Origin of the sequence: Burkholderia sp. IMCC1007 (assembly GCF_027257875.1) — a bacterium.
Lineage (GTDB): Bacteria > Pseudomonadota > Gammaproteobacteria > Burkholderiales > Burkholderiaceae > Burkholderia.
In genome coordinates, this window is the sequence record NZ_JAPVQY010000003.1 from 57,672 (window position 1) to 170,357 (window position 112,686).

At 67.6% G+C, this 112,686-nt stretch carries 110 protein-coding genes and 2 pseudogenes (2 of these 112 running past the window's edge); 54 read left to right on the plus strand and 58 right to left on the minus strand.

All coding sequences use genetic code 11. From position 1 onward, the window contains the following. From O1Q03_RS04325 to O1Q03_RS04340, 4 genes are all read right to left on the minus strand, one after another. Positions 1–414, minus strand: partial view of a response regulator gene (locus O1Q03_RS04325; protein ID WP_269501803.1) — the 5' portion only. 246 nt of this gene lie to the left of the window's left edge; the window shows 414 of its 660 coding nt (coding positions 1–414); the start codon lies at positions 412–414; the stop codon falls past the left edge of the window. Between the two features lie 336 nt (positions 415–750). Beyond that, entirely contained in the window at positions 751–939 is a 189-nt protein-coding gene (locus tag O1Q03_RS04330) for a hypothetical protein (RefSeq protein WP_269502051.1), read from the minus strand. A gap of 118 nt (positions 940–1,057) precedes the next feature. Then, positions 1,058–4,138: an ATP-binding protein gene (locus tag O1Q03_RS04335; RefSeq protein ID WP_269501804.1), complete on the minus strand. Its 3,081-nt coding sequence runs from the start codon at positions 4,136–4,138 to the stop codon at positions 1,058–1,060. A 162-nt stretch (positions 4,139–4,300) separates the two neighbouring features. Beyond that, on the minus strand, positions 4,301–5,023 hold the full coding sequence (locus O1Q03_RS04340; protein WP_269501805.1) for an AraC family ligand binding domain-containing protein: 723 nt from the start codon (positions 5,021–5,023) through the stop codon (positions 4,301–4,303). 408 nt (positions 5,024–5,431) lie between these two features. Between O1Q03_RS04340 and O1Q03_RS04345 the strand changes: the two genes are divergently transcribed. Genes O1Q03_RS04345 through atsR form a run of 3 tightly spaced genes read left to right on the plus strand, consistent with a single transcriptional unit; the run spans position 5,432 to position 8,683 of the window. Then, a complete protein-coding gene (locus O1Q03_RS04345) occupies positions 5,432–6,304 on the plus strand; it encodes a helix-turn-helix domain-containing protein (RefSeq protein ID WP_269501806.1) in 873 nt (290 codons plus the stop codon). Positions 6,305–6,346: 42 nt separating this feature from the next. After that, a complete protein-coding gene (locus O1Q03_RS04350) occupies positions 6,347–6,847 on the plus strand; it encodes a molybdopterin-dependent oxidoreductase (RefSeq protein WP_269501807.1) in 501 nt (166 codons plus the stop codon). Between the two features lie 15 nt (positions 6,848–6,862). Beyond that, complete coding sequence (atsR, locus tag O1Q03_RS04355; protein WP_269502052.1) at positions 6,863–8,683, plus strand: hybrid sensor histidine kinase/response regulator AtsR; 1,821 nt, start codon at positions 6,863–6,865, stop codon at positions 8,681–8,683. A gap of 65 nt (positions 8,684–8,748) precedes the next feature. Here atsR and O1Q03_RS04360 read toward each other — a convergent pair whose 3' ends face one another. From O1Q03_RS04360 to O1Q03_RS04370, 3 genes are all read right to left on the minus strand, one after another. Further along, positions 8,749–9,168, minus strand: a complete 420-nt coding sequence (locus O1Q03_RS04360) for a secondary thiamine-phosphate synthase enzyme YjbQ (RefSeq protein WP_269501809.1) — start codon at positions 9,166–9,168, stop codon at positions 8,749–8,751. A gap of 10 nt (positions 9,169–9,178) precedes the next feature. After that, positions 9,179–9,505: a thioredoxin family protein gene (locus O1Q03_RS04365; RefSeq protein WP_269501810.1), complete on the minus strand. Its 327-nt coding sequence runs from the start codon at positions 9,503–9,505 to the stop codon at positions 9,179–9,181. A gap of 316 nt (positions 9,506–9,821) precedes the next feature. After that, positions 9,822–11,516: an AMP-binding protein gene (locus tag O1Q03_RS04370; protein ID WP_269501811.1), complete on the minus strand. Its 1,695-nt coding sequence runs from the start codon at positions 11,514–11,516 to the stop codon at positions 9,822–9,824. Positions 11,517–11,935: 419 nt separating this feature from the next. Here O1Q03_RS04370 and O1Q03_RS04375 point away from each other — a divergent pair, with 419 nt between their 5' ends. The 5 genes from O1Q03_RS04375 (at position 11,936) to O1Q03_RS04395 (ending at position 14,954) form a co-directional block, all read left to right on the plus strand. After that, positions 11,936–12,268 carry a DUF2322 family protein gene (locus tag O1Q03_RS04375; RefSeq protein WP_269501812.1) on the plus strand — a complete coding sequence of 111 codons (333 nt, stop codon included), beginning with the start codon at positions 11,936–11,938 and terminating at the stop codon, positions 12,266–12,268. 86 nt (positions 12,269–12,354) lie between these two features. Continuing rightward, positions 12,355–13,215, plus strand: coding sequence for a hypothetical protein (locus O1Q03_RS04380; RefSeq protein WP_269501817.1), 861 nt, complete (start codon positions 12,355–12,357; stop codon positions 13,213–13,215). Positions 13,216–13,478: 263 nt separating this feature from the next. Continuing rightward, positions 13,479–14,111 (plus strand): LysE family translocator, encoded by a 633-nt coding sequence (locus O1Q03_RS04385; protein WP_269501818.1) that lies wholly within the window; start codon positions 13,479–13,481, stop codon positions 14,109–14,111. A gap of 200 nt (positions 14,112–14,311) precedes the next feature. Beyond that, positions 14,312–14,680, plus strand: coding sequence for a type II toxin-antitoxin system RelE/ParE family toxin (locus O1Q03_RS04390; RefSeq protein WP_332112511.1), 369 nt, complete (start codon positions 14,312–14,314; stop codon positions 14,678–14,680). After that, the gene (locus O1Q03_RS04395; protein WP_269501819.1) at positions 14,667–14,954 is read left to right on the plus strand and encodes a helix-turn-helix domain-containing protein; all 288 of its coding nucleotides are present in this window, start codon (positions 14,667–14,669) and stop codon (positions 14,952–14,954) included. Before O1Q03_RS04390 ends, O1Q03_RS04395 begins: the two co-directional genes overlap by 14 nt. 123 nt (positions 14,955–15,077) lie before the next feature. On the opposite strand, the gene O1Q03_RS04400 is transcribed toward O1Q03_RS04395, so the two are convergent. Beyond that, on the minus strand, positions 15,078–15,647 hold the full coding sequence (locus tag O1Q03_RS04400) for a hypothetical protein (RefSeq protein WP_269501820.1): 570 nt from the start codon (positions 15,645–15,647) through the stop codon (positions 15,078–15,080). 214 nt (positions 15,648–15,861) lie between these two features. Continuing rightward, positions 15,862–16,320, minus strand: coding sequence for an Lrp/AsnC family transcriptional regulator (locus O1Q03_RS04405; RefSeq protein WP_098554569.1), 459 nt, complete (start codon positions 16,318–16,320; stop codon positions 15,862–15,864). 126 nt (positions 16,321–16,446) lie between these two features. On the opposite strand from O1Q03_RS04405, the gene O1Q03_RS04410 reads away from it, so the two are divergent. From O1Q03_RS04410 to surE, 3 genes are all read left to right on the plus strand, one after another. Continuing rightward, a complete protein-coding gene (locus tag O1Q03_RS04410; RefSeq protein WP_098554568.1) occupies positions 16,447–17,184 on the plus strand; it encodes an AzlC family ABC transporter permease in 738 nt (245 codons plus the stop codon). Then, positions 17,174–17,476 (plus strand): AzlD family protein, encoded by a 303-nt coding sequence (locus tag O1Q03_RS04415; RefSeq protein WP_442865742.1) that lies wholly within the window; start codon positions 17,174–17,176, stop codon positions 17,474–17,476. The genes O1Q03_RS04410 and O1Q03_RS04415 overlap by 11 nt, the downstream gene beginning before the upstream one ends. Before the next feature lie 196 nt (positions 17,477–17,672). Then, positions 17,673–18,452: a 5'/3'-nucleotidase SurE gene (gene surE, locus O1Q03_RS04420; protein ID WP_269501822.1), complete on the plus strand. Its 780-nt coding sequence runs from the start codon at positions 17,673–17,675 to the stop codon at positions 18,450–18,452. Positions 18,453–18,581: 129 nt separating this feature from the next. Here the strand turns inward: surE and O1Q03_RS04425 are convergent, their stop codons facing one another. The 3 genes from O1Q03_RS04425 to O1Q03_RS04435 form a co-directional block, all read right to left on the minus strand. Then, complete coding sequence (locus tag O1Q03_RS04425) at positions 18,582–19,403, minus strand: SDR family NAD(P)-dependent oxidoreductase (RefSeq protein WP_269501823.1); 822 nt, start codon at positions 19,401–19,403, stop codon at positions 18,582–18,584. Positions 19,404–19,589: 186 nt separating this feature from the next. Further along, positions 19,590–20,057 (minus strand): cupin domain-containing protein, encoded by a 468-nt coding sequence (locus O1Q03_RS04430; RefSeq protein ID WP_269501824.1) that lies wholly within the window; start codon positions 20,055–20,057, stop codon positions 19,590–19,592. 127 nt (positions 20,058–20,184) lie between these two features. Beyond that, positions 20,185–21,408 (minus strand): Zn-dependent hydrolase, encoded by a 1,224-nt coding sequence (locus O1Q03_RS04435; RefSeq protein ID WP_269501825.1) that lies wholly within the window; start codon positions 21,406–21,408, stop codon positions 20,185–20,187. Between the two features lie 95 nt (positions 21,409–21,503). On the opposite strand from O1Q03_RS04435, the gene O1Q03_RS04440 reads away from it, so the two are divergent. Further along, a complete protein-coding gene (locus tag O1Q03_RS04440) occupies positions 21,504–22,427 on the plus strand; it encodes a LysR family transcriptional regulator (protein WP_269501826.1) in 924 nt (307 codons plus the stop codon). 56 nt (positions 22,428–22,483) lie between these two features. On the opposite strand, the gene O1Q03_RS04445 is transcribed toward O1Q03_RS04440, so the two are convergent. The 4 genes and pseudogenes from O1Q03_RS04445 to pdxR all read right to left on the minus strand — a co-directional run bounded on the left by O1Q03_RS04445 (position 22,484) and on the right by pdxR (position 26,097). Then, positions 22,484–23,836: a pyridoxal phosphate-dependent decarboxylase family protein gene (locus tag O1Q03_RS04445; protein WP_269501827.1), complete on the minus strand. Its 1,353-nt coding sequence runs from the start codon at positions 23,834–23,836 to the stop codon at positions 22,484–22,486. Positions 23,837–23,856: 20 nt separating this feature from the next. Continuing rightward, positions 23,857–24,156, minus strand: a complete 300-nt coding sequence (locus O1Q03_RS04450; RefSeq protein ID WP_040139054.1) for an ArsR/SmtB family transcription factor — start codon at positions 24,154–24,156, stop codon at positions 23,857–23,859. Between the two features lie 186 nt (positions 24,157–24,342). Then, positions 24,343–24,480, minus strand: a pseudogene (locus O1Q03_RS04455) (LysR family transcriptional regulator); the annotation flags it as partial. Between the two features lie 138 nt (positions 24,481–24,618). Further along, a complete protein-coding gene (gene pdxR / locus O1Q03_RS04460; RefSeq protein WP_269502055.1) occupies positions 24,619–26,097 on the minus strand; it encodes a MocR-like pyridoxine biosynthesis transcription factor PdxR in 1,479 nt (492 codons plus the stop codon). A gap of 129 nt (positions 26,098–26,226) precedes the next feature. Here pdxR and O1Q03_RS04465 point away from each other — a divergent pair, with 129 nt between their 5' ends. After that, on the plus strand, positions 26,227–26,703 hold the full coding sequence (locus tag O1Q03_RS04465) for a GNAT family N-acetyltransferase (protein ID WP_269501828.1): 477 nt from the start codon (positions 26,227–26,229) through the stop codon (positions 26,701–26,703). Positions 26,704–26,750: 47 nt separating this feature from the next. Here the strand turns inward: O1Q03_RS04465 and O1Q03_RS04470 are convergent, their stop codons facing one another. Next, the gene (locus O1Q03_RS04470) at positions 26,751–27,476 is read right to left on the minus strand and encodes a class I SAM-dependent methyltransferase (protein WP_269501830.1); all 726 of its coding nucleotides are present in this window, start codon (positions 27,474–27,476) and stop codon (positions 26,751–26,753) included. A 217-nt stretch (positions 27,477–27,693) separates the two neighbouring features. Here O1Q03_RS04470 and O1Q03_RS04475 point away from each other — a divergent pair, with 217 nt between their 5' ends. Together O1Q03_RS04475 and O1Q03_RS04480 are read left to right on the plus strand one after the other, a co-directional pair. Beyond that, a complete protein-coding gene (locus O1Q03_RS04475) occupies positions 27,694–28,707 on the plus strand; it encodes a hypothetical protein (protein WP_269501831.1) in 1,014 nt (337 codons plus the stop codon). A gap of 241 nt (positions 28,708–28,948) precedes the next feature. Beyond that, positions 28,949–29,758, plus strand: a complete 810-nt coding sequence (locus O1Q03_RS04480) for a TlpA family protein disulfide reductase (RefSeq protein WP_269501832.1) — start codon at positions 28,949–28,951, stop codon at positions 29,756–29,758. A gap of 201 nt (positions 29,759–29,959) precedes the next feature. Here the strand turns inward: O1Q03_RS04480 and O1Q03_RS04485 are convergent, their stop codons facing one another. From O1Q03_RS04485 to O1Q03_RS04495, 3 genes are read right to left on the minus strand one after another with little or no spacing between them, the layout of a single operon-like run. Next, positions 29,960–31,543: a DHA2 family efflux MFS transporter permease subunit gene (locus O1Q03_RS04485; RefSeq protein ID WP_269501833.1), complete on the minus strand. Its 1,584-nt coding sequence runs from the start codon at positions 31,541–31,543 to the stop codon at positions 29,960–29,962. Further along, a complete protein-coding gene (locus O1Q03_RS04490; RefSeq protein ID WP_269501834.1) occupies positions 31,540–32,658 on the minus strand; it encodes an HlyD family secretion protein in 1,119 nt (372 codons plus the stop codon). The genes O1Q03_RS04485 and O1Q03_RS04490 overlap by 4 nt, the downstream gene beginning before the upstream one ends. A 47-nt stretch (positions 32,659–32,705) precedes the next feature. After that, positions 32,706–34,091 (minus strand): efflux transporter outer membrane subunit, encoded by a 1,386-nt coding sequence (locus tag O1Q03_RS04495; RefSeq protein WP_269501835.1) that lies wholly within the window; start codon positions 34,089–34,091, stop codon positions 32,706–32,708. Between the two features lie 194 nt (positions 34,092–34,285). Between O1Q03_RS04495 and O1Q03_RS04500 the strand changes: the two genes are divergently transcribed. Together O1Q03_RS04500 and O1Q03_RS04505 are read left to right on the plus strand one after the other, a co-directional pair. Continuing rightward, entirely contained in the window at positions 34,286–35,059 is a 774-nt protein-coding gene (locus O1Q03_RS04500; RefSeq protein WP_269501836.1) for an AraC family transcriptional regulator, read from the plus strand. 101 nt (positions 35,060–35,160) lie between these two features. Further along, complete coding sequence (locus tag O1Q03_RS04505; RefSeq protein ID WP_269501837.1) at positions 35,161–36,219, plus strand: LysR family transcriptional regulator; 1,059 nt, start codon at positions 35,161–35,163, stop codon at positions 36,217–36,219. Here the strand turns inward: O1Q03_RS04505 and leuA are convergent. After that, positions 36,137–37,846, minus strand: a complete 1,710-nt coding sequence (leuA, locus tag O1Q03_RS04510; RefSeq protein WP_269502057.1) for a 2-isopropylmalate synthase — start codon at positions 37,844–37,846, stop codon at positions 36,137–36,139. The two genes, O1Q03_RS04505 and leuA, sit on opposite strands and share 83 nt — an antisense overlap. 730 nt (positions 37,847–38,576) lie before the next feature. Here leuA and O1Q03_RS04515 point away from each other — a divergent pair. After that, positions 38,577–39,008 (plus strand): hypothetical protein, encoded by a 432-nt coding sequence (locus O1Q03_RS04515; RefSeq protein WP_269501838.1) that lies wholly within the window; start codon positions 38,577–38,579, stop codon positions 39,006–39,008. Positions 39,009–39,259: 251 nt separating this feature from the next. Here O1Q03_RS04515 and O1Q03_RS04520 read toward each other — a convergent pair whose 3' ends face one another. Next, entirely contained in the window at positions 39,260–40,630 is a 1,371-nt protein-coding gene (locus tag O1Q03_RS04520; protein WP_269502059.1) for a M23 family metallopeptidase, read from the minus strand. 295 nt (positions 40,631–40,925) lie between these two features. Here O1Q03_RS04520 and O1Q03_RS04525 point away from each other — a divergent pair, with 295 nt between their 5' ends. Then, positions 40,926–41,807 (plus strand): mechanosensitive ion channel family protein, encoded by an 882-nt coding sequence (locus O1Q03_RS04525; protein ID WP_269501839.1) that lies wholly within the window; start codon positions 40,926–40,928, stop codon positions 41,805–41,807. Between the two features lie 30 nt (positions 41,808–41,837). Here the strand turns inward: O1Q03_RS04525 and O1Q03_RS04530 are convergent, their stop codons facing one another. Together O1Q03_RS04530 and O1Q03_RS04535 are read right to left on the minus strand one after the other, a co-directional pair. After that, entirely contained in the window at positions 41,838–42,983 is a 1,146-nt protein-coding gene (locus O1Q03_RS04530) for a branched-chain amino acid ABC transporter substrate-binding protein (RefSeq protein ID WP_269501840.1), read from the minus strand. A 70-nt stretch (positions 42,984–43,053) separates the two neighbouring features. After that, entirely contained in the window at positions 43,054–44,091 is a 1,038-nt protein-coding gene (locus O1Q03_RS04535; protein WP_269501841.1) for a histone deacetylase family protein, read from the minus strand. A 125-nt stretch (positions 44,092–44,216) separates the two neighbouring features. Between O1Q03_RS04535 and O1Q03_RS04540 the strand changes: the two genes are divergently transcribed. The 6 genes from O1Q03_RS04540 (at position 44,217) to O1Q03_RS04565 (ending at position 49,484) form a co-directional block, all read left to right on the plus strand. Next, a complete protein-coding gene (locus tag O1Q03_RS04540) occupies positions 44,217–44,705 on the plus strand; it encodes an Lrp/AsnC family transcriptional regulator (RefSeq protein ID WP_269501842.1) in 489 nt (162 codons plus the stop codon). A 60-nt stretch (positions 44,706–44,765) separates the two neighbouring features. Beyond that, on the plus strand, positions 44,766–45,077 hold the full coding sequence (locus O1Q03_RS04545) for a hypothetical protein (protein ID WP_269501843.1): 312 nt from the start codon (positions 44,766–44,768) through the stop codon (positions 45,075–45,077). 625 nt (positions 45,078–45,702) lie between these two features. Then, positions 45,703–47,346 carry a malate dehydrogenase (quinone) gene (gene mqo, locus O1Q03_RS04550; RefSeq protein ID WP_269501844.1) on the plus strand — a complete coding sequence of 548 codons (1,644 nt, stop codon included), beginning with the start codon at positions 45,703–45,705 and terminating at the stop codon, positions 47,344–47,346. A 288-nt stretch (positions 47,347–47,634) separates the two neighbouring features. Beyond that, entirely contained in the window at positions 47,635–47,832 is a 198-nt protein-coding gene (locus O1Q03_RS04555; protein ID WP_269501845.1) for a hypothetical protein, read from the plus strand. After that, positions 47,829–49,226, plus strand: coding sequence for an ATP-dependent RNA helicase DbpA (gene dbpA / locus O1Q03_RS04560; protein WP_269501846.1), 1,398 nt, complete (start codon positions 47,829–47,831; stop codon positions 49,224–49,226). Before O1Q03_RS04555 ends, dbpA begins: the two co-directional genes overlap by 4 nt. 18 nt (positions 49,227–49,244) lie before the next feature. Then, complete coding sequence (locus tag O1Q03_RS04565; RefSeq protein ID WP_269501847.1) at positions 49,245–49,484, plus strand: hypothetical protein; 240 nt, start codon at positions 49,245–49,247, stop codon at positions 49,482–49,484. Positions 49,485–49,554: 70 nt separating this feature from the next. On the opposite strand, the gene O1Q03_RS04570 is transcribed toward O1Q03_RS04565, so the two are convergent. From O1Q03_RS04570 to O1Q03_RS04650, 17 genes are all read right to left on the minus strand, one after another. Beyond that, positions 49,555–50,457 carry a SphA family protein gene (locus O1Q03_RS04570; protein WP_269501848.1) on the minus strand — a complete coding sequence of 301 codons (903 nt, stop codon included), beginning with the start codon at positions 50,455–50,457 and terminating at the stop codon, positions 49,555–49,557. A gap of 66 nt (positions 50,458–50,523) precedes the next feature. Next, positions 50,524–51,345 (minus strand): alpha/beta fold hydrolase, encoded by an 822-nt coding sequence (locus O1Q03_RS04575; protein ID WP_269501849.1) that lies wholly within the window; start codon positions 51,343–51,345, stop codon positions 50,524–50,526. 37 nt (positions 51,346–51,382) lie between these two features. Beyond that, on the minus strand, positions 51,383–51,574 hold the full coding sequence (locus O1Q03_RS04580) for a 2-hydroxymuconate tautomerase (protein WP_269501850.1): 192 nt from the start codon (positions 51,572–51,574) through the stop codon (positions 51,383–51,385). 19 nt (positions 51,575–51,593) lie between these two features. Further along, positions 51,594–52,382 carry a 2-oxo-3-hexenedioate decarboxylase gene (gene dmpH, locus O1Q03_RS04585; RefSeq protein WP_269501851.1) on the minus strand — a complete coding sequence of 263 codons (789 nt, stop codon included), beginning with the start codon at positions 52,380–52,382 and terminating at the stop codon, positions 51,594–51,596. Next, a complete protein-coding gene (dmpG, locus tag O1Q03_RS04590) occupies positions 52,379–53,425 on the minus strand; it encodes a 4-hydroxy-2-oxovalerate aldolase (RefSeq protein WP_269501852.1) in 1,047 nt (348 codons plus the stop codon). The genes dmpH and dmpG overlap by 4 nt, the downstream gene beginning before the upstream one ends. 44 nt (positions 53,426–53,469) lie before the next feature. After that, positions 53,470–54,393 (minus strand): acetaldehyde dehydrogenase (acetylating), encoded by a 924-nt coding sequence (locus tag O1Q03_RS04595; protein WP_269501853.1) that lies wholly within the window; start codon positions 54,391–54,393, stop codon positions 53,470–53,472. 38 nt (positions 54,394–54,431) lie between these two features. Continuing rightward, the gene (dmpE, locus tag O1Q03_RS04600; RefSeq protein ID WP_269501854.1) at positions 54,432–55,214 is read right to left on the minus strand and encodes a 2-oxopent-4-enoate hydratase; all 783 of its coding nucleotides are present in this window, start codon (positions 55,212–55,214) and stop codon (positions 54,432–54,434) included. Positions 55,215–55,242: 28 nt separating this feature from the next. Beyond that, entirely contained in the window at positions 55,243–56,754 is a 1,512-nt protein-coding gene (locus tag O1Q03_RS04605) for a 2-hydroxymuconic semialdehyde dehydrogenase (RefSeq protein ID WP_269501855.1), read from the minus strand. Positions 56,755–56,827: 73 nt separating this feature from the next. Beyond that, positions 56,828–57,277, minus strand: coding sequence for a GlcG/HbpS family heme-binding protein (locus tag O1Q03_RS04610; protein WP_269501856.1), 450 nt, complete (start codon positions 57,275–57,277; stop codon positions 56,828–56,830). 21 nt (positions 57,278–57,298) lie between these two features. Further along, the gene (locus tag O1Q03_RS04615; protein ID WP_269501857.1) at positions 57,299–58,243 is read right to left on the minus strand and encodes a catechol 2,3-dioxygenase; all 945 of its coding nucleotides are present in this window, start codon (positions 58,241–58,243) and stop codon (positions 57,299–57,301) included. Between the two features lie 17 nt (positions 58,244–58,260). Beyond that, on the minus strand, positions 58,261–58,617 hold the full coding sequence (locus tag O1Q03_RS04620; RefSeq protein ID WP_174925138.1) for a 2Fe-2S iron-sulfur cluster-binding protein: 357 nt from the start codon (positions 58,615–58,617) through the stop codon (positions 58,261–58,263). Position 58,618: 1 nt separating this feature from the next. Continuing rightward, entirely contained in the window at positions 58,619–59,683 is a 1,065-nt protein-coding gene (locus tag O1Q03_RS04625; protein ID WP_269501858.1) for an NADH:ubiquinone reductase (Na(+)-transporting) subunit F, read from the minus strand. A 25-nt stretch (positions 59,684–59,708) separates the two neighbouring features. Then, positions 59,709–60,065, minus strand: coding sequence for a phenol hydroxylase subunit P4 (locus O1Q03_RS04630; RefSeq protein WP_269501859.1), 357 nt, complete (start codon positions 60,063–60,065; stop codon positions 59,709–59,711). A gap of 95 nt (positions 60,066–60,160) precedes the next feature. Then, complete coding sequence (locus O1Q03_RS04635) at positions 60,161–61,711, minus strand: aromatic/alkene/methane monooxygenase hydroxylase/oxygenase subunit alpha (RefSeq protein ID WP_269501860.1); 1,551 nt, start codon at positions 61,709–61,711, stop codon at positions 60,161–60,163. A gap of 37 nt (positions 61,712–61,748) precedes the next feature. After that, positions 61,749–62,018, minus strand: coding sequence for an MmoB/DmpM family protein (locus O1Q03_RS04640; RefSeq protein WP_269501861.1), 270 nt, complete (start codon positions 62,016–62,018; stop codon positions 61,749–61,751). Between the two features lie 36 nt (positions 62,019–62,054). Beyond that, positions 62,055–63,050 carry a phenol hydroxylase gene (locus O1Q03_RS04645; protein ID WP_269501862.1) on the minus strand — a complete coding sequence of 332 codons (996 nt, stop codon included), beginning with the start codon at positions 63,048–63,050 and terminating at the stop codon, positions 62,055–62,057. A 16-nt stretch (positions 63,051–63,066) separates the two neighbouring features. Next, positions 63,067–63,453, minus strand: coding sequence for a phenol hydroxylase subunit (locus O1Q03_RS04650; RefSeq protein WP_269501863.1), 387 nt, complete (start codon positions 63,451–63,453; stop codon positions 63,067–63,069). A 130-nt stretch (positions 63,454–63,583) separates the two neighbouring features. Here O1Q03_RS04650 and O1Q03_RS04655 point away from each other — a divergent pair, with 130 nt between their 5' ends. Both O1Q03_RS04655 and O1Q03_RS04660 read left to right on the plus strand, forming a co-directional pair. Then, positions 63,584–65,272 (plus strand): sigma-54-dependent Fis family transcriptional regulator, encoded by a 1,689-nt coding sequence (locus tag O1Q03_RS04655; RefSeq protein WP_269501864.1) that lies wholly within the window; start codon positions 63,584–63,586, stop codon positions 65,270–65,272. A gap of 1 nt (position 65,273) precedes the next feature. After that, the gene (locus O1Q03_RS04660; RefSeq protein WP_269501865.1) at positions 65,274–66,014 is read left to right on the plus strand and encodes a GntR family transcriptional regulator; all 741 of its coding nucleotides are present in this window, start codon (positions 65,274–65,276) and stop codon (positions 66,012–66,014) included. 13 nt (positions 66,015–66,027) lie between these two features. On the opposite strand, the gene O1Q03_RS04665 is transcribed toward O1Q03_RS04660, so the two are convergent. Continuing rightward, entirely contained in the window at positions 66,028–66,852 is an 825-nt protein-coding gene (locus tag O1Q03_RS04665; RefSeq protein WP_269501866.1) for a phosphate/phosphite/phosphonate ABC transporter substrate-binding protein, read from the minus strand. Between the two features lie 9 nt (positions 66,853–66,861). Then, on the minus strand, positions 66,862–67,185 hold the full coding sequence (locus O1Q03_RS04670; RefSeq protein ID WP_269501867.1) for a hypothetical protein: 324 nt from the start codon (positions 67,183–67,185) through the stop codon (positions 66,862–66,864). Between the two features lie 39 nt (positions 67,186–67,224). Here O1Q03_RS04670 and O1Q03_RS04675 point away from each other — a divergent pair, with 39 nt between their 5' ends. Next, positions 67,225–68,247, plus strand: coding sequence for a fatty acid desaturase (locus O1Q03_RS04675; protein ID WP_269501868.1), 1,023 nt, complete (start codon positions 67,225–67,227; stop codon positions 68,245–68,247). Between the two features lie 27 nt (positions 68,248–68,274). On the opposite strand, the gene O1Q03_RS04680 is transcribed toward O1Q03_RS04675, so the two are convergent. Then, on the minus strand, positions 68,275–69,174 hold the full coding sequence (locus O1Q03_RS04680; RefSeq protein ID WP_269501870.1) for a LysR family transcriptional regulator: 900 nt from the start codon (positions 69,172–69,174) through the stop codon (positions 68,275–68,277). Positions 69,175–69,331: 157 nt separating this feature from the next. Between O1Q03_RS04680 and O1Q03_RS04685 the strand changes: the two genes are divergently transcribed. Continuing rightward, complete coding sequence (locus O1Q03_RS04685; protein ID WP_269501871.1) at positions 69,332–70,555, plus strand: benzoate/H(+) symporter BenE family transporter; 1,224 nt, start codon at positions 69,332–69,334, stop codon at positions 70,553–70,555. Between the two features lie 13 nt (positions 70,556–70,568). Here the strand turns inward: O1Q03_RS04685 and O1Q03_RS04690 are convergent, their stop codons facing one another. Together O1Q03_RS04690 and O1Q03_RS04695 are read right to left on the minus strand one after the other, a co-directional pair. Then, a complete protein-coding gene (locus O1Q03_RS04690) occupies positions 70,569–71,456 on the minus strand; it encodes an NmrA family NAD(P)-binding protein (protein ID WP_269501872.1) in 888 nt (295 codons plus the stop codon). 476 nt (positions 71,457–71,932) lie between these two features. Further along, a complete protein-coding gene (locus O1Q03_RS04695; protein WP_269501873.1) occupies positions 71,933–72,850 on the minus strand; it encodes an AraC family transcriptional regulator in 918 nt (305 codons plus the stop codon). A 190-nt stretch (positions 72,851–73,040) separates the two neighbouring features. Here O1Q03_RS04695 and O1Q03_RS04700 point away from each other — a divergent pair, with 190 nt between their 5' ends. Beyond that, entirely contained in the window at positions 73,041–73,250 is a 210-nt protein-coding gene (locus O1Q03_RS04700; protein ID WP_269501874.1) for a hypothetical protein, read from the plus strand. A gap of 19 nt (positions 73,251–73,269) precedes the next feature. On the opposite strand, the gene O1Q03_RS04705 is transcribed toward O1Q03_RS04700, so the two are convergent. Next, positions 73,270–74,223 carry a LysR family transcriptional regulator gene (locus O1Q03_RS04705; protein WP_269501875.1) on the minus strand — a complete coding sequence of 318 codons (954 nt, stop codon included), beginning with the start codon at positions 74,221–74,223 and terminating at the stop codon, positions 73,270–73,272. Positions 74,224–74,323: 100 nt separating this feature from the next. Here O1Q03_RS04705 and O1Q03_RS04710 point away from each other — a divergent pair, with 100 nt between their 5' ends. The 20 genes and pseudogenes from O1Q03_RS04710 to O1Q03_RS04805 all read left to right on the plus strand — a co-directional run bounded on the left by O1Q03_RS04710 (position 74,324) and on the right by O1Q03_RS04805 (position 96,654). Next, positions 74,324–75,682 (plus strand): NAD(P)/FAD-dependent oxidoreductase, encoded by a 1,359-nt coding sequence (locus O1Q03_RS04710; protein ID WP_269501876.1) that lies wholly within the window; start codon positions 74,324–74,326, stop codon positions 75,680–75,682. A gap of 322 nt (positions 75,683–76,004) precedes the next feature. Next, positions 76,005–76,448, plus strand: a complete 444-nt coding sequence (locus tag O1Q03_RS04715) for a phosphatase (RefSeq protein ID WP_269501877.1) — start codon at positions 76,005–76,007, stop codon at positions 76,446–76,448. A gap of 248 nt (positions 76,449–76,696) precedes the next feature. After that, the gene (locus O1Q03_RS04720) at positions 76,697–77,038 is read left to right on the plus strand and encodes a hypothetical protein (protein ID WP_269502061.1); all 342 of its coding nucleotides are present in this window, start codon (positions 76,697–76,699) and stop codon (positions 77,036–77,038) included. Between the two features lie 282 nt (positions 77,039–77,320). Next, a complete protein-coding gene (locus O1Q03_RS04725) occupies positions 77,321–77,614 on the plus strand; it encodes a hypothetical protein (protein WP_269501878.1) in 294 nt (97 codons plus the stop codon). A gap of 538 nt (positions 77,615–78,152) precedes the next feature. Then, positions 78,153–79,727: an EAL domain-containing protein gene (locus tag O1Q03_RS04730; protein WP_442865744.1), complete on the plus strand. Its 1,575-nt coding sequence runs from the start codon at positions 78,153–78,155 to the stop codon at positions 79,725–79,727. A 388-nt stretch (positions 79,728–80,115) separates the two neighbouring features. Next, a pseudogene (locus O1Q03_RS04735) lies at positions 80,116–81,693 on the plus strand (PAS domain-containing hybrid sensor histidine kinase/response regulator). Between the two features lie 2 nt (positions 81,694–81,695). Further along, a complete protein-coding gene (locus O1Q03_RS04740) occupies positions 81,696–82,040 on the plus strand; it encodes a hypothetical protein (protein WP_269501880.1) in 345 nt (114 codons plus the stop codon). 36 nt (positions 82,041–82,076) lie between these two features. After that, positions 82,077–84,455: a DNA polymerase II gene (locus O1Q03_RS04745; RefSeq protein ID WP_269501881.1), complete on the plus strand. Its 2,379-nt coding sequence runs from the start codon at positions 82,077–82,079 to the stop codon at positions 84,453–84,455. Positions 84,456–84,947: 492 nt separating this feature from the next. After that, on the plus strand, positions 84,948–85,271 hold the full coding sequence (locus O1Q03_RS04750; RefSeq protein ID WP_332112512.1) for a DUF4148 domain-containing protein: 324 nt from the start codon (positions 84,948–84,950) through the stop codon (positions 85,269–85,271). Between the two features lie 424 nt (positions 85,272–85,695). After that, a complete protein-coding gene (locus O1Q03_RS04755) occupies positions 85,696–86,529 on the plus strand; it encodes a substrate-binding periplasmic protein (RefSeq protein ID WP_269501883.1) in 834 nt (277 codons plus the stop codon). Positions 86,530–86,626: 97 nt separating this feature from the next. Further along, positions 86,627–87,466 carry an amino acid ABC transporter ATP-binding protein gene (locus tag O1Q03_RS04760; RefSeq protein ID WP_269501885.1) on the plus strand — a complete coding sequence of 280 codons (840 nt, stop codon included), beginning with the start codon at positions 86,627–86,629 and terminating at the stop codon, positions 87,464–87,466. Between the two features lie 10 nt (positions 87,467–87,476). Beyond that, positions 87,477–88,148: an amino acid ABC transporter permease gene (locus O1Q03_RS04765; protein WP_269501887.1), complete on the plus strand. Its 672-nt coding sequence runs from the start codon at positions 87,477–87,479 to the stop codon at positions 88,146–88,148. A 10-nt stretch (positions 88,149–88,158) separates the two neighbouring features. Further along, positions 88,159–88,824, plus strand: coding sequence for an amino acid ABC transporter permease (locus tag O1Q03_RS04770; protein ID WP_269501888.1), 666 nt, complete (start codon positions 88,159–88,161; stop codon positions 88,822–88,824). 31 nt (positions 88,825–88,855) lie between these two features. Beyond that, a complete protein-coding gene (locus O1Q03_RS04775; RefSeq protein WP_269501889.1) occupies positions 88,856–89,734 on the plus strand; it encodes a dihydrodipicolinate synthase family protein in 879 nt (292 codons plus the stop codon). Between the two features lie 63 nt (positions 89,735–89,797). Then, entirely contained in the window at positions 89,798–90,814 is a 1,017-nt protein-coding gene (locus O1Q03_RS04780; RefSeq protein ID WP_269501890.1) for a 4-hydroxyproline epimerase, read from the plus strand. Then, positions 90,811–92,103 (plus strand): NAD(P)/FAD-dependent oxidoreductase, encoded by a 1,293-nt coding sequence (locus tag O1Q03_RS04785; RefSeq protein WP_269501892.1) that lies wholly within the window; start codon positions 90,811–90,813, stop codon positions 92,101–92,103. The genes O1Q03_RS04780 and O1Q03_RS04785 overlap by 4 nt, the downstream gene beginning before the upstream one ends. A gap of 15 nt (positions 92,104–92,118) precedes the next feature. Next, a complete protein-coding gene (locus O1Q03_RS04790) occupies positions 92,119–93,600 on the plus strand; it encodes an aldehyde dehydrogenase family protein (protein WP_269501894.1) in 1,482 nt (493 codons plus the stop codon). A gap of 15 nt (positions 93,601–93,615) precedes the next feature. Further along, entirely contained in the window at positions 93,616–94,662 is a 1,047-nt protein-coding gene (locus O1Q03_RS04795; protein WP_269501895.1) for a proline racemase family protein, read from the plus strand. 64 nt (positions 94,663–94,726) lie between these two features. Further along, entirely contained in the window at positions 94,727–95,434 is a 708-nt protein-coding gene (locus tag O1Q03_RS04800; RefSeq protein ID WP_269501896.1) for a GntR family transcriptional regulator, read from the plus strand. A 98-nt stretch (positions 95,435–95,532) separates the two neighbouring features. Then, positions 95,533–96,654: a J domain-containing protein gene (locus tag O1Q03_RS04805; RefSeq protein ID WP_269501897.1), complete on the plus strand. Its 1,122-nt coding sequence runs from the start codon at positions 95,533–95,535 to the stop codon at positions 96,652–96,654. A 58-nt stretch (positions 96,655–96,712) separates the two neighbouring features. On the opposite strand, the gene O1Q03_RS04810 is transcribed toward O1Q03_RS04805, so the two are convergent. From O1Q03_RS04810 to O1Q03_RS04835, 6 genes are all read right to left on the minus strand, one after another. Then, entirely contained in the window at positions 96,713–97,618 is a 906-nt protein-coding gene (locus tag O1Q03_RS04810; RefSeq protein ID WP_269501898.1) for a LysR family transcriptional regulator, read from the minus strand. A gap of 79 nt (positions 97,619–97,697) precedes the next feature. Continuing rightward, positions 97,698–98,942, minus strand: a complete 1,245-nt coding sequence (locus O1Q03_RS04815; protein WP_269501899.1) for an acyl-CoA dehydrogenase family protein — start codon at positions 98,940–98,942, stop codon at positions 97,698–97,700. 38 nt (positions 98,943–98,980) lie between these two features. After that, complete coding sequence (locus O1Q03_RS04820; protein ID WP_269501900.1) at positions 98,981–99,739, minus strand: SDR family NAD(P)-dependent oxidoreductase; 759 nt, start codon at positions 99,737–99,739, stop codon at positions 98,981–98,983. Positions 99,740–99,746: 7 nt separating this feature from the next. Further along, the gene (locus O1Q03_RS04825) at positions 99,747–100,511 is read right to left on the minus strand and encodes an SDR family oxidoreductase (protein WP_269501901.1); all 765 of its coding nucleotides are present in this window, start codon (positions 100,509–100,511) and stop codon (positions 99,747–99,749) included. 41 nt (positions 100,512–100,552) lie between these two features. Further along, complete coding sequence (locus O1Q03_RS04830) at positions 100,553–101,584, minus strand: phosphotransferase (RefSeq protein ID WP_269501902.1); 1,032 nt, start codon at positions 101,582–101,584, stop codon at positions 100,553–100,555. Positions 101,585–101,604: 20 nt separating this feature from the next. Next, on the minus strand, positions 101,605–102,279 hold the full coding sequence (locus O1Q03_RS04835; RefSeq protein ID WP_269501903.1) for a histidine phosphatase family protein: 675 nt from the start codon (positions 102,277–102,279) through the stop codon (positions 101,605–101,607). A gap of 217 nt (positions 102,280–102,496) precedes the next feature. Here O1Q03_RS04835 and O1Q03_RS04840 point away from each other — a divergent pair, with 217 nt between their 5' ends. Further along, positions 102,497–102,652 carry a DUF3309 family protein gene (locus O1Q03_RS04840; protein WP_269501904.1) on the plus strand — a complete coding sequence of 52 codons (156 nt, stop codon included), beginning with the start codon at positions 102,497–102,499 and terminating at the stop codon, positions 102,650–102,652. Positions 102,653–102,783: 131 nt separating this feature from the next. Here the strand turns inward: O1Q03_RS04840 and O1Q03_RS04845 are convergent, their stop codons facing one another. The 3 genes from O1Q03_RS04845 to O1Q03_RS04855 form a co-directional block, all read right to left on the minus strand. Next, a complete protein-coding gene (locus tag O1Q03_RS04845; RefSeq protein ID WP_269501905.1) occupies positions 102,784–103,170 on the minus strand; it encodes a BON domain-containing protein in 387 nt (128 codons plus the stop codon). 48 nt (positions 103,171–103,218) lie between these two features. Then, on the minus strand, positions 103,219–104,214 hold the full coding sequence (locus tag O1Q03_RS04850; RefSeq protein ID WP_269501906.1) for a LysR family transcriptional regulator: 996 nt from the start codon (positions 104,212–104,214) through the stop codon (positions 103,219–103,221). Positions 104,215–104,345: 131 nt separating this feature from the next. Continuing rightward, positions 104,346–105,383 (minus strand): NAD(P)H-quinone oxidoreductase, encoded by a 1,038-nt coding sequence (locus O1Q03_RS04855; protein ID WP_269502062.1) that lies wholly within the window; start codon positions 105,381–105,383, stop codon positions 104,346–104,348. A 194-nt stretch (positions 105,384–105,577) separates the two neighbouring features. On the opposite strand from O1Q03_RS04855, the gene O1Q03_RS04860 reads away from it, so the two are divergent. Further along, the gene (locus O1Q03_RS04860) at positions 105,578–106,450 is read left to right on the plus strand and encodes a LysR family transcriptional regulator (protein ID WP_269501907.1); all 873 of its coding nucleotides are present in this window, start codon (positions 105,578–105,580) and stop codon (positions 106,448–106,450) included. A 27-nt stretch (positions 106,451–106,477) separates the two neighbouring features. Here the strand turns inward: O1Q03_RS04860 and O1Q03_RS04865 are convergent, their stop codons facing one another. Then, the gene (locus O1Q03_RS04865) at positions 106,478–109,243 is read right to left on the minus strand and encodes a LuxR C-terminal-related transcriptional regulator (protein ID WP_269501908.1); all 2,766 of its coding nucleotides are present in this window, start codon (positions 109,241–109,243) and stop codon (positions 106,478–106,480) included. 332 nt (positions 109,244–109,575) lie between these two features. Between O1Q03_RS04865 and O1Q03_RS04870 the strand changes: the two genes are divergently transcribed. Beyond that, positions 109,576–109,995 (plus strand): nuclear transport factor 2 family protein, encoded by a 420-nt coding sequence (locus O1Q03_RS04870; protein ID WP_269501909.1) that lies wholly within the window; start codon positions 109,576–109,578, stop codon positions 109,993–109,995. Positions 109,996–110,259: 264 nt separating this feature from the next. On the opposite strand, the gene O1Q03_RS04875 is transcribed toward O1Q03_RS04870, so the two are convergent. Next, the gene (locus O1Q03_RS04875; protein ID WP_269501910.1) at positions 110,260–111,924 is read right to left on the minus strand and encodes a fatty acid--CoA ligase; all 1,665 of its coding nucleotides are present in this window, start codon (positions 111,922–111,924) and stop codon (positions 110,260–110,262) included. 362 nt (positions 111,925–112,286) lie between these two features. Between O1Q03_RS04875 and hchA the strand changes: the two genes are divergently transcribed. Further along, positions 112,287–112,686 carry the start of a glyoxalase III HchA gene (gene hchA / locus O1Q03_RS04880; protein WP_269502063.1) on the plus strand. 482 nt of this gene lie beyond the right edge of the window, so only the first 400 of its 882 coding nucleotides appear in the window; its start codon is at positions 112,287–112,289; its stop codon lies beyond the right edge, outside the window.

Sequence of the window (112,686 nt, forward strand, 5' to 3'; positions counted from 1 at the left end):
CTTCTTGACGAACGGAGAAAGATAATTCGCGCCGACGAAGGCCGCATGCACCGCGCCGACCAGATGCGAAATCGCGTCGGACTTGCTCAGGATGCACCCGACACCCTGCTTCTGGATCGCGAGCAGCACGTTCGGGTTGTCGATCATCGTGATCGTCACGAGGTGAAGCGCAGGGTAGCGACGCTGCAGGAACGACAGCAACGCAAGACCGTCGCCGTACTTGCCGCCGGGCATCACGTAGTCGACGACGAGCACGTCGCTCTGCTGCTCGTCGAGCATCGCCACAAGGTCGGTCGAGTTCGAGACGGTACCGAGGAGCTTGATCGTGCTGCTACCCGCGAGTGCCTGCGACATCCCGAGTGCGGACGAAGGATGATCATCCGCCACCATCACTCGCACAACAAATTCATCCATCTCTATTATTCTCCCGGTACACGCGGCCCGACGTGCCATGTTGTGCGACGCGCCCGATTCGAATCCAGTCCGCCGCAACACGGTTGCGTTGCGACGTTCGGCGAACCGAGCGGTGCGCAGCGTAATTTTAAGATAATAGGCGGACGCTGCGGCGACATAATCGGATGTGACCCTCTGCGCCCGCTGCCATCCGGCGCAACCGCCGTCTCGCCAATCGATGCGATCCACCCGACGCTGTGGCCCGAACCCTCGGCGATCTGCCGCCCACGCGCCTCCGATCGGCGGCGCCGCCACGCCGTCGACCCGTCCCGTCCTGCAGGTGGCCGAAGCCGCTGCCTAACGTTTGACCACGGATTTGTCCGGTTCACCTGACCCGTCATCCGCGGCGTGCTGCCACTCGATGATGACCCGCCGCTTCTGCGACGGCGACATCATCATGAATTCATTCAGTTTCATCAGAAAATCCCGTCTGGATTTCTCCGGCAACGTCGCGAATCCAAGCAGCAGCCCGAACACCTTTCCCATATAGCGCACGGCCTTACCCTTCCTTCTTCAGTCGAAATCACGCGACACCGGAACGATGCGGCGTGTCTGCCTTCCCTGTTCCGACGCCGACGATCTGGGCCGCCGTGACGTCACTTCCCTATCGTCCCGGCCAATGGGCCGTTGCGGCCATTGCGGCCGCCGTCACGCTCGACACCGGCCGCTCGACCGCCGCCCCCGCGGGAAACGCGACCCCGCGCCGCCGCGCGATGCGTGCGAGCCCCCGGCGCAGGTCGGCCAGCGTCACCGGCTTCGTCAGCACGCATTCGACGTTCGATGCCGCGTAACGCCGGGAATCGTCGGGCGCCAGATGCGACGCCACGACGATCATGTCGCACGGCAGCGCGCGCGCATGGACGGCTTCCGCCAGTTCACGGGCCGACATGTCGGGCAGGTCGGCGCCGAGCAGCAGCACGTCCCACGCGCCGGTCGCGAGCGTGTCGAGCGCGGCACCGCCGGACGACACGCATCGAACCATGCACCCGAGCACATCCAGTTGCTCGCGGAAGATCGAGCCGTTGACGGACGCATCGTCGGCGAGCAGCACGCGCGGCACACGCGCACTGGAAGCCGCTTCAACCCGACCGTCATCGACTTCGCCGGCCGGCTGGTTTCGTGGTGCAACGACTGCGACACGCGCCCGCTCGATCGCCGTGCGCAGCCCGTTCAGCGAATAGCTCGACACGCGAATCGTGCGACCCGCGACGTCCGGCTGCGGCGGACCATCCGGCGTCGCCAGCACGACCGGCGTCGCGCCGCCAAGGCTGTCGAGGTCCTCGCGCCGCCATTGGTCGGTATCGCCGACGAGCACGATCGCGTGTGCACGCGCGAGGCACCCGGCGGCAATCCCGATCGGACTCGGATGCATCGCGACATCGAAACCCCATGCGCGCAGATGCGGGAAAACGAACGTACGCCACGCGTCTTCCGCCGACACGACGATCAGCGTGCGAGCGATGGCGCCCGTGGCGATCGGGGATTTCGGTGCGATCCCCATGCCCAGCGGCAAGCGCACCGTAAACACGCTGCCGATGCGCGGCGCACTGTCGACCGAAATTGTCCCGCCCATGGCCTCGACCAGCCGATCGCACAGCGCGAGCCCGAGCCCCGTGCCGCCGTAGCGCCGCGTGATCGTCGCGTCGACCTGCGAGAACGGCTTGAAAAGCCTCGTCTGCTGTGCGCGATCGATGCCGATACCCGTGTCCTCGATGCCGATCGTGAGCTCGGGCACGCCGCGCGCGCTCCGCCCGACCGCCACGCGCGCGACGATGCGCCCTTCGCTCGTGAACTTGATCGCGTTGCTCAACAGGTTGCCGACCACCTGCGCGAGCCGGGTCGGATCGCCGCGCATGCGCTGCGCGCCGCTCGCGTCGATATCGGCGAACAGCGGCAGCCCTTTCGCCTTGGCAACCGGCGCGAATGCCGCGAGCTCGCGCTCGATCACGGCGATCACGTCGAACTCGATCGACTCGACCGACATTGCGCCGGCTTCGATCTTCGAGAAATCGAGAATGTCGCTGACGATCGCGAGCAGCCCTTCGGCCGATGCGCGCAACGTCCGCACGCGGCTTTGCTGCGATGTATCGAGCGCCGTGCGCTCGAGCAGTTCGAGATTGCCGAGGATCACATTCAGCGGCGTGCGGATCTCGTGGCTCGTCGCGGCGAGAAACGACGATTTGACGGCATTCGCCGAATCGGCCGCGCGCACCGCTTCCTCGAGCTGGTGAACGAGGCGGCGCTGCGCGCTCATGTCGGCGAACACCGCGATCAGCACGTCCTTTCCCTCGTAACGCGCGCTGTGCGCGATGATCTCCAGATGCAGCGGCGCCTCGCCGTGAGCGTCGAGCACGAGCTCGGTCATCATCGCCCGGCCGGCCCCGCCGTCGGCGACGAACGCGTCGTACTTCTCGAGCACCCGGGCGGACAGCGCGTCGGGATCGCCGCCGTGCCGCACGAGCATCTGCGTCAGCGCGTCGCTCGCGAGCATCACGCGCCGGTCGGACAGCGACACGAGACCGATGCCGACCGGCGCCATCGCGATCACGCTGCGGCACAGCGCCTCGCTGTCGAACACGCGGGCCGAGCGCGCGTAGACCGGCACGAGCACGCGCCGGTGAAAGCACACGAGGAGCAGCCACATCACGACGATCGCGACGAACGTCGCGCCCGCGAGCGCGCCCGCCTGCACGCCGATGCCGGCCATCACGTCGGCCCACGACAACGCATAGGCGATCGTCCAGCCGGTTGCCGCGAGCTTGCTGCTGAATACGATCGCGCCGTCGCGGAAAAGCGGCTCGCCCGACGGATGGCCGTCGTGCGCGATGTCGAAACTCAACAAGCGCTCGGTCAGCGCGTTCGTGCGCTCGACGTCGGGATCGATCGCGATCAGCCGGTTGTCCACCGACGTGATGAAGAACGTGCCGACCGGCGCCCGCCCGGCCAGCCACGACAGCAGATATTCAGGCGCGTATTCGGTAACCAGCACCGCGAACGGCTCGCCGCCGGCGCGCGCCTCGGCGGCAACGCGGATGCGCACCTGCCCGGTGACGGGATTGATATAGGGCGGCAGCCAGCGGACGTTCGGCCGCCCGTCGCTCGGCGGCGGGCCGTCGAATTCGATGCGCAGCGCCGCGAGGACATGCGCGCGCGCCTCGGCCGACGCGAGCGCCGGATTGTCGCGCGCCAGATGCGGGACGAAACCGAACATCGCAGTGCGCGTGCTGTAGTGGTAACCCTCGAGCGTGCGCCCGCGATTGATCGAACTCGCCGCGCCGATGCGCGACAGCAGGAACGACAGCGCGAGATAGCGCGCGACCTCGTCGCGCTGCGCGGTTTGCCCCGGCACGCCGACCACGAGCGACGGATACGGCTTGATCGCGAGTTGCTGGCCGTTGGCGAAGAACGTGTTGACGATGTCCGCCGGTGCCGGGCCGATCTCGCGCCAGATGAGTTGCGTATTCGTGACGCCGTTCCGGAACGACGTCTCGGCCATCTGCACCTCGTCGACGGCTTCCTCGACACCGTTCAGGAAATTGCGCCGCTCGCCGTCCAGGTAGCCGTAGACGATCGACGTGATCCCGAGCCCGCAGGCGATCAGGATCAGGATCGTGACGACGATGCCGCCCCCGAACATCGAGATGCTCTGGTAGCGGCGAATGGACTGAAGCGTGCTGTATGGCATGGCTCGGCGTGACGGCGCCCGGCGGACGGACATGCGGCAGATTCCCTGCCGGAACGGTCGTCACGATGGAAACACTCGGGATAGTGAGATCCGATCATGCCAAACGACACTGCGAAAATCAGGCACGCACTATCCTTTTAGTACATGTCCGATTGGTCTGAATTATTGTTTTGAACTCGAACGAACGTTGGCCTCGAAATCTTGACTCATGCGGCTGTCCGAACGGACAAGTCGCTTCGCCGGAGCGCCGCAGCCGCGCATGAAACGAAATGCCCCGGGCACAAGGTGGAGCGACGAACGGGGCGATGCAGCCGGAGCACCCGATTCGACATGCGCGGCGGCGTCAGGACAGGAGCGGCCCGCGCGCTGCCATTGCCGTTGCGCCAGCAGCCCACGCTCGGCTCGGCGCGAGTGGATTGAGTGCCGTGCGCGCGTCGCCTCACTTATGCAAGCTTCGCCAAGAAAATCGGCAACGGCGACAATAAATTCGGCGCTCGATAATTCGTCGAACTTCTCATCAATATTCATCAGCCTGTTGATTATTTCCTCAGGCAAGCGAGAGATGCCGACCACGGGGACGCGAGCAAAAGGTAGCGCTTGACCGCCCAATGCGCGCTGAATGAGCGAGGGGTCGATGTATGCAATGCGATAGGCAAAACCAAGATCCGTTGCGGCCTTGCCATCGTGAACTTCATCGGGATGCAAGATGTGGCGCTGCCCGGGCAGGCAGTATTGCTGCTCACGACGATAGCGGAAAGACTGCACTCCGCGAATGGTGCTCCCGATCGCGCAGGTGTCGTGGCGGTGCGCGTTCGCGCCTTCGCCGTTGGCTTGGCTGAGGCAGCTCGGCCGGTCTGTCGGCGGCGATGCAGTCGATACGTGCACGTCCGCGCCGGGCCGGCGTTCACGAAGATCGCGCGCATCCTGCCGTTGGCCGGGTCGTGGTAGAAGTCACCCGGATGGCGATAGCCCTTTGCGCCTTCGCTGTTGACGAGCGTCTCGAAGCCGGTTTGCGTGCGGCGAGGCGAATACAATTCGCCCACGCCGACACGCAGTCCAGGGCTCTCTCAGGCTCTCTTCGTATCGCTCGATCACTTCGTTGCAGCCGCTTTTCGCTGGGCCGACTGATGTCGACGTCGGTCCGCAAACCTGACGCGACAAACAATAGTGACGTGGTGAGCAATAATAATGGAGAAATATGGCATGTCAAGGTCAATTGCGATTTCAAAGTTTGCGTATCGCGTCACTTTTGAATATGCTCTTCGTCGCTGAAACCCGGGAGACCCCATCAAGATGTCCAATAGCGAGCAGGCCAACGTCGATCTCATTACCGCCACCAAGGTGCGCGATCTGCTGACGCGCAACGGCATTCCGCCGCGCAGCCACAACACGACGATCGCGAACGTGCTCGGCCTGAGTTTCTCGGTCGTCACGCGCAAGATGAAAGGCCTGATCCCGTGGAACCTGTCGCAGTTGCAGGACATCGCGACGCACTTCGGCGTGCCGCCCGCGATCCTGCTCGACGACAAGGGCACGCAGCCGGCCGCCGCCGAGATGATCGACGCGACGCTCGTGATCGAGTCGCGCCGCTTTCGCTGCCGCGCGGCGATCTCGTCGAAGGCCAGCAGCCAGATCGACACGGATTTCGTCGCGCTGCAGTCGGACGGCGAATGGATCGTCACCGAACGCCAGCACGCGCGCGAAGGCCGCACGTATCCGGTCGACGTCGTCGAGCTGCGCTCGAGCCAGCCGAACGTGTATGCGGCGCGCATCGCGGTGGTCGACGATTCGCAGGACGTCGCCGAAACCCTGTGCGAATACTTCGTCGAAAAAGGCGTGAACGCGATCCCGTACTATGACGGCGCATCGTTCCGCAAGGCGCTGGAGTTCGAGGATTTCGACGGCTACATCCTCGACTGGATGCTCGGCGACCAGACGGCCGGCGATCTCGTGCGCGGCATCCGCTCGAGCGAGAACGGCGGCGCGCCGATCTTCCTGCTCACCGGCAAGATCTCGACCGGCGAAGCGAGCGAGGACGAGATCGCGCACATCGTGTCGCACTACAACGCGCGCTGCGAGGAAAAGCCCGTGCGCCTGCCGATCCTGTTCGCCGAAGTGGCGCGCGAACTGAAGATCGCGCTGCCGGCCGCCTCCGCGGCGAGCTGACGCCCCGACGAAAATCCACCATTACGCCTACGAGGAAAACACATGCGCATTTCGACGATGTGGATGAAGAGCGTGGCCGCGGCAGCCCTGCTCGGCATGGCCGCCGCGAGCTGGGCCGCATCCTTCACGTTCACCGTCAGCGGCAACATCGGCCGCAGCAATCAGCCCGACAAAGCGACGTTCGTCTTTTCCGAGCAGGCGCTGATGGCGCTGCCGCAGCACAAGATCGTCACGTCGACGAGCTGGACGCCGACGGCGACCTTCACCGGCCCGAGGCTGTCCGACGTGCTGAAGACGGTCGACGCGCACGGCACGGAGATCGAATTCCGCTGCATCGACGAATACACGTTCACGATCCCGGTCTCGGACGCCGACAAGTACGGCGTGATCCTCGCGCGCACGATGAACGGCAAGGTGCTCGACAACGACAACTACGGGCCGCTGTGGGTCATGTATCCGCGCGACCAGTATCCCGACCAGCTGAAGACGCCGCTCGGCGAAGCGAAGTTCGCGTGGCAGATCATCGGCCTGACCGTGAAGTAAGCGCGCGAAATGAGGCTGACGCGCGGACGATGGAAGAACCACAAACTCATCGTGGTTCTGGGAACGCTGTGGATCGCGGGATTCGCGGCGTGGGCGTTCCTGCTGTCGGACCTGCTCGCGACATCGGTCAACGAGGGGGTGCTCGAAGGGCCGCGCGAAGGCGTGTTCTGGACCGCCGCGCAATACCGGAACGTCTATACGCGCTTCGACCGCCAGCTGATTCTCTACGCGACGCACGTCGACGACGACTTCGATCACGTGCAGATGCAGCTCGACAGCCTGTCGGTGTCGTTCGGGTTCCTGCAGCGGCCGTCCGAGGTGTCCGAATACTGGCTGCGGATCCCGCGGGCACGCGACGAAATCGCGGTGCTCGGCAAATTCATGACGCACCTGAAGCACGACGTGCCGCTGCTGCGGACGGCACCGCGCGATGCGCCGCGCGTGATCGACGAGGTCAACGGGTACTGGCCGAAGGTCAACGGCCTCGCGAACTATTTCCGCGCGATCGAGATGTCGCAGCGCGACTTCACGTTCCATCAGCTGAAGGAGAAGCAGCAGGCGATACTGGCGCTCGGCATCATTCTCGGCGTGATCCTGTGCGCGCTGTTCCTGCTGTTGTTCTATACGATGCGTACGCGCGACGACCTGCTCGAGCGGCAGGACGCCGCGCTCGACGCGGAACGCAAGGCGTCCGATCGCGCGTTCGAGATGATCGAGGCGAAGAATGCGTTCCTCGGGATGGTCAGTCACGAACTGCGCACGCCGCTGCAGGCGATCTGCGGGTCGATCGAGATCCTGCTCGCGCGGCCGCAGTCCGACGCGAACCTGAAGACGATCCGGCGGCTGCAGAACTCCGCGTCGTCGCTCGAAGCGCTGGTCAAGGACCTGACCGACTACATCAAGCTGCGCTCGACCAAGCGCCTCGCCGAATCGGAAACGGTCGTGATGGCGTCGCTGCTCGCCGAGGTACTCGACCCGCTGCGCAAGAAGATCGCGGCCAAGCGGATCGAGGTCGTGCAGCAAGTCGCGCCGCATGAGCTCGCGATCCGCTCCGATCGCAAGCTGTTGCGGCAGGTGCTGTCGAACCTGATCGAGAATTCGGTCAAGTACACCGTCGACGGAACGGTCCACGTATCGATCGCGCTCGCCGATGCGCCGGCCGGGCGGCAACTGAAGCTTGTCGTGCGCGACACCGGCGCCGGCATCGCGAAGCAGCATCTGCCGAAAATCTTCGAGCCGTTCTATCGCGCGAACGACGCGGTCGGCCTGCATGTGGACGGGATCGGCATGGGGCTCGCCGTCGTGCGCGAGATCGTGACGACGCTGCGCGGGCATGTGGACGTGCGCAGTGTCGTCGGCGAAGGCAGCGAGTTCGTCGTGACGCTGCCCGCCGATACGCCCGATGCGCCCGACGCCGCCGAAACGGCCGGCGACGCGCCCGCACGGGCCGCGCTCGCCACGCATCGCAATCGGCGCGCGCTCGTCGTCGACGACAACGACAACGCGCGCGAGACGCTCGGCGCGATGCTGTCCGCGCTGGGCGTCGACGCCGATCTGTGCGGCACCGGGCACGAAGGCATCGCGCGCTTCGGCGAAGGACACTACGATCTCGTGGTGCTCGATCTCGAACTGCCGGACCTGAGCGGCTTCGAAGTCGCGCAGCGGATCCGGACGGTCGCGCAGCCGGACGACGACGGGCGGCTCCCGTCACTGCTCGGCGTCAGCGCATACGAATCGGCCGCGCTGAGCCAGAACCGGCGCGTGTTCGACGCATTCCTGCCGAAGCCGGTGCACCTGAGCGAACTCGGCGCGCTCGTCGAGCAGCTGTTCGCCTGAACGACGCGGGCATGGCCGCATGGGGCGTCGGCCGCGCCCGCTTCTGCGCCCCCTTCTGCGCCCGCCTACTCGCCGATCAGATGCAGCACGATGTCGCGCCGATGCGGCGCGCGACGATGCTCGAACAGGTAGATGCCCTGCCAGGTGCCGAGCACCATGCGCCCATGTTCGACCGGGATCGACAGCTGCACCTGCGTGAGCGCCGTGCGCAGATGCGCGGGCATGTCGTCGGCGCCCTCGGTGTCGTGCTCGTAGCGCGTCTCGTCCTCGGGCGCGAGCGTTGCGAAGTAGCGTTCGAGATCGCGCTGCACCGACGGATCGGCATTCTCCTGGATCAGCAGCGACGCGGACGTATGGCGGCAGAACACGGTCAGCAAGCCGGTGCGGATCGTCTGCTGGTCGACGAATGCCCGCACCTGCGCCGTGAACTCGACGAGGCCGCTGCCGCGTGTATCGACGCCGACGTGCGTGATGGCCTGTTGCATGATCGCGACCTCAGGCGAGCGCCGCGAAGCCGTCGGCTTCGATCTGCTTCGCATTGGCCGGGCGCACCACGCGCGCGACTTCCACCCCGTCGCGCAGGAACACCAGCGTCGGCCACAGCTTCACGCCGAACGAACGGCCGAGCGGACGGCCGGGGCCGTCCTCGATCTTCAGATGGCGCACGGCGGGATGCGCGGACAACGACGTGACGATCGCCGGCTGCGCGGCCGCGCAGATGCCGCACCAGTTCGCGCCGAATTCGATGACGGTGGCACCGGCCAGTGCGTCGACTTCCGCACGTGTCGGTGCGTTGGCGGTGTAGCGTTGCTCAATGTCCATCGGGCCCTCGTATGCAATGGCGGAGTGGCCGCGGCGCAACCCGTGCGGGCTGCTTGCGCGACCGGTGATTTCTTACTCTAGCGGAAAAGTGCGGGCGATGCCGATGCTGCGGGTGCCTGTGCCGGTGCCGGTGCCTGTGCCTGTGCAGATGCCGTTGCCGACGCGGGTGCGTACGTGCGTGTGAGTGCCGGCGAGTGCGGGCCACCCAGCGCGCGCCGCGCCGGTCGAATGAGTGCGGCGGTCGGCCAGCAATCGACGGGCGCGGCGTGCCGTCCCGGTGCGTGTATCGCAGTCCGGATCATCGCGTGCGCGACCGCTAGCTTTCCCAGACGACCGGCTGCCCGAGCGCGGCCCATCCGTCCGCACGCGGCGCATAACGCGCCTCGATCGCGCTGCGCCGGATCTTCAGCGTCGGCGTCAGCAACGCATTCTCGGCCGTCCATGTGTCATTGACGACGACGACGAACTGCAGCCGCTCGTGCGCGGACGCGTCGGCATTGACGCGCTCGCGCAGCGCGGCGAACTCGCGCGTCAACGTCGCCCGGTCGAGCCGGCCGGCCGCCATCGCGATGCGCGTGTCGGCCGATGGCATCAGCAGCGCGAACGGCATGGCCAGCCCCGCACCCGCGACGCACACGGCCTCGAGCAGCGGATGCGTCGCGAGCCATTGCTCGATGGGCGCGGGCGCGACGTATTCGCCCTTGAGCGTCTTGAACGCATCCTTGATGCGCCCCGTGATCCGCAGAAAGCCCTCTGCGTCGATTTCGCCGCAATCGCCGGTCCGGAAATAGCCGTCCGCCGTCATCTGCCGCGCGGTGAGCTCGGGGTCCTTGTAGTACCCCAGCATCTGGGTCGGACATTTCACTTCGATCTCGCCGCCGGCGCCGATGCGGGCAGCCACGCCGACCTGCGGCCGGCCGACGGTACCCACGCGCGGGCAACCCGGCAGATTGGTATGCGAGATCGCGAAGTTCTCGGTCATTCCGTAGACGTCGATCAGTTCGAGGCCGAGATCGCGATACCAGCGCATCAGGCTGTCCGGCAGCGGCGCGGACGACGTAAACGCGAGACGGACCTGATCGAGACCGAGTTCGCGCAGGATCTTGCGCTTGACGATCCGCCCGAGCACCGGCACCGCGAACAGCCAGCGCTGCGTGGCCGGCGGGATCTTGTCGTTGACGCCGAGATGGAACTTCGTCCATAGCCGCGGCACCGAGAAGAAGATGGTCGGGCGCGCGCGCTTGAGATCGTCGACGAACGTCGCCAGCGAGTCGGCGAAGAACACGCGATAGCCGAACGCGAGCGACGCGACTTCGACCGCCGCGCGCTCGGCCGCATGCGCAAGCGGCAGATACGAAAAGCCGCGCGCGGTGGGCCGCGTATCCCAGTGTCCGCTGCGCAGCATCGCGAGATACGCGCCCACGAAACTGCGGTGCGACAGCACCACGCCTTTCGGCTGCCCGGTGGTGCCCGACGTATAGATGATCGTCACCGGATCGTCGAGTGCCGGCAACGGCACGTCGGCGAGCGGCGCATGCGTGATCAGCATGTCGCGCCATTGAAGGATGTCCCGACGCGGCGACAACGGCAGCGCCACCTGCGGCAAATCGGGCGGCAGGCTCTCGCGAATGTGCGTCCAGTTGTCGTTGATGCCGTCGAGCTTGCCGAGCAGCAGCAGCCTCGCGTCGCTGTGCCTCAGCACGTAGCGCACCGACTCGGCGCTGAATGCCGGATACAGCGGCACGCTGACCATGCCGGCCATCATGATGGCCAGATCCGCGATGATCCAGTGCGCGCTGTTGCGGCCCAGCAGCGCGATACGGCTGCCCTTCGGCAAGCCCAGAGACAGCAGATACATGGCCGCGCGACGCGCCTGGTCGCCGACCTCGCCCCAGGTGTAATCGACGGCCGACTCGCCGGGTCCGGGCTGTGTCAGATACGCGTCGTAGCGACGCTCGCGCTCCCAATTAATAAAGCGCTCCAGTACGGTCGCATCGTCCGCGAGTGTCATCGCAAGTCTCCGTGTCCCCCGACGGTCCGGTTCGATTTCGCTGGCCTCGCGTGTTCGACCGGTTATTCGTGATGAATCGCTGCGGGTGCGGCGCGCGCGACCCGGGGCGCTGCACCCGCATCGACTGCGCACTTCGCCTCTTTCGATATTTATTCAGGAGTTCGACCTTGTTCACGACTGTCGTCGTCTACGGTATTTCATGATCACACGTTGTGCAAGATTCGCTCCCGCCGCCGCGCCCGAACAATCGTCACATGAATTCACGCCGATGCGCGCCGACACGGGCCGACATGGGCCGACACGAACCGGACCGTCGGGCCGTGCCGCGCAACGCTGCACGGCACGGCCCGCGACGCCATCGGATAAGATACGGCCGGCCAAGCTGATTGGCCCATGACCGAACCGACGGAGTGTTTCCAGTGATTCAACCGACCCAAGTATTCAAGGACAACCTCGCGCAACTGCCGGCCATCGACGGCATCGCGCGCATCGATCTCGTCGGCGCCAACGGCGACGTGGTCGCCAGCATCGAGAACCAGCCGGGCAAGCAAGGCTCGCTCGCGGTGTACAACTATCTGAAGCAGGCGTTCGGCACGCTCGACGCGAAGGCGGCCGAGCATGGCCTCGCCGTGTTCGCGGAACATACCGCCGACGCTCGCAATCGCCCCGGCGCGCACCCGAACGTCGATCGACTGCTGGCGATCGTCGACGGCGGCGAAGCGCTGCGGATCGACGTGGTCGCGAACGGCTGAGTCGCACCGCGACGGGCCGCACTGCGGCGCGCGTGCATTCGTGAAACCCGCGATCGTCGCGTCGGCCCTCTTTTCCCGGAGATCACGTGCCCCGTATTCTTGCCCGGCTGTTTGCCCGCCGCATCGTATCGATCGCGGCGCTCGCGTGCATTGCCGCCGGCGGCGCGGCAGCGGCCGATACGCTGCGGACGGCGTCCGATATCGCGGGCGCGTCGTTGGTCCCGCTCGGCGCGCTGCCGCGCTCGCCGGAGAATGGCTCGCTCGACGAATTTTGCGGGCGATATCGCGTGAAGGCCGCCACCGCGGCCGGCCGCGACGTCGCGAAGCGCGGCTGGCTCGTGACGTCCGAAGCACCGCTCGGCCGCTACACGGTCGTCACGTTCGCGAGCGGCTTCCAGGCCGGCACGAGCGCGATCTGTCATGCGCGCAACGCCAACATCGGCGTGTTCGACGGCACGGCGCTCGTCGCGCTCGGCTACACGGCCCGTGCGGCCCGCTGGCAACTCGGCCCGGTCGATCAGCTCGAAAGCGGCGCACTGCTGGTCTGGGGCGGCGACGGCCCTGCGCCGCCCGTCGGCGAACTGCGCGAAGAGAACGGCGGCTTGCGGCTGACCGCGGTCGCCGCCGAACGCACGTACTGCCACGGGCGGGCGGTCGTGCCGAACGTCTACGGGAAGCCGCTCGACGCGGCGCGCAAGATCCTGATCTCGCATGGCTGGCAGCCGCTGCGTCCGCATGAGAAGCCGGACCCGATGGACGGCGCGGCGACGCTCGCGAAACACGGGATCATCGAAGCCGAAGCATGTTCGGGCACCGGCATGGGGTATTGCGCGTTGCGGTATCGAAGCGCGGCCGGCGTGCTTGGTGTGACGACGGTCGGCGGCGAGCCGGACACGCCGTCCGCGAATACCGTGATCGATTATCAGGTGGCGTGCCGGAAGCAGTAGCCGGCGCGGGCGGGCGTCGTCGTGCCGGCGCGGTGCGGGCGTCGGGCGCCGTGCCTCGGGCGCCGTGCCTCGGGCGTCGTGCCTCGCGCCTCGGGCGTCGGGCGTCGGGCGTCGCGCGGGCGTCGTCTCGGCGATCAGCCGAATCCATCGGCCACCCGCCGCTCCAAAGCGTCGAACCATCTGCCGTTCGGTCGATTGACCCTCGCTGCCGCCGCTCCTAAACTGGCCTCCCTTTCACGCCTCTCCAGCCCAAAGGGACGCCGATGATCGACCTCTCCACGCTCGCGCTCTTCTCCGGCGCGTGTCTCGCGCTGACCGCCACACCGGGCCCCGACATGCTGCTGATCGCGTCGCGCAGCGTGAGCCAGGGCCGCCGTGCGGGATTCGCCACGCTCGCCGGCATCCAGGCCGGCACGTACTGCCACGCGCTCGCGGCCGCGCTCGGGCTGTCGCAGCTCTTCGTCGCGGTGCCGATCGCCTATGACGCCGTGCGCTTCGCGGGCGCCGCCTATCTGCTGTATCTCGCATGGAAGACTTTCCGCTCCGATGCGACGGCACTGTCGCCCATTGCGTCGCAACGTCGCCACTCGACCGTCGCGATTTTCCGTCAGGGCCTGACAACGAACCTGCTGAATCCGAAGATGGCGTTGTTCGTGCTCGCGCTGTTCCCACAGTTCGTGCAGCCTGAGCACGGGTCGATCGCCGTGCAGATTCTCGTGCTCGCGACGGTGCTCAACCTGATCGGGATCGTCGTCAACGGCGCGGTGATTCTGTCCGCGAGCCGGCTGAGCCAGCGGCTCGGCGCGCGCCGGCGGCCGTCCAAGCTGCCGCAGTATCTGCTCGGCACGGTGTTCGTGGGGTTGGCCGCGCGGCTCGCGGTGGCCGGGCGGAACTGACGCTGTCGACCGCCGCAATCGCCTCCGGCAGTTCTTTCAACGGGCGCAGTCCGCAGTGATACCGCGGCGCGCCGCGCGCGCTTCGGCCCACCCCGAATCCGGCCGGGCCTTCCGCTTTTAGTCGAGTCCCCCCAAAGCGACTCCTGACGTCGCGAACGCGACCGGCCGCCTGCATTCGCCGCCGCGGCCAGGAATCGTGCTTGTGTCGACATAACATATTTGTTACTATGATGCCTACCGCGTATGAGATTCAGTTCTTCAATGCGCGCGTCGAGACGGGAGTCCTCACGTTACCGAAGACGCTGCTCGCCCGTTTTTTCGCGCTCGCTGACCGCATGGAGCAGTACGGCCCGAACCTCGGCGAGCCGCACACGCAGTCGATGGGCAACGGGCTGTACGAAATGCGGCTCAAGGGCGCAGCAGGCATCGCGCGAGTGTTCTACTGCGCGATCGTCGACCGGCGTATCGTCATGCTTCATTGTTTCGTGAAGAAGACGCAAAAGACGCCCCGGAAAGAACTGGAAACCGCGCGCCGCCGACTCAAGGAGGTTCAAGATGGCAACGTATAAGGAACTGCGCGAGCGCGCGCTGTCCGACCCCGAGGTGCGCGCCGAATACGAACGGCTGAACCGCGAAGACCTCGCACTGCTCGACGCGATGCTCGCTGCGCGGCGCGACGCCGGGCTGTCGCAAGCCGATGTCGCCGAGCGCATGGGCACCAAGGCACCGGCGGTCACGCGCCTCGAGCGCGCGCTCGCAACGGGTCAGCATTCACCGTCCATCGATACGTTGCGCAAGTACGCGGCAGCCTGTGGCAAGAAACTCGTGATCTCGTTCGCTTGAATCACCGCACCCGGCCGGCAATTCGCGTCGCCGCGTAGCGGATTCCGATACCGGCGCGCGACAGCAACAGACAACAAGCAACGGGCAACAAGTAGCGAGCAACGACCAACGAGCAAGCAGCGTTCAGCGATTCGCGCCGAGCGCGACGCGCAGCCGCTCCATCAACCGCGTGTAGTGCTCCACCACGTCGGCCTTGTCGGTCACGTTCGCGGTCGAGAAACGCTCGACCCATGCCGGCTTCCATTCATAAGTGCCGTGCACGCGGCGGTCGCCGTCCGGCGCCTGGATCAGCGAACGGATCCGCGCATCGCGCCCCGGCCCCGTATGCATCTCGAACAACGCGTGGATGAACGTGTGATACGCGTCGTACACGTCGTCGTCGAACAGGTAGCGATAGATGTGAAACGTGCGATCGAGCTCGCGCTTCGCGCGGATCACGTCGTCCGGCGAGATGTCCTTCCAGTAGCCGATCCACGTGTAGAAGCACAGCAGCGCATTGAGCTGCGGCGCGACCGTGTCGTACAGCGTGAGCCGCTTCTCGATCAGCCGCTGGTTGGTCCACTGCACGAGCTCGAGCCGCTTCAGCCGGCGCGCGACGAGCCAGCCGAGACACGCGACCGACAACGGCGTCAGCACGCCGAGCACGAGCTTGACGATTTCCAGCGAATTCCACGGATTGTTGAATGGCTGCATGCGCGACCCGACGAAAAAACGCAGCGACCTGCGAAGAACGTCGCGCATCGCGCCCGCCCGATCGCTACGCGGATGACCGTTAGTTGCTTGCTCGCGCGACGCCGGACAGCGATGCATCCGGCGTGCGGCGAAGCGGCTTGTTTCGCGAGTTTATCGGGGGATTGTCACCGGCCGATGACCTTTGTCGCCGCCGTCGCCATCCGCCCGCATCGCGTTACGTCGGCAGCGCCGACGTGAGCTTGATCTTCTGCATCGGGATGTCGGTCTTCACGCTGAGCACGCCCGGAATGCGCGTCAGGTATTCCATCTGGAAGCGCCGATAGTCGTCGATGTCGGCCGCCACCACGCGCAGCAGGAAATCGCAGTCGCCGGCCATCAGATGGCATTCGACGACTTCCGGCATCTGCTGGACGGCCTCCGCGAAGCGGTTCACGGTTCCCGCGTCCTGCCCCTTGAGCCAGACGCGCGTGAAGATCGTCAGCCCCTTGCCCACCTTCGCCGGGTTCAGCACGGCCACGTATTTCTCGATCACGCCCGCTTCCTCGAGCAGCCGCACACGGCGCAGGCACGGCGACGGCGACAGCCCGACCTCGTGCGCGAGTTCCACGTTCTGCATGCGGCCGTCGCGCTGGAGCGCGCTCAGGATCCGGCGGTCGATAGCGTCAAGCTTCATTGGCACCCAATTCCAAAAAAATCTCGAATCACACGTTGAATGCCAAATTCTCAGGAATATCTGGCCACAACGCAACCCGATTCGAGTCAAAAAAGCAGACAATCCTCGTCCCCCGAAGGAGGAGTAATGAGCAGTAGCGTTTCAACGTCGTCCGGGCTTCGCGACAAGCCCGCCTATGTCGCCGAGATGGGTCGCGGATTGCGCGCGGCGCTGCCCGTCATGCTGGGTTTCGTGCCGTTCGCGCTGGTGCTGGGCGCGCAGGCCGCGCAAAAAGGGCTGAGCCTGTTCGAGGTGCCGATGATGACGGGCCTGAACTTCGGCGGCGGCTCCGAATTCGCGGCGATCCACCTGTGGACGTCGCCGCCGCACATCGCGCTGATCGTCGCGATGTCATTCCTCGTGAATTCGCGCCACATCCTGATGGGTGCGGCGTTCGAGCCGTACATCCGGCGCCTGCCGCGCCGCCGCGCGTTCGCCGCGTTGTTCTTCATGTGCGACGAGAGCTGGGCGATGTCGCTCGCCGACGCGCGCTCGCGCTCGGCCACGCATATCAGCGTGCCGTATTACGCGGGCGTGTGTTCCGGGCTCTACCTGACGTGGATCTCGATGACGACGCTCGGCGCCGCGGTCGGCCCGACGATCGGCAACGTCGAGCAGTACGGCTTCGACATGGCGTTCACGGCCGTGTTTCTGGTGCTGCTGCGCGGGATGTGGAAAGGCATGCGCGCGAGCCGTCCGTGGTTCGTGAGCCTCGTCGTCGCGGCGGCCACGCATCTGGCCGTGCCCGGCGCGTGGTACGTCGCGGCCGGCGCATGCGCGGGCCTGATCGCCGCGCTGCTGTGGGAGCCGCGCGATGCTGCCTGATTTCGCGACGGTGGCGACCATCGTGCTGATGGCGTCGACGACCTACCTGTCGCGCGTGCTCGGCTACGTGCTGCTGCGCAACCGCACGCTGAGCCCGCGGATGGCGTCGGTGATGGAGAACGTGCCGGGCTGCGTGCTGATCTCGGTGATCGCGCCGGCCTTCGTGTCGACGCGCCCGGCCGACCTGCTCGCGCTCGCCGTCACGCTGCTCGCGGCGACGCGCCTGTCGATCCTGCCGACCGTGATCGTCGGCGTCGCGTCGGCCGGCCTGCTGCGGCATCTGCTCGGGTAGCGCGCAAAACGCGCTTCCGACCGGCCGCACGGGCGGCTTTCGAATCCGGGAACGGACGCGCGATGCGCCCGTTTTCGCGTCCGCACGCCCCGTGCGGCCCTGCTCGACACGACACGCGGTGCGACGGGATGCTAGCCTTGCGGATGTACCTGCGATGCCGTTCCCGTCTCATTGCCTACCTGCGAGGATCATCCCGATGCAAGAAACCCGCCCGCTGTTCGACCGCGTCCTGCTCACCAACGACGACGGATTCGACGCCCCCGGCCTTGAAGTGCTCGAACAAGTCGCCACGCAACTGGCGCGCGAAGTCTGGATCGTCGCGCCGGCGGAGGACCAGAGCGGCACGTCGCATTCGCTGAGCCTGCACGAGCCGCTGCGCGTGCATCGCAAGGGCGAGCGCCGCTTCGCGGTGCGCGGCACGCCGGGCGATTGCGTCGCGATCGCGGTCAGCCACCTGATGAAGGACGCGCGGCCCGACTTCGTGCTGTCCGGCGTGAATCGCGGTGGGAACCTCGGTACCGAAACGGTGTTCTCGGGCACGGTCGGCGCCGCGATGACGAGCATGCTGGTCGGCGTGCCGGCGATCGCGCTGAGCCAGGCGTTCAGCGACCGCAACGCGGTGCCGTGGAATACGGCGCTCACGCATGCGCCGGACGTGATTCGCCGGCTCGTCGCGGCCGGCTGGGACAGCGACGCGTGCCTGAACGTGAATTTCCCGCCGCGGCCGGCCGACGACGTGCGCGGCCTGAAGGTGACGAACCAGGGCGCCGGCACGCTGCAGGGCGTCGAGATCGTGTCGGGGCGCGACCCGCGCGACATCGAATACCACTGGCTGAAGCTGGCCCGCAGGCCGCGCGACGACGATGCGAATTCCGAAACGGTCGCGCTCGGCGAAGGCTATATCGCAGTCACGCCGCTGAAGTTCGAACGCACGCACGACCACGCGCTTGCGCGGCTGCGGGCGAATCTCGGCTGACGTCGGGATCGGTGAAGCCGGGATCGGTGAAGCCGCCAGGCGGCTTCGCCGCCGGCGGGCGACGCGGGCACGCGGCCGCCGCGTCGCCTCAACCGCCTCGATCCACACCGTCCCCGCAAGCACCCTCCGTCACGTCAGGTTCATCCCCCCATCGAGCATCACGATCTCGCCCGTCACGTAATCGGACGCGACGAGCATCGCAACCGTCTGCGCGACATCGTCCGGCGTCGCCGCGCGGCGCATCGGCGCGCGCTCGCGCCACAGTTGCTGCGCTTCGGTCCAGTCGGCAGTCAGCGGCGTATCGACGAGCCCCGGCGCGACCGCATTGACGCGAATCGCCGGCGCGAGCGTGCGCGCCAGCAAGCGGGTCGTGTGATTGAGCGCGGCCTTGGCCGCCGCATACGGAATCGACGCGCCCTTCGGCCGCACGCCCGCATGCGAGCTGACGTTCACGACGCACCCGGCACGCCCGCTCGACGCCGCCTCGAGGAGCGCGGGCTGCGCTTCGGCGACGAGCCGGAACGGCGCGATCACGTTGATCTCGTGCATCTCGCGCCATACCTCCGGCGTCGCGGCGGCAAGATCGTCGTGCGGAATCACGCGGCTCGCGCCCGCATTGTTCACGAGCACGTCGAGGCGACCGTGCACCGCGAGCGCATCGCGGATCAGCCGCACGCGCGCCGCATCGTCCGCGAGATCGGCCTGCACGTAGGCTGCGCCGAGTTCGCGCGCCATCGCGCGGCCCGTGTCGGCGGAACTGCGCGAATGCAGGATCACCGCGTAACCGTCCGCCGCCAGGCGCCGGGCGATGGCCGCGCCGATCCCCGATGTCGATCCGGTGACGAGCGCGACGGGCCGCTGCACGCGCGACGCGCGCGGCTCGGCGACGGTTTCGGTTTCAGCTTCCGTTTCGGAAATCGGGGCGTTCATCGGCGGATGCGGCGCGTCCATGGCGTGAAATCCTGTCAGTGGCGTTCCCGCATCATAAGCGCGACGCCGCGACCGAGAGCGAACATGACGGCCACTGCCGTCCGGATCGCACGGAACGGATCGCGCCGGAAGCGATACGCGCCCGGCGAGCAAACGACGCAAACGATGCGAACGAGCAAGCGAGAGCGCAAGAAACCGAATGCGCGCTCAAGACCGCGCAGGCAACTCGACGAAATCTTCGAGCTCGCCGGCGATATGCAGCCGCTTGCCGATTCGCGGGTATTCGCACACGTCGTGTTCGAGACGCTGGCCCATGATCAGCAGTTCGAGCGGCGCATCGCCGGTGTTCTCGAGCACGTGCGCTTCGCCGCCGCGCGGGAAGCCGAGGAAGTCGCCCGCGCCGATGTCGTGACGGCGCTCGCCGATCGTGACGGCGCCCGTGCCGGACAGCACGTACGCGCATTCCTCTTCGTACAGGTGACGGTGATACTCGGACGATTCGCTGCCCGGCATCAGCGTGAGCAGATGGGCGCCGATCTGCGTGAGACCGGTCAGGTCGCTGAGCTGTCTTTTGAGGCGAACAGCGTTGGGATTCAGCGAATGCACCGCGCGCGTCGGCTCCATCTTCGCGATGTCGGCGGCTTTCAGCAGTTCCCGGGGAGGTGTCGTGGACATGGGGATCTCGTCAGCGTGAATGCAGCGGTTGAACGCGCCGCCCGCGCGGGCACGGCGCATACGCAGCGCCATTGTCCGACATTTTCACGCAGACGAGAAAGGCACACATGCACGCCCGAGCGCACCGCTACCGCGCGCAATCGGCCAGCAGGTTCGCGAGCACCGACGCGCCTTGCGCGAGATGCTGCGGATCGGCATCCTCGGCCTCGTTGTGGCTCAGGCCGGCTTTGCACGGGACGAACACCATCGCGCTCGGCGCAACGTACGACAGGTTCACCGCATCGTGCCCCGCGCCGCTGCACATCTCGAGATACGGATAGCCGGCGGCGACCGTCGCGTGCCGCACGCGCGCGACGCAGTCGGCATCGAACACCACCGGCTCGTATTCGGCGATGGTGTGCACGTCGACCTGCGTGCCGCGCAGCGGAATCCGCTCGCGGCAGATCGCGTCGATATCGGCGACGAGCCGCTGCAGCGCCGGCTGCGACGGATGGCGCACGTCGACGCTGAAGCGCACGAGCCCGGGAATCGTACTCGGCGAATTCGGTTGGCACGCGACGTGGCCGACGGTCACGCGCGCCTCGGCATCGAACGCGTGCCCATGCTCGACGATCGCGGCGATCATCGCGGCCGCCACGCCCATCGCGTCCTTGCGCACGCTCATTGGCGTCGTGCCCGCATGCGACTCGAAGCCGGTCACCGTGACGTCGAGTTCGTAGATGCCCTGCACGCCGGTCACGACGCCGATCGGTATACCGGCGTTCTCCAGCACCGGGCCTTGTTCGATATGCGCTTCGAAATAGGCCTTCGGCATCTGCCGCTCGCGCTCGCGCCCGGCGAAACCGGTGCGCGCGAGTTCGTCGCGCAGCAGCACGCCCGTCTGCATGCACGGCCGGCCCAGCGCGTAGTCGAGATCGAGCGTGCCCGCATAGACGGCCGAGCCCATCATGCCCGGCGTGAAACGCGAGCCCTCTTCATTGGTCCACGCGACGACGTCGATCGGATGGCGCGCGACGACGCCATGCTCGTTCAGCGTGCGAATCGCTTCGAGGCCCGCGAGCACGCCATAGACGCCGTCGAAGCGGCCGCCGAGCGGCTGCGTATCGAGATGGCTGCCGCACATCACGGCCGGCGCGTCGGGCTGCGTGCCGGGCCGGCGCGCGAACACGTTGCCGATCGGATCGATGCGGATGTCACACCCGGCTTCCTCGCACCAGCGGATGAAGCGTTGCCGGCCGAGCACCTCGTCGCCGCTCAGCGCGAGCCGGCAGCTGCCGCCGCGCGCGGTCGCGCCGATCGTCGCCATCTCCATCAGCGAATCCCACAGCCGTTGCTGGTTAACGAGAATCATCGCGACCGCTCCTCAAAAGCTCCGAGCATATACACTCGATCCGATAAGAAAAATCCAAGATTTCGTTGCGTGCGATAACTTCCTCTTGTCACCCCATGAAGCTCAAGCAGCTCGATGCGTTTCTCGCGGTCGCCGAACACCGCACCATCCGCGGCGCGGCCCGCGCGCTCGGCGTCACGCAACCGGCCGTCAGCAGCGTCGTGCGCGAGCTCGAAGCGGAGCTCGGCGTGCCGCTCGTGATGCGCAGCGTCAAGGGCATCGCGCTGACCGATTACGGCAGCGCCTTCGCGATTCGCGCGCGGCTGATCGTCGAGGAGATCCAGCGCACGCACGACGAAATCGAGCAGTTGCGGCTCGGTACCAGCGGATCGGTGTCGATCGCGGTCAGCCCGACCGTCGCGCTCACGATCCTGCCGCGCGCATTCGACGCGTTCACGCGCAAGCTGCCCGGCGCGACCGTCAACGTCGACGATGCGCTGACCGCGACCGATCTTGCGCGGCTGCGCGACGGTTCGCTCGATTTCATCGTGACCCATCAATTGTCGAACGCGCTGCCGGAGCCCGACGAATTCGCGAGCATTGCACTGTTCCGCACGGCGTTCGTGGTCGTCGCGAGAAGCCGCCATCGGCTCGCGCGGGCGCGCTCGCTGCGCGAGCTGGGAGATGCGCAATGGTGCGTGCCGCGTTATGGGGAGCGCGGCGACGATCTGGTGCACTCGATCTTCACGCCGTACGGGCTCGAGATACCGAAGCGGGTGCTCCACTGTCCGTCGTTCGCCGCGACGCTCGGGCTCGTGTCGCAGACGGATGCGCTCGGCGTGTTCGCGCGGCCGCTCGCCGATGTCGAGCGCAAGTCGCGCGGAATCGTCACACTCGATCTCGCCGAGCCGCTGCCGACGTTGACCGTCGCGATCGTGATGCGGCGGCATGCGTTGCTGACGCCGGCCGCGCTGCATCTGATCGACTGCCTGAAGGCGGCGTCGGCGAGCGTGCCGGGGAAGGATGACGACGGCGCGTAGTCAACCCAAGCGCGACGACGCAAGCACCGCGCCCAACGCATACGCGCCGTCGCCGTTCAACCCACGTGCACGCCGCGCAGTTTCGTCAGCAGCGCGACGAGACGGTCGATGTGTTCGTCCTCGGTGCGCCACGACGACACGCTGATCCGAAATGCCGGCCGCCCCTGCCATACGGTCTGCCCGAACCACACGCTGCCGGAATCCTGCGCGGCCTGCAGGATCGCGAGCGTCTCGTCGTCGGTGCCGGCGCGCACGAGCACCTGGTTCAGCACCACCCGGTTGAGCACGTCGTAGCCGGCCGCGCGCAGCCCATCCGCGACGCGCGACGCCTGCGCGCAATGCCGCTCGACCATCGTCGCCACGCCGGCACGGCCGAGCGAGCGCAACGCGGCCCACACGGGAATGCCGCGCGCGCGCCGCGAGAATTCGAGGTTCAGGTTCTTCTGCGCGTCCTGCGCGCCGCTCAGGTAGACGGCGTCGCTGTTCATCGCGGTCGCGAGCGCCGCCGCGTCGCGGCAGATCACCATCGCGCCGTCGTACGGCGTGTTGAGCCATTTGTGACCGTCGGTCGTCCAGCTGTCCGCGCCGTCGATGCCGTCGGTCAGCGCGCGCTTCGCCGATGCGCGCGCCCACAGGCCGAACGCGCCGTCCACGTGCACCCATGCGTTGGCGGCTTTCGCGCGCGGCATCAGCGCGGCGAACGGATCGAACTCGCCGGTGTTCACTTCGCCGGCCTGCACGCACAGGATCGTCATGTCGTCGAGCGGCGGCAATTGCGCGGGATCGATCCGGCCGTGCGCGTCGACCGGTGCGACGACGACGCGCTTCATCCCGAAACCGAGCACGCGCAGCGCCTTCTTCACCGTGATGTGCGCGAGTTCGGAGAGCACGACCTTCACTTCGGGCGCGCCGATCAGGCCGTCGTCGTCGACGTTCCAGCCCTTGCGCGCCAGCAGCGCACGCCGCGCGGCGACCAGCGCGACGAGCGTACAGGCCGTCGCGCTCGTGCCGAACCCGACCGCGCTGTCTTCGGGCAGCCCGAGCACGTCGACGACCCAGCGCGCGGCCTGCCGCTCGATCGTCGCGGCCACCGGCGAATTCGCGAACGACGACGCGCACTGGTCCCACGCGAGCATCAGCCGCTCGGCCGCGGCCGCAGCGGGCAGCGTCGCGCCGATCACGAAGCCGAAGTAGTTCGGGCCGTTCGATGCGACGGTCGCCGGCGTGCCGCGCTCGTCGAGCAGGCGCAGCACGTCGTCGGCCTGGCGGCCCGTATCGGGCAGCGGCTCGTCGAAGGCGGCGAGGCCGGCCAGCGCGGCGGCGTCGGGATACGCGCGCCGTTCGTTCGTCGATGCGAGATAGTCATGCGCGCGCCGGTCGGCGTCGGCCAGCAGTGCGAGTTCGTCCATGTCGATTGCCTCTGTGAAGATCAGAGTTGCAGGAGGTCGCGGCCCAATCGATGCAGCGCATCGTCGATCCGCTTGTAATACGTGAACTTGCCGACGCGCGTGGCGCGGACGAGCCCGGCATCCGCGAGGATGCGCATGTGGCGCGTGGTCGTGGCCGGCGCGATGCCGAGCTTCTCGGTGATGTAGGTGCAGCACACGCCGAGTTCGTCGAAGTCGCCGTGCGGCTGCGGCGGGAAATGCTTGCGCGGCTGCTTGAGCCAGCGCATCACGGCCAGGCGGCTTTCGTTGGCCAGTGCACTGATGCGGGTGACGTCGTCCATGGGTCCGGCCCCGGTTAACGTTTCGAATATTAGCTAAATGACGAAGCGTGGACAACGAGATCGGCGGGCGATTCGTGCGTTTGCCGTCGTGTTCGGGCCGGGCCGTCCATCGATGCATCGCATTAGACGTTACAGCGTCGGAAACCGGCATCGGCGCGCACCGGATGCGGCGCGACCGGTGTGCGATCAAGCCGTCGTCAGCGCCTGCGTCAACCGGTCGATCAGCGCGCGCACGCGCCGCGGCTGCACGCCGGCGCCCGGATAGACGATCTGCAGGCCGATGTCGCCCGGCGAGAAATCGCGCAGGATTTCGACGAGCGCGCCGCCGCACTGCGATGCAATCGCGGCGCGTCAGCCGTCACTGCCGGGCCATCGGCAGCACGCGTTCGCGCGGCTCAATCCGCCGATGCGCGGATAAGCCGACAGGCACTGCGATGCAATCGCGTCGCAGCGCGCCAACCGTCACCGCCTGACCAGCACGCGGTCGATCATCTCGCCGATCCGGCGCGCGAGCGCATCCATCCGCTCGGCCGGCACGCCGCCGTAGCCGAGCACGAGCCCGTTGTAGCCGTGCGCGGTGCCCGGCACGCAGAACGACGACAGCGGCCGCAGGATCAGCCCGTGCGTGCGCGCGACGCGGCTCAACTCCATGTCGGCCACCGGCACGTCGAGCCGCGCGGACAGATGCATGCCGCCCGCGCCGCCCGATACCGTCAGCCGTGTGCTCAGCCGCCGCGCCAGCGCGTCGTGCAACGCGTCGCGCCGCTCGGCATACACGCGGCGCATGCGGCGCAGATGCCGCGTGAAATGCCCGGCGTCGATGAAATCCGCGAGCGCGCGCTGCTCGACCGCGCGGCCGTGCAGCATCAGCGCGCCCGCCGCGTCGCGCAGCGGCCGCGCAAGCGCGGGCGGCACGACCATGAAGCCGAGCCGCAGCGCCGGAAACATCACCTTGCTGAAGGTGCCGAGGTAGATCACCGGCGCGTCGTCGGCGAGCCCCTGCACGGCCGCGTGCGGCGTGCCGTCGTGGCGGAACTCGCTGTCGTAGTCGTCTTCGACGATCCACGCGCCGGCCGCGCGCGCATGCGCGATAAGCGCGAGCCGCCGCTCCAGGCTCATCACCGCGCCGAGCGGATACTGGTGCGACGGCGTGATGTAGACCAGCTTCGGCGCACGATCGCGCCAGTCGTCCGGATGCGGCGCGAGCCCCTGCGCATCGACGCCGATCGGCTCGACCCGCAGGTCGGCCGCGAGAAACGCGTTGCGCGCGCCGTGATAGCCGGGGTTCTCGATCCATGCGACATCGCCCGCATCGGCCAGCGCGCGGGCGCACAGGTCGAGCGCGCCCTGCGTGCCGTCGGTGACGATCACCTGCTCCGCATCGCAACGCACGCCGCGCGACGCGCGCAGATAAGCGGCGATCGCATCGCGCAGCGCCGCGTCGCCTTCCGCCGGCTGGTAGCCGAGCTGCGCCGGCCCGGCCGTGCGCCATGCGCGTTCGATGCAACGCCGCCATTGCGCGAGCGGAAATTCATCGACGGCCGGCGCGCCCGGCATGAACGGCAGCGACTCGTCGAGGCCGCTCGTCGCGCGCTCGGTGCGTGCGACACGTCGCGACAGCACCGTCGTATCGCCGGCGGGCGCCGCAGCAGCGGCCGGCGACGCGCGCAAGCCCATCCGCGCCACGACCGTGCCCTGCCGCGTGCCGGCGACGAACCCTTCCGACGCGAGCCGCTCGTACGCGTACAGCACCGAATTGCGCGCGATGCCGAGTTCGCCGGCCAGCGTGCGCGACGCGGCAAGCCGCGCGCCTTCGGCGATCCGGCCGCTCAGGATCGCGTCGCGCAAACACGTATATAGCCGCTGCTGCTGCGACATCCGCGTGACCGCATGCGGCCCCGCTTCGCGCTCGAAGGTCGACAGCAGCACCGCGTAATCCATCGTGGCTCCAGAAAGAGGAAGTGTCATGGGTCTACACATGGTGCCACGAAGTTTCTATCGTGGATGCCTGTTCCCGTTTCCGGCCGCGCCGGCAACGCTTGATTTCATCCCTTCGACAGGTTCTCCACCATGAACGCTACCGACACCAGCCTGACCGTGCGCCCCGTGCGCGAAGACGATTTCGACCACTGGCTGCCGCTGTGGGACGGCTACAACCGCTTCTACGGCCGCTTCGGCGACACCGCGCTGCCGCGCGACATCACGCAGCTCACGTGGTCGCGCTTCTTCGACGGCTACGAGCCCGTGCATGCGCGTGTCGCGGAACGCGACGGCCGCCTGGTCGGGCTCGTGCACTTCCTGTATCACCGCAGCACGACGCTCGCCGGCCCGACGTGTTATCTGCAGGATCTGTTCACGCTCGACAGCGAACGCGGCAAGGGCGTGGGCCGTGCGTTGATCGAAGCCGTGTACGACGCCGCGCGCGCGCATCGCGCGGAGCGCGTGTACTGGCAGACGCACGAAACGAATCACACCGCGATGCGGCTCTACGACACCGTCGCGGAGAAAACCGGCTTCGTGATCTATCGAAAGGTGTTGCCGCGCTGATCGGACAGCACGCTGCACGGCCGCGGTCATGGCCGCGCCGCAAGGATTCAAGCGAGCGGCCGCGCCTTGATCCACAGAAACAGCGGCACGCGCGACCACTGCTTCAGCTGGTCCGTATCCGCGCGGTCGGGCAGCGGCTCGCGCAGCGACACGATCGCGAAGCCGGCCGCCTCCAGCGCATCCATGTAAGCCTGAAGCGGCAGCGACCAGCCCGCGAAGTGCATCGACAGCCCGTCGCGCGTTTCCACGCCCTCGAAATGCGCGCTGCCGAAATACGTGCCGTCCAGCACGAACGGCGCATCGGGCTGCGGCCCCGCGAAGCGGCCGCGATCGCGAAACGGATGCACGAGCGACACGAACAGCAGCCCGCCCGGCTTCAGCACGCGGCGCGCCTCGCGCAGCGCGGCCGGCATGTCGTCGAGATCCATCAGCACGTTGTACGCCATCACGACGTCAAAGCTGGCCGGATCGAACGGCAGCGATGCGGCATCGGCAAGTGCGTAGCGGTGCGCGGAATCGGCGCGGCGCGCGGCGTCGAGCATCGCCGGCACCGCATCGCTCGCCGTCACGTCGTAGCCCAGCGCCTTCAGCTCGCGGCTCACGCGGCCCTCGCCGCAGCCGATCTCCAGCGCGCGGCCGGTTCCGCGACCGATATACGCGGCCAGCCCGTCGCGATACTTCCAGAACGCGTCGTGGCCCGGCCTGCCGGCCCAGTCGATCCATTGGTCGGCAACGTACGTCCAGTGTTCGGTGATGATTTTCGTGTCGGTCATCTGCGCGTCGGTTCGATGTTCGTTCGATGGTCGTTCGGTGTTCTGCGCGTTGGCCCAGAACGCGATGGTAAGCCGAAGTCGCCGCGCGCGTGAGCGCGGATCGCGCGCCGGCCGGTTTCCGTTTGCGGCAGCGACGTTCTACAGTAACGAGACAATCCCGCGCTCCGCCACGCATCGGCGCCGCTCGGCGATGCGCACCCGATTTCGAGGAAAGTCGATGCCGAGTATCGTCTCCGGTCCCGCCGATCTGCCGCCGAGCACCGTCGCCGCCGAAACGCGGATGGTGCACGACGTCGCCACGCTGCAGCCGGCCGACTATCGTTCGCCCGACGGTGCGTCGTGGGTCATCGCCACCATCACCCCCGCGAAGGACAGCGGCGCGATCGTCACCGGCAACACCTACTTCGACACCGCGAAACAGCAGACCGTCGCGGTGCCCGACGCACGCCGCCGCTATGCGAATCGCGGCACGTGGCAGGTCGTCGCGCGTTCGAGCCCGTCGGTGCCGGCCACCGGCCGTTACGACTGGCTGACGCTCGCGTGGCTCGCGATCGACCGGCGGCCGCTGCCGCAAACGCCCGACCATCTGTATTCGCCGTTCATTCACGGCGGCACGATCGTTTATCGATGGGATCCGGCCGCGCAGGGCGGCGAGCAGTTCGGCAACGTGCGGATGATTTTTCCGGAATGGAAACAGCAGGTCGCGCAGGTGCTGCGATCGGCTCCGGCCGACGACGCGCATGCGGCGATCGCGGCACAGGTGTCGGCGCTCGATCGCGCGAAGCAGGACAGCAACCCGATGGCCGCAGTGATCGACTTCGGCAAGGCCATCCAGGACGAATCGGCCGACCGGATCGCGTCGACGCTGCCGGCATTGCTGCGCGCGAACGATCTGCACGAGGTGTCGGCGATCGTGTATCAGTGCCTCGCGGCGTCACGCGAGGCGGACCGGCCGCGCCTCGTCGAAGCGATCAACGGCTCGATCTTCTCGCTCGACGACAGTGCGCGGCTGCTCGCGATCGCGTACGGCGCGTTCGCAGCCGGCCGCGTGCGGCCTCGACCATTCAGCGATCCCGAGCAAACGGCGCGCATCAACGACGTGTTTACCGCGCTGAAACAGCGGACGTCGGCGCTGCACGTGCCGGTTGCCGCCGGTTCGCCGTGGGCCGAGTTCTTCACCGCGTACCGGCTCGGCGGCTCGGCCGCCCGCTCCGACGGCAACGGGAAGTAACCGGCGCGTGTGGGCACGAGCTTCGGTTCTTGCACGATACTCGGGAGGCCTGCATGAAAGCGACGTCGTCCTGAATGCCGGTGCCGCGTACCCGCGCTTCATCCATCGGACGATGCGCGCCGCCCGCCGACGCAGGAAAAACCGGGAACCCGCGTGCATGATGCGGGGTCGAAACGCGACACGATCGCCGCCGGCATCGCCGTCTACGGTCGCTCCTCTTCTCCTCCAGCCCTTTCTTCCCATGTTGAGTCTCGGTCCCTTTTCGATCCGCGTCATCGCCGTTGCCGCCGCCGCGCTGCTGGCGTGGCTCGTCGCGCGCTTCATGCAGCGCCGCCCGCCGGACGGCCAGCACAAGACCGCGTCGAGCCTCATTCTCGACGTGCTGCTGCTCGGGCTGATCGCCGCGCGTGTCGGTTACGTCGCGCAGTGGTGGCGCGACTATGCGGCCGCGCCGCGATCGATCGTCGCGCTCGGCGACGGCGGCTTCGACTGGCGCATCGGCATCGCGGCCGCGCTGGTGTTCGCCGCGTGGCGGCTGCGTCGTCTGCCTGCGCTGCGCCGGCCGGTGGCGGCCGGCATCGTCGTGGGGCTCGCCGCATGGGGCATCGCGCAGGGCACGCTCGCGACGCTGCAGCGCAACGCGCCGCCGTTCACCGCGATGCGGTTCGAAGCGCTCGATGCGACGCCCGTGCTGCCGCAACGCTATGCCGGCAAGCCGGTCGTCGTGAACCTGTGGGCGACGTGGTGTGCGCCGTGCCGGCGCGAGATGCCGATCCTCGCGCAAGCACAGCGCGATCATCCGGACATCACGGTGCTGATGCTCGACCAGGGCGAAAACGCGCAGGCAGTGCGCGCGTTCCTCGCGCAGCAGGGTCTGCGCTTCGACAACGTGCTGCTCGATCCGTCGCTGCATGCGATGCAGGCGTACGGGTCGCGCGGCTTGCCGACGACGCTGTTCTTCAACGCGAACGGCGAACTCGTCGAATCGCACATGGGCGAGATCACGGCAGCGCGGCTGAACGACACCCTGTCGCAGCGATTCGGGCAGTGATGCCCTTCGGCCGGCCAAATACGGCCGGTGCGCCGCACGGCCGTTCACGATCGAATAGGCGGAGCCGGCCGCTGCAGCGTAGCGGCGCGCAGCCATACGCGCGTCGCACGCGTCACGGCCGCGACAGCACCGTCACGCGAATGCGCATGGCCTGAATTTTTCGCCTGGTATGTGGCGCGCGATAGCGGGCGCGCATCCCCATCACGCTTTCTTCTTCCCCTTCAACACGAACGCCGCCGCCGTACACGCGAGCATCGCGACACCTGCGATCAGAAACGTATCGCTGTACGCCATCAGAAGCGCCTCGCGCATCACGCGCTGATTCACCAGCGCGAGCGCCAGTTCGTGCACGCCGCCGGTCGCCGCACCCGGCAACGCCTCGTCGCGCGGCACATGCACGCGCGACAGCAGCCGCGCGAGCGTCGCCATCCGCTCCTGGAACGCAGCCGAGAACGGCGTCACCGCTTCGCCGATCCGCATCGCATGCAGCTTCTGCCGCTCGACGACGATCTGGCTCGCCACCGCGATGCCGATCGCACCGCCGACGTTGCGCACCATGTTGAACACGCCGGACGCCGAGCCGAGCTGCGCCTTCTCGATCCCGTCGACCGCCATCACCGACAGCGCGATCACGACCAGCGACTGTCCGATCCCGCGCACGACGAGCGACGGCACGATCACGTTCGACGCGGCATCGGCGGTGAGATGGATGTTCATCAGGCAGCCGGCCGCGACCAGCACGAAGCCGAGCACGATCGTCGCGCGCGCGCTCGTGCGGCGCATCAGCGGCGGCGTCAGGAACGACATCACGAACTGCACGATCCCGTACGGGATCATCGCGAGCCCGATGTCGCGCGCACTGTAGCCGTGCAGTTCGGCGAAGTAGTTCGGCACGAGGAACACGACGCCGAACACCACCGCGCCGAACAGAAACTGCATCAGGCTCGCGATCCCGAAGTTGTAGCGGCCAAGCAGCCGCAGGTTGATGAACGGCTCCTTGCGCCGCAACTCGATCGCGACGAACGCGACGAGCCCCGCCGCCGCGACGGTCGACAGCTCGACGATCAGGTTCGACGCGAACCAGTCCTTGCGCCCGCCCTCCTCCAGCACGATCTGCAGCGCGCTCAGGCCGAGCGCCATCGTCGCGATCCCGAACCAGTCGGCCTGGCGCAGCTTCGACAATTGCACGGGCACCGGCCGGATTGCCCACGCGATCGCGACGATCAGCGCGATCGCGGGCGGAATCTGCAGGTAGAAGATCCAGCGCCACGAATACATGTCGGTGAGCCAGCCGCCGAGCGACGGCCCGGCCGCCTGCGCGACGTTGTTCGCCACCGCGAACAGCGCCATCCCGAGCGGATGCTTCGACGGCGGCAGCTCGGTGACGATCAGCTGGAACGACAGCGGAATCAGCACGCCGCCGAACGCACCCTGCAATGCCCGCGCGACGATCATCGACGAGATGGTCGGCGCAACCGAGCACGCGACCGAAAACGCGAGGAAGCCGGTCGCGCCGACGAGCAGCACGCGGCGGGCGGAAAACACCTGCACGAGCCAGCCGGTCAACGGGATCACGACGATCTCCGCGACGAGGTACGCGGTCGAGATCCACGATCCCTCTTCGAAGCTCGCGCCGAGCGAGCCGCGAATGTCGGGCAGCGATGCATTCGTCACGTGCACGTTCATCCCCGCCATGAAGCATCCGAACACGCCGCCGAGCACCGCGACCCACGCGCGCAGCGACACCGCTTCGTCCGGTGCGGCCGGTGCCGCCGAAGCCGTCACGATGCGGCTCCCGTCGCACCGCGCGTATCGACCCGCGCGAGCACCGACATCCCGGGCCGCAGCACGAGGCCCGGCGGCAAATTATCGAGCCGGATCTTCACGGGCACGCGCTGCACGATCTTCGTGAAGTTGCCGGTCGCATTGTCGGGCGGCAGCAGCGCGAACTCGGCGCCCGAGCCCGGCGCAAGCCCGATCACGCGACCATGCAGCGTGTGGCCCGCATACGTGTCGACGTCGATCTCGACCGGTTGGCCGTCGTGCATCGCGCCGAGCTGGGTCTCCTTGAAGTTCGCGACCACGTACACGTCGCGCAACGGCACGACCGCCAGCAGCGGCATGCCGACCTCGACGTACTGGCCGGCACGCACCGCGCGCTGGCCGATCGTGCCGTCGCGGGTCGCGCGGATCACCGTGTGTTCGAGATCGAGCTGCGCGAGCGCGAGCTTCGCGCGCGACGCGGCGAGCCGCGCCCGGGCCTGGTCGATCGCGGCCGCGCTTTGCGCGCGGCGCCGGCGCAGCACCGTCTGCTGATCGTCCTGCGCATGGACGGCCGCGTTCGCGCGGGCCAGCTCCGCACGCGCCTTCAGCGCATCGGCGTGGGCCTGCTCCCAGCGCTGTCCGCTGGCGGCCGATTCGGCGAGCAGATGCCGATAGCGCTCCGCATCGGCATCGCGCCGCGCGGCCTCCGCACGCGCGGCGGCCGCGTCGGCCTGTGCCTGCGCGATCACGCTGCGCTGCTGGCCGATCTGTGCGTCCAGCGTCGCGGCCGCGGCCTGCTCGGCCTGCAGCGTGGCATCGGCCGCGGCGACCGCCGCCTGCGCGTCGTCGAGCTTCGCGCGGTAGTCGCGTTCGTCGAGCGTGACGAGCACGTCGCCGCGCCGCACCGGCTGGTTGTCGTCGACGGCCACGCTTGCGACATAACCGGCCACGCGCGGGCTGACGGTCACGACATCGGCGCGCACGTAGGCGTCGTCGGTCTGTTCGATGAAACGGCCGATCGTCCACCAGTGCCAGCCGAACACGGCAAGCGCGATCACGACGATGAAGGCGAGCGCGGCGATCCAGTGGCGCCGGGCGAACCGGGCGGATTTTTCAGGTACGGCGGTGGTGCTCATGAGCGGATTCGGAATGGTGGGTTGCGTGCGGGTTCACGAACGGCCGGCTAGCGGTGCCAGCCGCCCCCGAGGGTCTTGAAGACGGCGATCTGGTCGAGCGCGACCTGCTGCGTCGATGCGGCGAGCGCCGAATCGACCGCGACGAGGCTGCGCTGCGCGTCGAGCACGCCGAGGAAGTCCAGCGCGCCCGCGTCGTAATTCAGTTCGGCGAGCCGGTACGCGCGTGCATGCTCGGCTCGCGCGGTTTCCAGTGCGGACTTGTGGCGCCACTCGGCGCCGTACCGTGCGAGCGCCTGCTCGGTTTCCTTCAGCGCGCGCAGCACCTGCGCGTCGAACGACGCACGGGCGGCGATATCGTCGGCACGCGCCTGCGCGAGTTGCGCGCGGCTCGCCGCCAGATTCGGCACGCGCCACGTGATCAGCGGCCCGACGCCCCATGCGAACGCGTACTTGTCGCCGAGCGACGACGGATCGCCGGTGGGCGACAACCCGTTCACCGAGCCGCCGAGCACGATCGACGGATACAGCTCGGCCGTCGCGACGCCGATCCGTGCATTCGACGCCGCCAGCCGACGCTCGCTTTCACGCAGGTCGGGACGGCGACGCAGCAGCGCGGCGCCGTCGCCCACCGGGAACGGCCGGGCGAGCGCCGGCGTCGCGCGGCAATGCTCGGCCGCAGCCGGGATCGCGCCTGGCGCGTGGCCGGTCAGCACCGCCAGCTCATACAACGCGGCGCGGCGCGCGCCTGCGAGCGCGGGCAGGTCGGCACGCGTGTCGTCGGCGAACGCGCGCGAGCGCGCGACTTCCAGGTCGGACACGAGGCCATGCGCGCGTTGTCGTGCGGTCAGCGCGGCAAGCCGGTCGGCGATCGCGACGGAGCGCTCGGCCACGTCGATCCGCTCGCCGTACGCACAGGCCTGCGCATAGGCGGCCGTCGTCTCGGCGGCCACCGCGACGCGCATCGCATCCGCCGCGGCCTGCACGGCCTCCGAATCGGCACGCGCGGCATCGACGAGATGGCCGACGCGTCCCCACAGATCGATCTCCCACGACACCGCGAACGACGGCGCGAAACCCCAGCGCGTGCGCGCATCGCTGCCGTTCGCACTGGCGACGAGCTGGTCGGATGCATGCTTGCCGTAGTCGACGCCGACGCTCGTCGCCGTGTCGGGCAGCCGCGCGGCGTCCGCTTCGTCGAGCACGGCGCGCGCACGCGCCACGCGGGCCGCCGCCACCGCGAGATCGCGGTTCTGCGCGAGCGCTTCGCGCACGAGTGCGTCCAGCGCGGGATCGTCGAACAATTGCCACCAGCGGTCGGGCAACGCGTCGCCGGATACGACGGGTGCATCGGCCGCCGCATCGAACGGCGCCGTGCGTGCGGCATCGGCCACGGGCGGCCGATACGGCTCGCCGACGGAACACGCGGACAGCATTGCCCCGCTTGCAAGCGCAACCGCAATGGCAACGGACGAGCGACGGAGCAAAACGGGAAGCAAAGCAGGGAGCGGAAGCGATAACGTGGCGCGCATCGTGCAAGGGCAGTCGAACAAATGATGGGCCTATGGTAATTTCGACCCATTCGGTCGATCTCGCGCGCAAAGCGCATTCGTCGTCGAGAAAAGGACACGTGGATCAATTCTTCAGTGCGCTCGAGCGCAAGGACAAGCACCGGCAGATCGCCGTCGTCGCATCCGACGCGGCGGCCGGCGCCGCCTATCCGCCGCATTCGCATCAGCACGGCCAGTTGATACACGCGATTTCCGGCGTGATGCTGGTGCATTCGGATGCCGGCAGCTGGGTCGTGCCGACCGGCCGGGCGGTGTGGGTGCCGCGCGGCACGCAGCACGAGATCCGGATGGCCGGCGACGTGCAGATGCGCACCGTGTTCGTCGCGCAGGAGGTGCGGCCGAGCCTGCCGCGCGAGTGCCGCGTGATCGAGGTCGGCACGCTGCTGCGGGAACTGATCGTGACGGCGTGCGAACTGCCGGCCGACTACGACCTCACGCATCGCGCGGGCCGCGTGCTCGCGCTGATCCTCGACGAGATCGAAATCGCGCCGCTGCTGTCGCTGCATGTGCCGATGCCGCGTCATCCCGCGCTCGCCGCACTGTGCACGCAGCTGATCAACGATCCGTCGTCGGTCGTCACGCTGCAGTCGTGGGCGCGCGACGCGCACATGAACGAGCGCACGCTCGCCCGCACCTTCAAGCGCGAAACGGGCATGACGCATGGCGCGTGGTGCCGCCATGCGCGGTTGCTGCTGAGCCTGCCGCGCCTTGCGGCCGGCACGCCGATCCTCGAGCTCGCGCTCGAACACGGCTACGACAGTCCGAGCGCGTTCGCGGCGATGTTCCGCAAGGCGCTCGGCGTGCCGCCGAGCGAATACTTCCGGCGCCGCTGAACGGTACTGTCCATTTCGCGACGATCGACCGCTGGCGCGCGTGCGCGGCGCGCGGCAGCGCTCGCTACAGTAGCGGCATCGCACGCACTCGCGCCACACCGATGGATCTGATTCAAGGCATGCAGGTGTTCGTCACGCTCGCCGACTCGGGCACCTTCACCGAGACCGGCAAGCGGCTCCAGCTCACGACCGCATACGTCAGCCGCACGATCGCGGCGCTCGAAACGCATCTCGGCATCCGGCTGCTCAACCGCACGACCCGCTCGATGTGCTTGACCGAAGCCGGCGAACGCTATCTGGCGCGTGCCCGCGACATCGTGCTGGCCGTCGACGCAAGCGAGCGCGAGGCCCGCGGCGCGCGGCTGCATGCGCACGGCCGGCTGCGCGCGCATTGCAGCGCGAGCATCGCGAACCGTTTCGTGATTCCGCTCGTCGCACGTTTCCAGGCGCGCTATCCGGATGTCAGCGTCGACCTGACGCTCGCGCCGCGTGTGCCGGACCTGATCCGCGACAGCTACGACGTCGCGGTGATCGCGATGCCGAGCCTGCCGAGCTCCGATCAGGTCGCGATCGACGTCGGGCGGATCGGCTGCGTGCTGTGCGCATCGCCCGCGTATGTCGCACGCCACGGGACGCCCGGCACGCCGCACGCGCTCGCGCAGCATCGCTGCGTGCAACTGGTCGCGCCCGCTTATCCGACGCGCGAATGGACGCTGACGAACGGCGCCGACGCGCAGACGATCGCATTCGAGCCGGCGATGACGGCCGACGTCGCGGCATCGCTCGCGATCGCGGTGGAGGAAGGGGCGGGAATCGGGCTGCTGCCGGATTTCGTCGTGGATGACGGGCTGCGCGCGGGCACGCTGCTGCGGGTGCTGCCCGATTACCGCGCGGACGACGTGGGCGTGTTTCTGGTGTATCCGTCGCGCCGCCATCTCGATGCGAAGACGCGCGCGTGGGTGGACTTCATGAAGCGCGAACTGCGCGACGCACTCGCCGCGCCGCGCGGCGGCGGCAGCGGCAAGCCCGGCGAAACGGCCGCGCCGGAACGGACCGGCACGGCCGCCGCCGCCGCGCTTACGCGACGGCCTTCACCGCGGGCTGCGCGGCAAAAAACGTCGCCTGCGCCGCTTCGTCCGCGCGCACATACGCGCGGTTGACGCCGCTGATCACCGCACGAATCGACGCAGTCGTCAGGTTCGCGTCGATACCGACGCCGAACGCGCTGCCGCGTACGCCCGCGCCGGCCAGTTCGGCGATCGCGATCGCCTTCGCATCGGCGCCCTGCGACAGCGCGCGCTCCTCGTAGTGCTGGATCCGCAGCGGCGTGCGCAGCGCGTGCATCAGCGCGTCGAGCGGGCCGTTGCCCTCGCCGCGCAGCACGCGGCGCTCGCCGTGCACGTCGGCGGTCAGCACGATCGTCTCGCGGCCGTCGCGCTCGGTCAGCTCATGGCCGACGTAATGCAGCGGCGCGTCGCCCTCCACGTATTCCTGCTGGAACAGCGACCAGATCTGCGCGCTCGTCACCTCGTGGCCGCTGTCGTCGGTCAGGCGCTGCACGGCCGCGCTGAAATCAACCTGCAGACGACGCGGCAGCGCGATGCCATAGCCCTGCTCCAGCAGGTACGCGATGCCGCCCTTGCCCGACTGGCTGTTCACGCGAATGATCGAATCGTAGGTGCGGCCGAGGTCGCTCGGGTCGATCGGCAGGTACGGCATTTCCCACACGGCGTCGGGGCGCTGCACCGCGAAGCCCTTCTTGATCGCATCCTGGTGCGAGCCCGAGAACGCGGTGAACACCAGGTCGCCGACGTACGGATGGCGCGGATGGATCGGCAACTGCGTGCATTCCTCGGCCGTACGCGCGACTTCGTTGATCTGCGAGAAATCGAGGCCCGGATCGACGCCCTGCGTGTACAGGTTCAGTGCGAGCGTCACGAGATCGACGTTGCCCGTGCGCTCGCCGTTGCCGAACAGACAGCCCTCGATACGGTCCGCACCGGCCATCACCGCGAGTTCCGCCGCCGCGACCGCGGTGCCGCGGTCGTTGTGCGGATGCACGGACAGGATCAACGCATCGCGCCGCGCGAGATTGCGGTGCATCCATTCGATCTGGTCCGCATAGAAGTTCGGCGTGCCGACTTCGACGGTGGCCGGCAGGTTCACGATCGCCTTGTGCTCGGGTGTCGGTTGCCAGACGTCGAACACGGCGTCGCACACTTCCTTCGCGAAATCGAGTTCGGTCGCCGTGAAGGTTTCGGGGCTGTATTGCAGCGTGAACTGCGTATCGGTCGCCGCGTCGGCGAAGCGCTTGATCGTGCGCGCCGCGTTCACCGCGAGCTGCTTCACGCCGTCGCGCTCGAGGCCGAACACGATCTTGCGAAATTCCGGCGCGGTCGCGTTGTACAGGTGCACGATCGCGCGCTTCGCGCCGCGCAACGCGTCGAACGTGCGCTCGATCAGGTCGTCGCGCGCCTGCGTGAGCACCTCGATCGTCACGTCGTCGGGAATATGGCCGCCTTCGATCAGTTCGCGCACGAAGTTGAAGTCGGTCTCGGATGCCGACGGGAACGCCACCTCGATTTCCTTGAAGCCGATCGCGACCAGCGTCTTGAACATCCGCATCTTGCGCGCGGCGTCCATCGGCTCGAACAGCGCCTGGTTGCCGTCGCGCAGGTCGGTGCTCATCCAGATCGGCGCCTGCGTGATCGTGCGCGACGGCCACGTGCGGTTCGGCAGGTTGACGGGCGTGAACGGTCGGTACTTCGTCGCAGGGTTCTTCAGCATCATGGTTTCGGTCCTCGGTCGGTTGGTCGGGTCACCGCCGCGCAGCAGCCGTCACGGATGGCGGCCGGCTGCGCGCGCAGCGGTAAAAACGGCAAAAAGGCGGCAAAGCGGTACGGCGAACGACGGCCTTGGCGGTTGAGCGACCGGGACGGAGCAGGAGCGATACGGAAGCAGGACGAACTCAGGCGCCGGTCGATAACCGGGGCCAGGTCGGTGATGCGGGGGAAATCTGGCGCTTCAGGAAAGAAGCAGATGGAAAGCGCGCAGCCGCAGACCCAGCCCGGAAGAACGGGCTAGTAGTCGTAGCGAGAAGAGGGGCTGGGCGGCTTGCATGGCCGGAATCAAATCACACCTGAGCGTGGGCTGTCAATGGGCGGTTCGCGGTGTTTCGCGAAATCATGCGCTGCGCCGCCCGCAAAATCAGTCTTGTCCGATAGGCGCGGCGCGCGCCGGTCGCTATGCTTTCGCGGTGCGGTGCCGGTGGCGTGCCCTGTTCAAGTTTGGGAAAACGAGCCGGTCACAACGATCGCCGTCGGCGCCGCACCCGTCGTTGCGCGATCCGGCTTCGGCGTGGGCGTTCGGCGGTGGCCGGTGGGCGCGGCCATGACAGAGAAAGACGACGTTGAAGCAAAACGCTGCCATATGCGAACGCCGAGCGCCTGCCCCGAAGCCGGAACAAGACGGTGAGCGCAGTATTTGCATGCCCAGCCAGACACGCATGAATTGAAATATGCAGGTCGCGCGAAAAAATGTAATCGCGATCGCAGTGCTTTTGGTGGCGATAATTTCGACTCTTGCGTTGCGGAGCTCATATGAAGGCTGCGAGCGTTATACGCAGATTCTCAACGGGGGAATGAGAGAGTTCCGTGGCAAGAAGTACCAAATTGAACTCTGTGGGGCCCGCCGCTTTCTTGGCGACGGCGACGAAATCAGACTTCAGGTATTGGGTGCAGCAGGGGATGTTTTGGCGGAGCGATTTTTTGCGGTTCGCACAATTAATGATGCAGCCCCCATGGAACTGGAATACGGAGACGACAATATTTTCTACTACGACCAGTCGAAGTCGTCTCCGTTGCGCTTCATTGCCATGCCGCCATCCAGGATCGACTGGTTGACGGCAAGAATACCGTTACTGCAACGGCTGATCGCGATCTTTTCATGAGGTTGAGAATCAGAGAGCAATGGTTTGAACGCTGAAGGCGCACAGAACTGTCGCAGGTATTGTCGCCGCGTTCTTGATCAGCACCGCCGCATAAGCGAAGTCCGCGCCATTCCCGCCTACGCGGCCCCGCCCGCTATTCAGAAACTCACCCGCCCCACCGGCCGAGCCGCAGCCTCCGCGGTCGCGCGCCGCAAGAACGATCAAATGCGGCTGCCGCCGTGCCGATCAAGAACGCGCGGCAAGCCAGCCGCTCAGCCCGCCTCCGATGTACCGGCCCGCTTCATCGCGACCGGCTGCGACCACGCAACCGACGCCAGCTGCGTGCGCGCGCCCGTCGCGACACGCTGGAACGCCACGCGCTGCTGCCCTTTCAGCGCGTCCGCCTTCGCGGCCCGCACCAGCACAACAGGATCGACCGGACGATTGTGCCGCCGCACCTCGAAGTGCAGATGCGGCCCGGTTGCCGTCCCGGTGCTGCCGACCGCCCCGACGCGCTGCCCGCGCGCGATCCGCATGCCGGTACGCAGCGTCGGCTCGAACGCCGACAGATGCGCGTAATACGACGCATAGCCGCCGCCATGCCGCACCACCACGTACTTGCCGTAGCCGCCCGGCTGCGTGCCGATGTACGACACGACGCCGCGCTCCGATGCACGGACCGTGCGGCCCGTCGGCGCGGCGAGATCGACGCCGGTGTGCACATGACGCGCGCCCGTCACCGGATGCACGCGCGTGCCGAAACGCGAACTGGTGCGCTTCGCGCTCACCGGCAGCGCGAACCGCGTGCCGGCGAGCGGCACGCCGTCGAGATCGTAGTAAGCGCCCGGCGATCGCGCATCGGCGGCAAACCACACGGCCGCGACACGCTGGCCGCGCAAGCGGATATCGAACGCCGTCACGCGCACGGCGCCGGACAACGATGCGTCGCCGGCCGGTTCGAACGCCACACGGAACGTATCGCCCACGGCACCCTTCAGCTTCGGGTCGAGCCGACCGGCCAGCGCGCGCATGACCTGTGCGGCAACGCCAGCCGGCAGATCCGCACGCGCGAGCGACGCGCGCAGGCTGCCGGTGATCGCGCCGACCCGCGTGCCGGCCACCGGCTCCGCAAGCTTGAACGGCTCGGCCGAGACCAGCCCGGCATCGCGCGACGCGAATGCGACCGGCACGCCGACCTGGGGCAACGTCGATGCAAAACGGTAGCCGAAGCGACCCGTGTAATCGCGCTCGATCGCACCGTGCGCGGCATCGCAGAGCACGACGTACGGCGCACATGCGCCGGCACGCACGATGGATGCGCCAGGGCGATCGTCCGTGCGCACGCCTGCAGCATCCGGCGCGGGCACGATACGCGGTACCGCCGTCGACGCGAGCAGCCCGCCCCAGACGGTACGGGCGGAATTGAAAAAGGGCACGTCGAAGAGGTCGGCCGCCGGCGCCTTGGCCGGCGTGGACGGCGCGGCGCCGGAAGGCGCCAGCGCCACCGCGCCCTGCGCGCCGGCAAGCCACGTCGCCGCGGCAACACCGCGCAGCAGTGCGCGGCGATTCGGGAGGCGGGTGGCGCTGCGCGGCGCGCAACGACCTCGTTCGCGTGACAGACGTAAACACAGGTCGAACCGCATCGCGTCGTCACTCGCTATCAATGAAAAAATCGGGAAGCGCCGGATCTCGCGGAGGAACGATTATCGCGATCCGGCAATGAGGCATCGAGTGTATCGACGCGCGCTGCATCGCTGAATGGGATCGATCCTATTTGCCCTGATATCGGCGTCGTACATGAACGAAATCGCGATTTCTCCGCCCGAACGCGGGCAATCCGGCCACGCGAGCTCGCGCGACACTCGGCGCGCCGTGTACAGTCGAGGGCTGCCGACACGCTGCGTGTCGCGTCATCTGTCTTCAACCCGGAATACCGTCATGTTGCTCGATCATCTTCATCCGGAACGCTGGACGTTCCTGTGGGCCGCGTTGTCCACACTCTCCATCAGGCTCTGCGGCGCACTCGCGCTGCTCGTCGCCGGCTGGTGGCTGTCGAAGCGCATGGGCAACTGGCTGAACCGCGTGCTCGCGAACAAGGAGCGCGTCGACGGCACGCTGCGGCCGATCCTCTGCGACGTCGCCGTGTGGGGCATCCGCATCGTCGCGATCGTCGGCGCGCTGTCGCAGCTCGGCATCCAGACCGCGAGCATCGTCGCGGTGCTGGGCGCGGCCGGCCTCGCGATCGGGCTCGCCCTGCAGGGCACGATGCAGAACATCGCGGCCGGCATCATGCTGTTGCTGCTGCGGCCGTTCAAGGTGGGCGACTACATCGACGGCGGCACGGGCGTCGCGGGCACGGTAGAAGAAGTCGGGCTCTTCATGACGCGGCTCACGAAGCCGGACGGCATCTGCGAGTACGTGCCGAACAGCGCGCTGTGGGGCAGCGCAATCCGCAACTACACGCGCAATCCGACGCGCCGTCTCGATCTCGAAGTGGAAGTGTCGGTGCACGACGACATCGATCGCGCGCTCGACGCGCTGCGCGCGCTGGCCGCGGCCGACCCCGACGTGCTGCACGATCCCGCGCCGGACGTGATGGTGATGCGCTTCGACGACAGCACGGCGATCGCGAACGTGCGCGTGTGGACGCATACCGACAAGTTCTGGGCGATGCGCTGGCGTCTCGCGCGCCAGGTGCGCAAGACGCTCGCCGATGCGGACTGCGCGCTGCCGATCCGCACGCGCGAGCTGCATATCGTGCACGACGTCGAGCAGCAGCAGCGGCCGCCGGCCGAGCCGCGCCGCGCGCAGGCGTCGTGATGCGACGGGGCGCGCCACGCCCCGTCGCCGTTACATCCTGACGATGTCGAGCAGCGCCTTCTTGCCGCTCCTGTACGTGAACACCGAGATCGCGCCGTGCTTCAGGTCGCCCTGCGGCGTGAAGCTCGTTTCGCCGATCACGCCGCGGTAGTCGGTCGCCGGCATCGCGGCCAGCACCTTCGCCGGGTCGGTCGAATTCGCGCGCTTCATCGCGTCGACGATGATGTATACCGCGTCGTACGAGAACGGCGCATACACCTGCATCGGCTGGTGGTAACGCGCTTCGTAGCGCTTCACGAACGCCGCGCCGCCCGGCATCTTCTCGAGCGCGATGCCGGCTTCCGAGCACACGACGTTGTCCGACGCGGGGCCCGCGAGCTTCGGCAGGTCGGTCGAGCACACGCCGTCGCCGGCGAGCACCTTCGCGCGCAGGCCGAGCTGGCGCGCCTGCTTCGCGAGCGGGCCGCCGGTGGCGTCCATCCCGCCGTACATGATCGCGTCGGGGTTCTCGCCCTTGATCTTCGTCAGGATCGCGCGGAAGTCGATCGCCTTGTCGTTGGTCGCGTCGTGCGAGACGACCTTGATCCCCGATGCCTTCGCCGCCTTCTCGAATTCGGTCGCGAGGCCCTGCCCGTACGCGGTCGAGTCGTCGATCACGGCGACCGTCCCGATCCCGAGGTTCTTCGCCGCGTAACTGGCGAGCGCGGGCCCCTGCTGCGCGTCGGTCGCGACGACGCGATAGGTCGTCTTGAACCCCTGTTGCGTGTACATCGGATTCGTTGCGGCCTGCGAGATCTGCACGACACCGCCGTCGCGATAGACGCGCGACGCCGGAATCGACGTGCCCGAGTTGTGATGGCCGACGACGCCGACCACCTTGTCGTCGACGAGCCGCTGCGCGACCTGCGTGGCCTGACGCGGATCGCCCGCGTCGTCCTGCGCATCGAGCTGCAGCGTGATCTTCCTGCCGCCGATCACGAGCCCATTCGCGTTGATTTCCTCGACCGCCAGCCTCGCGCCGTTCTCGCTGTCCTTGCCGAGGTGCGCGATCGCGCCGGTCAGCGGCGCGACGTGCCCGATCCGCACGATTTCATCCGCCCGCGCGGAAAACGCGGACAGTGCGCACGCCAGCCCGACTGCCGCCGCGCATGCCGCCTTCTTCTGATGCCGATTCATGTTCGTCTCCTTCGTTGTCGCTGTTGGTTCGTGATCCTGACCGTCGTTCATGGAAGGCAAAGCGATGCGCTCACGCGCGCCCTTCGAAGCCGAGCAGCACGTTCACCGCATTGATGCCGATTTCGTCGACCATGTAGCCGCCTTCCATCACGAACAGCGTCGGCAGGTTCAGGCGCGCGAGCGCTTCGCCGATGCGCAGGTAGTCCGGCGAACGCAGGCGGAAATGGCTGATCGGATCGTGCTCGAACGTGTCGACGCCGAGCGACACGACGAGCAGGTCGGGCGCATGCGCGGCGATCGCGGCCGCCGCATGGTCGAGCGCCGTCGCGTAGGTGCGCCACTGCGTGCCCTTCGGCAGCGGCAGGTTCAGGTTGAAGCCTTCGCCCGCGCCGGCGCCGCGCTCGTCCGCATAGCCGGAGAAGTACGGGTACGACACCGGCGCCTCGCCGTGGATCGAGGCGAACAGCACGTCGGCACGGTCGTAGAAGATGTCCTGCGTGCCGTTGCCGTGGTGGAAATCGACGTCGAGTACCGCGACCCGCGCCGCGCCGCTCGCGATGCCGTGCTGCGCGGCGATCGCCGCGTTGTTCAGGTAGCAGTAGCCGCCCATGTATTCGCGGCCCGCATGGTGGCCGGGCGGCCGGCACAGCGCGAACGCCGCGCGCGCGCCGCCGTTCGACAGCAGGTCGGCGCCGGTCAGCGCGGAGTTCGCGCTCGCGCTCACCGCGTCCCACGTGCCGGCGTTGATCGGCGCGCCGGCGTCCATCGCGAAGAAGCCGAGCTTGCCGTCGATGAACTCGGGCAGCGTCGCCGCGGCCGGCATCGCGCGCACCGGCCACACGAGCGGCAGCGCCTGGCACGTGCGGCCGGTCGCCGTCCATTCGTCCCACGCGCCGGCGAGGAAGTCGACATAGCGTGCGCTGTGCGCGCCCGCATAGCTCGCGCGATCGAACGCGCGCGGCGCGATCACGTCGCCGAGGCCGGCCGCGCGAACCTGCGCGAGCACCGTTTCGGCGCGAAGGGGATTCTCGAACGAATCGGTGATCGCGCCGTCCTTCAGTTCGACGCCGCGATGCAGATGATGATCGCTGCTGTACACCGTGAGCATGGTTGACCGTTGCAGTAAGAGCCGTGAGGGGTAGCAACAGTCTATTGAGGCCGATCGGCATTAGCTTTGCTTTTCAGATCTTCGTTTCGTACAATTTTGAGAAAACCGCCTACGGAGACCCTCGAATGAGCAAAAATCGCGCTTCAGCGGAGCTCGACGGCGTCGATCGCACGATGCTGCGCCTGCTCCAGGAAGACGGCGCGCTGTCGAACGCGACGCTCGGCGACCGGCTGTCGCTGAGCGTCACGCCGTGCTGGCGGCGGCGCAAGCGGCTCGAGGACGAAGGCGTGATCACCGGCTACCAGGCGAACCTCGACCGCCGTGCGCTCGGGATGAACGTGTTCGCGTTCGTACAAGTCACGTTCAACATGCATTCGGGCCAGGATTCGGATCACTTCGAGGACGTGATGCGGCGTCACGACGAAGTGACGTCGTGCCACAAGATCACCGGCGCGGCCGACTACATCCTGCAGGTCGTCGCGGCCGATCTCGACGCGTATGCGGAATTCGTCGAACAGGTGCTGAGAAAACAGGCCGGCGTGTCGTCGATCCAGTCGAGCCTCGCCCTACGCGAGATCAAGTTCTCGTCGCGCGTGCCGGTACCGGATGCGTGACTGCCCGCCGTTCGTGCACGGGCATCCGCCGTCGATCGTCATCCCATGGAGTGCTACCCGATGAAATCCTTCACGTCTTCGGCGTCGATTGCGGCGACGATCGCCGCCGCACTTGCCCTGAGCGCGTGCGCGACGCAACCGCCTTCGCCTCTGCCGCCCGATGTCGCCGGGCGAGACACGCAGACCGCCCAGGCTACCGCGCCGATGGTCGGCGGCGATCGCGATGCGCATGGCTGCATCGGCTCGGCCGGCTACGCATGGTGCATGCAGACGCAGCAATGCGAACGCCCGTGGGAACTCGCGAAGCAGAACGGCTTCCCGAATTCGGCGCAGGGGTACGAGCAGTTCTGCCGCAACACTTCGGCGAAGTGAGACGCGGTCGCGGCGCGATGCCGCGACATCTCGACGAATATCGATGCGGCGCGCGGGGCGTTCGCTTCGCGCATTGACCCGACGCATCGGCGTAGCGACGAATCCACGTTCCGTCGTTACGGCGCTGCGTCGCCCCCGCATCGGCGCGACGCACGCCGATTGCGTGCGTCCCCGCTTCCCCGCTTTCCGCCGCCTTTCCCGTTCCGCGCACCGTCGTTCCGGAAACCCGGACACGCAAAAAACCCCACGAAAACAAGGATATTTCGCGCGTGCGACACGGTAACCGAGTTCGGTTATATTACGCGCCCCTTGCCGTCCCGCCCCCGCCAACCGCATTGCGCGCAGCCTCTTTCGGCACTGCCTGAAGCACCGTCCCGCGAGGCTTGCCGCACCGGTCCGCATGCGTCGCGCACGACCGCGATGCATGCGTCTGCATGACCGCACGAAGCCGATCCGAAGGTGTCCTTCGCAACGATTTCGCGTGCGCAAATACAACCGCGAACACGGCCGATCCGGAATTCCGGATTCGCGATCCGGATCTCCGGATGGGCGAGCCGATCGCGATCGAACATCGGCCGGGCGGGATGGCAAGCCGATGCATTCAGGTTAAAAAAGAGGATCTGCTGTGATCAAAACGTTACGGGTAATACTGTCGGCGCTTGCGCTGTGCGTCGCCGCGTCGTCCGCGCATGCGGCCGATACGAAGAAGGTCGACGTCCTGCTGGTGGGCGGCGGCATCATGAGTTCCACGCTTGGCGTGTGGCTGCACGAGTTGCAGCCCGACTGGTCGATGACGATGGTCGAGCGCCTCGACGGCGTCGCGCTGGAGAGCTCGAACGGCTGGAACAACGCGGGCACCGGCCACTCGGCGCTCGCCGAGCTGAACTACACGCCGGAGAAGGCGGACGGCAAGATCGACATCTCGAAGGCGATCGAGATCAACGAGTCGTTCCAGATCTCGCGCCAGTTCTGGGCGTGGCAGGTCAAGCAAGGCGTGCTGAAGAACCCGCACGCGTTCATCAACTCGACGCCGCACATGAGCTTCGTGTGGGGCGACGACAACGTCCGCTTCCTGAAGAAGCGCTACGAAGCGCTGCAGGCGAGCCCGCTGTTCCGCGGGATGCAGTACTCGGAAGACTACGACCGGATCAAGCAGTGGGTGCCGCTGATGATGGAAGGCCGCGATCGCAACCAGAAGGTCGCCGCGACGTGGACGCCGATCGGCACCGACGTGAACTTCGGCGAGATCACGCGCCAGTTCGTCGGCTACCTGAAGACGCAGCCGAACTTCACGCTGTCGCTGTCGAGCGAAGTGCGCGAGATCTCGCGCAACGCGGACGGCACGTGGCACGTGTCGTGGGTCAAGCTGCATTCGGATGAACCGCCGCAGGCCGTCGACGCGAAATTCGTGTTCATCGGCGCGGGCGGCGGTGCGCTGCACCTGCTGCAGGCGTCGGGCATCCCCGAGGCGAAGGACTACGGTGCATTCCCCGTCGGCGGCTCGTTCCTCGTGACCGACAACCCCGAGGTCGTGAAGCAGCACCTCGCGAAGGCGTACGGCAAGGCGTCGGTCGGCTCGCCGCCGATGTCGGTGCCGCACCTCGACACGCGGATCATCGACGGCAAGAAGATCATCCTGTTCGGGCCGTTCGCGACGTTCTCGACCAAGTTCCTGAAGAATGGCTCGTACTTCGACCTCGCGAAGAGCACCAACCTGCACAACGTCGCGCCGATGATGCGCGTGGGCGTCGACGAATTCCCGCTGGTCGAGTACCTCGCCGGCCAGCTGATGCTGACCGACGACGACCGCTTCAACGCGCTGAAGGAATATTTCCCGAACGCGAAGAAGGAAGACTGGCGCCTGTGGCAAGCCGGCCAGCGCGTGCAGATCATCAAGCGCGATCCGAAGAAGGGTGGCGTGCTGAAGCTCGGCACCGAGATCGTCGCGTCGCAGGACGGCAGCATCGCGGGGCTGCTCGGCGCGTCGCCGGGCGCGTCGACCGCCGCGCCGATCATGCTGAGCCTGATGCAGAAGGTGTTCAAGGACAAGGTCGCGACGCCCGAGTGGCAGCAGAAGATCCGCCAGATCGTGCCGAGCTACGGCACCAAGCTGAACGACAGCCCGGCGAAGGTCGTCGACGAATGGGCCTACACGAGCGACGTGCTGCAACTGTCGCCGCCGCCGAAGATCGACCTCGGCGTGCCGTCGCAGGCCACCGGCGCCGCGCCGGCCCGCCCGGCGAAGGCATCGGCCGACATGGCGCTGTAACGCGTCCGACGCCGCGCGGCATCTGCGCGGCACCCGCGCACCGCTGTTATGCCGCCCGACACGGCCGCCCTCCCGGGCGGCCGTTTTTCGTGGCGCGCGCCGGGCGGAAGCACCGGCTTCCGCTAGAATTGCGGCACGCGCGACCCCGTCGCCGCCCGATCCATCATCCGCATCGATACAACCCGAGCCACCGCCGGTGCGGCCCGCGCGCCAGGCCGCGCGGGCGCCGCCCGCCGTTGCCGCGCCCGCCGGGGCGCGTCACCAACCGAATTCAGCTGGAGAAAGACCGTGTTTACCTGCCGAAACCAGAGCTGCGGCACGCAGTGGGAGCAGTCCGACGTCGTCATCAAGGACGAAGGCCAGGGGCTGCTGTTCCGCTGCCCGCTGTGCGGCGCCCGCAACTATCTCGAACGCTTCGAAGACGACGAAGGCAACGTCGTCTACGAGCAGATGGAAGGCCGCCCCTACCTCGGAGACGTCTCTTGAGCCAACCGACCGCCACGCCGTTCAGCGCGCTGCCGCTGACGCCCGCCGCGCTCGCGAACCTCGCGCAGCTCGGCTATGTCGACATGACGCCGATCCAGGCCGCGAGCCTGCCGATCGCGCTGGCCGGCCATGACCTGATCGCCCAGGCGAAGACGGGCAGCGGCAAGACCGCCGCGTTCTCGCTCGCGCTGCTCGCGCGCCTCGACACGCGCCGCTTCGACGTGCAGGCGATGATCCTGTGCCCGACCCGCGAGCTCGCCGACCAGGTCGCGCAGGAAGTGCGCCGCCTCGCGCGCGCCGAGGAAAACGTGAAGGTGCTCACGCTGTGCGGCGGCACGCCGATGCGTCCGCAGGCGCAGAGCCTCGAGCACGGCGCGCATATCGTCGTCGGCACGCCCGGCCGGATCATGGATCACCTCGACCGCGGCAACCTGAAGCTCGACGCGCTGAACACGCTGGTGCTCGACGAAGCCGACCGGATGCTCGACATGGGCTTCTTCGACGACATCGCGAAGGTCGCGCGGATGTGCCCGGCGACGCGCCAGACGCTGCTGTTCTCGGCCACCTATCCGGACGGCATCGCGAAGCTGAGCCAGCAGTTCCTGCGCAATCCGAAGGAAGTGAAGCTCGAGGAGCGTCACGACAACAGCAAGATCCGTCAGCGCTTCTACGAAGTGACGGAAACCGAGCGGCTGCATGCGGTCGGCCAGTTGCTGAACCACTACCGTCCGGTCAGCACGATCGCGTTCTGCAACACCAAGCAGCAGTGCCGCGACCTGCTCGACGTGCTGCACGCGCAGGGCTTCCACGCGCTCGCGCTGCACGGCGAGCTCGACCAGCGCGAGCGCGATCAGGTGCTGATCCAGTTCGCGAACCGCAGCTGCTCGGTGCTGGTCGCGACCGACGTCGCCGCGCGCGGGCTCGACATCGCGCAGCTCGAAGCGGTGATCAACGTCGACGTGACGCCCGACCCGGAAGTGCACGTGCACCGCATCGGCCGCACCGGCCGCGCGGATCAGGAAGGCTGGGCGCTGAGCCTCGCAAGCATGGACGAGATGGGCCGCGTCGGCGCGATCGAGCAGGCGCAGAAGCGCGAGGTCGAATGGCATCCGCTCGCGGAACTGAAGCCGGCCGGCGAAGGCACGCTGCTGCCGCCGATGGAAACGCTGCAGATTCTCGGTGGACGCAAGGACAAGATCCGCCCCGGCGACGTGCTGGGCGCGCTCACCGGCGACGCCGGCTTCGACGGCAAGCAGATCGGCAAGATCAACGTGACCGAGTTCTCGACCTACGTCGCGATCGAGCGCGGCGTCGCGCACGACGCGCTGCGCAAGCTCAATGCGGGGAAGATCAAGGGCAAGCGCGTCAAGGTCCGGTTGATGGACGAAGAGTGATGCACCGATGCCGGCGCCGTGCCGCTCATGCGGCGCGCGCCGAGCATCGCCAGATACTGCTGTACCGCGCCCCATTCCCCGCTCCGGCTGAGCGCGACCAGTTCGGAGCGCGGCACGCTGCCCGCGCCGCCGTCGGTCAGCACGTCGCTCGCCGCCGCGCAGGATGCATATGCGGCACTCGGCGCAGGCCAGCACGCCGCGATCAACCATGCGAACGCGCTGCCGCTGTTCCCGCGCGTCGCAGCACTCGCGCGGTAACGCACGCGGCCGTGCGGCGTGACGTGCCGCGCCGGCGGCGTCACGCGCGATAGCCGCTTGCGCCGGCGCGTCAGAACGGAATGACGGCCTTCGCCCACACGGCCTCGCCGGCCGGCCGGTTGCGCACGAACAACTCCTTCACGACGCGTGCTTCCACGCTGACCTTGCTGAATTGATAACGAAACCCGGGACCGATCGCGAATACCTGCCCGCGAAAACCGTCGCCGCCGACCGCCTGCCCGTTCTGCATGTCGTCGGTCGTCTGCTTGACGAAGTATCCCGACAGGCCGACCCGCGCGCTCGGCGTGACCGCATAGCTCGCCGAGTAGTCGACGTGGAACAGGTTCCCCGAGTGGTAGTGCGTGTCGTTGTTCGGCGAGTTGAAGCTGTACGTGATCTTCGCGGACACCTCGACCTTGTCGCTCGGCAACCACGACACGCCGAATACCGGCCGCGCGGTGTAGTAGTGCTTGCCGGTGTTCAGCGCCGCATGCATGTCGTACTGGCCGGTCGGGAACACGAACTCGATCGCCGCGACGGTGCGCAGCGCGCCAGACCCCCATGCGATCAACGCGGGGCTCACGATCAGGTCGCCGAGATTGGTGCGGTCGAACGATGCGCCGCCCGCATCCAGCGCCAGATGCTCCATCGGCAGCACCGCATACGCGCCGAAACGCCCGCCGAGCACCGACAGGTTCGACATCCAGACGACGCGCGGAATCAGCACGTCGGCATCGAGCTTGAAGCCGGGCACCGCGCTGTTGCCGTGGGAATCGTTGAAGTGCGACGCATGGTAATGCGTGTAGTACAGCAACGCGTAGAGCCCGGCCGGCGGCAGCGCGCCGGCGAAGAACGCCTCCGCGCCCTCGCCGATCGTATCGCCGCCGCCTTCCGTCGCCCGTGCGCCCGTGCTCAGCGCCATGCCCGCGCACGCGGCGAGCGAGACCAGTCCGAATGCAGTCTTTCGTTTCATCGATGTCTCCAATATTCGTTCTACTGAATGGTATTTTTATGTCCGACCTATCGCGCAGCCGTTCGCCTACTCGTTGAAGTGATCGATCACGAGCCGGTTGAAGCGCGCCGCGTGCTCGATCTGCGTCCAGTGCCCGCAGCGGCCGAACACGTGCAGCTGCGCGTTCGGCAGTAACTCCAGCAACCGCGTCGAGCTGTCGAGCGGAATCACGCGATCCTCGCGGCCGTGGACGATCAGCGTGTCGTGCGGCAGCGCGCGCAGCTTCGCCTCGTCGCTCGCGAGCGCATCGACCCAGCGCTGACGCGGCGCCGGGAACATGTTCGCGAACGCCTCCTGGTAGCCGGGCCGCACGCTCGCGTCGTAGCGCAGCTTCGCGAGTTCGTCGTTCACGAGCGTGCGATCGAACGCGAAGATGTCAAGCAGACCGCGCATGTTCGCGATCGACGGCGTATAGCCCCACACGGCGTCGAGCCCTTCGGTCAGCGTGAAGCGCGTGCCCGCCGCGCCCATCAGCACGAGCCGGCCGACCCGCTCGGGTGCGCGGATCGCCAGCGCGAGCGCGAGTGCGCCGCCGAACGAATTGCCGATCACGTGCGCGCGCTCGACGCCGAGCGCATCGAGCAGGCCGAGCGCGTGATCGACCCAGTTGTCCATCGAATACGTGTATCCGCGCGGCCGTTCGGTTTCGCCGAACCCGGCCATGTCGAGCGCGATCACGCGAAACTGCGCGGCGAGCGCGGGCATCGTGAGCCGCCAGTTCGCGTACGCCGTGACGCCCGGGCCGGAGCCGTGGATCAGCAGCACGGGCGGCCCGTCGCCGACGTCGTGATAGTGGGTGTCGAGGCCGGCCGCGACGATCCGGCGGCCGATTTCAGGGTTGCTTGACATGTCGCTCCTCCAGTCGGTTTCCGTCGCGTACGCTGCGTCAGCGTCCGCGCTTTTTCGCACTCTGCCCGCCGATCCCGAAATGCCCTTTCGGCATCTCGGTGATGATCACGCGCACCGATTCGATCGGTGCGTCGAGCGAGCGATGGATGGCTTCGGTGACCTCGGCGATCAGGCGTTCCTTCTTGTCGTCGTCGCGGCCTTCGAGGATGTACAGATGCGCTATCGGCACGATGGCCTCCTTGTTTCGTTCAGGTGAAGCGCAGGCCGACCGACCCGATGTCCTGCACGCGCAGCGTCACGTTGTCGCCGGCCGCGACGGCCACCGCCTCCGTGATGCCGCCCGACAGGATCAGGCTGCCTGCTGGAATCGATTCGCCGCGCGCACCCAGGTGGTTCGCGAGCATCGCGATCGCGGCGGCCGGATGGCCGAGCACCGCCGCGCCGGCGCCGAACGCGACCGGCTGCCCGTTCTTCTCGAGCACGATGCCGAGCGTGCGCAGGTCGACGCCCTCCACCGGCAGCGGGCGGCCGCCCGCGACGAAACGCGCGGCCGACGTGTTGTCGGCCACCACGCTCTTCAGGTCGAACTTGAAGTCGCGATAACGGCTGTCGATCACCTCGATCCCGGCGACGACGAAGTCGGTCGCGGCGAGCACCGCGCCGACATGGCAGCCCGGCCCCTTCAGCTCGGCCTTCGTCACGAATGCGATCTCGGGCTCCACCTTCGGATGAATCAGCGCGGACGTGTCGCACTCGCCGCCGTCGGGCAGGTCGTAGACGTCGGTCAGGAAGCCGAAGACGGGCGTGTCGACGCCCATCTGCCGCATCTTCGCGTGCGACGTCAGGCCGGCCTTGTAGCCGACGATGCGCGCGCCGCGCGCAAGCTGCCGGCGGCGAATCGCATCCTGCACCGCGTATGCGTCGTCCCAGTCCATCTCCGGATGACGGTCGGTGATCTTCGGCGTGTCGCGCGCCTCGCGCATGCAGTCGTCGAGATGCGCGGCCAGCGACTCGATCGTGTCGATCGACAGATTCATGCGGCCTCCCGCTTCGCTTGTGCGGCGCGCGCCTTCGCGAGCGTCAGCGCGGTGTCCTCGATCATGTCCTCCTGCCCGCCGACCATCCCGCGCCGGCCGAGCTCGACGAGGATGTCGCGCGCCGGGATCCCGTACTTCTCGCCGGCCCGCTTCGCGAACAGCAGGAACGACCCGTAGACGCCGGCATAGCCGAGCGTCAGCGCGTCGCGGTCGATGCGGATCGGGAAATCCATCATCGGCACGACGAGATCCTCGGCGACGTCCTGGATCTTCCACACGTCGACGCCGGTCTCGATGCCCATCCGCTCGCACACGGCGACGAACACTTCGAGCGGCGTGTTGCCCGCGCCGGCGCCGAGCCCAGCGGCCGCGCCGTCGATCCGGTTCGCGCCGGCCTCGATCGCGGCGATCGAGTTCGCGACGCCCATCGCGAGGTTGTGGTGGCCGTGAAAGCCCAGCTCCGTGTCGGGCTGCAGCGCGTCGCGCACCGCACCGACGCGCGCCTTCACGTCGTCGGGCAGCATGTAGCCGGCCGAATCGGTGATGTAGATGCAGTTCGCGCCGTACGACTCCATCAGCTTCGCCTGCTTCACGAGCCCTTCCGCGCTGTTCATGTGGCTCATCATCAGGAAGCCGACGGTGTCCATGTCGAGCTTGCGCGCCATCGCGATGTGCTGCTCCGACACGTCGGCCTCGGTACAGTGCGTCGCGACGCGGATCGTGTGCACGCCGAGCGCATGCGCTTCCTTCAGGTGATCGACGGTGCCGATGCCCGGCAGCAGCAGCGCGGATACCTTCGCGCGCTCGAGCAGCGGGATCACCGCGGCGAGATAGTCGGCGTCGCTGTGCGCGGGAAAGCCGTAGTTGACCGACGAGCCGCCGAGGCCGTCGCCGTGCGTGACCTCGATCAGCGGCACGCCGGCCGCGTCGAGCCCGGTCGCGATCGAGCGCATCTGGTCGAGCGTCATCTGGTGACGCTTCGGGTGCATGCCGTCACGCAGCGTCATGTCGTGGACGGTGATGCGTTTGCCTTTGAGATTCATAGCCGTTCCTTTTCGTGCGGTCGTGGAGTTCGCGTCGGCGGGCATCAGGCCGCTGCCTGCGCGGCCGATGCCAGCGTGAGGCGCCCGGCCAGCAGTTCCTCGGCGAACATTTCGGCGGTGCGCGCGGCAGCGGCCGTCATGATGTCGAGGTTGCCCGCGTATTTCGGCAGGTAGTCGCCGAGGCCTTCGACCTCCAGATAGACGGACACGCGCTTGCCGTCGAACACCGGCCCGTTGACGAGCCGGTAACCCGGCACGTAACGCTGCACGTCGGCGATCATCGCGTGCACCGATTCGACGATGCGCGCTTCGTCGGGCGCGCTTTCCGTCAGGCAGTGCACGGTGTCGCGCATGATCAGCGGCGGGTCGGCCGGGTTGATCACGATGATCGCCTTGCCCTCCTTCGCACCGCCGACCTGCGCGACGGCCGCCGCCGTCGTGCGCGTGAATTCGTCGATGTTCTTGCGGGTGCCGGGGCCGACGGAGCGCGACGAAACGGTCGCGACGATCTCGCCGTACGCGACCGGCTGCACGCGCGAGATCGCGCGCACCATCGGGATCGTCGCCTGGCCGCCGCAGGTGACCATGTTGACGTTCATCTCGCCGGAGCCGATGTGGTCCTTCAGATTCACGGGCGGCACGCAGTACGGGCCGATCGCGGCCGGCGTCAGGTCGATCATCAGCACGCCGAGCGCGTTCAGCTTGCGGCTGTTCTCCGCGTGCACGTACGCGCTCGTCGCATCGAACGCGATCTGCACGCCGTCGGCCTGCACGTGCGGCAGCAGGCCGTCGACGCCGTCCGCGGTGGTCTTCAGGCCGAGTTCGCGCGCACGCTTGAGGCCATCCGAATCGGGATCGATGCCGACCATCCACACGGGTTCGAGCACGGGGCTGCGCATCAGTTTGGCGAGCAGGTCGGTGCCGATGTTGCCGGGGCCGATCAGCGCGCAACGGATCTTTCGGGTCATGGGGAATTCCTCGTCTGACTGAAATTGGGAACGGACGCTCACGCGAACCGCACCGAACACGCGCCGATCCCGCCGATCGACACGCGGAAGTTGTCGCCGGGGCCGACCGGCGCCATCGCGGCAAGCGCGCCGGACAGGATCACTTCGCCGGCCTTCAGCGGAATGCCGAGCCGGCCGAGCGTATTGGCGAGCCACGCGACGGCATTCACCGGCGAGCCGAGCGCGGCCGCGCCGGCGCCGGTGCCGATCACGTCGCCGTTCTTCTCGAGCACCATCCCGCAGGTCGACAGATCGACGCTGCGCGTGCTCACCGCGCGGTCGCCGAGCACGAACACGCCGCACGATGCGTTGTCGGCCACCGTGTCGCCGATGCGGATCTTCCAGTCGCGAATGCGCGAATCGACGATCTCGAAGCACGGCATCACGCATTCGGTCGCCGCCAGCACCATCGCGTTCGTCACGCCCGGGCCGAGCAGGTCGCGCTTCAGCACGAACGCAATCTCGCCTTCGGCCTTCGGCTGGATCAGCGTGTCGAGCGCGATGCACTCGCCTTCGCCAACCACCATGCCCGAAAGCAGGTAGCCGAAGTCGGGCTGGTACACGCCGAGCATGTCCATCACCGCCTTCGACGTGACGCCGATCTTCTTGCCGACAATCGTCTCGCCGGCATCGACGCGGCGCTGCACGAAGCGCTGCTGGATCCGGTACGCGTCGTCGACCGACAGGCCTTCGTGTTGCGACGTCAGCGGCGCGACGGGCGTGCGCGACGTCATCGCGTCGTACAGCCGGTCGCCCAGCGTGGTAATCAACGTGGAGTCCATAGGATTGTTCCGGTCGGTAGCTGATGGGTCAGAGCTTCACGCAGACGTTGCGCAACTCCGTGTAGAACTCGAGCGAATGCACGCCGCCTTCGCGGCCGATGCCGGATTGCTTCGCGCCGCCGAATGCGGTTCGCAGGTCGCGCAGGAACCACGCATTGACCCACGCGATGCCGACGTCGATCGACGCCGCGACGCGGTGCGCGCGCGACAGGTTGCTGGTCCAGATCGCGGTCGACAGCCCGTACGCATTCGCGTTCGCGCGGCCGATCGCTTCGGTTTCCGAATCGAACGGCATCACGAGCGTGCACGGTCCGAAGATCTCGTCGCGCGCGATCGGCGAATCGTCGCCGAGGCCGGTCCAGATGGTCGGCTGCACCCACGCGCCGTCGCGCAGGTCGTCCGGCATGTCGGGCACGCCGCCGCCCGTCACGACCGTCGCGCCGAGTTCGACGGCCCGGCGGTAATACGACAGCACCTTGTCGCGATGCTCGTGGCTGATCAGCGGCCCGAGGCCGGTCGACTCCGCTTCCGGGCGGCCGGGCCGCAGCCGTTCGGCGCCGGCCTTCAGCGCGGCGACGAAGCGCTCGAACAGCGGACGCTCGACGTACACGCGCTCGGTGCCGAGACACACCTGCCCCGTGTTCGCGAAGCACGAGCGCAACGTGCCTTCGACGGCCGCGTCGAAATCGCAGTCGGCGAACACGATCGCCGCGTTCTTGCCGCCCATCTCGAGGCTGACGGGTCGCGCGCCGTCGGCCGCCGCCTTCATGATGGCCGCGCCGGTGCGCGTCTCGCCGGTGAACGTGATCGCGTTCACACCCGGGTGGGTGGTCAGGAATTCGCCGGCCGAGCCCGGACCGAAGCCGTGCACGACGTTGTAGACGCCGCGCGGCACGCCCGCCGCGTTCATCACTTCGCCGAGCAGCGCAGCCGTTTGCGGCGTCTCCTCCGACGGCTTCACGACCACCGTGTTGCCGCACGCGAGCGCCGGCCCGACCTTCCACGTCATCAGCAGCAGCGGCAGGTTCCACGGGCAGATCACGCCGACCACGCCGACCGGGCGACGGATCGCATAGTTGAGCGCGCCGGCGCCGTCCGGCGTCGCCATTTCGAACGTTTCGCCGGGGACGTTCTTCACGACGTCGGCGAACACCTTGAAGTTCGCGGCGCCGCGCGGGATGTCGATATGGCTCGCGAGGCTCACCGGCTTGCCGGTGTCGGCCACTTCCGCTTCGAGAAAATCGTCGAAGCGGCGCGTGATGCCGTCCGCCACCGCATAGAGGATCTCGACGCGCTGCGCGACGTTCAGGCCGCCCCAGGGCCCGGCCAGCGCCGCGCGCGCCGCCTGCACCGCGGCGTCGACATCGGCGCGGCTCGCTTCGGCCACGCGCGCGATCACCGCGTTGTCGAGCGGAGAGCGCTTGTCGAACCAGCGTTCGCCGGCGCGATAGTCGCCGTCGATGAAGTTGCGGACACGCCGCGGTTCCGGCTGCCCGCCGGCGGGGCCGCGTGTCGCGGCGAGGGTATCGGTGTCGTACATGATGTGTGTGCCGATGGTCGTGGATCCGTGATCCGGTGGGTTCGTGAAGCGTTCGCGTTCCGTGTGCCGCGCGTCAGGTGCCGGTCAAGCCGGCCGCGTCGAGCCCCGCGTGCGCGCATTGCTCGTCCTGCGCGTCGCTGCCGCCCGATACGCCGATGCCGCCGATCAACGCGCCGCCGTCGACGATCGGCAGCCCGCCGCCGAACGCGACGAAGCGCGCGCGCAGCACGAGGCCCTGCCGCACCGCGTCCGAGTGCGTCGCGAGCGCGTCGTGCCATGCGCCGGTCGGCAAGCCGAAGCTCGCGGCCGTGTACGCCTTGTCGATCGCGATGTCGATCGAATGCAGCGGCGCGCCTGGCATTCGCACGAATGCCGCGAGCAGGCCGGCCGCATCGACGACCGCGACGTTCACGCGCACGCCGAGCCGCGTGGCCGCCTTGGCCGCCGCGTGCGCCGCGCGCGACGCGGCGGGCCAGTCGATGGTGCGCACGTCGACGCTCCGGTTCGTATCGATTCGTTGCATGGCGTCGTGCTCCTTGCGCGATCAGGTGTAGACGGTCGTGAACGCTTCGTTCAGCTCGCCGGAGTGGAAGAAGATCCCGCGCCCGAGCTCTTCCTCCGTCCACGTCGTGACCGGGCGATCGGGCTGCGCGAGGTAGCCGAGCCCCGCGAACGTCTCGTTGCGGTTGCCGCTCGGATCGAAGAAGTAGATGGTGGTGCCGCGCGTGATGCCGTGCCGCGTCGGCGCGACGTCGATCTTCACCTTGTTCTTCGCCATCACGTCCGCCGACTTCAGCACGTCGGCCCAGTCGTCGAGGAAGAACGCGATGTGATGCAGGCCGTTGCGCGGGCCGCCGACGAACGCGATGTCGTGCGGCGTCGTGCTGCGGAACATCCAGGTCGCGGCCTGGATCGTGTTGCCCGGGCCGACCATCACCTGCTCGGCCAGATGGAAGTCGAGACACTCGGCCATGAAGCGCGTGTTCTCCTCGACGCGGTTCACGCCGGCCTCCGGGTTCAGCTCGCACATCAGCAGGCAGTGGTCGAGCCAGTGCACGGCCGAGCCCGGAATGTCGTCGGGCCACGGATCGGGGTTCAGCGAGCCGACCGCGGTGCCCACCAGCTCCTTGTTCGCGAACAGCCGCAGCTCATGGCCGCTCGGCAGCAGGAACCGCAGTTGACGGCCGACCGCCGGCAGCGCGCCTTCGGGCAGCATCTCGGTCGCGATCCCGTACGCTTCGATGCGCTGCCGCAGCGCGTCCAGATCGGCGTCGTGCTCGACCTTGTATGCGGCGTGCCTGAGCCCCGCCTGATCGGACGGCGACAGGATCAGCGAATACTTGTCCCATTCGTCCCAGCATTTCAGGTAGACGTTGCCCGCCGCGTCGCGCATCGTTTCCTGCATGCCGAGCACGCGCACGTAGTGACGCAGCGCCGCTTCCATGTCCATCACCTTCAGACTGACATGACCAATACGCATCACACCCATGGTGAGTCTCCTCCTGGTTACTTGTTGATGGCCGTCGTGCCCGCACACGCCGTGCCGCAGAAGAACGGCTTCTTCAGCCGGCCGGCGACTTCGAGTTCGACGTCGCCGTCCGGCACGACGCGGCACGCGAGCGCATAGCCGTCGTGCTCTTCTTCCGCGCTCACATGGGCGCGGCTGACCGGCCCGAGCTTGCGCACCGCACCGCGCAGCACGCGCACCTTGCACACGCCGCACCCGCCGTTCAGGCAGCCGACCGGAATGCCGCGCCGGCCGAGCTTCGCCATGCCGGCCAGCAACGACTCGCCGGACACGCACGCATAGCGCTCGTCGGTCTGCGCGATCGTGACCGTCCCGCATACGCGGCCCGCGTCCATGTCACACCCGCCGGAACAGCGGGCTGCGCGTCTGTTGCGCGTCGGCCGCCGAAATGAACTTCTCGTGATAGATGTCGCGCTCGAACAGGCGCCCCTGCATCAGCGTCGTGATGCACGCGTCGATCATCGCGGGCGGCCCGCACAGGTACGCCTGGTGCCCGGAGAAGTCGCCGTCGAAATGCGCGCTCGCGACGTCGTGCACGAACCCTTGCGCGACGTCGCCGCCCGCCTCCGGCGCGCCTTCCGACAGCGCGGGCACGTATGTGAAGTTCGGATGGCGTTCGGCCAGCGCGCGGAATTCGTCGTGGTAGTAGAGTTCCTGCGCGTTGCGCTGTCCGTAGACCAGCGTGATCGGCGCGGTGACGCCGGTTGCGAGCAGATCCGCGATCATCGAGCGCGGGCTCGACAGCCCCGACCCGCCGGCCATGAAGATCATCGGCCGCGCGGCCGAGCGGCGCACGAAGAAGCGGCCGTACGGGCCCGACAGCCGCACGCGGTCGCCCGTCTTCAGCTGCTCGTGCAGATAGCCCGTGCCGAGCCCGCCCGGCACCTGCCGCACGTTCAGCTCGATCTCGCCGGTGGCGGCGACGTCGGCCGGCGCGTTCGCGATCGAGAACGCGCGGCTCTGCCCGAGGCCGGGAATCTCGAGCTGCACGTACTGGCCCGCCTGGAAGTGGATCGGCTGCGACAGCTTCAGCCGGATCGACTTGATGGTCGGCGTGAGTGCTTCGATGCGCGTGACGTCGGCCGCGAAGTCCTTGACCGGGATGATTTCCGCATCCGGCTCCTCGTCGACGTCGGCCTCGATCACGGTGTCGGCCTGCAGCGTCGCGCAGCACGCGAGCGCCTTGCCTTCCTCGCGCTCGAAATCCATCAGCGCGAACGGATTCGCGTCGCCGAGATCGGTTTCGCCGTCGAGCACGGCGACCTTGCAGGTGCCGCACAGCCCGTGACAGCACGCGTGCGGAATGTAGATGCCCTGGCGCAGCGCGGCATCGAGCATCGTCTGTCCTTCCTCGACCTCGATCGTGACGCCCAGCGGCTCGATGGTAAGTTGGTGGCTCATGATGGTTCGCTCGTCCGCATGGCGGTCAGAAGCTCGCGCCGCCGAGGCCGTCGAGGCCCGGCGTGCGGAAGCTGATCAGGTCCTTGTGCCCGAGGCCGTTGCCGGCCAGGGTCTGCGCCGGGTCCGGCGTCCATGCCTCGCCCGAACGGAACCACTCGACGCGATCCCAGTCGATCTTCGCGAAGTCGGGGTGATAGCCGTAGGCGGGCGGCAGCACGTCGCTGGCCAGCGCGCCGAACGGCATGTCGGGCGGCAGCGGCAGGCAGAACGGCGCCGGGAACATCAGGTGGTTTTCCCAGCACACGTACAGCAGCGGCGCCGGAAACTTCTCGACGGCATCCTTCACCGGGAAGTCGTAGGGTTTGAGCGCGATGACGGCCATGTTCGTCTCCTGTCGGCCCGCGTTCGCGCAGCGGCGCTTCGCGGGCCCTCGTCAAGATTGCTTGTCGGTTGCGGTCGATTGCGGTCGGTTGCGGGTCAGTTGCTCGTGGTCTGGCCGCGCCAGGCCGCGAAGTTCTTCTGGTCTTCCGAGCCGTCGAAATCGAGGTTGTCGCGGCCCATCGTCACCGCGTAGTAGTCGAGCACCGCGGCGAGCGGATCGAAGCCTTCCGCGCCCGGGTCCGCATCGGGCGGGAAGCAGTTGCCCTGATGGATCTGGTGCACCGGCAGCCACGCCTGCACGTATTTCTGCGGCTCGTGATCGAAGATCTCCTTGCAGTGATCGCTGCAGAAATGGAACTTGTTGCCGAGGTAGTTCGATTCGCGCGCGCAAATCTTCGTCGGGTTGCCAGGCTCGGTGAACAGCATCGGGATCTGGCACGTCTGGCACAGCATCGGCAGCGTCTTCATGTAGAAGCGGTTGCCGGCCTTCGCCTGCTCGCCCCAGTGATCGAAGCGCGGGCGGTAGTAGCGATCGAACGAGTCGGGGTACTTCGCCGCCAGCCAGCCCATCTCGTCTTCGGTCGGCACCCAGGTGTGAAACGCCGAGGCCGCGTTGAAGCCGTAGAACGTCGACCACGCCTGGTGGCTGATGTGATCCTTGCCTTCGCAGGCGTCCTGCCAGCCCTTCGGCTCGCGAATGCCGTAGCGCGCGAGATCCTTGAACAGCGCGCCGCCGTTCTGCTCCGCGTACATCTCCCACGATTCGCGCCAGCTCATCACGCGCTTGGGCTGCATGTAGTCCATCATCATCGCGACCAGCGTCAGCAGCCGGTAGCCGCGCCAGAACCACTTGTCGATCCAGCGCTGCACGATCGGCACGTTGTCCGGATCCTGTTCGAGCAGGAACTTGATGCATTCGATGCCGAGCGTCATGTGGCGCGATTCGTCCGATTGCGCGGAGAAGCCGAACGTGACGGTCGACATGTCGCCGTTGTACGCGGCGCCCGACATGAACGGCACGAACAGCAGGTTCGTCAGTACGTATTCGAACGAGAAGCTGACCGCGGTCAGGAACTCGAACGGCCCCGACGAATACGCGTCCTCGAAGAACGACTTCGGCACCGACAGGTACCAGACGCGATCGAACCAGTGGTTCGAGTGATGGAACCCGTTGAAGAACTTGTTGTACGTCGACATCGCGTGCGTTTCGGTCTGGTAGTGCCGCAGCTCGTCGATCGACTGCATCTGGCACGCGATGCGCGCGCCTTCGCCGGTGAAGTGCCGGCCGACGTGCGCGAAGCCGCGGTGCGCGAGGTATTCGAGCGGCGTCACGCCCTGGATGAACAGCTTCAGCGCGTTGATGTAGCGGGCGTCGCTCACGCCGAGGAACGCGTTGTTCTGCGTGAACGCGTCGATCACCGCGTACAGCTTCTTCTCCTTCTCGCCCTGGTACTTCCAGTACGCATCCATCGTCAGGCGGAACGGGTCGACCCATTTGTCCCAGTCGTGGATCTTGATGCCCTCGTAACGGTCGTACGGGAAGACCTTGTCCATCGGCTGGTAGGTCGTCTCCCAGCCGAGGCCGCGCGTCATTGCCGCGTAGCGGTCCTTCAGGCCGAGTTTCTTCTTGAGCGTTGGCGTGTCCATGCGTGTCTCCGGTGTTGTCGGTGCGCGTTGCGCGGCGTTAGTGCGACCAGCTCAGCGTGAACTCGTCGTCGTCCTCGTCGATGTGGCCGGACAGCGTGATCAGGCTGACCTGGAGCTGCTGCAGGTCGAAGCGCGTTCCGGTCAGTTCCTCGATCGTTTCGCGGCGGATCGTCAGCCGGTCCGGCGCGTCGATCTTGACCATGCCGGGCGACTCGACCACCACCGCGCGCGGGTTGTCGGCGACGATCGCGTTCACGATCTGTCTGGAATCCTCATTGGCCTGAAAGGCGATGAATACGTTGGACATGCTGGCTTTCCTTGGGTTAGGGGAGGATTCCGGTCGTCAGAGTGCGATGCCGAGCTTGGCGACGCGTGCGTCGAACTGCTCGCGCACTTCGTCGAGCGCGGCCCGGCCGGCGTCCTGCAGCGCGCGTGCCGCGACCGGCGCCAGCGCCGCATCGGCGCGCGCCGACCAATCTCGGGTCCACCTGGCGAGCAGCGCGCGGTTGTCGTCGGATTCGGCGGCCATCGTCTTCACGACCGCGTCGATCCAGCGGCTCGACTCGGCATGCCATTCGGGCATGAACGCGGTCAGCATCGCGACCGCCGAGCCGCCTTCGAGCGCGATCCGTTCGTCGACGAAGCGGTCGTAGACGAGCGGATACAGCAGGCCGTCGAGCGCGAGGTTCTGCGCGACGAACAGCTCGACCGGATCGGTCACGACCAGCGTGTCCTCGACGTAGCGGCGCAGCGGCTGCCACGCGGCGTCGTGGGTCCAGGTCGCCTTGGCCGCATCGAGCACGTCGGGCTCGGCCATCGCGAGCGCGACGCGCGTCAGGTACTGCGCGACGCCGAGGTTGTCCATCGCATGAAACATCGCGGGCGCCGTGAACGCGGTGCCGTAGCCGAGCGCGCAGATCTGCGCGTTGTTCATGTTCGCGCCCCACGCGACGTGGCGCAGCGGCACCAGCACGTCCAGCGCCCGCGCGGCCACGTCGTCGCGCATCAGGCCGATCATCCGGCGCGATTCGACGAACTCGAAGTTCGACTCCATCGCGTCCTGCTGGCGCGCCCGCGCGGTCGCCCACGATGCGTAGTAGAACTGGCGCGGATCCTTCAGCGTGTACCAGTTCGCCATCCTGATCGCCGAGCGCGACGGATCGAAGATCTCGTAGTCCGGATCCCAGGTCGGCCGGTAATGGAAGTTCGCCTGGGGCTGCGCGCCCATCATGCCTTCCTGGTAGCGCGTCGCCGTCTTGTCGCCGCCGATGTTCTGCGCGACATGCGCGAAGGTGTGCCGGAGCGGCTTGATGTCGACTGTCTTCAGCTCGATGGTCACTTCTTGCTCCTCAAGGTCATGGGTTCGCTTCGACGTCGAGCCGCGTCACCCGTTGTTCGCGGCAGAACGCTTCGAAGGCGGCAGGAGACAACGTCAGCTCGACGAACAGTTCCGGCGCGCCGCCGATCGACAGCTCGAATTCGACGAATCCGCGGATGTTCGTGCCCGTCACGCGCACGCACTTGCGGCCGGGGTCGAGCGGGGAAAGATCGGTGGGGTGCTGATTCATGATCGGTGTCGCCTCCATGCCCGACTTCAATGCAGCATCCATGCCACGTTCGGCCAGGGCGCCAAAAAATCTCGATAATTCAGGGAAAGCCCTGACGCGAAGTTGAATTTCGCGCCCCACAATGGCGGTTAACCAGAACGGCAAACGGGCGGCGGCGACCGCGCCGAACCTCATATCCGGCGGCCCTTTTCATCATTTCAGCAAGCCGGTCTTGCGCATTTGATGAAATGATCAAATCGATGTGCCCGCCGCGGCGCCGATCCCGGCAATTATTGAAATCACGAGAAAACTCGATGGAGGAGACATGACACGGCCCAGCCTGCCACCTTTGCCGCCGGACACCGACCTGCGCAAGCTGATCCATTTTTCGGCGAGCGACGGTCGCATCTGGCTGGCCGGACAGCGGATGGTGCTGCTGCATGCCGGCGCGCTGGCGACGCTGCGCCAGGAACTGATGGAAAGCGTCGGCCCCGCGCAAACCCGGCGTTTCTTCACGCGGGTCGGCTTCGCCGCCGGCGAACGCGACGCGGCGCTCGCCCGCGAGATCCGCAGCGGCGCATCGCTGTTCGACATGTTCCATGTCGGCCCGCAGCTGCACATGCTCGAAGGCGCGGTGCAGGTCACGCCGCTGCGTTTCGAGGCCGATCCGGCGACGGGCGCGTTCTACTGCGAATACCGCTGGGAACATTCATGGGAGGCCGACGTGCACCGCCGCACGTTCGGGCCGCAGCCCGAACCGGTGTGCTGGATGCTGATCGGTTATGCGACCGGCTACACGAGCGCCTTCATCGGCCGGACGATCCTGTTCAAGGAAACGTCGTGCGTCGGCATGCACGATCCGCACTGCACGATCGTCGGCAAGCCGGCCGACGAATGGCCCGACGCGGAAGAGATTTCGTCGTGGTTCAAGGCCGACTCGCTGATCAACACGATCCGCGACCTGCAGACGGAGGTCGAATCGCTGCGCCTGGAGATCACGCCCGACGACGGCCGCACGCGGCTCGTCGGGCGCTCCGACGCGTTTCGGGCCGCCTACGCGCTGCTGGAAACGGCCGCACCGACCAAGGTCGCCGTGTTGCTCACCGGAGAAACGGGCGTCGGCAAGGAGCGCTTCGCGCGTGCGCTGCACAGCCTCAGCCCGCGGGCGGCGAAGCCGTTCGTCGCGATCAACTGCGCAGCCATTCCGCATGCGCTGATCGAGTCCGAACTGTTCGGTGCGGAGAAAGGCGCGTTCACCGGCTCGCAAGCCGCGCGCGCCGGGCGCTTCGAGCGTGCGAACGGCGGCACGCTGTTTCTCGACGAAATCGGCGAGTTGCCGCTCGACGTGCAGGCCAAGCTGCTGCGCGTGCTGCAGGAGGGCGAGGTCGAACGGCTCGGTGCGACCGACGGCCGGAAGGTGGACGTCCGTGTGGTCGCGGCGACCAACCGCGATCTCGAACAGGCCGTGCGCGACGGCACGTTCCGCGCGGACCTCTATTACCGGATCAACGTGTACCCGGTTCTGATTCCTCCGCTGCGCGAACGGCAGGACGACATCGCGCCGCTCGCCGATGCGATGCTCGACCGCTTCGCGGCGCAGCACGGCAAGCCCGCGCCGACGCTGACCGACTATGCATACGACGCGCTGCGCGGCTACCGCTGGCCCGGCAACGTGCGCGAACTCGAGAACCTGATCGAGCGCGCGGTGATCCTGTCGCGCCCGAACCGTCCGGTCGACGCGAAGGATCTGTTCCCCGGGGTCGGCTCGCCGGGCGGCGCAACGGTCGACCGTGCCGGACAGATCCGGCCGGCGACCGCGATGTCGATCGACTGCGCGACGATCCTCGACCGGTTGCAGGGCAGCGGCGGGCTCGACGGCCTCGAGCGTGCGCTGCTGCACGAAGCCGTCGACCGCGCGAACGGCAATCTGTCGGCCGCCGCGCGCCTGCTCGGCCTCACGCGCGCGCAGCTCAGCTATCGGCTCAACCGCAAACAGGATCAGGAGGACGCGTGACATGAACACCATCCTGCCCGGCCATCCGTTCGACGACGCATCGCCGGCGCTCGAACCGGCCGCCGCCGACGACACCGAACCGCACGCCCGCACGCTCAGCGAGCACGCGTATCACCAGCTGCGGCAGCACATCATCGAAGGGCATTACCCGCCCGGCGCGAAGCTGCGCGTCGAACACCTGAAGGACGTGTACGGCGTCGGGGCCGGCACGCTGCGCGAGGCGCTCACGCGGCTCGTCAGCGATGCGCTGGTCGTGGCGGAAGGGCAACGCGGGTTTCGCGTGACGCCGATGTCGGTCGACGACCTCGAAGCGATCACGCGGCTGCGCATCCATATCGAGGTCGATGCGCTGCGCGACTCCGTGCGGCGCGGCGACGACGCGTGGGCGCAGCGCGTGCGCCAGAGTTTCGACATGCTGTCGGCGTGGGAGCAGCCGGTGTCGATCGAGCACCGCACCGCGTGGGAAGCGTGCAACCGGCGCTTTCACGAGGCGCTGATCTCGGCGGCCGCCACGCCGTGGACGTACCTGATCCTGCGCATGCTGTCGCAGCAGAGCGAACGCTACCGGCGCGTGTGCATCGGGCTCGGCGATTCGAAGCGCGACGTGCATGCGGAGCACACGTGCCTGTTCGAAGCCGCGATGCGCCGTGCCGATGCGCGCGCCGCGCTCGCGCTCGAAGACCATATCGGCACGACGCTCGCGGTCGTGCGCAATGCGCCGCCCGGTACGTTGCCGTTTTAGCGCGACGGCTCGCTCAGGCCAGCTCGGGGTAGCCGTGTGCGTTGGCGTCGTGCTCGAAGCGGGCGATCGCGTCGTACGCATCGGGCGGCAGCCGCTCGAACCCTGTCAGCCGCAACGCGTTCGCCCGTTGCGCATCGGCCGCGACTGCTTGATCAAGCGCATCCTGCAACGCAGGCACCAGCGCTTCGTCGAGCGCGTTCGATGCAATGAACGGCAGCCCCGGCGCACTCGCCGTCGCGCCGATGATCCGGATGTCGTTCAACCGCTCGGGCAGCGCGTCGCGCACATACGCGAACGTCACGCAGTCGATCGCCGCACAGTCGGCGTCACCGTCGGTCAGTGCCTGCAGCACGCTAAGGTGCGAGCCGAATGTGTGCACCGAGCCGAAGAAGCGCCCGTCATGCGCATGCGGTGCGACCGCATGCCGGAATGCGTTCATCCCGCTGTGCGAATCGCGGCCGTTCAATGCGGCGCGCAACCCGCGACAGCCAGCCAGCGTCGTCGCGCCGCCGTCATGCACCCGCGCCGACACGACCAGCACGCTGCTGTAGTGCGCGCCGTCGCAACCGGGCGCATCGAAGGCCGGCGTCGCGATCACCTGCACGGCGTCGCGCAGGCCGAGTACCCGGTATGGATAGCCGCAGGTCTGCGACAGCAGCAGGTCGCCGCGCCGCCACAGCGCGTGCAGATCGCCGAACGGCTCGTCAAGTAGGGCGACGCCGGCGGGGCCGCCGGTACGCGCGAACGCGTCGAGCGCGTCGCGCAGTAGCGCGCGCCACAGTGCGGCGTGGCGCGGCGTCACGTTGTACATCGGCAGTACGGCGATCCATTGGCTCATGCGGGCATTCTACGCATCGTCGAGCATTCGGCGTAAAGCGGTTCGCAACGCGTAATGGGCGTCGGGCGTCGGGCGTCGGGCCTCGGACCTCAGGCCTCGGGCCCGGTGCAGCGGGTGCAGCGGGTGCAGCAGGCCCAGCAGGCCCAGCAGGCCCAGCAGGCCCAGCAGGCCCAGCACGCTGCCAAGCTTATCCGCGCGCCAGCGATAAGCAAATCCGAATCGATTGGTTTGGCCCGCGACGCCGGGCCGATATCGTTCGAATACGCGCCGGCACGCGCCGCGAGCCGGCAGGCAAATCCGTCGCTCATGCCCGATCCGGCCCCGTTCGACCATCCGCGTTCCGCACTGCCCCCGTTCCGTCCCCGTCAGCACATGGCCGAATACTTCGACGTCGACCACGCGCGCGCGATCGCCGCGCTGGACGCCCGCTTCACTGCCCGCACCGAGTGGCCGACGTGGCTGCTCGTCGTCGCGATCTACGGCGGCTGGCTCGCCGTGCTGCTGCTCGTGCGCGCGGAGCGGCTGTCGCTCGCGGCCGCGACGCCGCCGCTGATCCTGCTCGGCGCGTGGCACATGTCGCTGCAGCACGAGCTGCTGCACGGCCATCCGACGCGCTCCATGTTCGTGAACCGGCTGCTCGGCTATCCGCCGCTGACGGTCTGGTATCCGTACACGCTGTATCGCGACACGCACCTCGACCATCATCGCGACGAAGACCTGACCGTGCCGGGCGTCGATCCCGAAACCAACTACGTGTCGCGCGAGCGCTGGGCGCAACTGCCGCGCTGGCGGCGCGTCGTCACCGTTGCGCGTACGACCTTCATCGGACGGCTGGTATTCGGTCCGCCGACGAGCGTCGCCGCGATGTTCGTCGACGCATGCGCCGCATTCCGGCGCGGCGACTTCCGCTATCTGCCGATGTGGCTGACACACGCGACATGCGTGGCCGCACTGCTCGCGTGGCTGCAATGGTCGATCGGCGTGCCGTGGTGGTACTACCTGCTGGCGATCACGTGGCCGGCGCTGTCGCTCGCGATGATCCGCTCGCTGTTCGAGCATCGCGCCGCGCCGCATCCGAAGGCACGTATCGCGATCAACGAAGCCGGCCTCGCGATGCGGCTGCTGTACCTGAACAACAACTATCACCTCGTCCATCACGACCTGCCGAAGCTGCCGTGGTACGACCTGCCGCGCGCATACCGGATGCGGCGCGCGGCATATGCGGAAAAAAACGGCGGCTTCGTGATCCGCGGCTATCGCGCGCTGCTGACCCGCCATGCGTGGACGCCGACCGACACGCCCGTGCACCCGTTCGATCGCGGCACGGCGTCGCTGTCGGCCGGACGGGGCGCGAAAGTCGCCGTCGTCGACGGCTATCCGCGCATCAGTACCTGACGGCTCGCCGGGCCGGCATCGCCGCTGTCACCATGCGCGCTCGCGCACCCGCTCGCCGATCCAGTCGATGAACACCCGCAGCCGCGGCGACAGATGGCCGCGATGCGGATACAGCACCGACAGCGGCAACGGCGGCGGCCGCAGCCGCGTGAGGATCTCCGTCAGCGTGCCGCCGCGCAGCTTGTCCACCACGTGATAGCGCGGCACCTGAATGATCCCGAGCCCGGCCTCGCACGCCGTCACGTACGCGTCGCCGTTGTTGACCGACACCGATGCGGGCAGCTCCGTCGTCCGCGCGTTGCCGTCCGTGCCGAACACGAGCGGCACGCGCTTGCCGCTCGACGCCGACACATACGCGACTTCGCGATGCTTCGCGAGATCGGAGAAGTTGCGCGGCCGGCCATGCGCGGCCAGATAGCCGGGGCTCGCGCACGTGACCTGCTCGAGCATGCCGACGCGGCGCGCGACCAGCGACGAATCGGTCAGCTCGCCGATCCGCACGACGCAGTCGACGCTTTCCCGCGCGAGGTCGACGCGACGGTCGCCGATGCTGATGTCGAGCGTGACCTGCGGATAGCGTATGAAGAATTCGGGGAGCGCGGGAATCACGACGAGCCGCGCGAACGAACTCGCGAGATCGACCTTCAGCGCGCCCTGCGGATGGCGTGCCGCGTGCGAGAACGACGCTTCGGCCGCGTCGATCCCATCGAGGATATCGACACAGCGCCGGTAGTAGGCCGCGCCGTCGACGGTCGCGCTCACGTGCCGCGTCGTGCGCACCAGCAGCCGCGCGCCGAGGTGCGACTCGAGCTGCTTCATGATCTGCGTGGCCGATGCGCGCTGCATGCCGAGCTGCTGCGCGGCGCGCGTGAAGCTGCCGGAATCGACGATGCACGTGAAGAGCCGCATCGCCAGCAATCTGTCCATCTCGTTCGCCCGGACTGTTTATCAAAAGTAAACAGTGTTGATATCTGCCGATGAATTGTCAATTCCATCGACAGCGCCGAAAATATCGGCACCTCCGGGCTATCAGACAACCCTCCGCTGCGGATCCGGCCCCCGGCCGCGCACTATCCCTACGACGATGCAACCCAACACCTCGCCCGGCGCGATCCGCTCGATCGGCAACGACTGGTCCGTCTCCGCGATTACCGCGGGCTTTCTCGCGGTCCTGATCTCGTACGCGGGCCCGCTCGCGATCTTCTTCCAGGGCGCGCAGGCCGCGCATGCGTCCAATGCGATGGTGTCGTCGTGGGTCTGGGCGATCTCGATCGGCGCCGGCGTGTCGGGCCTGTTCGCGAGCTGGAAGCTGAAGGTGCCGGTGATCACCGCGTGGTCGGCGCCCGGCACCGCGCTGCTCGTCGGCCTCTTTCCGCAACTGACGCTGAACCAGGCCGTCGGCGCGTACATCACCGCCGCGCTGATCATCCTCGTGATCGGCATCACCGGCTATTTCGACCGGCTCGTGCGCCACATTCCGCGCGGGATTGCGTGCGGGATGATGGCCGGCATCCTGCTGCCATTCGGCATGCATGCGTTCTCCGCCGCCACCGCGCAGCCGGTGCTGGGCTTCGGGATGATCGCCGCGTACGTGATCTTCAGGCGCGTGCTGCCGCGCTACAGCATCGTGCTCGTGCTGCTGACCGGCGCCGCGCTCGCGACGCTGCTCGGGATGACGCATCTCGGCAACGTGTCGCCGAGCATCGCGCGGCCGATCTTCATCGCGCCCGAATGGACGCTCGGCACGACGCTCAGCCTCGCGCTGCCGCTCGTCGTCGTGAGTCTCACCGGCCAGTTCCTGCCGGGCATGGCGATCCTGCGCGTGTCGGGCTACCACACGCCCGCGCGGCCGATCATCACCGCGACCAGCGTGATGTCGCTCGTCGTCGCGTGCTTCGGCGGGATCACGATCGTCGTCGCGGCGATCACCGCGGCGCTGTGCACGGGCAAGGATGCGCACGAGGATCCGGACCGGCGCTATATCGCGGGCATCGCGAACGGCGTGATCTACCTGATCGGCGGACTCTTCGCGGGCACGATCGTCGCGCTGTTCTTCGCGCTGCCGAAGGCGTTCGTCGCGATCCTCGCGGGGCTCGCGCTGATCGGCGCGATCGGGTCGAACGTACACGGGATCTTCGAGGACGACGCTCATCGCGAAGCGTCGGTGATCACGTTCCTCGCGACCGCGTCGGGGATGACGTGGCTCGGGCTCGGTTCCGCGTTCTGGGGCATCGTGATCGGGTCGATCGCGTATGGGGTGACGAGCAGGGCGCGGCGGCACGCGTCACGCGCATCGCGCACGCGTTGAGCCGCCGCTTCGCTCAGCGCGCGTGCTGGCGCAGCAGTTGCGCGAGCGCATCCTCAGGCGACGTCGTGCCGTATAGCCGCGCCGACACGCCGGCTTCGACGTCGATCAGCCCCGCGTTGTGCACGTCGTACAGATCGACGATCAACTGCGCATGGCGCTCGCTGAGCCCCGCGCGCAGCAGCGTTGCGGTCCACGCGTCGCGCGGCAGTTCGCGCGCGACGATCTCGCCCCCGGCCGCGGCGCCGAGTGTTGCCGCGATATCCCGCACGCTCACGCGGCGCGGGCCTTCGATGCTGACGATGCATGTCCCGTTGCCGGGTTCGGCCGGATCGAGCAGCAGCCGCGCCGCCGCGACACCCACGTCCGGTGCCCACACCGTCGGGAACAGCTTGTCGACCGGATGATGAAAGCTCGGCAAAACGCCGGTGCCGAGCGCGATCGGCAGCACGCGGGCCCAGTTCTGCAGGTGTTCGGCCGCGCGCAACAGCGTGAGCCGGGTCGGCACCGTTTTCAGCTTCGCCTCCAGACGATGAAAGAGCCGCGTGATGCCCGTGTTGCCGTCGCGCTCCGCGCCGTAGTCCGACAGCGCGAGCAGCACCGGCGGCGGGTTCGCGACGAGTGCGCCGGTCACGATGTCGATCGTCCGCTCCATCGTCGCGGCCGGGTCGCTATCGACGACGGGCACCGGGCACAGCATCTGCACCGCGTGCGCGCCGGCGAGCGCTGCGTCGATCGCATGGGCGTCCGTCAAATTGGCGATCGCGACGTCGCAGCCGAGTTGCACGAAGCGTTCGCGGTGACGTGCGTCGCGCAGCACCGCGCGCACGGGGTGGCCTGCGTCGCGCAGGGTCGTTACAGTCGACAGGCCGACGTTGCCTGATGCGCCGAAAATCACGAACACGATTCGCTCCCGGGGATGAAGGTGAGGTGATTGTCGGCGCTCGCCGCGCACGCGACGCACACGGATGGATGATCAGGACAGGAAAGGATGATGGGATGGGTGTCGACCGGTCTGGGAGTTACAGTCGTCTACCGGGTTGAACCATGCGACTTACAGCGATGACGACACCTGTGGCGGACGAATTGTCCAACAGGCTGTTGGACAATTGCCCTGGGGCGCAACCTGGTGTTGCTGCCAGGCTGAAGCAGCCAAATCAACGCGGGGCCTACGCGCAGCGGGCAGTAAGGCATGGCTGACATCTGGAACGAGGACGGAGGGGCTTGGTGAACGTCCGTCGCCTAGTTCGAGATAGCCTCTCTTGAGATCGCAAGGGGAATTATTAGTTATTCCAATTAACTCATGTTTCGCGTCATGGGTAGTAGTCACAGGGTGACATGGACACGACAGCCGACACACGGCAAGGTACCGCCGCTTCGTTATGCCACGCTGTCGTCGCCCTCACCGTCATAGGCGAGCCGCAACCGACCCCGCGCGCCCGACCGCGCGATCTCCGTCGGCGTCGCCCCCAGCACGCGATTCATCCAGTTCGCCATATGGCTCTGATGCGCAAAGCCGGCTTCGAGCGCGATCTGGCTGATGCTCAGTCGCCCTTCGAGCAACAGCGCCTTCGCGCGCTCGACCCGCCGCCGCACCACGTACTGGTGCACCGGCATCCCGAGCGTCTCGCGGAACAGCACCTTGAAATGCGGCACGCTGATCGACACGAGCGCCGCGAGCTCGGCGAGCGTCATCCGCCGTTCGAGATTCGCCTCGACATAGTCGATCACGCGCGCCGCCGCTTTCGGCGCGAGCATGCGCCGACGCTCGCGGAACACCGGCTGGCTGTCGACCAGCCGCGTGACGAGCGCCGTGCACAGGCTCTCCGCATAGAGCGGATCCGATGCATCCTCCGCGTCGAGTTCGGCGGCCATCGCCCACGCAATGTGCTGCAGCCGCGGATCGCGCACCTGCAACCGGCGACGGATCTGCGCGTGCGACGGCTTCAGTTCGAGCTGCTCGAACGTGCGCCGCACGAACGTGTCGCTGAGCGCGATGTGCAGGATCCGGCAGTCGGCGCTGTCGGTCCATTGGCCGGGCACGCCGGCGGGAATCACGTCGACGTCGCCGTGCGCCTGGATGCGCGACACGCGTTCGCCGTCGCATACGCAATCCGCGCGAACCGCCGGGCCGATATGCACGCCGATGCGGTGATGATCGGCGGCGGGAATCCGGTACGTGCCCGCGCGGATCTCCAGCAGCGCCGCGCCGAACCCGCGCCAGCCCAGGCCGCGACTGGAACGCAGGCTGACCGGCACGCCGTTGTCCGTTGGTGCGGCGAGAATCGGATCGCTCATGGTTTCCCTCCATCCGATCGATGTCGATCGCGCATTGTGACGCTTTTTCGGCGCGCTTGCCGGACCGGTGCGGCGCGCCGGCCGCGATGCAAAAAAGATCATCCGTTTGTGCTCCGGACCATCCTTGCGTGCGCGCCGGCGGGCGCGGCGACGCATACGATGGCCGCATCCGACACCTACGGAGCTCGTCATGCCCGATTGCTGCCCGCGTCGCGCGGCGTTTGCCGCGCCGCCGCCGTCCGGCGCCGTTCACCCCGCGTCGCACCCCGCTTCCCGTTCGCGTTCCGCCGACGTGCGGGTCGCCATTGCCGCGACGTGCCTGCAGCTCGTCGGCTGGTACCGGCTCGAACGGCTGCTCGCATCGATTCCCGACAGCAACGACGACTTCGGGATCGGCTGACCGGCCGTCGTGATCCGCGTTACTTGCGCCGGCGTTCGTGCGGCGCCACCGTCGCGCCGTCGATCACCGGCGCGCCCTCCTTGATCAGGAAGTCACGGAACAGCCCCGTCACCTGCGAGATCCGCCGGTCGGCGAGCGTGATCACGTACCACTCGCGCACGATCGGGTTGCCCGGAAACGGCAGTTGCCCGAGCAGCCCCGTGCGCAGCTCCAGTGCACACGCGTGCAACGACAGGAACGCGATACCGAGCCCGGCCTCCGCCATCTGCTTGATCGCCTCGTTGCTGGACAGTTCGGAGCCCACATGGAATCGATAGCCAGCCGTCTTGAACAGGCTCTCGACGGTGGAGCGCGTGCCCGCGCCGCGTTCGCGCACGAGCAGATGCGCGGATTCGAGATCCTTCAGCGCGACGCGCTTGCGCTGCATCAGCGGATGACCCGGCGCCGCGACGAACACCATCGGATGCTTCGCGAACTCGACCGCATGCGTGCGCAACTCCTTCGGCGCGCTGCCCATCACCGCGAGATCGATTTCATGCGTGGCGAGCATGCGGATGATGTCGTCGCGATTGCCGACCTTGAAATAGGTCTTCACGTGCGGCCGCGTCGCGGTGAATTTCACCAGCAACGGCGGGATCAGGTACTCGGCCGTCGTGATCGCGCCGATCCGCAGCGTGCCGCCGAGATCGCCCGTCAGCGCGGCCACTTCGTCGCCGGCCTCGCTCCATAGATGCAGGATCTCGCGCGCATAGCGCGACACGATCTCGCCGGCCGCGGTCAACTGCACGCCGCGCCCCACCCGCTGCAGCAATGCGGCGCCCACGGCCTGCTCGAGCAGGCGAACCTGCAGCGATACCGCCGGCTGCGTGAGGTTCAGCTCCTCGGCCGCGCGCGACACGCTGCCGAGCCGCGCGATCATGTCCAGCGCTTTCAGCTGCCGGAACGTCGCCGTCTTTCCTATAAGTGAATACATATGAGTCGCTTATAAACATTAAATTGTTCGAGTGGGTTCGAAACTATATCGTCGGTTCTTGAGCAATGTCATCCGAATCGTCATCAGCGGGAGCCACAACATGGACAACATCACGCCTACCCTTGCAACGGACCGCGCACCGCGCGTGCCGCGCATCGTGATCGTCGGCGGCGGCGCCGGCGGCCTGCACCTCGCCACGCGCCTCGGCGACACGGTCGGGCGCCGCGGGCAAGCCGACGTCGTGCTCGTCGACCGCTATCCGACGCACTTCTGGAAGCCGCTGCTGCACGAAGCCGCGTCGGGCCATCGCGATCCGGCATCGCACACGATCGAATACGCGGCGCAGGCGAAGCGCCACGGCTTCCGCTTCGTGCAGGGCGCGCTGCAGCGGGTCGACCGCGCGGCACGCACGGCGACGATCGCAGCCGTGCACGACGCGGACGGCACGGAAATCCTGCCGCAGCGCGAACTGGACTACGACGATCTCGTGCTCGCCGTCGGCAGCGTGACGAACTTCTTCAACGTGCCGGGCGCCGCGCGCCACGCGCTGCCGCTCGAGAACCTCGACCAGGCCGAGGATTTCCGCCGCAAGTTTCTCGCCGCGTGCACGAAGGCGAATCACCTCGCCGAGCAGCATCTCGCGCAACCCGCGGCGCCGATCTGCATCAACGTGATCGGCGCGGGCGCCACCGGCGTCGAGCTGGCCGCGGCGCTGCGGCACGCAATCCAGCAGCTGACGACGTATCGCTTCAAGGCGTTGGTGTCCGCTCGTGACGTGCACATCCGGCTGATCGAAGGCGGCCCGCGCATCCTGCCCGCGCTGGATGCGCGGCTGTCCGGCAAGATGCACGCACAACTGCGCGCGCTGAACGTCGACGTGCTGACGGATACGCGCGTCGCGGAAGTCGGCGCGGACGCGGTCACGACCGCGACCGGCGAGCGGCTCGCGAGCGACATCACGATCTGGGCGGCCGGCGTCGCGGGCCCCGCGATGCTGCGCGAACTCGGCGACATTGCGCTGAATCGGTCGAACCAGGTGATCGTGACCGACACGTTGCAGACGCCCGGCGATCCGCACGTGTATGCGTTCGGCGACTGCGCCGCATGCCCGTCGGCCGATGCGAGCGGATTCCTGCCGCCGCGCGCGCAGGTCGCGCACCAGCAGGCCGTGTACCTCGGCGAAGCGCTCGCGCGCCGCCTTGCCGGCAAGCCGGTGGCGGGTTTCACGTTCCGCGATGCAGGCACCGTCGTGTCGCTCGGGCAGGCCGGTGCGGTGTATCAGGGCGACCTCGGCGTGCGTTCGCGTTCGCTGATCGTCGACGGGCTCGCCGCGATCGGCCTGTACAAGTTCCTGTATCGCAAGCACCTGTTTACCGTGTACGGGTTGAAGCGCGCGCTGTTCCAGTCGCTGAGCCACTGGCTGCAAAGCCGCAACCAGCCGTCGATCAAGCTGCACTGATCGCTCGCACGGACGCACGTCGCACGACGGCGTATCGGGCTCATCGCCCGGTACGCCGTTTTTTTTCACATGCACACCGCCGGTGCATTCGTATCGGGCACGCGTTTGGTGCATCACATCGAGCCCGGTCGATGCGATGCCATTCATGCGCACGGCGCGCGTCGCGCTCATCCCGCGCCGGCTGTGGCCTGCCGCCCGATTCATTAGTCAAATCGTATGAGTCGGATATAAATATTAATTGGTCGCATATTCCGGGTGGACGCTAAGGTGTGTGGCATTCCCGTCCGCGAACGGATCTGCACGTCTCAGGAGAGGAATCACCGTGGTCATCGAAGCTATCGTCACCCGTCTCGACGCCGCATTCGCACAGATCGAAGCGACACCGGATTCGCATGAATCGCGCAACCAGCGCGATGCGATCATCCAGTGGCTCGACAGCGCATCGGAGCAAGGCTATCGACTCGGCCTCGTCACGACGCTGCCGGCCGACCGGCTCAGCGACATGTTCGAAGGTCAGTTCGGCCGCGCGAACCTCGACCGCTTCTCGGTCGTCGTCACCGACGCGAACCAGCAGGACTCCATAGCAAAGCAGCATCCGTTCGACGTCGCGTTGCAGGCGCTCGGCGTGCCGCCCGAACGCGCGGTCGCCGTCGCGAGCAGCGAACCGGAACGCCGCGAAGCCGAGATCTTCGGGCTGTCGCGCAGCGTGAGCATCACCGACACGGTGCGATCGATCGCGTCGGCCGGGCGATCAAGCCGTTGGTGAGTCCTGCTGTCGCATGACATCTGGAGGCTGATTGCCGTACATGATTCGGAGGACCGTTCGGCGATGTCCGCTCGGTTCGGACATCGTCCGCAGTGGCGAGGGGCGGTCCGTCGGTGGTTGCGCAGGAGGGGAGCAGCCCGAGTACGGCGCTACAATCGGCACCGCACCGATCGTGAATCGGCGAGCCCGGCACACCACGACGTGGACGAATCATGCGGACAAAAAACTTGATGCACGTGTGCATCGCGATGCTCGTGACCGGCGCGAGCGTCGGGGCACACGGCGCGCAACCCAAAGGCGCAGTGGATTGCCGGCAGCTTGACGAAGCCACGAGCGGCCCGGACGACAACTTCCGGCCGCCGGCCTCCGGTACCGTCATCGGCGTCGGGCGAGCGTATTTCTACTCGGCCCCCGACGCGCAGTGCATCAAGAAGCGGATCTTCGTCATTCCGGGCGATTCGGTAACCGTCTACAAACCGCACGGACGCTGGTACAACGTCATGTACGTGAATGGCAAGACGGGTTCGGATGCCGAAGGCTGGGTCGAACAGGACCGCGTGCGCCTCGGCGGCCAGATCGGCGCGCAATAGCCGGATTCAGCCGGTCAACCGGCTCGCGTTTCCGTTGCACCTGCTCGCACAATCGCTGCGCCATCTCCGCGATCTCGAACAGTCAGTGCGCGAGGCCGTCGCGCGGCAAAGTGAGCATCGAACAGATCGCGTCCGCCATGCACGTGTCGTCGCGCGCGGATGAAGCCGTATCGATGACGATGCGGGCGGCACGCAGGTACAGGCGCCCGGATTGACGACGGCACGCCAGATTCCGAACTCGCCCCGGCCGGCAATGTCGAACGAACATCGCCGGAGATTCAGATGAAACGCACCGCCCTGCTCATCGCGCTGATCCTGTTCGCCGCGGCCAGCCTGCCGGCGGCGGCGGCCGGTACCCGCGCGGGCGATGCCACCGCGCCAGTCGCCGGGCAAGCGAGGAACTGCGTGCCGTCGTCCAGCTCCCGCTCCACATCGAAAGCACCGCCGATTCGCGTGTGCGTCAGCGATCCCGATACGCAACTGAACCTGCCGTGGTTTCTGACCGACATCCTTACCGCAGTGGACACGCACCAGTCGCCGCGCGACCTGCTCCACAAGATGCGCGACGATTTCTGACGCGCGGCCAACCCGACCCACGAATCGGCACGTCCGTCGCCCTCGGGTATCCCCTGATCCTGAAAAAAAGAAACCCGCAGAATGCGGGTTGGACGACGTTCGCGACAAATTGCCCGCAAATCCCGGTGCGTGCGGCACTACGCGAATATCTCCTGTTGAGAGTCAATCACGAAATTGCACCATTTGTTGAATAACGATATTTCGTAATCGTGCGTCACATCTTATACTTGCCGCGCACCATCCTCGTGCCAAGAGAAGGTGTCTTCTGTCCCGGCCGCACCATGATGCGGTCGGGGTTTTTTTGGGCGCGCGACTCCAATGTACATGCATAATCCATGTATGTTCTGGACAAACGCCTCGAATCCAGCGACGTTGCCGCGATGCCGTGGCCTGGACGTCACCAGCGTAGAAACGATATGCGTCCCGATGTCGGCGCGTGCCGCCGTGGCCCGGCCAGGCACGCTGATTGCTCCGCGCCAGTTCATCGACCGGTTCGACAGGCATGCCCATGCATACAACAACAAATGCGCCCAGAGCAATGTCCCCGTCCGCACCGGGCCTGAAACCCGCATTCCAGCGCAGCGGCGCGTTGCCGCACATCATCTTTTCGATTGCCGTGATCGTCTGCGCGGTCGTGCTCGCGGCGAGCGTCGTCCTGGCCGATCGGCTCGCACGCGAAGCGGTTGCCCGGCACGAACGCGTCGTCGCGAACGACATCGTGTCCTCGATCGACCGTATCCTCGACGGCATCCGCACCCGCACCGCGGACGAACTGCTGGCGCTCGTCGGGCGCCCGTGCTCGTCGGTTTTCAGAACGCTGGCCGAAGCGAGCACCCGCCTGCGTTACCTGCGCGCCGTCGCGCTGGTCAACGACGGCCGTGTGTCGTGCTCGTCCGCGCTGGGCGCGATCGACGTACCGCTCGCCGCATACATGCCCATGTCGAAGCCGGGCACCACGGTCACCGCGCTGCTGCCGCAGACCCCGTTCCAGCCTGGCGTTCCCGTGCTCGCGGCGCTGCGCGCGACGAGGCCTGGATCGGGCGTGCTGTATCTGATCGAGGGCGACTATCTGTCCGACATGCTCGCGCATGGCACCCGCTTCGGCGCGGAGACGGCTACGCTGTCGGTCAATGGCACGGGCGGCCTCGATCAGCAAGGGGCATTCGTGCCGAAATCCGCCGCCACGCCGGCGAACGGCAGCGTGATCGCATCGAACCGCTGGCCGTTCACGGTGCGGGTCAACTCGTCGGAACGGTACGTATCGCAGCTGCGGCGCAACTACCGCCTGGTGTTCGTGACGATCGCGCTGCTGATCGACGGCCTGATCGCGGCGGCGTACCTGCTCGCGATGGCGCCGCGGCGGCTGTTGCTGAAGGCGGTCCGCAACGCGCTCAAACGCAACGAATTCCACGTCGTGTACCAGCCGATCGTCGACGTCCAGACACGCAGGACCGTCGGCGTCGAGGCGCTGCTGCGCTGGGATCATCCGAAATGGGGGTCGATCAGCCCGGCGGTGTTCATTCCGCAGGTCGAGGCGAGTGCGATCCTGCCGAAGGTGACCGAATTCGTCGTGCGCACGGCCGCCGCCGAACTGACCAGCCTGGTGCCGTCGATACCGCTGCGCATCGCGGTCAACGTCGCGCCGAAGGATCTCGAACGCCCGCGCTTCGTGTCCATCGTCGAAGAGACGATCCGCCAGCTGCCGCCCGGCTTCACGCTGGTGCTCGAAGTGACGGAGCGCCTGCTGCTCGAAAAGAACGCGCGCACCACCGCAATGTTCGTCGCGCTGCGCGCGAAGGGCGCGAAGTTCGCGATCGACGACTTCGGCACGCGTCACAGCAATCTCGACCTGCTGTCGCGCTTCCCGTTCGACTACGTGAAGATCGACCGTCAGTTCATCTCGCAGCTGACGACGGGCAATGCCAAGCTGATCGAGGGGATCGCGGCGCTCGCGCACCACTACGACCTGAAGATCATTGCAGAGGGCGTCGAAACGGAAGAACAGCATCGGGCGCTGCACGCGGTCGGCGTCCAGTACGCGCAAGGCTACCTGTATCAGCGCCCGCAGCGGCCGGAAAACCTGAAGCGCGATTTCGCGTCGATGACGGCCTGAGCGCCGGCCCGCGCATCGCGCGCGGGCCGGGCTTCCGCCGCTTTGCGTCGCCTGCGCCGAACCGCTACCGGCTGCGCGCCGAACCCTGCCGGACCCGGCATCGCGCGCCGGCGCGACCGAGCGGCGGCGACCATTCGATGCGCTCGCATCGTCATACCAATACCTTTCACGCGCAACCGCCGCCGCGCGTCGACGCAAGCCTCGCCCGCACCGATCCCGTCGCCGGATTGCCGTTTGCCAGCGCGCCGCCGCACGAGTCTGTCCGCTTTGATTCCGCGCGCCAGGCCGCCTGTCCGCTGCGCGACTGCGCGCGCCGCGCTACCGTATATCCATCTCGAGCGCTACGATGGTTTTCGCAACGCAATCGATTCGTTGAACGAGTATTCACATGACGCCAGACCAGACGCCGCCCATCGTCCCGGGCGAAGAACAGCCGGTGCACGACCGATACGCGGAGTTTCGTTTCCAGACGGTCGTCGCGTCGATCACCGACTACGCCGTGTTCATGCTCGACACGCACGGCAACATCGCGACCTGGAACGCGGGTGCCGAGCGCATCAAGGGTTATCGCGCGGACGAGATCGTCGGCAGCCATTTCTCGCGTTTCTACACGGCCGAAGCGATCGCGGCCGGCCGCCCGGCGCACGGGCTCGCGGCAGCGGCCGCGCACGGTCACTACGAGGACGAAAGCTGGCGCGTGCGCAAGGACGGTTCGCGCTTCTGGGCCAGCGTGACGATCACTGCCGTGCGGGACGAGACGAACACGCTTCGCGGCTTCATCAAGATCACGCGCGACATGACCGAGCGCAAGCGCGTCGAGGAACTGGAAGCGGCGACGCAGCGGCTGGACGTGTTCATCGCGACGCTCGCGCACGAGTTGCGCAACCAGCTCGCGCCGCTGCGGCACACGATCGGGATCCTGCAAAGCCTGCCGTCGTCCGAGCTGGCGCCGGCGCTCGCGCAATGCAAGGACATCGCCGATCGCCAGATCGAGCAACTGGTGCGGCTCGTCGACGATCTGCTCGACCTCGGGCGCATCAAGTCCGACAAGGTCGAGCTGAAGGAAGCGCCGCTGAACGTGCGCGATATCGTGTACCGCAGCGTGCAGAGCATCCAGCCGAAGGTCGATGCGCGCGGCCAGCAGATCCTGGTGCGCCTGCCGCCGGGCCCGGTGATCGTGCTCGGCGACGAAGTCCGGCTCGTGCAGGTGTTGTACAACCTGCTCGACAACGCGTCGAAATACTAGCCGCCCAACGAGCGCATCGAGATCCACGTGCGCACCGAAGACAACGTCGTGGCGATCGACGTCATCGATCGCGGCATCGGCATCGTGCCGGGTGCGCAGGAATCCATCTTCAACCTGTTCGAGCAACAGGAAACCACGGGCCGCTACTCCGCGGGCGGGCTCGGCCTCGGCCTCGCGATCAGCCGGAAGTTCGTCGACCTGCACCACGGCACCATCACGGCCGAGAGCGACGGGATCGGCAAGGGCTCGTCGTTTACCGTACGGCTGCCCGTCGTGGAGCCGGAGCGCGCCGTCGAAGCCAAACGGCATGCATCGACGCCGTCGCCCGAGCATGCGCTGCGCATCCTGATCGTCGACGACAACCACGAAGCGGCCGATACGCTCGGCGTGCTGCTGCAGATCAAGGGCCACACGCCGCGCATCGTGTACCACGCACGCGATGCGGTGCCGCTCGCGCGCGAGTTCGCACCGCACCTGATGCTGATCGACCTGAGCATGCCGGACATCAGCGGATTCGAACTGCTCCACACACTGCAGACGACGAACGCCGCACCCGATGCGTACTACGTCGCGCTGTCCGGGCACGTCCGCTCGTCGGATCGCACGGAAACGGAGGAGGCCGGCTTCCACGACCATTTCGCGAAGCCGGTTGCGATCGACGCGCTCGATCAACTGCTCGCGCGGGTCGAAGCCGACGCGCGACGCCGCGGACGGCTGTGACGATGCGCGCGCCGGTGGCGATCCTGTTGCGCGCCGGGCATTCGCATCTGTATCCGGGCTGCATCGTGGCCGCGGCAGACATGCCCGTGCGCTTCGCGGCGTCGCATCCCGCGATGATCGAATTCGCGGATGGGTCGGGCGCGACGGCCACGCTGTCGCAGCGCGAACACGACGCAGTCGAACCCGGCGTGGACGAATACGTGACGAGCAAGCGCCACACGGTCGTCGCGCGACGCTGGCTGCTTCATGCAGTCGACGCGACACGCACCGCGTGGCGGGTCGCGCGACGGCTTCCTGGCACCTTGCCATCGGCAGGCAGTTCGGCGGGAGCTGCGCGACAGCGCTAAAATCCGCCGCCTGGGCATTCACCACGAGCAAGCGTTTTGACGGCGTTCGAGCAGGGTTTCATCCTCACCCGCCACTGGCGGGACACCGCGTCCGGCATCGAGATCGAGTTCTGGCTGGCAACCGAACACGGCCCGCGCCGCGTACGACTGCGCCCGCAGGAAGCCGTCGCGTTCGTGCCGGCCGAGCAGCAGGCGCTCGCCGAACGCGTGCTGGCCGGCGAACGCGAGGCCGAACTGCGTCCGCTCGCGCTGCGCGATTTCCGTCAGCGTCCGGTCGCCGGCCTCTACTGCCGGCGCTACCGCCATCTTTCCGGGCTCCAGAAGCGCCTCGCCGCGGCCGGCGTCGACGTCTACGAAGCCGACGTGCAGCCGCCCGACCGCTATACGATGGAGCGCTTCATCACGGCGCCCGTGCAGTTTCGCGGCGTGCCGGGCCGCGACGGCACGCTGGCCGATGGCGAACTGAAAAGCGCGACCGGCTATCGTCCGACGCTGCGCTGCGTGTCGCTCGACATCGAAACGAGCGTCCACGGCGAGCTGTATTCGATCGCGCTCGAAGGCTGCGGACAGCGGCAGGTCTACATGCTCGGCCCGCCGAACGGCGACACGCCCGCGGCCGCGCTCGACTTCCGGCTCGACTACTGCGACAGCCGGGCCGAGATGCTCGCGCGGCTCAACGCGTGGTTCGACGAACACGATCCCGATGCGGTGATCGGCTGGAACCTGGTGCAGTTCGACCTGCGCATCCTGCACGCGCACGCGGAGCAGTACGGCGTGCCGCTGACGCTCGGCCGCGGCGGCGGCGTGCTCGACTGGCGCGCGCACGGCCAGCAGCCCGACCACTTCTTCGCGGGCGCGGCCGGCCGGCTGATCCTCGACGGCATCGACATGCTGAAATCGGCGACGTGGACGTTCCCGTCGTTCAGCCTCGAATACGTGTCGCAGGCGCTGCTCGGTGAAGGCAAGTCGATCGACAATCCGTACCAGCGGATGGACGAGATCCAGCGCCGCTTCGATCACGACAAGCCCGCGCTCGCGCGCTACAACCTGAAGGACTGCGAGCTCGTCACGCGCATCTTCGACAAGGCCGACCTGCTGTCCTTCGCGCTCGAACGCGCGACCGTCACGGGCCTCGCGGCCGATCGCACCGGCGGCTCGGTCGCGGCGTTCACGCACCTGTACCTGCCGCGCATGCACCGGCTCGGCTACGTCGCGCCGAACCTCGGCGACGTGACGGGGCAGAACAGCCCCGGCGGCTTCGTGATGGATTCGCGGCCCGGCCTGTACGACTCGGTGCTCGTGTTCGACTACAAGAGCCTCTATCCGTCGATCATCCGCACGTTCCTGATCGACCCGGCCGGGCTGATCGAAGGGCTCGCGCATCCGGGCGACGACACCTCCGTGCCCGGCTTCCTCGGCGCGCGCTTCTCGCGCACCGCGCATTGCCTGCCGGACATCGTGCGACGCGTGTCGGAAGGCCGCGACGAAGCGAAACGGCAGCGCAACGCGCCGCTGTCGCAGGCGCTGAAGATCATCATGAACTCGTTCTACGGCGTGCTCGGCTCGACGGGCTGCCGCTTCTTCGATCCGCGCCTCGCGTCGTCGATCACGATGCGCGGCCACGAGATCATGCATCGCACGCGCGAGCTGATCGAAGCTCAGGGATACGAAGTGATCTACGGCGACACCGATTCGACGTTCGTGTGGCTCGGTCGCGCGCACGACGACGACGAAGCCGGCGCCAAGGGCCGCGCGCTCGTCGAGCACGTGAACCGCTGGTGGCGCGCGCACCTGCACGATCGCTTCGGGCTGGAGAGCGCGCTCGAGCTGCAGTACGAGCGGCATTACCGCCGCTTCCTGATGCCGACCGTGCGCGGCGCGGAGGAAGGCAGCAAGAAGCGCTATGCCGGCCTCGCGGCAACGGCCGACGGCGGCGAGGATCTCGTGTTCAAGGGGCTCGAAACGGTGCGCACCGACTGGACGCCGCTCGCGCAGCAGTTCCAGCGCGAGTTGTACCGGCGCGTGTTCCGGCGCGAGCCGTACCAGGAGTTCATTCGCGACTACGTGCGGCGCACGCTGGCCGGCGAATTCGACGACCAGCTCGTCTATCGCAAGCGCGTGCGCCGGCCACTGCGCGAATACGAGCGCAACGTGCCGCCGCACGTGCGCGCGGCGCGCATCGCCGACGAGTTCAATCATGCGCAGGGCCGGCCGCTGCAGTATCAGCGCGGCGGCTGGATCAGCTACGTGATGACGACGGCCGGCCCCGAGCCGCTCGAAACGATGCGCTCGCCGATCGATTATGCGTTCTACCTGAGCCGCCAGCTTCAGCCCGTCGCCGATGCGATCCTGCCGTTTTTGCGGGACGATTTCGAGCGCGTCATATCCGGGCAGGGGCAGTTGTTCGGCGACTGAGGGGCGCCATCCGGCCCGCTCAGGTTGCGCACGCAACGTATTTTTTCCCGCCGGCGCAACGTGTGTCGACCATTGGTCCGCCGATCGATCCGCAGCGGCATCGATCGGCATTCGCACGCACCCGCCTGCCGCTCGACACGTAAAAGCGATTGCCCCGGTCGGAAAGCCGGCTTGGACGGCGCGCCGGATCTCCGGCCTCGCGACCGGTGCACGCACCTACCGCCGGCCCGGCCGAGCGGCACGATCGATGCGCCCCGAGCTCGCCACGCCACGCAACGCCATGCACGTCAGGAACCGTCAATGCGGGTAGTACCGTCGCGGCGATCGCCGATGCGTAATCGCCGCGACATGCGCGTTGCTCACTGTCGCGCGTTCTGGAACACAGCAGGACAGGAATCGCCATTTATCCGGCCGTTCCGGGTTCCTAAACTTGCTCCATCGGTCCGGCCTGCCGCAGATGCGCTGAGCCGCAACGAACTGTCTGAGGAAATCGTGAAATCCATCATCGTTACCATCGCCTCCATCGCCGCTACGACCACCGCTCTGCTCGCCGCACCGGCCATGTCGTACGCGCAGTCGTCGCGATCCGCACTCACCCGCGCACAGGTGCGCCAGGAACTGCTCGACCTCGAATCGGTCGGCTACAACCCGTCGATCGGCGACGGGGACAGCTATCCGGACGACATCGTCGCCGCACAGGAACGCCTCGCGGCGAAGCGCGTCGCCCGAAACCAGAACGCCGAAGCGGCGTACGGGCCGAACGGCGTGCCGGGCACGTCGTCGGGCGCGCCAGCGGCGGCGGGCGCGCAGCAATGACGCGCCGCCAGGCGAAGCGGCAAGCATGGCGTCCCACGCCGAACCGCTCGCCGCCTGAAACAACGTCGCCGTCGTCGGCCCGGACGACGGCGTTCTGACTCCGCCTCTCCTCGATCACGCCAGTTCCGCCGAACGCGCGCCCCCGTCCGCCCGGACGCCAGCTGAACCTCCCGCCTTCCCCGTAGCCGCCGCCAGTTCCGCGCCGCGCCCCCTCCCCGCGCTCCACCGTCGTCCTCTCACGCCGGATGCCACGGACGACCTCCGTCGCCCCGGGGAAAACCCGCCCCCGTCACAGCACAACTTCTCGTTGACACAGCGATTTTTGCCCTCCTAATATGCACACAACGCTGCACACATCAAAACACACATGCTTGCGTGTCGCCAACAGCAGGATCCGGGTTTACCCATATCGAGTGAGGTCACCATGAATCGACTGTCCCGTTTCACCCGTCAAATCGCCGCGTGCACCGTGGCGGCGGCATCGTTGCTCGCCGCGGCGCGGTCGCAGGCTGTCGGGCCCGATGCCTGGGCCGCCGTAAAGAAGGCCGGCGTGCTCCGCTGTGGCGCGGCCGTCGCGCCGCCGTACGTGATGCGCGACCCGAAGACGGGCGCCTACAGCGGTTTCTTCTCGGATCTGTGCCGCGATTTCGGGCAGAACGTGCTGAAGGTGAAGGTCGAATTCGTCGACACGAGCTGGGACAACATCGTGGCCGGCCTGCAGTCGGACAAGTGGGATTTGTCACTCGCGCTGAACGACACGCCCGAGCGTGAGAAGGCCGTCGCGTTCTCCGCGCCGGCGACGGACTACAACGTCTCGTTCGTCTACAACAAGAACAACCCGAAGATCGCGAAGCCCCTGCGCTCGCTCGCCGACATCGACAAGCCGAACGTCACGGTCGCGGTGATGTCCGGCACGTCGCAGGACAAGGCGATTTCGGCCGAACTCAAACAGGCGCGGATCATGCGGCTGCCCGGCAACGACGAGACGCGCCTGTCGCTGATCTCGAAGCGCGCCGACCTGCTCGCCGACGCGAACATCACCAACATGCTGTTGACCGAAGCACACCCCGACTGGGCTGCCAGCTTCAATCCGGCCCCGCCGCTCGCGCAGCAGGAGGTCGCGTTCGGGCTGCGCAAGGACACGCCGAAGGCCGACCTCGACGTGCTCAACGACTACCTCGCCCGGCAGGTCAAGTCGGGCGCCGTGAACCGCCTGATCAAGACGTCCGTGCAGGCCATGCTGACGCCCGGCAAGTAAGCCGCGCCGCACCGGCAGGCCCGCCGCAGCGTCGACGGGCCTCGATCTACCGATTCGACTTTGTGCGCCGAGCTCGGGCGCAGCTGGAGAGACAGTCATGTTGTCGCCTCAAACGACGGCCGTCAGGTCGGCCATGCATCCCCTTTCGACCGCCCGCTTCGCCGCGTCCGCGCCGTCCGCCGATTTCGTACGTCTGCGCGACGTGCACAAGGCGTACGGCCCGAACCTCGTCGTGATGGACGGCATGAGCCTCGACATGCGCGCCGACGACCGGCTCGTGATCATCGGCCCGAGCGGCAGCGGCAAGAGCTCGCTGCTGCGCGTGATGATGGGCCTCGAAGGCATCCAGCGCGGCGAGATCGCGTTCCAGGGCGCGTCGTACATCCGCGGCGGCGACGCGCGCGGCGGCTGGCGCATCGACGCGAAACTGCAGAAGCAGGTCGGCATGGTGTTCCAGCACTACACGCTGTTTCCGCACCTGTCGGTGCTCGGCAACCTGATCCTCGCGCCCGTGCGGGTCGGCGGGCTGTCGAAGGCCGACGCCACCGAGCGCGCCCGCATGTATCTCGCGCGTCTCGGCCTCGAAAGCAAGCTGCACGCGTACCCGAGCCAGCTCTCCGGCGGCCAGAAGCAGCGCGTCGCGATCGCGCGCGCGCTGATGCTCGAACCGAAGCTGATGCTGTTCGACGAGGTGACGTCCGCGCTCGATCCGGAGATGGTCGTCGAAGTCCAAAACGTGATGCTGCAGCTCGCCGAGCAGAAGATGGCGATGATCATCGTCACGCACGACATGCACTTCGCGAAGGACATCGCCACGCGCGTGGTGTTCTGCGCGAACGGCAAGATCGTCGAGGAAGGCGCGCCGGACCAGATCTTCAAGTGTCCGAAGGAAGCGCGCACGCGGGAATTCCTCGAGAAAGTGCTGCATCTCGACTGAGGCCGAAGCCATGAACTATCACTTCGATTTCGGTTTCCTCGTGGCCAGCATCGGCGCGCTGCTCGACGGGCTGCGGGTGACCGTCGTGCTCGCGGTTGCCGCGAACGCGATGGGCCTCGTGCTCGGCTTCGTGCTGTGCCTGCTCGCGATGAGCCGCTGGACGCTCGTGCGCTGGCCCGCGCAGCTCTTCATCGAATTCTTCCGCTGCACGCCGGCGCTGCTGCAGATCATCTGGTTCTTCTATTGCATCCCGATGATGGTCGACGTGTTCATCGACCCGGTCGCAATGGGCGTGCTCGCGCTCGGGCTGAACCTGACCGCGTTCAACGCCGAAGCGTACCGCGCCGGCGTGCAGGCGGTGCCGAAGGAGCATCTCGACGCCGCGGTGGCGCTCGGTCTCAAGCCGTGGCAGCGCACGATCTTCGTCGTGCTGCCGCAGGCGCTGCGCAGCGCGATGCCGGTGCTGCTGACGAACGGCATCGGCAGCCTGCAGCAAAGCGCGCTGGTGGCGATCGTCGCGGTGGGCGACCTGATGTACGTCGCCAAGAGCGTCGCGACGCAGGCCTACCGGCCGCTCGAGACGTACTCGGTGGTCGCACTCGTGTATTTCGCGCTGTCGCTGCCGATCGCGAAACTCGTCAACGTCATCGAGCGTCGCCAGGACGCCGCCGTCCAGCGCTGAGGAGCCTGCCGTGAATCTCGATTTTGCCGTCGTCTGGCCGTACTGGCTCGTGCTCGCGAAGGGCCTCGGGCTGACGCTCGCGTTCACCGTGACCTGCGCGCTCGTCGGCAGCCTGCTCGGCTTCGTGCTGAGCCTGCTGCGGATGTCGCCGTCGCGCTGGCTGCGCGGGCCCGTCACCGCGTTCGTCGAATTCTTCCGCGGCACGCCGCTGCTGATCCAGCTGTTCTGGGTGTTCTTCTGCTTCCCGGTCGTGCTGCAGCTGCCGATTCCGCCGTACCTGTCGGTGCTGATTTCGCTGACGCTGTACATGGCAGCGATCACGAGCGAGACGTTTCGCGGCGCGCTGAAATCGATCGCCGGCGAGCAGCACGACGCATGCATCGCGCTGAGCCTGTCGCCGCACGTGAAGATCGTCTACGTGATCTTTCCGCAAGCGCTGCTGCGCGCGATTCCGCCGCTGCTGTCGAACGTCGTGAGCCTGTTCAAGGAGAGCGCGCTCATTTCGTCGGTGGGCATCGCCGACCTCATGTTCGTCGGCCAGAACATCTCGAACAGCACCGCACGACCCGTCGAGTTCCTGACCACGGTCGCCGTCATCTATTTCCTCGTCGCCTTTCCGCTGACCCGCATGGTCGGCGTAGTGGAGTCCAGGATGCTCAGGCGCTATGCCTACTAACCTTCAACGCACGTCAAGCCGGAGAAAACTCATGCAACTGAAAGGCATTCTGCCCGCCCTCGTCACGCCGTTCGATGCATCGGGCGCCGTCGATCACGACACGCTCGCGTCGATCCTCGAATATCAGCTCGCCGCGGGCGTCAGCGGCTTCGTGCCGCTCGGTTCGACGGGCGAGTACTACGCGCTCACGAACGACGAGCGCCGCGCGGTGATGAAGACCGTGCGCGAAGTGGTCGGCAATCGCGGCACGCTGATCGCCGGCGCGAACGGCTCGTCGACGCGCGAAGTGATCGAACAGGTGCGCCAGGCTCGCGATGCCGGCTACACGAACATCCTGATCGCGCCGCCGTACTATGCGCTGCCTTCGCAGGACGAACTGACCGGCCACTACGAAGCGATCCTCGCCGCGGTGACCGACGTGAACGTCATTCTGTACAACTACCCGGTGCGCACCAACGTCGAGGTCGGCTTCGGCGTGCTCGACGCGCTCAAGGATCATCCGCGCGTGATCGGCATCAAGGAAAGCAGCGGCAACCTGCTGCGCGCGATCGAGATCGGCGAAAAATACCGCGACCATTACCAGCTGTCGTGCGGCTCGGACGATCAGGCGCTCGACTTCTTCCTGTGGGGCGCGACGAGCTGGATCTGCGGGCCCGCGAACTGCTTCGCGAAACAGGTCGTCAGCTTCTACGACAGATTCTCATCCGGCGACATCGCGGGCGCGCAGAACGTGATGCGTTCGCTGTTCCCGGTGATGGCAAGCATGGAGTCGGGCAAGTTCATTCAGAAAGTGAAGTACGGTTGCGAGCTGGCCGGCTTCAAGGTCGGCAGCGCACGCATGCCGCTGCAGCCGCTGACCGACGACGAAAAAGCGGCGTTCCGCGCGATCTTCGAGGCATCGCAGGCGTAATACCGTAATGCGCTCCTGTGCCGGCGCCGCTGCGCGCCGGCACGCCGACCGGGGAATCCCAACATGACGATTCACAGCTTTACCTGTATCGAAGGCCATACCGAAGGCATGCCGGTGCGCATGGTGATCGATGGTGCGCCCGTGCTGCAGGGCGCGACGATGAACGCACGCCGCGAGGACTTCGTCGCGCATCACGACTGGGTGCGCCGCACGCTGATGCTGGAGCCGCGCGGCCATGCGCACATGTCGGGCACGATCTTCTACCCGCCCGTCAATGACAACGCCGATTTCAGCCTGCTGTTCATCGAGACGTCGGGCTGCCTGCCGATGTGCGGCCACGCGACGATCGGCTCGATCGCGTTCGCGATCGAGGAGCGTCTCGTCGTACCGAAGCAGCCGGGCATCGTGACGGTCGACGTGCCGGCCGGGCAGATCGTCGCGCGCTACGAGATGGACGGCGCGCGCGTGACGTCGGTGCGCTTCACCAACGTGCCGAGCTTCCTGCTCGCGCGCGACGTCGAGATCGAGGTTCCCGCGCTCGGCACGCTGGCCGTCGATATCGCGTACGGCGGCAACTTCTATCCGATCGTCGAGGTTCAGCCGAACTTCCCCGGCTGCGAGCATTTCACGCCGGACGAACTGCTGGCGTGGGGCCGCGACGTGCAGCGCGCGGTCAACGCGGCGCTCGACGTCGTGCACCCCGATCATCCGGCGATTCGCGGCGTGCACCATTGCATGTGGACGGGCAAGCCGATCGCGGATGATGCGCACGGCCGCGCGGTGGTGATCGCCGGAGACAGCCTCGTCGACCGTTCGCCGTGCGGCACCGGCAGCTCGGCACGCGTCGCGCAGCGCTTCGCGCGCGGCTGGCTGAAGGCCGGCGATGCGTATTGCCACGAGAGCCTGATCGGCAGCCGCTTCATCGGCCGCGTCGAAGCGGTTACGCGCCTCGACAGCGGGCTCGACGCCGTGCGGCCAAGCATCGAAGGGCGCGCGTGGGTGACCGGGCGCGCGCAGTATCGTGTCGATGCGTCCCAACCGTATGCGCACGGCTTCAGCCTGCAGGAGTTCGTCAATTGAATGCGATTCCGCGACCACACGCGCCCGCGGCGCCCGGTACGGCCCCGCAGGAAGCCGCCGTCGTGATCGGCGGCGGGATCGTCGGCGTGTGCTGCGCGCTCTATCTGCTGCGCGACGGCCGCGCCGTCACGCTGATCGATCCGGCCGCGCCGGGCGACAGCACCGCGAAATGGAGCTGCGGGCAGATGGCCGTCAGCGAGGTCATTCCGCTGTCGAAACCCGGGATCCTGATGAAGGTGCCGCGCTGGCTGATGGACCAGAGGGGGCCGCTCGCGCTGCGGCCCGGCGCGCTGCCCGGCATCCTGCCGTGGTTCTTCCGGTTCGTCGCGTCGGCCCGTCACGCGAAGATCGTGGCGATCGCGCAGGCGATGGCCACGCTCACGCACGACGTCTACCCCGATTACGCGCCGCTGCTCGACGCGTGCGGCGAACGCGCGCTATTAGGCCAGCGCCCGGTGCTCGAGGTGTTCGATGATCCGGCCGGCATCGCGCATGAACAGCCGCATCTCGATCTGCGGCAATCGCTCGGGTTCGCGTCGCAGCGGCTGAGCGCCGCCGACATCGGCGATCTCGAACCGGCGCTCGCCGGCCGGTTCAAGCATGGACTGCTGTTCCCCGACTGGCGCGCGGTCAACGATACCGAAGGCTTCATCGCGGCGCTCACCGCCAGCTTCGAAGCGCAAGGCGGACGCCGCATCCGTGCGAATGCCACGCGCATCGACGAAGCCGACGGACGCGCGACCGGCGTGACGCTCGCGAATGGCGAGCGACTCGCGGCCGATCACGTGGTGGTCGCGGCCGGCACCGGTTCGCGGCAATTCTTCGGCCAGCTCGGCGTGCGCGTGCCGCTTGAAGGCATCGCCGGCTACCAGGCGCTGGTGACCGATCCGGGCGTCGAGTTCCGTCACTCCGTGATCTATGCGGACGGCGGCTTCTGCTTCAGCCCGATGACGCGCGGGCTGCAAATCGGTGGCACCATCGAGTTCGCGGGCCGCGACGCGGCACCGAACTTCCGGCGCGCGGACATCATCCTGGAGAAGGCCAAACGCATCCTGCCCGAGCTGCAGACCGCCCGCGTCGAGTACGGCGTCGGCTATCGGCCGTTCCTGCCCGACACGAAACCGGTGATCGACCGCTCGAAGCGGCTGCCGAACGTCATCATGGCGTTCGGCCACGGCCAGCTCGGGCTCACGCTCGGCGCAACTACGGGGCGCCTGGTCGGCGACCTCGCCGCAGGCCGTCCGACGCGGCAGGACCTGGCGCCGTTCAGCGCTTATCGCTTCGCCTGACCTACGAGACTCTTCATGCAATCCTACGAACGACTTTTCATCGACGGCCGCTGGGTAGCGCCCGTTCACGGCCGTACCTTCGATACGCTCGATCCGAGCGACGAAACAGTGATCGCAAAGGTGGCCGCCGCCACCGCCGAAGACATCGACGCTGCGGTCAACGCCGCGCGCCGCGCGTTCGACGCAGGCCCGTGGCCGCGCATGAGCGGCGCGCAGCGCGCTGCCGTGCTGCGCGCGATCGCGCAAGGGATCCGCGACCGCCTGCCCGAGCTCGCCGAGCTCGAAGTGCGCGACAACGGCAAGCCGCTGCCCGAAGCGCTGTGGGATCTGGGCGACGCCGCCGGTTGCTTCGACTTCTATGCGGGGCTTGCCGAACAGCTCGACGGCAGCGCCGAGACGCCGGTGCCGCTCGCGGACGAACGCTTCAGCACGGTCGTGCGCAAGGAGCCGATCGGCGTGGCCGGCGCGATCATCCCGTGGAATTTTCCGCTGCTGATGGCCGCGTGGAAGGTCGCGCCCGCCCTCGCGGCCGGCTGCACGATGGTGTTGAAGCCATCCGAGCTGACGCCACTCACCGCACTGGAACTCGCCGGCATCGCCGATGCGGCCGGATTGCCGGCCGGCGTGCTGAACGTCGTGACGGGCCTCGGCACGGACGCCGGCGCGCCGCTCGCCGACCATCCGGGCATCGACAAGCTCGCCTTCACCGGCAGCGTGCCGACCGGCAGCCGGATCATGCAGGCGGCCGCGCGCGACATCAAGAACGTGAGCCTCGAACTCGGCGGCAAGTCGCCATTCGTCGTGTTCGGCGACAGCGATCTCGAAGCGGCCGTCGAATGGATCCTGTTCGGCATCTTCTGGAACCAGGGCGAAGTGTGTTCGGCCACGTCGCGCGTGCTGGTCGAACGCTCGCTGTATGCGCCGCTCGTCGAGCGGCTCGCTCAGGAAGCGCGCAAGATCACCATCGGCAACGGCCGCGACGACGGCGTGTTGCTCGGCCCGCTCGTGAGCCGCGGGCAGTACGACAAGGTGCGGGAAGCGATCGCTCGCGGCCGCGACGAAGGCGCGCGACTCGTGACGGGCGGTGCGCGGCCCGCGCATCTCGAACGCGGCTACTTCATCGAGCCGGCCGTGTTCGCCGACGTGCCGGAAGACAGCTGGATCTGGCGCGAGGAAATCTTCGGGCCGGTGGTGTGCGTGCGGCCGTTCGATACCGAAGACGAAGCGGTACGCTCGGCCAACGATTCGCGCTTCGGTCTCGCGGCAGCGGTCATGTCGGCCGATCTGCCGCGCTGCGAGCGCGTGGCACGCGCGATGCGCGCCGGTATCGTATGGATCAACTGCTCGCAGCCGACGTTCACGGAAGCGCCGTGGGGCGGTTACAAGCAGAGCGGGATCGGGCGCGAACTCGGCGAATGGGGGCTGAACAACTACCTCGAGATCAAGCAGATCACGCGCTACGACAGCGACAAGCCCTGGGGCTGGTACATCAAGTAGGAAGGTGAATCGATCATGCGCTGGAACAAAACGCTGCAGCTCGTCGACGTGCATTGCGAGGGCGAGATCGGAAAGGTCATCACCGGCGGCGTCCTCGACGTGCCGGGCAAGACCATGCTCGACAAGATGAACCACATCAACGATACCGACGACAGCTTGCGGCGCCTCGTCGTGCTCGAGCCGCGCGGCTGCCTGCAGATGTCGGTCAACCTGCTGCTGCCGCCGACACGGCCGGAAGCACACGCCGGCTTCATCGTACTGCAGGCCGACAAGGCGCATCCGATGTCGGGCAGCAACTGCATCTGCGTCGTCACCGCACTGCTCGAACTCGGGATGGTATCGATGCAGGAACCCGAGACCACCGTCGTGCTCGACACGCCGGCCGGGCTCGTCACCGCGCGGGCCGCGTGCCGCGACGGCCGCTGCGTCGGCGTGTCGCTCGACATGGTGCCGGCGTTCGTCGAGCACCTCGACGTCGACGTGCATACACCGGACTTCGGCACGATCAAGGCCGACATCGCGTTCGGCGGCGTGTACTACGCGCTCGTCGACGTCGACCAGATCGGGCTCGACATCGCGCCGGGCAACGCGCGCGAGCTCGCGGCGCAAGGCGTTCGGCTCAGGGAGATCATCAACCGTCAGGTCGCGGTGCGGCATCCGCTGTACCCGGAGATCGACGAAGTCGCGTACGTGATGTTCCGCAACCGTGTCGATGACACGGTGTACCAGACCTGCACGACGCTGCCGCCCGGCCGGGTCGACCGTTCTCCATGCGGCACCGGCAGCTCGGCGAACCTCGCGACGCTCGCCGCGCGCGGGCGCGTGCAGGTGGGCGACGTCCTCACGTCGCGCTCGACGATCGGCGGCGAATTCCGCGTCGAACTGCTCGGCACGACCGAAGTGGGCGGCCGGCCGGCCGTGCTGCCGCGCGTGACCGGGCGCGCGTGGGTGTTCGGGTTCCAGCAGCTCGGCGTCGATCCCGACGATCCGCTGGCCGCGGGATTCATGCTCAGCGACACGTGGGGCGACGGATTCGGGCCATCGTCGACGTCAGACACGTGAGGGCGCGATGCTAAACTCCAGAGCGCGCCCGGTGACCCGGGCCGATTACAGGAAGGGTGGCGAGATGAGCAAAGAGGCCGTTGAAACCGAAGGTGGCGGCCGCCGGCACGGCGGGCGGTATGTGTATGAGGAATTGCGCAAGCAGATCCTGACGCTCAAGCTCAAGCCCGGCGTGCAGCTCGACGAAATCTCGCTGGCCGCGCAGTTCGGGCTGTCGCGCTCGCCGGTGCGCGACGCGATCGCGCGGCTCAGCAGCGAGGGGCTCGTCACGGTGCTGCCGAATCGCACGACGCTCGTCACACCGTTCGAGATCGAGGAATTCCCGAAATACATCTCGGCGCTCGACCTGATCCAGCGCGCGGTCACGCGGCTCGCGGCCACGCAGCGCTCCGACGCCGATCTCGCGAAGATCCGCAAGGCCGACGACGTGTACATGGAAGCCGTCGCGAGCGGCGATTTCCAGGCGATGTCGGAGACCAACAAGGCGCTGCACATGGCGATCGCGCACGCGGCGAACAATCCGTATTTCGTGGGCTACTACGAGCGGCTGCTCGGCGAAGGCCAGCGCCTGCTTCATCTGCACTTCGATTTCACGGTCAGTTCGCCGACGGCGGCCAAGCTCGGCCGCGACCACGACGAACTGATCGACGCGATCGCGCGGCGCGATGCCGATGCGGCCGAGCGGGCCGCGCACGAACACACGATGCTGTTCCAGAAGCGCTTCCTCGACTACATGAAGCAGAACATGACGGAATCGATGGCGGTGCTGTAACGCAGCGGCACCGGAATGCCGCCGGCCGGAACTGGCGTGCCGGTCCGGCTAAAATACCGGCCTGCCGCGCGTCCCGCCGCGGCCGGAGGATATTCACCATGACCGCACGTCGCGGTGCCGAGGTCGCGATCGCGCCCGGTCACGACACAGCCAGCCTGTCGAAAGCCCAGAAAACGTTCAATACGCTCGTCAAGCAGATCGAAAAGCGCCGCGAGCGGCTCGGCGCGTGGGACGCCGTGATGCCGGCGTTCCAGAAGAAATTCATCGACGGGCTGTTGCCGCTCGAACAGCAAGCGACGGCGCTGCGGATCCGGTTGATCCACCTGCTCGACGACGCATTCCTGCAGAAGGGCCTGAGCAAGGCCGAGCAGCGCACGCTGTCCGATCTGATCGCCGATATGGCGGGCGATTTGCTGAACGCGAGCGACGATGCCGGGCTGAAGGCCATTTACGACCGGCATCGCGCGTCCGCGAGCGTCGGCAACGCCGCGGCCGAGCGGGAGCCGACGAAACGGGAACCGGACGCTGATCCGGAACCGCCGGAAGATCTCGACACACTGTCGCCCGACGAACTCGCCGCGCGGATGCAGGCCGAACTCGACGCGCAGTTCGAACGCGAGATGGCCGCCCACGCGGCCCGTGAGGCGCAGCGCGCGAAGCGCAAGAAAGCACCGAAGCAATCGGCCGCGCAGGCGCGGATCGAAGCCGAACAGGCCGAATCGAGCAAGTCGATCCGCGAGATCTATCGCAAGCTCGCCAGCGCGTTGCATCCCGATCGCGAAACCGATCCGCTGGAACAGCAGCGCAAGACCGTGCTGATGCAGCGGGTCAACCGCGCTTACGAGAAGGGCAACCTGCTGCAGCTGCTCGAACTGCAGCTGGAGATCGAACAGATCGACCGCCGTGCAATCGACGGGCTCAGCGAAGCGCGGCTCGCGCGCTACAACGCGATCCTCGACGAGCAACTGCGCGAACTCGATCAGGAGATCGAGCACGTGGAGCGCGATTTCCGGCGCACGTACGGGATCGCATCGTCCACCCAGGTCGCGCCCGACACCGTCATCCGCATGCTCGCGCGCGACATCGCCGGCATGCAGCGCGGCAATCAGGACCTGACCGTCGCGCTGCGCGAGTTCGAGGATCCGGACAAGGTCCGGGACTGGCTGAAGGACATGAAGCGGCGGCCGCTATCGTCGCGCTTCGACGACGATTCGTTTTGAGCGAACACGCGCACGCACACGCGCGCTCACGGAAGTGCCGACGCGCGGCCCGCGCGCATCACTGCCCGCCGCCGATCCCGCCCATCAGCGTCATCAGCTGCTCCCGCAGCCACTGGCTCCCCTGATCCTGATCGGCACTGCGATGCCAGTAGCAGAAGTATTCGAGCGCCGGCATCTCGAACGGCAGCTCCAGGATCCGCGCCGGGTAGCGCCGCAGCAGCCGCAGCGGCGCGGTCAGCGCGAGATCGCCGCGCATCGCGATCAGCGGCGCGACCATGTAGTGCTGCACGCGCATCTGGATGTTGCGGCGCAGCCCGAGCCGCGTCAGTTCCGCATCGACGTGCCCGCTGCCCTTGCGGCGGCTCGACACGTGGATGTGCCCCATCGACAGGTAGTCGTCCATGGTCAGCGTATCGCCGTCGAACGGATGATCGTTGCGGATCATGCACGCGTAGCGGTCGCGCACGAGCAGCGCCTGGTGCAGGTGCGGATCGGCGATCAGCGGCGCGTCGATCGCGATGTCGACGGAGCCGTTGGCGAGCGCGGTCGCGACTTCGCGGCGGTCCATCGTATAGCTGCGCACGTGCATGCCGGGCGCATGCGTCTGCAGCAGTTCGCCGAGCGCCGGCAACAGCAGCGCCTCGGTCAGGTCGCTCATGCTGAGCCGGAACACGCGTTCGGACGAAGCAGGGTCGAACACGTCGCCTTCGTGCGCGCTGGAATCGAGCAGCTGCAGCGCCTCGCGCACGCGGCCGACGATGTTCTCGGCCATCGGCGTCGGCATCATCCCGGCCGGCGTGCTCACGAACAGCGGATCGTTCAGCGTCTTGCGCAGCCGCGCCAGCGCGTTGCTGACGGCGGGCTGCGTGAGGTTCAGCACCTCGGCCGCGCGCGTCAGGTTGCGCTTGTTGTAGATCGCCTCGAATACGACGAACAGGTTCAGATCAATCTTCGAAAGGCGCATCGCCGGATCTCCTTGCCGGCATCTTAATACGGCGTGCGCCTCCCGTTCGCCCACGTCGCTCTCCCGCGCAAAGCGACGCTCAACCGCGCGGCGGGCGCGTCAGATACGGCTCGGTCGACCCGCGCACGGCGTCCTTGACCTCCATCCGCGCGATGGCCTGCAGGTGCACCTCGTCCGGGCCGTCGGCGAAGCGCAGTGCGCGGCCCCAGGTCCACAGGTCGGCCAACGGCGTATCGGGGCTCAGCCCGGCCGCGCCGAATACCTGGATCGCGCGATCGCACACGTCCGTATAAACGGTCGGCACGAGCGCCTTGATCATCGAGATTTCCTTGCGCGCGGCCTTCGCGCCGACCTTGTCGATCATCCACGCGGCCTTCAGCACGAGCAGGCGCGCCTGGTCGATCTCGATGCGCGAGCGCGCGATCCATTCGCCGATCGTGCCGTGGCGGTTCAGCGGCTTGCCGAACGCTTCACGCGACTGCGCGCGGTCGATCATCAGCTCCAGCGCGAGCTCGGCCGCGCCGATCGAACGCATGCAGTGGTGAATACGGCCCGGGCCGAGGCGCGCCTGCGCGAGCGCGAAACCGCTGCCTTCCTCGCCGAGCAGGTTGCGCGCCGGCACGCGCACGTTGTCGAACGTGATCTCGCAGTGCCCTTCCGGCGCGTAGTGATTGATCACCGTGATGTTGCGCACGATCGTCAGGCCCGGCGTGTCGCGCGGCACGAGGATCATGCTCTGCTGCTGGTGCGATTCCGCATCGGGGTCGGTCTTGCCCATCACGATGAAGATCTTGCAGTTCGGATGCGCGGCGTTCGTGATGAACCACTTGCGGCCGTTGATCACGTAGTCGTCGCCGTCGCGCACGATGCGCGTCGTGATGTTGGTCGCATCCGACGACGCGACGTCGGGCTCCGTCATCGCGAACGCGGAGCGGATCTCGCCGCGCAGCAGCGGCAGCAGCCACTGTTCGCGCTGCTCCGGCGTCGCGAACATGTGCAGCAGCTCCATGTTGCCGGTGTCCGGCGCATTGCAGTTGAACACTTCCGACGCCCAGCTCACGCGCCCCATGATCTCGGCGAGCGGCGCGTATTCGAGGTTGGTCAGGCCCATGCCCGGCTCGTCGTCCTTCAGGTGCGGCAGGAACAGGTTCCACAGCCCTTCGGCCTTCGCGCGTTCCTTCAACGCTTCCATGAACGACACGGGGTACTGCCCCGCATGCACTTCCTCGTTCCACTGACGGATGCGCGGCACGATGTGCGCATCCATGAACGCGCGCACGCGTTCGCGCAGTTCTTCCACTTTCGGGGTGTAGCCAAAGTCCATGATCGACTCCTCGAGATTCCGTTTTCCGTTCGTTCGGTTCAGAAGGCCGAGACGCCGCCGTCGACGGCGACGGCCTGCCCGGTCAGATAGGTGTTTTCCTTCGCGCACAGCATCAGCATCGCCGCGACGACTTCGTCGGGCCGGCCGAGCCGCTTCATCGGCGAGCCCTGTGCGAGAAAGTCCTGGCGGTCGCCGATATCGCTGTCGGTCACCATCGGCGTCGTGCTGTAGAACGGGCACACCGCGTTCACGCGAATGCCGTGGCGCGCGTATTCGAGCGCGGCCGTCTTCGTGAGCCCGACCACCGCGTGTTTCGACGCCGCATAGGCGGCGAGCTTCGGCGCGCCGCCGAGCCCGGCCATCGACGCGACGTTCAGGATCACGCCTTCGCGCTGCTTGAGCATCTGGCGGATCTGGTGCTTCATCCCGAAGAACACGCCCTTCGCGTTCACCGCGAAGCTCAGGTCGAGATCGGCTTCGTCGGTATCGACCAGCGCCTTCATCGGCGGGGCGATGCCCGCGTTGTTGATGCCGACGTCGAGCCGTTCGAAGCCCGCGACCGCCGCCTGCACCAGCAACGCGACGTCGGCTTCGACACGCACGTCGCAGCGCTGCGCGATCACGTCGGTACCGGCCGCGCGCAGCCGCGCGGCGAGGCGTTCGAGCGCGGCCTCGTTCACGTCGCCGAGCGCGAGCCGCGCGCCCATCGCGGCGAGTTCGCTCGCGAGCAGCGCGCCGAAGCCGCTCGCGGCGCCGGTGATCATCACGGATTGGCCGGCATAGCTGTCGAGTTTCATCGCGCGCTCAGATCGTCAGGCCGCCGTCGACGACGATGCACTCGCCGTTCGTGTAGCTCGCCGCGTCCGACACGAGATACAGCACCGTGCCGGCCATCTCGCGCGGCTCCGCGTGGCGGCGCAGCGGAATCTTCGCCTTCCACGTTTCGTAGATGTCCTTGTCGGCGAACAGCGCGCCCGCGAACTTCGTCTTCGTGAGGCCCGGCAGCAGCGCGTTCACGCGGATGCCGAACGGCCCGCACTCCTTCGCGAACGCCCTCGTCATGTTGACGACCGCGGCCTTCGTGATCGAATAGATGCCTTGCCGGTCGCCCGGCTGCAGCGCGTTCACCGACGCGGTGTTGACGATCGCGCCGCCGCCGTTCGCCTTCATCAGCTTGCCGGCCTCGACCGACATGAAGAAGTAGCCGCGGATGTTCACGTCGACGGTCTTGTCGTACGCAGCGAGATCGGTATCGAGGATGTGCCCGAAATACGGGTTCGCGGCCGCGTTGTTCACGAGGATGTCGAGCCGGCCATGCTTGCCGCGGATCGTCTCGAACGTCGCCGCGATATCCTCCAGCCGCCCGACGTGGCACGCCAGCGCTTCGGCACGGCCGCCTGCCGCGATGATTGCGTCCGCAACCGCCTGGCAGTCGTCGATCTTGCGGCTCGACACGATCACGTGCGCGCCCTGCTCCGCCAGCAGCTTCGCGATTTCCTCGCCGATGCCGCGGCTTGCGCCCGTCACCAGCGCGATCTTGCCCGTCAGGTCGAACAGATTCGTTGCCATGTTGCTGTGCTCCTCCATTGATGTGTTTGTCGTGCCGGCGTTCAGCGATGCGCGTCGATCACGGCCACGGCCATTTCGGCGAGCCGCCCGGTCATCGCGCCGACGCGCAGCGCCTGCTCGCTCGATGCGTTGCCCTGCAGCGCGCGCGCCTTCACGCCCTGCGCGATCGCGGCGAGCCGGAAAAAGCTGAACGCGAGATAGAAATGCCAGTCACGAATCGGCTCGATCCCGCGCAGTTCGCAATAGCGCGCGACGATCGCCGCTTCGTCGGGAATCCCGAGTGCCGCGGGATCCTGGCCCGCGAGCCCGCGCACCTGGCCGCCTGACGGCAGTCGCAGGCACATGCAGAAATACGCGAGATCCGCGAGCGGATTGCCGAGCGTCGACAGTTCCCAGTCGAGCACGGCCTGCACGCGATAGCCGTCGTGCGCGAACATCAGGTTGTCGATCCGGAAGTCGCCGTGCACCAGCGCGGGCCGGCCCGTGTCCTCCGGGCACGCCTTCGGCAGCCAGTCGATCAGCGTCTCCATCGCGTCGAGGCGCTCGGTTTCCGCCGCGCGATACTGCTTCGTCCACACGCCGATCTGGCGCTCGAAATAGTTGCCCGGGCGGCCGTAGTCGGCGAGGCCCACCGCGTCGACGTCCACGTCGTGCAGCGCGGCCATCGTGCGGATCAGCGCGTCGTAGCAGGTCGCGCGCTCGTCCTTCGGCAGCTCGGGCAGCGCCGGATCCCAGAAGATCCGGCCGTCCTCGAAGCTCATCACGTAGAACAGGCTGCCGATCACGTCGCGGTCTTCGCACAGGTGATACGGATGCGCGACCGGCACCGCGGTGCCCGACAGCGCGCTCAGCACGCGGAATTCGCGGTCGACCGCATGCGCGGATTTCAGCAGCTCGCCGGGCGGCTGGCGGCGCAGCACGTAGCGGCCGCTCTTCGCGTGCAGCAGGAAGGTCGGGTTCGACTGGCCGCCGGCAAACTTCTCCATGTCGAGCGGGCCTTCGAAGCCCGGCACGTGCGCTTCCAGATAGCGCGTGAGGCGGGCTACGTCGAGGGGCTGGGAAGGGTTCGTCATCGTCGCGATCGTTCGTAGGGTCAGCCGTAGGTGCGCCACGCATGTCGTTCGGGATCCTCGAGATGCGGGATACCGTTGAACGACGCCAGGTGGAACGCATCGGCGTTGAAGAAAAACTGCGAAAGACTGCTGTTGCGGATCTGCAGGTTCAGCGCGATCGCACTCGACGGCGGTGCGGCGAGCACCTGCTGCACGGTCACCGCGATCGGGCCGCCGGAACTCACCGCGAGCACGCGCTGGCCGCCGCCGGCGCGGATCGCGGCGCGCGCGTCGGCGACGCGCTGCTGGAAGTTCGCCCAGGTCTCGGGCGCGGTGACGCCGAGCTTGTCGTCGGCCCACAGGTGCAGCACCTGCCGCAGCGCGCGAAAGTGCTCCTTCATCGAGCCGGCCGCGAGCCGCGCGATCTCCGGATAGTCGCTCGCGGCCGCCGCGAACAGCCCGTGGAAGTCGTATTCGTTCAGGCCGGGATGGCGGTCGACCGGCGCGCCTTCACGGCCCATCCCGCGCAGGATCGCGGCGACCGTCTGCGCGTGCCGGTTCATCGTGCCGCAGATCACGCGGTCGAACGTCAGGCCCTGCCGCGCGAAGTATTCGCCGAGCCACACGCCCTGCTGCTCGCCCGCGGCGGACAGCCGGTCGTAGTCGTCCGTGCCGAACGACGCCTGCCCGTGCCGTATCAGAAAGAGTTCAGCCATTGCCTGCCTGCCGCGTGAAGGAAACTGGAAGCCAGCATAGCGAGCAGGCCCGCATTTTTGAAATTTATTTTCTGAATCAGCGGGTATTCATCGTGTGAATTTGATGTCGTCACCGTATTCAAACAGTGCGCTTGCAGCGCCTTTCGACTTCCCGGCGTCGCGGCACGCGAATTGCGACACCCGCCACCGTCATGTCACCACGTTCAGGAGGGATGCGATGCTCGGTACGATCCTTATCATCGTTCTGATTCTGCTGCTCATTGGGGCATTTCCGGCGTGGCCGCACAGCCGAGACTGGGGCTATTGGCCGTCGGGCGGTCTCGGGCTGGTCGTCATCATCGTCGTGATACTGGTGCTGCTCGGTCGAATCTGACGGCTTTCCCCGCCGGCAGGCGGCGAGGAACCGGCCGCACGCGCCGGCGCGTCCCTGCCGCGCCCTTCGTCGTGGATTCTTTACACAACGGGGGTCGGAAAGGACACGCCGCGTACGGCACGCGCTGCCCGTTACTGGCCGCCTTCCAGCCGCAGCTGGAGCCGGCTCTTCACGGAGGTCACGCCCGCCACCTGACGGGCCGCGTCGACCGCGGCCCGGTCCTGCGCTTCATCGGTGATCAATCCGGCCAGCGTCACGTCGCCCGTTTTCGCCTTCGCGAACACGCTGACCTGCGCGTTGCCGATACCCGGCGCCTTCATGACGGCCAGACGCACCTTCTTCGCGAACGCGCGATCGGCCGCTCGCTCGGCTTTCTTTGCCGCGCGCGGCGACGTGGTCGGCGGCGACACGGACGCAGCGGTCGCGGCAGTGGCCGTGGTGGTATCGGACTGAGCATGGCCAAGCATCGGCGACAGCGCCACCAAACCTGCAACGACGATTGCAAAACGGTGCTTCATCGGATTTCTCCTCAACGGAACGAACGGGAAAGGTAGGGGCGCCGGCCGTCAGGCCGTGGCGACGGTCAACGCGCGCACGCGGCCGCGACCGCGTTCGCGGCCGCGCGGTGCCGCGAGCGCGGCGAGCGCGCGTTCGTCGGCTTGCAGCGCGAGCGCCAGGTTCGCGCGCACGTGATCGACGAACGTGCGGACTTTGGCGTCGACGAAGCGACGGGACGCATACATCGCGTACACGTCGAGCATCGTCAGCCGGTAATCGGGCAGCACGCGCACGAGCCGACCGCAGCGCAGATCGTCGATGACCGAATAGATCGCAAGCGAGCCGATGCCGAGCCCGGCATGCAGCGCGAGCGACAGCGCTTCCGGCGCGTTCGCCTGAAACGGCGCGTCCGGCACCGCGTGCGCGATCGTATCGCCGGCGGCGCCGTGCAGCAGCCATTCGCCATGTGCGTCGGCGGGCGTGTCGAGACGCAGGCAGGTGTGGCTCGCGAGATCGGCGGGCGTTGCCGGCGCGCCGTGGCGCTCGAGATAGGCGGGCGACGCGACCAGCACGCTGTGCGACGTTCCGCACGAATGCGCGATGTAGCCGGAGTCGGGCAGGTGCGACGCGGTGACGATCGATACGTCGTAGCCCTCCTCGACGAGATTCGGCATGCGTTGCGAATAGGTCATCTCGATCGACACGTCAGGAAAGCTCGCCTGATACGCGAGGGCCGCCGCGGTCACATGGCTCTGCCCGAGGCCGGCCATCGTGTGCACGCGCAAGCGCCCGTACGGGCGCACCAGCGCATTCCGGGCCTCGGCATTGGCCTGGTCGACGTCGCCGAGAATCGACTGCAGGCGTTCGAAGTAGCGGCGCCCGCTGTCGGTCAGCGCGATCCTCCGGGTAGTCCGGTGCAGCAGGCGGATCTGCGCGTATTCCTCCAGGCTCGCGACGGCCCTCGACACCTGCGCGGTGGCGACGTCGGTCTGTTTCGCCACGGCGGTGAAGCTGCCGGCCTGCACGACGCGCACGAACGTCCGCATGTTCTCGAGCATGTCCATTTCGACCCATCATCCATTGCGGCGCCCGCGCAGCGCGACGCCGGGGGCGGCGACGCATTCAGTGGTACCGATTGTCCGGCAATCCCGGCCGTGGCTTCACCCCCCGAGCGGGGGGCTGAAGCGTCCGGCCGTCATGTGGAATGCTTGGCGTTTGCGTCGATGGCGGCCTGCAGCGCCGGCTCCGCCGCCGGCGTCACCAGCACGATCTTGCCGATATGACGACCGGAATCCATCAGCTCGTGCGCGGCGCGCGCATCGCGCAGCGCGAACAGCCGGTACACCTGCGGCTTGACGGCGCCTTGCCGGATCAGCGGCCACACGGCGTGCTCCAGCTCGCGAATGATCTGCGCCTTCTCGTCATAGGTGCGCGAGCGCAGCGTCGAGCCGATGTGCGTGAGCCGCTTCGTCAGCATCGGGAACAGGTCGAGCTCCTTCGCCGGGCCGTTGATCACGCCGATCTGCACGATGCGGCCATTCAGCGCGGCCGCCGCGAAATTGCGCGCGACGTAGTCGCCGGCGATGATGTCGACGATCACGTCCACGCCGCGGCCGTCGGTAAAGCGCTTCACCGCGTCGACGAAATCCTCGCTGCGGTAGTCGATCGCGTGATCGGCGCCGAGGCGCACGCTCGCGTCGCGCTGCGCGTCCGAACCGACGGTCGTGATGATCTTCGACGCGCCGAACGCCTTCGCCAGCATCGTCGCCGTGGTGCCGATGCCGGACGCGCCGCCGTGGATCAGCACGCTTTCGCCGGCCTTGAAGCCGCCGCGCTGAAACAGGTTCAGCCAGACCGTCATGAAGGTTTCCGGCATCGCGGCTGCTTCCGCCATGCCGAGCCCTTCGGGAATCGCGAGCGTATTGCTTTCGTTCGCGACCGCGTATTCCGCGTAGCCGCCGCCGGGAATCAGCGCGCACACGCGATCGCCGATCGCGAAGCGCGTGACGTCGCGTCCGATCGCGACGACGTCGCCCGCGACTTCGAGGCCGGGAATGTCGGACGCCCCGGGCGGCGGGTCGTACAGCCCCTTGCGCTGGAACACGTCGGGGCCGTTGACGCCGGCCGCATGAATGCGGATCAGCACTTCGCCGGCGCCGGGCGACGGCACCGCACGGGCAGCCGGCACGAGCACTTCGGGGCCGCCGGGACGCACGATCTCGATCGCGGTCATGTCGGCGGGGAGCGGTTTCACGTCATCAATCACGATATGATCCTCAACGTTCGTCGATGCCCGACCGATTCACGGGCCTTCCCGGAACCGCGGCATCGCAATGTGTGTGAAGAGAGTCTAGGGACGATGCTGCGCGCGCACACGCAGCGAATTGCCGATCGGGGAATGCAAAAATGCATCAGTCAGGACACGCGATGAACTGGGACGACGCACGCGTCTTTCTCGCGATTCATCGCGAGCGCACGCTGCGCCGTGCGGCACAGACGCTCGGCATCGATCAGGCAACCGTCGGGCGGCGGCTCGCGACGCTCGAGCACATGCTCGGCGCGACGCTGTTCCTGCGTTCGTCGAAAGGCTATCTGCCGACGCCGGTCGGCGAACTGGCGTTACGCGCCGCCGAGGCGATGGAGCAGCACGCGCACGAGCTGGTGCGCTTGACGCAAGGGGTCGACCGGCGGCTCGCCGGCGAAGTGAAGATCACGACGACCGATGCGCTCGCGCTCGAGTTCGTGATGCCGTCGATCGCGCGACTGCACGCGAAGCACCCGGACGTGTCCGTCGCGTTGAACACGTCGACGCAGATCCTGAACCTCGCGAAACGCGAAGCCGATATCGCGATCCGCACGGTGCGGCCCGACAATCCCGATCTCGTCGCGCGCCGCCTGGCACGCTGGGACATGGGCCTGTTCGCGTCGCACGACTACCTGCAGCGGCACGGCGAGCCCGAGCGCGGCCACGCGTTCGCGGGGCACGACCTCGTCGTCTACCAGCCGTACCTCGACGCGAGCCGAGCCCCGTCGATCGCCGGCGAGCCGATCGACGGCGGCCGCATCGTCGCACGCACGACGTCGAACCTGATGATGCGTGCGGCGCTGCGCTCGGGCCTCGGGATCGGCGAGGTTCCGGTCTACATGGGAGAGCGCGACGGGCTCGCGCGCGTGTGGCCCGATTGTGTGCGCGCGGCGCCGTACGAAGTGTGGCTCGTCACGCATCGCGACCTGCGCCACACCGCGCGCATTCGCGCGGCGATCGACGAAATCTCCGCGTCGTTCGCCGCGCATCATTGACGCTTGCCGCGTGCGGACGGCGGCCGCTCATTCGTCGCCGGGCCGCACGCGCGACGCATCGAGCGCGAGCCCACTGCGCACCGCCTGGATGCGCGACGTGACGTTGAGCTTTTCGAAGATGTTCTTCAGATGCCACTTGATCGTCTCGGGCGCGACGCGCAGCGCACGCGCGATTTCCTTGTTCGACAGCCCGCGTGCGACGTAGTCGAGGATTTCGGCTTCACGCGCGCTCAGGTTGCCTGCCACGCCGGGGCGGCCCGCGGGTGTCGCGCTCGCGGCGCGCTGCGCGTCGAACGCGCGCAGCAGTTCGCGCGGATACCACGCGCCGAGCGCCGGGAACCGGTCGAGCTGCTTCTGCACGCGCGCAAGCATGCGCTCCACCACCGGCCCTTCGTCGACGAAGGTGCGCACAAGCCCGTTGCGTTGGCCGTATTGGAGCGCACCGGCGAGCATCGCGAGCGCGGTATCCTCGTCGCCCGCCTGCTCGCACGCCACCGCGCGCAACACGGCCGCCTGCGCCGCGAACCAGTCGAATCCGCGTGCGGCGAGCACGTCGTGCACGATCGCCATGACCTGCACGGCTTCGTCGATACGCGCGTCGGCGAGCAGCAGCCGCGCATGCGCGGATTGGGCCATCTGCCAGGTCTCGACCTGGCTCGACGTCTCGTCCGGCGGCGCCGCCGGCACCAGCGATGCGAGCGCGTGCCCGACGCGATGCGCCTGCGTCGGCTTCCCCGCGCTCAAGTGCAGCCGCACGCCGGTCGCCATGCAGCCGACGCGCAGCCGCAGCCATTGCCGGCTGCAGGCGACGTGATCGGCCTCGTCGAGCAGCTCATGCGCACGCGCGTCGTTTCCCGACTGGTACTGCAGCAGCGCGGCGGTCTGCACGAACCGCAGCAGCGGCCCGAGCGAGCACGCCTGCATCGCGATGTCGAAGCGGTCGGCCTGCGCGTCGCGCACTTTCTGCCAGTCGTTCCACTCGTAGTAGATCGCCGACAGGTAACCGGCCGACAGCGCCGTGGCCGCCGACAGGTGCCCCGCCGCCCGCTCCGCGGCACGCAACGCGGTTTCGAACGTCTTCGACGCGTCGTGCAGGCGGCCTGCGACGAATTCCGCGAGCCCCGACATGTTCTGGCGATACACGTTCGCGAACAGCGGCTCGTGGCCGGACGCCGCGCGCTCGGCCCGTGCGCGCAGATCCAGCGCGTCGTCGAGGCGCCCCGCGTAGCCGAGCCCGAAGCTCAGCGTCGTCTGCCCGATCTGCTCGATCCACGAGCCTGCCGGCGGGCCGGCCGCCAGCACGCGTTCGCCGAGACGCAGCGCGTCGGTACTGTGGTCCGACAGCGCGGTAACCAGCGAGCGGACGGCCAGCAGCTCGGTTGCCGTGACGGCATCCGTATCGAGCCGCCCCGCGGCGACGTCGCTTTCCAGCACCTCGAGCGTGTGGCGCGCGTCGATCATCTGCATCGACAATGCGAGCGCCCACGCGTGCGCGATCCGCAGCCGCAGGCGGCCTGCCAGCGCGCGAGCGGGCAGCCGCGACACCCAGTCGAGGACGGTGCGCACGTCGCTCGCCGCGATGAGCTTCATCGCGCAGGTTTCGACCCAGCCGGCGGCCGCGTCGAAATCGCCGGCCGCGAGCGCGTGCCGGACGGCGTCCGGCCATTGCCGCTCGGCCGCATGCCATTCGCTCGCGCGGCGATGCAGCACGGCGACCGCAGCGGGCTCCCGCAGCGCCAGTTCCTCGCGCAGATACTGCAAGAACAGCGCGTGATAGCGATAACGCCCGCGATCGCCGTCGATCGACCGGATGAACAGGTTGCGCGCGCTCAGCCATTCGAGGCACGCCAGCGCATCGTCGCGGCCGGTCAGCGCATCGCACAGCGCCGGCGTCATCCGGTCCAGCACGGCCGTATGCAGCAGAAAGTGCCGGATCGCGTCCGGCACCTGCGTCATCACGTTCTCGTTCAGGTAGGTCGCGATGCCCGCGCGCGCGTGGCTGACCTGTTCGGCGATGCGCTCGGCGTCGCTGTCGTCGTGCAGCGCGAGCGCGGCGAGCTGCAGCCCCGACACCCAGCCCTCGGTGGCCGCGCGCAGGCGTTCGACGTTTGCCGGGCTGAGCGGCTTGCCGGCGATCCGCTCGAAGAATGCGCGCGTCTCCGCAGCGTCGAAGCGCAGGTCGTTCTCGTCGATGCGCACGAGCTGGTCGCGCGACTCGAAATAGCTGAGCGGCAGCGCCGGAATCGATCTGCACGCCAGCACGACGTGCAGGTTCGACGGCGCATAGCGCAGCAGCTCGAACATCGCGTCGTGGATGACCGGCGATGACAGGCGATCGAAGTCGTCGAGCATCAGGAACAGTTCGACCCCCGAACGCTCCAGCTCGTTGAGCAGCTCGTCGAACACGGTCTTCAGCGGAATCAGCGCGCGGTCGCGCAGCAGCCGCTGCGCGCGCACGCCGACGCCGCCGGTCGCATCGACGATCGCCGCGACCACGTACGACGAGAAGATCGACGCGTTGTCGTCGTCCCGGTCGAGGCTCACCCACGCGACCTTCGCGTCCGCTGCGACGACCGCGCTGCGCCATTCCGCGAGCAGCGTCGTCTTGCCGTATCCGGCCGGCGCGCAGACGAGCGTCAGCCGGCGATCGCGCGCGCGCTCGAGCCGCCCGAGCCGCGCGATGCGCGACACGATCCCGCGGGCCGACGCCGGCGCAAGCTTGGTGCGGACCAGCACTTCGATCGTGTCGGCGTCCGTCGGGCCGGCCGCTTGTCTGCTGTCCCTCGGCGTCATGCTGTTCCCGTTCTCCTTGCGCTGCGCGCGTGTCCACCGGCCCGGAAAGCGCGGCAGGCCTGCCGGATGCCCGGCCAACGCGCACCGCCACCGAAACAGCATAGCGATTCGGCACGGGCCTTCAAAAGTAGGTGATGTCCGGACCGGTGCGCGCTGGCGGCGCCGCGTCACGGCCGACGGTAAAGGACCCGCATTGTTCTCGAACGAATCTCGGATGTTCAGCCCCCCATTCGGGGGGCTACCTCGCGCGGAGGACTCGCTTCATCCTGACTGCACGGCCCGCGGGCGGCCCCCGCCGCCACTGTCGCCGTCCTTTCTCACCAGGAGTTGCCATGAACCGTCGCGACGTCGTCGCCGCGTTTTTCGACCGGTATCGCCGGCATGACATCGACGGCATGCTCGCGCTGTTCGCGCCGGATGCCACGATCGACTACGTGCCGATCGCCGTGACCGGCCTGGCGGCCGTGCACGGCAAGGCCGTCTGGGCGGCGCTGCTGGACGCGTTTCCGGACCTCGGCAACGCGGTCGATGCGATCCATGCGGACGACGCCGGCCGTCATGCCACGGCCGAGGTCACCATCGGCGGCACCCAGGCGCAGGAATTCGCCGGCATCCAGAACCGCGGGCGCGCGTTCTCGCTCAGGCATGCGTTCGTGTTCGAGTTCGACGCCGACGGCCGCATCGCGCGGCTCGCCGCCTACTGGGACAACGTGCGGCTGTTCGAGGATCTCGGCAAGACGACGCTTGGGTGACGACGCTTGGATGACGACGTTCCGATGACGACGCTCGGATGACGACGTTCCGATGACGACGCTCGGATGACGACGTTCGGATGACGACGCTCGGATGACGACGTTCCGATGACGACGTTCGGATGACGACGTTCGGATGGGGCGCTTCGGATGGGGCGCTTCGGACGGCGGCGCTTCGGCGAAACGCTCGCCGGATGGTGCGACGGGCCACCGGCGCCGCCGCCGCGCGTGCGGGCGGCCGGCGCGCCGCGCCCGCACCGCCGCTCAGTCCGGCTGGTAGCGCTCGCGCAGCGCGCGCTTGTTGATCTTGCCGACGCTCGTCTTCTCGATCGAGTCGACGATCAGCAAGCGCTCCGGCACCGCGTAGCGCGAGATCAACCCGCGATCGGCCACCTGCTTCACATGCGCCTGCAGCTCCGCCGGTTCGACGCGGCCGACGTGCTCGTCGGCGAGCACGACGAGCGCCAGCGGCCGCTCGCCCCAGCGCGCGTCCTTCACGCCGATCACCGCCGATTCCCGCACGGCCGGATGGCGCGACAGGATGTCCTCGAGCTCGAGCGACGACACCCATTCGCCGCCCGTCTTGATCACGTCCTTGATCCGGTCGGTGATCTGCAGCCGGCCGTCGGGATCGATCACGCCGATGTCGTTCGTATGCAGGTAGCCGCCCGCCCACAGCGCCGCCGACGCCTGCGCATCGCCGAGATAGCCTTGCGTCGCCCACGGCATCCGCACGACGACCTCGCCCGCCGATCGCCCGTCGTGCGGCACGTCGCGAAACTGCGCGTCGACGATGCGCAGGTCGACGAGCGGCAGCGGCAGGCCGGCCTTCGTCCGGCGCGCGATATCGTCGCCGGGTGCGTCGGCGGCCGCGCGCGGCGGATCGATCTGCGCGATCGTCATCAGCGGGCACGTTTCCGACATCCCGTAGCCGGTGTAGACCTCGATGCCGCGCGCGAGCGCCGCCCGCGCCAGTCCTTCCGGCAGCGGCGAGCCGCCGACGATCACTTTCCACGACGACAGATCGGTCGCGGCCGACGCCGGGCTGTCGAGAATCATCGCGAGCAGCGTCGGCACGCAGTGCGAATACGTCACCGCTTCGCGCGCGATCAGCGCGAGCAAGCCTTCCGGCGAATAGCGTCCCGGATAGACCTGCTTGAGGCCGAGCGCGGTCGCGATATACGGCATGCCCCATGCATGCACGTGGAACATCGGCGTGATCGGCATGTAGACGTCGTCGCGGTGCACGCGCCCGCGATCGCGCGCGCTCGACAGCGCCGCCATGCCGGCCAGCGTGTGCAGCACGAGCTGGCGATGCGTGAACGCGACGGCCTTCGGCAGCCCGGTGGTGCCGGTCGTATAGAACGTCGTCGCACGGGTGTTCTCGTCGAAATCGGGAAACGCGAAATCCGGCGAGCCGGCCGCGACGAGGCGCTCGTATTCGTCGGCGAAGCCGTCGGGCAGGTCGATGTCGTCGCCGTCGGCGATCAGCACGAAGTGGGTCGCCGTGGTCAACCGGTCGCGCATGTCCGCCAGCAGCGGCAGGAAATCGCGGTGCACCAGCACGACCCGCGCGCCCGAATGGTTGAGCGTGTACAGCAACTGATCGGGCGCCAGCCGGACGTTGGCCGTCATCAGCACCGCGCCCATCATCGGAATCGCGTGGTAGCACTCGAGGTAGCGATGGCTGTCCCAGTCCATCACGGCCACGACGTCGCCGGTGCCCACACCGAGCGCCGCGAGCCCGCTCGCGAGCTGGCCGATGCGATGCCGGAACGTCCAGTAGTCGTGCCGGACCCGGTCGCCGTACACGATCTGCTGCTCGGGCCGCGTCGCGAGCGGCGCGTGCAGCAGTTGCTTGATCAGCAGCGGATAGGCATGCGCGGCCGGGGCCGCCGCATCGTCCGCGGACAGGTATGACGAATTCATGAATGCCTCCATAAGCGACCTGGCCGGTCGTCGCGATTGCGGCCACGATACCGGACGGGCCGGGTTTCGCGCCCCCCCTGTTCAGGGGGAGCGACGCCGGCGGAAAGGCGGTGCGTTCGGCCTTTTCTTTCATACGAACATCGCGGCGACCGCGACGCGCGACCCACCTGTTCGGGGGGGCGATTGCCGCAACGCGGCGTTGTAGGATTCATCGCAGCGCGTATCCTCGTCGTGGGATTCCCGTCCGCACGACGAGGCATGAACGCCAGGCCGGCGCGGCGGGTCGCGCCATGCGCATCGAGACCGCCCGCCGCCGAGCCCACGCCGCCATCCCAGAACCCATCCCCGAACAAGGAGCAGCCATGACTTCCGACACGACGCAGATGGACCGAACGCCCACCCCCGATCCCGCCGAGAACAACGCGTTCTTTCCGTCGCGGTATTCGCTGTCGCAATACACGTCATCGAAGACCGATTTCGACGGCGCGGACTACCCGAATCCGTACACGGGCGGCAAGTGGAAGGTCCTGATGATCGCGACCGACGAGCGCTACGTGCTGATGACGAACGGCAAGATGTTCTCGACCGGCAATCATCCGGTCGAGATGCTGCTGCCGATGCATCACATGGACCAGGCCGGTTTCGACATCGATGTCGCGACGCTCTCCGGCAATCCGGCGAAGCTCGAGCTGTGGGCGATGCCGAACGACGACGAAGCGGTGCAGAGCACGTACCAGAAATATCTGCAGAAGCTCAAGACCC

Bases quoted from the DNA above. Each gene is read 5' to 3' on its own strand.
- O1Q03_RS04795 (WP_269501895.1), top strand. From the start codon at position 93,616: ATGCGCTGGAACAAAACGCTGCAGCTCGTCGACGTGCATTGCGAGGGC.
- O1Q03_RS04480 (WP_269501832.1), top strand. From the start codon at position 28,949: ATGTTGAGTCTCGGTCCCTTTTCGATCCGCGTCATCGCCGTTGCCGCC.
- O1Q03_RS04345 (WP_269501806.1), top strand. From the start codon at position 5,432: ATGTCCAATAGCGAGCAGGCCAACGTCGATCTCATTACCGCCACCAAG.
- O1Q03_RS04615 (WP_269501857.1), bottom strand. From the start codon at position 58,243: ATGGGTGTGATGCGTATTGGTCATGTCAGTCTGAAGGTGATGGACATG.
- leuA (WP_269502057.1), bottom strand. From the start codon at position 37,846: ATGCTGAAGAACCCTGCGACGAAGTACCGACCGTTCACGCCCGTCAAC.
- O1Q03_RS04820 (WP_269501900.1), bottom strand. From the start codon at position 99,739: ATGAAACTCGACAGCTATGCCGGCCAATCCGTGATGATCACCGGCGCC.
- O1Q03_RS04330 (WP_269502051.1), bottom strand. From the start codon at position 939: ATGGGAAAGGTGTTCGGGCTGCTGCTTGGATTCGCGACGTTGCCGGAG.
- O1Q03_RS04385 (WP_269501818.1), top strand. From the start codon at position 13,479: ATGATCGACCTCTCCACGCTCGCGCTCTTCTCCGGCGCGTGTCTCGCG.
- O1Q03_RS04445 (WP_269501827.1), bottom strand. From the start codon at position 23,836: ATGGACGAACTCGCACTGCTGGCCGACGCCGACCGGCGCGCGCATGAC.
- O1Q03_RS04405 (WP_098554569.1), bottom strand. From the start codon at position 16,320: ATGAAGCTTGACGCTATCGACCGCCGGATCCTGAGCGCGCTCCAGCGC.
- O1Q03_RS04850 (WP_269501906.1), bottom strand. From the start codon at position 104,214: ATGGACATGCTCGAGAACATGCGGACGTTCGTGCGCGTCGTGCAGGCC.
- O1Q03_RS04760 (WP_269501885.1), top strand. From the start codon at position 86,627: ATGTTGTCGCCTCAAACGACGGCCGTCAGGTCGGCCATGCATCCCCTT.
- O1Q03_RS04450 (WP_040139054.1), bottom strand. From the start codon at position 24,156: ATGGACGACGTCACCCGCATCAGTGCACTGGCCAACGAAAGCCGCCTG.
- dmpE (WP_269501854.1), bottom strand. From the start codon at position 55,214: ATGGACTCCACGTTGATTACCACGCTGGGCGACCGGCTGTACGACGCG.
- O1Q03_RS04865 (WP_269501908.1), bottom strand. From the start codon at position 109,243: ATGACGCCGAGGGACAGCAGACAAGCGGCCGGCCCGACGGACGCCGAC.
- O1Q03_RS04855 (WP_269502062.1), bottom strand. From the start codon at position 105,383: ATGACCGCGATCGAGATCGTGCGTCCCGGCGGCCCCGAAGTGCTCGTG.
- O1Q03_RS04610 (WP_269501856.1), bottom strand. From the start codon at position 57,277: ATGCAACGAATCGATACGAACCGGAGCGTCGACGTGCGCACCATCGAC.
- O1Q03_RS04640 (WP_269501861.1), bottom strand. From the start codon at position 62,018: ATGTCCAACGTATTCATCGCCTTTCAGGCCAATGAGGATTCCAGACAG.
- O1Q03_RS04755 (WP_269501883.1), top strand. From the start codon at position 85,696: ATGAATCGACTGTCCCGTTTCACCCGTCAAATCGCCGCGTGCACCGTG.
- O1Q03_RS04490 (WP_269501834.1), bottom strand. From the start codon at position 32,658: ATGAGCACCACCGCCGTACCTGAAAAATCCGCCCGGTTCGCCCGGCGC.
- O1Q03_RS04860 (WP_269501907.1), top strand. From the start codon at position 105,578: ATGAACTGGGACGACGCACGCGTCTTTCTCGCGATTCATCGCGAGCGC.
- O1Q03_RS04630 (WP_269501859.1), bottom strand. From the start codon at position 60,065: ATGGCCGTCATCGCGCTCAAACCCTACGACTTCCCGGTGAAGGATGCC.
- O1Q03_RS04440 (WP_269501826.1), top strand. From the start codon at position 21,504: ATGAAGCTCAAGCAGCTCGATGCGTTTCTCGCGGTCGCCGAACACCGC.
- O1Q03_RS04515 (WP_269501838.1), top strand. From the start codon at position 38,577: ATGCAGGTCGCGCGAAAAAATGTAATCGCGATCGCAGTGCTTTTGGTG.
- O1Q03_RS04840 (WP_269501904.1), top strand. From the start codon at position 102,497: ATGCTCGGTACGATCCTTATCATCGTTCTGATTCTGCTGCTCATTGGG.
- O1Q03_RS04520 (WP_269502059.1), bottom strand. From the start codon at position 40,630: ATGCGGTTCGACCTGTGTTTACGTCTGTCACGCGAACGAGGTCGTTGC.
- O1Q03_RS04625 (WP_269501858.1), bottom strand. From the start codon at position 59,683: ATGAGCCACCAACTTACCATCGAGCCGCTGGGCGTCACGATCGAGGTC.
- O1Q03_RS04570 (WP_269501848.1), bottom strand. From the start codon at position 50,457: ATGAAACGAAAGACTGCATTCGGACTGGTCTCGCTCGCCGCGTGCGCG.
- O1Q03_RS04360 (WP_269501809.1), bottom strand. From the start codon at position 9,168: ATGCAACAGGCCATCACGCACGTCGGCGTCGATACACGCGGCAGCGGC.
- O1Q03_RS04370 (WP_269501811.1), bottom strand. From the start codon at position 11,516: ATGACACTCGCGGACGATGCGACCGTACTGGAGCGCTTTATTAATTGG.
- O1Q03_RS04530 (WP_269501840.1), bottom strand. From the start codon at position 42,983: ATGAATCGGCATCAGAAGAAGGCGGCATGCGCGGCGGCAGTCGGGCTG.
- O1Q03_RS04670 (WP_269501867.1), bottom strand. From the start codon at position 67,185: ATGGTCGAACGGGGCCGGATCGGGCATGAGCGACGGATTTGCCTGCCG.
- O1Q03_RS04685 (WP_269501871.1), top strand. From the start codon at position 69,332: ATGCAACCCAACACCTCGCCCGGCGCGATCCGCTCGATCGGCAACGAC.
- O1Q03_RS04335 (WP_269501804.1), bottom strand. From the start codon at position 4,138: ATGCCATACAGCACGCTTCAGTCCATTCGCCGCTACCAGAGCATCTCG.
- O1Q03_RS04665 (WP_269501866.1), bottom strand. From the start codon at position 66,852: ATGAGCCAATGGATCGCCGTACTGCCGATGTACAACGTGACGCCGCGC.
- O1Q03_RS04525 (WP_269501839.1), top strand. From the start codon at position 40,926: ATGTTGCTCGATCATCTTCATCCGGAACGCTGGACGTTCCTGTGGGCC.
- O1Q03_RS04430 (WP_269501824.1), bottom strand. From the start codon at position 20,057: ATGTCCACGACACCTCCCCGGGAACTGCTGAAAGCCGCCGACATCGCG.
- O1Q03_RS04595 (WP_269501853.1), bottom strand. From the start codon at position 54,393: ATGACCCGAAAGATCCGTTGCGCGCTGATCGGCCCCGGCAACATCGGC.
- O1Q03_RS04825 (WP_269501901.1), bottom strand. From the start codon at position 100,511: ATGGCAACGAATCTGTTCGACCTGACGGGCAAGATCGCGCTGGTGACG.
- O1Q03_RS04815 (WP_269501899.1), bottom strand. From the start codon at position 98,942: ATGGACTTTGGCTACACCCCGAAAGTGGAAGAACTGCGCGAACGCGTG.
- O1Q03_RS04425 (WP_269501823.1), bottom strand. From the start codon at position 19,403: ATGGACGCGCCGCATCCGCCGATGAACGCCCCGATTTCCGAAACGGAA.
- O1Q03_RS04365 (WP_269501810.1), bottom strand. From the start codon at position 9,505: ATGGACATTGAGCAACGCTACACCGCCAACGCACCGACACGTGCGGAA.
- O1Q03_RS04350 (WP_269501807.1), top strand. From the start codon at position 6,347: ATGCGCATTTCGACGATGTGGATGAAGAGCGTGGCCGCGGCAGCCCTG.
- O1Q03_RS04545 (WP_269501843.1), top strand. From the start codon at position 44,766: ATGAAATCCTTCACGTCTTCGGCGTCGATTGCGGCGACGATCGCCGCC.
- O1Q03_RS04415 (WP_442865742.1), top strand. From the start codon at position 17,174: ATGCTGCCTGATTTCGCGACGGTGGCGACCATCGTGCTGATGGCGTCG.
- O1Q03_RS04780 (WP_269501890.1), top strand. From the start codon at position 89,798: ATGACGATTCACAGCTTTACCTGTATCGAAGGCCATACCGAAGGCATG.
- O1Q03_RS04790 (WP_269501894.1), top strand. From the start codon at position 92,119: ATGCAATCCTACGAACGACTTTTCATCGACGGCCGCTGGGTAGCGCCC.
- O1Q03_RS04830 (WP_269501902.1), bottom strand. From the start codon at position 101,584: ATGACGAACCCTTCCCAGCCCCTCGACGTAGCCCGCCTCACGCGCTAT.
- O1Q03_RS04765 (WP_269501887.1), top strand. From the start codon at position 87,477: ATGAACTATCACTTCGATTTCGGTTTCCTCGTGGCCAGCATCGGCGCG.
- O1Q03_RS04540 (WP_269501842.1), top strand. From the start codon at position 44,217: ATGAGCAAAAATCGCGCTTCAGCGGAGCTCGACGGCGTCGATCGCACG.
- O1Q03_RS04635 (WP_269501860.1), bottom strand. From the start codon at position 61,711: ATGGACACGCCAACGCTCAAGAAGAAACTCGGCCTGAAGGACCGCTAC.
- O1Q03_RS04620 (WP_174925138.1), bottom strand. From the start codon at position 58,617: ATGGACGCGGGCCGCGTATGCGGGACGGTCACGATCGCGCAGACCGAC.
- O1Q03_RS04495 (WP_269501835.1), bottom strand. From the start codon at position 34,091: ATGCTGTCCGCGTGTTCCGTCGGCGAGCCGTATCGGCCGCCCGTGGCC.
- O1Q03_RS04475 (WP_269501831.1), top strand. From the start codon at position 27,694: ATGCCGAGTATCGTCTCCGGTCCCGCCGATCTGCCGCCGAGCACCGTC.
- O1Q03_RS04660 (WP_269501865.1), top strand. From the start codon at position 65,274: ATGAACACCATCCTGCCCGGCCATCCGTTCGACGACGCATCGCCGGCG.
- O1Q03_RS04410 (WP_098554568.1), top strand. From the start codon at position 16,447: ATGAGCAGTAGCGTTTCAACGTCGTCCGGGCTTCGCGACAAGCCCGCC.
- O1Q03_RS04695 (WP_269501873.1), bottom strand. From the start codon at position 72,850: ATGAGCGATCCGATTCTCGCCGCACCAACGGACAACGGCGTGCCGGTC.
- O1Q03_RS04680 (WP_269501870.1), bottom strand. From the start codon at position 69,174: ATGGACAGATTGCTGGCGATGCGGCTCTTCACGTGCATCGTCGATTCC.
- O1Q03_RS04535 (WP_269501841.1), bottom strand. From the start codon at position 44,091: ATGCTCACGGTGTACAGCAGCGATCATCATCTGCATCGCGGCGTCGAA.
- O1Q03_RS04740 (WP_269501880.1), top strand. From the start codon at position 81,696: ATGCGCGCGCCGGTGGCGATCCTGTTGCGCGCCGGGCATTCGCATCTG.
- O1Q03_RS04835 (WP_269501903.1), bottom strand. From the start codon at position 102,279: ATGGCTGAACTCTTTCTGATACGGCACGGGCAGGCGTCGTTCGGCACG.
- O1Q03_RS04465 (WP_269501828.1), top strand. From the start codon at position 26,227: ATGAACGCTACCGACACCAGCCTGACCGTGCGCCCCGTGCGCGAAGAC.
- O1Q03_RS04400 (WP_269501820.1), bottom strand. From the start codon at position 15,647: ATGCAGCCATTCAACAATCCGTGGAATTCGCTGGAAATCGTCAAGCTC.
- dmpG (WP_269501852.1), bottom strand. From the start codon at position 53,425: ATGAATCTCAAAGGCAAACGCATCACCGTCCACGACATGACGCTGCGT.
- O1Q03_RS04435 (WP_269501825.1), bottom strand. From the start codon at position 21,408: ATGATTCTCGTTAACCAGCAACGGCTGTGGGATTCGCTGATGGAGATG.
- O1Q03_RS04605 (WP_269501855.1), bottom strand. From the start codon at position 56,754: ATGTACGACACCGATACCCTCGCCGCGACACGCGGCCCCGCCGGCGGG.
- O1Q03_RS04810 (WP_269501898.1), bottom strand. From the start codon at position 97,618: ATGCGCCTTTCGAAGATTGATCTGAACCTGTTCGTCGTATTCGAGGCG.
- O1Q03_RS04705 (WP_269501875.1), bottom strand. From the start codon at position 74,223: ATGTATTCACTTATAGGAAAGACGGCGACGTTCCGGCAGCTGAAAGCG.
- O1Q03_RS04675 (WP_269501868.1), top strand. From the start codon at position 67,225: ATGGCCGAATACTTCGACGTCGACCACGCGCGCGCGATCGCCGCGCTG.
- O1Q03_RS04805 (WP_269501897.1), top strand. From the start codon at position 95,533: ATGACCGCACGTCGCGGTGCCGAGGTCGCGATCGCGCCCGGTCACGAC.
- O1Q03_RS04710 (WP_269501876.1), top strand. From the start codon at position 74,324: ATGGACAACATCACGCCTACCCTTGCAACGGACCGCGCACCGCGCGTG.
- O1Q03_RS04505 (WP_269501837.1), top strand. From the start codon at position 35,161: ATGGATCTGATTCAAGGCATGCAGGTGTTCGTCACGCTCGCCGACTCG.
- O1Q03_RS04730 (WP_442865744.1), top strand. From the start codon at position 78,153: ATGTCCCCGTCCGCACCGGGCCTGAAACCCGCATTCCAGCGCAGCGGC.
- dmpH (WP_269501851.1), bottom strand. From the start codon at position 52,382: ATGAATCTGTCGATCGACACGATCGAGTCGCTGGCCGCGCATCTCGAC.
- O1Q03_RS04725 (WP_269501878.1), top strand. From the start codon at position 77,321: ATGAAACGCACCGCCCTGCTCATCGCGCTGATCCTGTTCGCCGCGGCC.
- surE (WP_269501822.1), top strand. From the start codon at position 17,673: ATGCAAGAAACCCGCCCGCTGTTCGACCGCGTCCTGCTCACCAACGAC.
- pdxR (WP_269502055.1), bottom strand. From the start codon at position 26,097: ATGGATTACGCGGTGCTGCTGTCGACCTTCGAGCGCGAAGCGGGGCCG.
- O1Q03_RS04470 (WP_269501830.1), bottom strand. From the start codon at position 27,476: ATGACCGACACGAAAATCATCACCGAACACTGGACGTACGTTGCCGAC.
- O1Q03_RS04720 (WP_269502061.1), top strand. From the start codon at position 76,697: ATGCTCGTGACCGGCGCGAGCGTCGGGGCACACGGCGCGCAACCCAAA.
- O1Q03_RS04650 (WP_269501863.1), bottom strand. From the start codon at position 63,453: ATGAGGTTCGGCGCGGTCGCCGCCGCCCGTTTGCCGTTCTGGTTAACC.
- O1Q03_RS04845 (WP_269501905.1), bottom strand. From the start codon at position 103,170: ATGAAGCACCGTTTTGCAATCGTCGTTGCAGGTTTGGTGGCGCTGTCG.
- O1Q03_RS04875 (WP_269501910.1), bottom strand. From the start codon at position 111,924: ATGAATTCGTCATACCTGTCCGCGGACGATGCGGCGGCCCCGGCCGCG.
- O1Q03_RS04775 (WP_269501889.1), top strand. From the start codon at position 88,856: ATGCAACTGAAAGGCATTCTGCCCGCCCTCGTCACGCCGTTCGATGCA.
- O1Q03_RS04655 (WP_269501864.1), top strand. From the start codon at position 63,584: ATGACACGGCCCAGCCTGCCACCTTTGCCGCCGGACACCGACCTGCGC.
- O1Q03_RS04870 (WP_269501909.1), top strand. From the start codon at position 109,576: ATGAACCGTCGCGACGTCGTCGCCGCGTTTTTCGACCGGTATCGCCGG.
- O1Q03_RS04800 (WP_269501896.1), top strand. From the start codon at position 94,727: ATGAGCAAAGAGGCCGTTGAAACCGAAGGTGGCGGCCGCCGGCACGGC.
- O1Q03_RS04395 (WP_269501819.1), top strand. From the start codon at position 14,667: ATGGCAACGTATAAGGAACTGCGCGAGCGCGCGCTGTCCGACCCCGAG.
- O1Q03_RS04575 (WP_269501849.1), bottom strand. From the start codon at position 51,345: ATGTCAAGCAACCCTGAAATCGGCCGCCGGATCGTCGCGGCCGGCCTC.
- O1Q03_RS04700 (WP_269501874.1), top strand. From the start codon at position 73,041: ATGCCCGATTGCTGCCCGCGTCGCGCGGCGTTTGCCGCGCCGCCGCCG.